Source organism: Pseudomonas sp. Mn2068 (genome assembly GCF_049319725.1).
GTDB classification, from domain to species: Bacteria; Pseudomonadota; Gammaproteobacteria; order Pseudomonadales; family Pseudomonadaceae; genus Aquipseudomonas; species Aquipseudomonas gingeri.
The window spans coordinates 221,890-332,244 of the sequence record NZ_JBMOUG010000008.1 but is presented as its reverse complement, the minus strand read 5'-3'; the positions used below and the strand labels follow the sequence as shown (position 1 = coordinate 332,244).

105 protein-coding genes and 1 pseudogene (2 of these 106 cut by a window edge) are annotated in these 110,355 nt (G+C 64.3%); 51 read left to right on the top strand and 55 right to left on the bottom strand.

Annotation, left to right across the window (positions count from 1 at the left end; translation table 11 throughout):
- The 10 genes from ACL9RJ_RS20435 to ACL9RJ_RS20390 form a co-directional block, all read left to right on the top strand.
- On the top strand, positions 1 to 157 hold the end of the coding sequence (locus tag ACL9RJ_RS20435; protein ID WP_177087252.1) for a DotU family type VI secretion system protein. The gene continues 1,169 nt to the left of window position 1, outside the view; 157 of the gene's 1,326 nt are visible here — the last part of the coding sequence; its start codon lies off the left edge, out of view; the stop codon is at positions 155 to 157.
- Positions 154 to 3,657, top strand: coding sequence for a type VI secretion system membrane subunit TssM (gene tssM, locus ACL9RJ_RS20430; RefSeq protein ID WP_422765603.1), 3,504 nt, complete (start codon positions 154 to 156; stop codon positions 3,655 to 3,657). Before ACL9RJ_RS20435 ends, tssM begins: the two co-directional genes overlap by 4 nt.
- Complete coding sequence (tagF, locus tag ACL9RJ_RS20425) at positions 3,654 to 4,307, top strand: type VI secretion system-associated protein TagF (protein WP_017125569.1); 654 nt, start codon at positions 3,654 to 3,656, stop codon at positions 4,305 to 4,307. The genes tssM and tagF overlap by 4 nt, the downstream gene beginning before the upstream one ends.
- Positions 4,308 to 5,036 (top strand): PP2C family protein-serine/threonine phosphatase, encoded by a 729-nt coding sequence (locus ACL9RJ_RS20420; protein WP_422765602.1) that lies wholly within the window; start codon positions 4,308 to 4,310, stop codon positions 5,034 to 5,036.
- A gap of 14 nt (positions 5,037 to 5,050) precedes the next feature.
- Positions 5,051 to 8,209 carry a serine/threonine-protein kinase gene (locus ACL9RJ_RS20415; protein ID WP_422765601.1) on the top strand — a complete coding sequence of 1,053 codons (3,159 nt, stop codon included), beginning with the start codon at positions 5,051 to 5,053 and terminating at the stop codon, positions 8,207 to 8,209.
- A complete protein-coding gene (locus ACL9RJ_RS20410; RefSeq protein WP_422765610.1) occupies positions 8,209 to 8,925 on the top strand; it encodes an ABC transporter ATP-binding protein in 717 nt (238 codons plus the stop codon). The genes ACL9RJ_RS20415 and ACL9RJ_RS20410 overlap by 1 nt, the downstream gene beginning before the upstream one ends.
- On the top strand, positions 8,925 to 10,127 hold the full coding sequence (locus ACL9RJ_RS20405) for an FtsX-like permease family protein (protein ID WP_422765599.1): 1,203 nt from the start codon (positions 8,925 to 8,927) through the stop codon (positions 10,125 to 10,127). The genes ACL9RJ_RS20410 and ACL9RJ_RS20405 overlap by 1 nt, the downstream gene beginning before the upstream one ends.
- Entirely contained in the window at positions 10,120 to 11,847 is a 1,728-nt protein-coding gene (locus tag ACL9RJ_RS20400; protein ID WP_422765597.1) for a formylglycine-generating enzyme family protein, read from the top strand. Before ACL9RJ_RS20405 ends, ACL9RJ_RS20400 begins: the two co-directional genes overlap by 8 nt.
- Positions 11,848 to 11,931: 84 nt before the next feature.
- On the top strand, positions 11,932 to 12,876 hold the full coding sequence (gene tagQ, locus ACL9RJ_RS20395) for a type VI secretion system-associated lipoprotein TagQ (RefSeq protein WP_042935162.1): 945 nt from the start codon (positions 11,932 to 11,934) through the stop codon (positions 12,874 to 12,876).
- 139 nt (positions 12,877 to 13,015) lie between these two features.
- Positions 13,016 to 13,393 (top strand): helicase, encoded by a 378-nt coding sequence (locus tag ACL9RJ_RS20390; protein WP_083875310.1) that lies wholly within the window; start codon positions 13,016 to 13,018, stop codon positions 13,391 to 13,393.
- 72 nt (positions 13,394 to 13,465) lie between these two features.
- Here the strand turns inward: ACL9RJ_RS20390 and ACL9RJ_RS20385 are convergent, their stop codons facing one another.
- From ACL9RJ_RS20385 to exbB, 6 genes are all read right to left on the bottom strand, one after another.
- Positions 13,466 to 14,866 carry an aminoacyl-tRNA deacylase and HDOD domain-containing protein gene (locus ACL9RJ_RS20385; RefSeq protein WP_017125562.1) on the bottom strand — a complete coding sequence of 467 codons (1,401 nt, stop codon included), beginning with the start codon at positions 14,864 to 14,866 and terminating at the stop codon, positions 13,466 to 13,468.
- 78 nt (positions 14,867 to 14,944) lie between these two features.
- On the bottom strand, positions 14,945 to 17,020 hold the full coding sequence (gene recG / locus ACL9RJ_RS20380) for an ATP-dependent DNA helicase RecG (protein WP_177119787.1): 2,076 nt from the start codon (positions 17,018 to 17,020) through the stop codon (positions 14,945 to 14,947).
- Positions 17,021 to 17,025: 5 nt separating this feature from the next.
- On the bottom strand, positions 17,026 to 17,946 hold the full coding sequence (locus tag ACL9RJ_RS20375; protein ID WP_017125560.1) for a hydrogen peroxide-inducible genes activator: 921 nt from the start codon (positions 17,944 to 17,946) through the stop codon (positions 17,026 to 17,028).
- A gap of 253 nt (positions 17,947 to 18,199) precedes the next feature.
- Positions 18,200 to 18,949, bottom strand: coding sequence for an energy transducer TonB family protein (locus tag ACL9RJ_RS20370; protein ID WP_103032604.1), 750 nt, complete (start codon positions 18,947 to 18,949; stop codon positions 18,200 to 18,202).
- Positions 18,946 to 19,374, bottom strand: a complete 429-nt coding sequence (gene exbD / locus ACL9RJ_RS20365; protein ID WP_017125558.1) for a TonB system transport protein ExbD — start codon at positions 19,372 to 19,374, stop codon at positions 18,946 to 18,948. The genes ACL9RJ_RS20370 and exbD overlap by 4 nt, the downstream gene beginning before the upstream one ends.
- A gap of 6 nt (positions 19,375 to 19,380) precedes the next feature.
- Entirely contained in the window at positions 19,381 to 20,364 is a 984-nt protein-coding gene (gene exbB / locus ACL9RJ_RS20360) for a tonB-system energizer ExbB (protein ID WP_178992313.1), read from the bottom strand.
- 190 nt (positions 20,365 to 20,554) lie between these two features.
- Here exbB and ACL9RJ_RS20355 point away from each other — a divergent pair, with 190 nt between their 5' ends.
- Entirely contained in the window at positions 20,555 to 21,412 is an 858-nt protein-coding gene (locus ACL9RJ_RS20355) for an SDR family oxidoreductase (RefSeq protein WP_422765596.1), read from the top strand.
- A gap of 241 nt (positions 21,413 to 21,653) precedes the next feature.
- On the opposite strand, the gene ACL9RJ_RS20350 is transcribed toward ACL9RJ_RS20355, so the two are convergent.
- The 6 genes from ACL9RJ_RS20350 to ACL9RJ_RS20325 form a co-directional block, all read right to left on the bottom strand.
- Entirely contained in the window at positions 21,654 to 22,391 is a 738-nt protein-coding gene (locus ACL9RJ_RS20350; RefSeq protein ID WP_017125555.1) for a hypothetical protein, read from the bottom strand.
- Positions 22,392 to 22,469: 78 nt separating this feature from the next.
- Entirely contained in the window at positions 22,470 to 22,850 is a 381-nt protein-coding gene (locus ACL9RJ_RS20345) for a RidA family protein (protein ID WP_017125554.1), read from the bottom strand.
- Positions 22,851 to 22,886: 36 nt separating this feature from the next.
- Positions 22,887 to 24,992: a bifunctional GTP diphosphokinase/guanosine-3',5'-bis pyrophosphate 3'-pyrophosphohydrolase gene (spoT, locus tag ACL9RJ_RS20340; protein WP_017125553.1), complete on the bottom strand. Its 2,106-nt coding sequence runs from the start codon at positions 24,990 to 24,992 to the stop codon at positions 22,887 to 22,889.
- Positions 24,993 to 25,052: 60 nt separating this feature from the next.
- Positions 25,053 to 25,316, bottom strand: a complete 264-nt coding sequence (gene rpoZ / locus ACL9RJ_RS20335) for a DNA-directed RNA polymerase subunit omega (protein WP_010447888.1) — start codon at positions 25,314 to 25,316, stop codon at positions 25,053 to 25,055.
- Positions 25,317 to 25,483: 167 nt separating this feature from the next.
- Entirely contained in the window at positions 25,484 to 26,104 is a 621-nt protein-coding gene (gene gmk, locus ACL9RJ_RS20330) for a guanylate kinase (protein ID WP_177087238.1), read from the bottom strand.
- 12 nt (positions 26,105 to 26,116) lie between these two features.
- Positions 26,117 to 26,980 (bottom strand): YicC/YloC family endoribonuclease, encoded by an 864-nt coding sequence (locus ACL9RJ_RS20325; protein WP_017125550.1) that lies wholly within the window; start codon positions 26,978 to 26,980, stop codon positions 26,117 to 26,119.
- A gap of 247 nt (positions 26,981 to 27,227) precedes the next feature.
- Here ACL9RJ_RS20325 and rph point away from each other — a divergent pair, with 247 nt between their 5' ends.
- A complete protein-coding gene (rph, locus tag ACL9RJ_RS20320; protein ID WP_017125549.1) occupies positions 27,228 to 27,950 on the top strand; it encodes a ribonuclease PH in 723 nt (240 codons plus the stop codon).
- Positions 27,951 to 27,986: 36 nt separating this feature from the next.
- Positions 27,987 to 28,352 (top strand): DUF4870 domain-containing protein, encoded by a 366-nt coding sequence (locus ACL9RJ_RS20315; protein WP_017125548.1) that lies wholly within the window; start codon positions 27,987 to 27,989, stop codon positions 28,350 to 28,352.
- Positions 28,353 to 28,456: 104 nt separating this feature from the next.
- On the opposite strand, the gene ACL9RJ_RS20310 is transcribed toward ACL9RJ_RS20315, so the two are convergent.
- Both ACL9RJ_RS20310 and pyrE read right to left on the bottom strand, forming a co-directional pair.
- Positions 28,457 to 29,038, bottom strand: coding sequence for a hypothetical protein (locus tag ACL9RJ_RS20310; RefSeq protein WP_017125547.1), 582 nt, complete (start codon positions 29,036 to 29,038; stop codon positions 28,457 to 28,459).
- 6 nt (positions 29,039 to 29,044) lie between these two features.
- Positions 29,045 to 29,689, bottom strand: coding sequence for an orotate phosphoribosyltransferase (gene pyrE / locus ACL9RJ_RS20305; protein ID WP_422765595.1), 645 nt, complete (start codon positions 29,687 to 29,689; stop codon positions 29,045 to 29,047).
- An 82-nt stretch (positions 29,690 to 29,771) separates the two neighbouring features.
- Here pyrE and ACL9RJ_RS20300 point away from each other — a divergent pair, with 82 nt between their 5' ends.
- Positions 29,772 to 30,551, top strand: coding sequence for an exodeoxyribonuclease III (locus ACL9RJ_RS20300; RefSeq protein WP_017125545.1), 780 nt, complete (start codon positions 29,772 to 29,774; stop codon positions 30,549 to 30,551).
- 70 nt (positions 30,552 to 30,621) lie between these two features.
- Here ACL9RJ_RS20300 and argB read toward each other — a convergent pair whose 3' ends face one another.
- The 4 genes from argB to coaBC form a co-directional block, all read right to left on the bottom strand.
- Entirely contained in the window at positions 30,622 to 31,527 is a 906-nt protein-coding gene (gene argB, locus ACL9RJ_RS20295) for an acetylglutamate kinase (protein ID WP_017125544.1), read from the bottom strand.
- 53 nt (positions 31,528 to 31,580) lie between these two features.
- Positions 31,581 to 32,975 carry a phosphomannomutase/phosphoglucomutase gene (gene algC / locus ACL9RJ_RS20290; RefSeq protein ID WP_209436724.1) on the bottom strand — a complete coding sequence of 465 codons (1,395 nt, stop codon included), beginning with the start codon at positions 32,973 to 32,975 and terminating at the stop codon, positions 31,581 to 31,583.
- Between the two features lie 1,285 nt (positions 32,976 to 34,260).
- Entirely contained in the window at positions 34,261 to 34,716 is a 456-nt protein-coding gene (gene dut, locus ACL9RJ_RS20285) for a dUTP diphosphatase (protein WP_017125542.1), read from the bottom strand.
- 5 nt (positions 34,717 to 34,721) lie between these two features.
- Positions 34,722 to 35,930, bottom strand: a complete 1,209-nt coding sequence (coaBC, locus tag ACL9RJ_RS20280; protein WP_103032865.1) for a bifunctional phosphopantothenoylcysteine decarboxylase/phosphopantothenate--cysteine ligase CoaBC — start codon at positions 35,928 to 35,930, stop codon at positions 34,722 to 34,724.
- Between the two features lie 133 nt (positions 35,931 to 36,063).
- On the opposite strand from coaBC, the gene radC reads away from it, so the two are divergent.
- Positions 36,064 to 36,738, top strand: coding sequence for a RadC family protein (radC, locus tag ACL9RJ_RS20275; protein WP_017125540.1), 675 nt, complete (start codon positions 36,064 to 36,066; stop codon positions 36,736 to 36,738).
- 128 nt (positions 36,739 to 36,866) lie between these two features.
- On the opposite strand, the gene ACL9RJ_RS20270 is transcribed toward radC, so the two are convergent.
- A complete protein-coding gene (locus ACL9RJ_RS20270; protein ID WP_017125539.1) occupies positions 36,867 to 38,456 on the bottom strand; it encodes an ABC transporter substrate-binding protein in 1,590 nt (529 codons plus the stop codon).
- A 450-nt stretch (positions 38,457 to 38,906) separates the two neighbouring features.
- On the opposite strand from ACL9RJ_RS20270, the gene rpmB reads away from it, so the two are divergent.
- The 3 genes from rpmB (at position 38,907) to ACL9RJ_RS20255 (ending at position 40,852) form a co-directional block, all read left to right on the top strand.
- Positions 38,907 to 39,140, top strand: coding sequence for a 50S ribosomal protein L28 (gene rpmB, locus ACL9RJ_RS20265; protein WP_007921114.1), 234 nt, complete (start codon positions 38,907 to 38,909; stop codon positions 39,138 to 39,140).
- Between the two features lie 12 nt (positions 39,141 to 39,152).
- A complete protein-coding gene (gene rpmG / locus ACL9RJ_RS20260; RefSeq protein WP_003177274.1) occupies positions 39,153 to 39,308 on the top strand; it encodes a 50S ribosomal protein L33 in 156 nt (51 codons plus the stop codon).
- A gap of 161 nt (positions 39,309 to 39,469) precedes the next feature.
- Positions 39,470 to 40,852 (top strand): hypothetical protein, encoded by a 1,383-nt coding sequence (locus ACL9RJ_RS20255; RefSeq protein WP_422765594.1) that lies wholly within the window; start codon positions 39,470 to 39,472, stop codon positions 40,850 to 40,852.
- Here the strand turns inward: ACL9RJ_RS20255 and ACL9RJ_RS20250 are convergent, their stop codons facing one another.
- Positions 40,853 to 41,215, bottom strand: coding sequence for a cupin domain-containing protein (locus tag ACL9RJ_RS20250; protein WP_422765592.1), 363 nt, complete (start codon positions 41,213 to 41,215; stop codon positions 40,853 to 40,855). It abuts the gene before it with no gap.
- 238 nt (positions 41,216 to 41,453) lie between these two features.
- Between ACL9RJ_RS20250 and ACL9RJ_RS20245 the strand changes: the two genes are divergently transcribed.
- Together ACL9RJ_RS20245 and ACL9RJ_RS20240 are read left to right on the top strand one after the other, a co-directional pair.
- On the top strand, positions 41,454 to 42,947 hold the full coding sequence (locus tag ACL9RJ_RS20245) for an aldehyde dehydrogenase (RefSeq protein WP_017125535.1): 1,494 nt from the start codon (positions 41,454 to 41,456) through the stop codon (positions 42,945 to 42,947).
- 237 nt (positions 42,948 to 43,184) lie between these two features.
- A complete protein-coding gene (locus ACL9RJ_RS20240; protein WP_017125534.1) occupies positions 43,185 to 44,333 on the top strand; it encodes an MFS transporter in 1,149 nt (382 codons plus the stop codon).
- Here ACL9RJ_RS20240 and ACL9RJ_RS20235 read toward each other — a convergent pair.
- Together ACL9RJ_RS20235 and ACL9RJ_RS20230 are read right to left on the bottom strand one after the other, a co-directional pair.
- Entirely contained in the window at positions 44,330 to 45,883 is a 1,554-nt protein-coding gene (locus ACL9RJ_RS20235) for a phospholipase D family protein (protein WP_244861799.1), read from the bottom strand. The two genes, ACL9RJ_RS20240 and ACL9RJ_RS20235, sit on opposite strands and share 4 nt — an antisense overlap.
- Positions 45,884 to 45,943: 60 nt before the next feature.
- Positions 45,944 to 47,377 (bottom strand): PLP-dependent aminotransferase family protein, encoded by a 1,434-nt coding sequence (locus tag ACL9RJ_RS20230; protein WP_017125532.1) that lies wholly within the window; start codon positions 47,375 to 47,377, stop codon positions 45,944 to 45,946.
- A gap of 181 nt (positions 47,378 to 47,558) precedes the next feature.
- On the opposite strand from ACL9RJ_RS20230, the gene ACL9RJ_RS20225 reads away from it, so the two are divergent.
- The gene (locus ACL9RJ_RS20225) at positions 47,559 to 47,801 is read left to right on the top strand and encodes a DUF1127 domain-containing protein (RefSeq protein WP_017125531.1); all 243 of its coding nucleotides are present in this window, start codon (positions 47,559 to 47,561) and stop codon (positions 47,799 to 47,801) included.
- On the opposite strand, the gene ACL9RJ_RS20220 is transcribed toward ACL9RJ_RS20225, so the two are convergent.
- Positions 47,798 to 49,090, bottom strand: a complete 1,293-nt coding sequence (locus ACL9RJ_RS20220; RefSeq protein WP_178989653.1) for an NAD(P)/FAD-dependent oxidoreductase — start codon at positions 49,088 to 49,090, stop codon at positions 47,798 to 47,800. The genes ACL9RJ_RS20225 and ACL9RJ_RS20220 overlap by 4 nt on opposite strands.
- A gap of 149 nt (positions 49,091 to 49,239) precedes the next feature.
- Between ACL9RJ_RS20220 and ACL9RJ_RS20215 the strand changes: the two genes are divergently transcribed.
- The gene (locus tag ACL9RJ_RS20215; protein ID WP_422765591.1) at positions 49,240 to 49,593 is read left to right on the top strand and encodes a YkgJ family cysteine cluster protein; all 354 of its coding nucleotides are present in this window, start codon (positions 49,240 to 49,242) and stop codon (positions 49,591 to 49,593) included.
- 21 nt (positions 49,594 to 49,614) lie between these two features.
- Here the strand turns inward: ACL9RJ_RS20215 and ACL9RJ_RS20210 are convergent, their stop codons facing one another.
- A complete protein-coding gene (locus ACL9RJ_RS20210; RefSeq protein WP_017125528.1) occupies positions 49,615 to 50,103 on the bottom strand; it encodes an Lrp/AsnC ligand binding domain-containing protein in 489 nt (162 codons plus the stop codon).
- Between the two features lie 157 nt (positions 50,104 to 50,260).
- On the opposite strand from ACL9RJ_RS20210, the gene dadA reads away from it, so the two are divergent.
- From dadA to ACL9RJ_RS20180, 6 genes are all read left to right on the top strand, one after another.
- Positions 50,261 to 51,562 carry a D-amino acid dehydrogenase gene (gene dadA / locus ACL9RJ_RS20205; protein ID WP_103032867.1) on the top strand — a complete coding sequence of 434 codons (1,302 nt, stop codon included), beginning with the start codon at positions 50,261 to 50,263 and terminating at the stop codon, positions 51,560 to 51,562.
- Entirely contained in the window at positions 51,534 to 51,887 is a 354-nt protein-coding gene (locus ACL9RJ_RS20200; RefSeq protein ID WP_017125526.1) for a RidA family protein, read from the top strand. Before dadA ends, ACL9RJ_RS20200 begins: the two co-directional genes overlap by 29 nt.
- A 90-nt stretch (positions 51,888 to 51,977) precedes the next feature.
- A complete protein-coding gene (alr, locus tag ACL9RJ_RS20195; RefSeq protein WP_177087229.1) occupies positions 51,978 to 53,051 on the top strand; it encodes an alanine racemase in 1,074 nt (357 codons plus the stop codon).
- A 129-nt stretch (positions 53,052 to 53,180) separates the two neighbouring features.
- Entirely contained in the window at positions 53,181 to 53,729 is a 549-nt protein-coding gene (locus ACL9RJ_RS20190; RefSeq protein WP_042935159.1) for a cupin domain-containing protein, read from the top strand.
- Positions 53,730 to 53,916: 187 nt separating this feature from the next.
- A complete protein-coding gene (locus ACL9RJ_RS20185; RefSeq protein ID WP_017125523.1) occupies positions 53,917 to 54,333 on the top strand; it encodes a c-type cytochrome in 417 nt (138 codons plus the stop codon).
- 136 nt (positions 54,334 to 54,469) lie between these two features.
- On the top strand, positions 54,470 to 56,392 hold the full coding sequence (locus ACL9RJ_RS20180) for an acetyl-CoA hydrolase/transferase C-terminal domain-containing protein (RefSeq protein ID WP_017125522.1): 1,923 nt from the start codon (positions 54,470 to 54,472) through the stop codon (positions 56,390 to 56,392).
- 30 nt (positions 56,393 to 56,422) lie between these two features.
- Here ACL9RJ_RS20180 and ACL9RJ_RS20175 read toward each other — a convergent pair whose 3' ends face one another.
- The 8 genes from ACL9RJ_RS20175 to ACL9RJ_RS20140 all read right to left on the bottom strand — a co-directional run bounded on the left by ACL9RJ_RS20175 (position 56,423) and on the right by ACL9RJ_RS20140 (position 64,656).
- Positions 56,423 to 57,445: a fimbrial protein gene (locus tag ACL9RJ_RS20175; protein ID WP_017125521.1), complete on the bottom strand. Its 1,023-nt coding sequence runs from the start codon at positions 57,443 to 57,445 to the stop codon at positions 56,423 to 56,425.
- Positions 57,446 to 57,516: 71 nt separating this feature from the next.
- Positions 57,517 to 58,038, bottom strand: a complete 522-nt coding sequence (locus ACL9RJ_RS20170; RefSeq protein ID WP_017125520.1) for a fimbrial protein — start codon at positions 58,036 to 58,038, stop codon at positions 57,517 to 57,519.
- Between the two features lie 59 nt (positions 58,039 to 58,097).
- The gene (locus tag ACL9RJ_RS20165; protein ID WP_178989658.1) at positions 58,098 to 58,625 is read right to left on the bottom strand and encodes a fimbrial protein; all 528 of its coding nucleotides are present in this window, start codon (positions 58,623 to 58,625) and stop codon (positions 58,098 to 58,100) included.
- Positions 58,626 to 58,701: 76 nt separating this feature from the next.
- A complete protein-coding gene (locus tag ACL9RJ_RS20160; RefSeq protein WP_178989660.1) occupies positions 58,702 to 59,646 on the bottom strand; it encodes a fimbrial protein in 945 nt (314 codons plus the stop codon).
- A 74-nt stretch (positions 59,647 to 59,720) separates the two neighbouring features.
- Entirely contained in the window at positions 59,721 to 62,324 is a 2,604-nt protein-coding gene (locus ACL9RJ_RS20155) for a fimbria/pilus outer membrane usher protein (protein ID WP_422765590.1), read from the bottom strand.
- A gap of 137 nt (positions 62,325 to 62,461) precedes the next feature.
- A complete protein-coding gene (locus tag ACL9RJ_RS20150; protein WP_212810282.1) occupies positions 62,462 to 63,241 on the bottom strand; it encodes a fimbria/pilus periplasmic chaperone in 780 nt (259 codons plus the stop codon).
- A gap of 19 nt (positions 63,242 to 63,260) precedes the next feature.
- On the bottom strand, positions 63,261 to 64,031 hold the full coding sequence (locus ACL9RJ_RS20145; RefSeq protein WP_177118611.1) for a fimbria/pilus periplasmic chaperone: 771 nt from the start codon (positions 64,029 to 64,031) through the stop codon (positions 63,261 to 63,263).
- Positions 64,032 to 64,092: 61 nt separating this feature from the next.
- Complete coding sequence (locus ACL9RJ_RS20140) at positions 64,093 to 64,656, bottom strand: fimbrial protein (RefSeq protein ID WP_017125514.1); 564 nt, start codon at positions 64,654 to 64,656, stop codon at positions 64,093 to 64,095.
- Positions 64,657 to 64,955: 299 nt separating this feature from the next.
- Here ACL9RJ_RS20140 and ACL9RJ_RS20135 point away from each other — a divergent pair, with 299 nt between their 5' ends.
- Positions 64,956 to 65,624, top strand: a complete 669-nt coding sequence (locus ACL9RJ_RS20135; RefSeq protein ID WP_017125513.1) for a response regulator — start codon at positions 64,956 to 64,958, stop codon at positions 65,622 to 65,624.
- A 32-nt stretch (positions 65,625 to 65,656) separates the two neighbouring features.
- On the opposite strand, the gene ACL9RJ_RS20130 is transcribed toward ACL9RJ_RS20135, so the two are convergent.
- Complete coding sequence (locus ACL9RJ_RS20130) at positions 65,657 to 66,229, bottom strand: xanthine phosphoribosyltransferase (protein WP_017125512.1); 573 nt, start codon at positions 66,227 to 66,229, stop codon at positions 65,657 to 65,659.
- A gap of 168 nt (positions 66,230 to 66,397) precedes the next feature.
- Positions 66,398 to 68,407, bottom strand: a complete 2,010-nt coding sequence (gene rep, locus ACL9RJ_RS20125) for a DNA helicase Rep (protein WP_042935111.1) — start codon at positions 68,405 to 68,407, stop codon at positions 66,398 to 66,400.
- A gap of 267 nt (positions 68,408 to 68,674) precedes the next feature.
- Between rep and ACL9RJ_RS20120 the strand changes: the two genes are divergently transcribed.
- Positions 68,675 to 70,345, top strand: a complete 1,671-nt coding sequence (locus ACL9RJ_RS20120; RefSeq protein ID WP_017125510.1) for a putative bifunctional diguanylate cyclase/phosphodiesterase — start codon at positions 68,675 to 68,677, stop codon at positions 70,343 to 70,345.
- Here ACL9RJ_RS20120 and ACL9RJ_RS20115 read toward each other — a convergent pair.
- On the bottom strand, positions 70,263 to 71,783 hold the full coding sequence (locus ACL9RJ_RS20115) for a NorM family multidrug efflux MATE transporter (protein WP_422765589.1): 1,521 nt from the start codon (positions 71,781 to 71,783) through the stop codon (positions 70,263 to 70,265). The genes ACL9RJ_RS20120 and ACL9RJ_RS20115 overlap by 83 nt on opposite strands.
- A gap of 159 nt (positions 71,784 to 71,942) precedes the next feature.
- Here ACL9RJ_RS20115 and ACL9RJ_RS20110 point away from each other — a divergent pair, with 159 nt between their 5' ends.
- Both ACL9RJ_RS20110 and ACL9RJ_RS20105 read left to right on the top strand, forming a co-directional pair.
- Complete coding sequence (locus ACL9RJ_RS20110; protein ID WP_103033057.1) at positions 71,943 to 72,863, top strand: LysR substrate-binding domain-containing protein; 921 nt, start codon at positions 71,943 to 71,945, stop codon at positions 72,861 to 72,863.
- A gap of 190 nt (positions 72,864 to 73,053) precedes the next feature.
- Positions 73,054 to 75,030 (top strand): methyl-accepting chemotaxis protein, encoded by a 1,977-nt coding sequence (locus ACL9RJ_RS20105; protein ID WP_042935156.1) that lies wholly within the window; start codon positions 73,054 to 73,056, stop codon positions 75,028 to 75,030.
- A 58-nt stretch (positions 75,031 to 75,088) separates the two neighbouring features.
- On the opposite strand, the gene ACL9RJ_RS20100 is transcribed toward ACL9RJ_RS20105, so the two are convergent.
- The 3 genes and pseudogenes from ACL9RJ_RS20100 to ACL9RJ_RS20090 form a co-directional block, all read right to left on the bottom strand.
- On the bottom strand, positions 75,089 to 76,582 hold the full coding sequence (locus tag ACL9RJ_RS20100) for a YifB family Mg chelatase-like AAA ATPase (protein ID WP_422765588.1): 1,494 nt from the start codon (positions 76,580 to 76,582) through the stop codon (positions 75,089 to 75,091).
- Positions 76,583 to 76,767: 185 nt separating this feature from the next.
- Positions 76,768 to 77,068: pseudogene (locus ACL9RJ_RS20095) on the bottom strand (DNA-binding protein).
- A gap of 282 nt (positions 77,069 to 77,350) precedes the next feature.
- Positions 77,351 to 77,611, bottom strand: a complete 261-nt coding sequence (locus ACL9RJ_RS20090) for an accessory factor UbiK family protein (RefSeq protein ID WP_177087205.1) — start codon at positions 77,609 to 77,611, stop codon at positions 77,351 to 77,353.
- A 414-nt stretch (positions 77,612 to 78,025) separates the two neighbouring features.
- Here ACL9RJ_RS20090 and glnK point away from each other — a divergent pair, with 414 nt between their 5' ends.
- The 4 genes from glnK (at position 78,026) to sutA (ending at position 80,808) form a co-directional block, all read left to right on the top strand.
- Entirely contained in the window at positions 78,026 to 78,364 is a 339-nt protein-coding gene (glnK, locus tag ACL9RJ_RS20085; RefSeq protein ID WP_002555808.1) for a P-II family nitrogen regulator, read from the top strand.
- A 33-nt stretch (positions 78,365 to 78,397) separates the two neighbouring features.
- Entirely contained in the window at positions 78,398 to 79,738 is a 1,341-nt protein-coding gene (locus tag ACL9RJ_RS20080) for an ammonium transporter (RefSeq protein ID WP_177058305.1), read from the top strand.
- A gap of 212 nt (positions 79,739 to 79,950) precedes the next feature.
- On the top strand, positions 79,951 to 80,376 hold the full coding sequence (locus ACL9RJ_RS20075; protein WP_017125502.1) for a secondary thiamine-phosphate synthase enzyme YjbQ: 426 nt from the start codon (positions 79,951 to 79,953) through the stop codon (positions 80,374 to 80,376).
- Between the two features lie 102 nt (positions 80,377 to 80,478).
- Positions 80,479 to 80,808: a transcriptional regulator SutA gene (sutA, locus tag ACL9RJ_RS20070; protein ID WP_017125501.1), complete on the top strand. Its 330-nt coding sequence runs from the start codon at positions 80,479 to 80,481 to the stop codon at positions 80,806 to 80,808.
- Positions 80,809 to 80,871: 63 nt separating this feature from the next.
- Here sutA and ACL9RJ_RS20065 read toward each other — a convergent pair whose 3' ends face one another.
- From ACL9RJ_RS20065 to lptM, 6 genes are read right to left on the bottom strand one after another with little or no spacing between them, the layout of a single operon-like run.
- Positions 80,872 to 81,579, bottom strand: coding sequence for an HAD family hydrolase (locus ACL9RJ_RS20065; RefSeq protein ID WP_017125500.1), 708 nt, complete (start codon positions 81,577 to 81,579; stop codon positions 80,872 to 80,874).
- Positions 81,579 to 82,475 carry a tyrosine recombinase XerC gene (gene xerC, locus ACL9RJ_RS20060; RefSeq protein ID WP_017125499.1) on the bottom strand — a complete coding sequence of 299 codons (897 nt, stop codon included), beginning with the start codon at positions 82,473 to 82,475 and terminating at the stop codon, positions 81,579 to 81,581. Before xerC ends, ACL9RJ_RS20065 begins: the two co-directional genes overlap by 1 nt.
- Positions 82,476 to 82,477: 2 nt before the next feature.
- Complete coding sequence (locus tag ACL9RJ_RS20055; RefSeq protein ID WP_017125498.1) at positions 82,478 to 83,203, bottom strand: DUF484 family protein; 726 nt, start codon at positions 83,201 to 83,203, stop codon at positions 82,478 to 82,480.
- 13 nt (positions 83,204 to 83,216) lie between these two features.
- Positions 83,217 to 84,047, bottom strand: a complete 831-nt coding sequence (gene dapF / locus ACL9RJ_RS20050) for a diaminopimelate epimerase (protein ID WP_017125497.1) — start codon at positions 84,045 to 84,047, stop codon at positions 83,217 to 83,219.
- 4 nt (positions 84,048 to 84,051) lie between these two features.
- The gene (gene lysA / locus ACL9RJ_RS20045) at positions 84,052 to 85,299 is read right to left on the bottom strand and encodes a diaminopimelate decarboxylase (RefSeq protein ID WP_422765586.1); all 1,248 of its coding nucleotides are present in this window, start codon (positions 85,297 to 85,299) and stop codon (positions 84,052 to 84,054) included.
- A gap of 9 nt (positions 85,300 to 85,308) precedes the next feature.
- Complete coding sequence (lptM, locus tag ACL9RJ_RS20040) at positions 85,309 to 85,470, bottom strand: LPS translocon maturation chaperone LptM (protein WP_017125495.1); 162 nt, start codon at positions 85,468 to 85,470, stop codon at positions 85,309 to 85,311.
- 216 nt (positions 85,471 to 85,686) lie between these two features.
- Between lptM and cyaY the strand changes: the two genes are divergently transcribed.
- The 3 genes from cyaY (at position 85,687) to rnk (ending at position 86,885) form a co-directional block, all read left to right on the top strand.
- The gene (gene cyaY, locus ACL9RJ_RS20035) at positions 85,687 to 86,019 is read left to right on the top strand and encodes an iron donor protein CyaY (protein WP_017125494.1); all 333 of its coding nucleotides are present in this window, start codon (positions 85,687 to 85,689) and stop codon (positions 86,017 to 86,019) included.
- A complete protein-coding gene (locus tag ACL9RJ_RS20030) occupies positions 86,019 to 86,243 on the top strand; it encodes a DUF1289 domain-containing protein (RefSeq protein WP_422765609.1) in 225 nt (74 codons plus the stop codon). The genes cyaY and ACL9RJ_RS20030 overlap by 1 nt, the downstream gene beginning before the upstream one ends.
- A gap of 228 nt (positions 86,244 to 86,471) precedes the next feature.
- On the top strand, positions 86,472 to 86,885 hold the full coding sequence (gene rnk / locus ACL9RJ_RS20025) for a nucleoside diphosphate kinase regulator (protein WP_212810276.1): 414 nt from the start codon (positions 86,472 to 86,474) through the stop codon (positions 86,883 to 86,885).
- A gap of 36 nt (positions 86,886 to 86,921) precedes the next feature.
- Here rnk and ACL9RJ_RS20020 read toward each other — a convergent pair whose 3' ends face one another.
- The 3 genes from ACL9RJ_RS20020 to ACL9RJ_RS20010 form a co-directional block, all read right to left on the bottom strand.
- Complete coding sequence (locus tag ACL9RJ_RS20020; protein ID WP_177118618.1) at positions 86,922 to 89,768, bottom strand: class I adenylate cyclase; 2,847 nt, start codon at positions 89,766 to 89,768, stop codon at positions 86,922 to 86,924.
- Positions 89,769 to 89,951: 183 nt separating this feature from the next.
- Positions 89,952 to 90,200: a TIGR02647 family protein gene (locus ACL9RJ_RS20015; protein ID WP_017125490.1), complete on the bottom strand. Its 249-nt coding sequence runs from the start codon at positions 90,198 to 90,200 to the stop codon at positions 89,952 to 89,954.
- A 166-nt stretch (positions 90,201 to 90,366) separates the two neighbouring features.
- On the bottom strand, positions 90,367 to 90,651 hold the full coding sequence (locus ACL9RJ_RS20010) for a hypothetical protein (protein WP_178992327.1): 285 nt from the start codon (positions 90,649 to 90,651) through the stop codon (positions 90,367 to 90,369).
- 125 nt (positions 90,652 to 90,776) lie between these two features.
- Between ACL9RJ_RS20010 and ACL9RJ_RS20005 the strand changes: the two genes are divergently transcribed.
- Positions 90,777 to 91,436: a glutathione S-transferase family protein gene (locus tag ACL9RJ_RS20005; protein ID WP_017125488.1), complete on the top strand. Its 660-nt coding sequence runs from the start codon at positions 90,777 to 90,779 to the stop codon at positions 91,434 to 91,436.
- A gap of 178 nt (positions 91,437 to 91,614) precedes the next feature.
- Here ACL9RJ_RS20005 and argH read toward each other — a convergent pair whose 3' ends face one another.
- Positions 91,615 to 93,009, bottom strand: a complete 1,395-nt coding sequence (gene argH, locus ACL9RJ_RS20000; protein ID WP_177087190.1) for an argininosuccinate lyase — start codon at positions 93,007 to 93,009, stop codon at positions 91,615 to 91,617.
- Between the two features lie 183 nt (positions 93,010 to 93,192).
- Here argH and ACL9RJ_RS19995 point away from each other — a divergent pair, with 183 nt between their 5' ends.
- The 8 genes from ACL9RJ_RS19995 (at position 93,193) to ACL9RJ_RS19960 (ending at position 100,631) form a co-directional block, all read left to right on the top strand.
- Positions 93,193 to 94,275 (top strand): sensor histidine kinase, encoded by a 1,083-nt coding sequence (locus ACL9RJ_RS19995; RefSeq protein WP_042935101.1) that lies wholly within the window; start codon positions 93,193 to 93,195, stop codon positions 94,273 to 94,275.
- Positions 94,272 to 95,018, top strand: a complete 747-nt coding sequence (locus ACL9RJ_RS19990) for a LytR/AlgR family response regulator transcription factor (RefSeq protein WP_017125485.1) — start codon at positions 94,272 to 94,274, stop codon at positions 95,016 to 95,018. The genes ACL9RJ_RS19995 and ACL9RJ_RS19990 overlap by 4 nt, the downstream gene beginning before the upstream one ends.
- Before the next feature lie 138 nt (positions 95,019 to 95,156).
- Positions 95,157 to 96,098, top strand: a complete 942-nt coding sequence (gene hemC / locus ACL9RJ_RS19985) for a hydroxymethylbilane synthase (RefSeq protein WP_422765584.1) — start codon at positions 95,157 to 95,159, stop codon at positions 96,096 to 96,098.
- Entirely contained in the window at positions 96,095 to 96,862 is a 768-nt protein-coding gene (locus ACL9RJ_RS19980) for a uroporphyrinogen-III synthase (RefSeq protein WP_422765583.1), read from the top strand. The genes hemC and ACL9RJ_RS19980 overlap by 4 nt, the downstream gene beginning before the upstream one ends.
- Positions 96,863 to 96,879: 17 nt before the next feature.
- Positions 96,880 to 98,007 (top strand): uroporphyrinogen-III C-methyltransferase, encoded by a 1,128-nt coding sequence (locus ACL9RJ_RS19975; RefSeq protein WP_017125482.1) that lies wholly within the window; start codon positions 96,880 to 96,882, stop codon positions 98,005 to 98,007.
- Positions 98,004 to 99,242, top strand: coding sequence for a heme biosynthesis protein HemY (locus tag ACL9RJ_RS19970; RefSeq protein ID WP_422765582.1), 1,239 nt, complete (start codon positions 98,004 to 98,006; stop codon positions 99,240 to 99,242). The genes ACL9RJ_RS19975 and ACL9RJ_RS19970 overlap by 4 nt, the downstream gene beginning before the upstream one ends.
- A gap of 225 nt (positions 99,243 to 99,467) precedes the next feature.
- Positions 99,468 to 99,980: a disulfide bond formation protein B gene (locus ACL9RJ_RS19965; protein ID WP_017125480.1), complete on the top strand. Its 513-nt coding sequence runs from the start codon at positions 99,468 to 99,470 to the stop codon at positions 99,978 to 99,980.
- A 192-nt stretch (positions 99,981 to 100,172) separates the two neighbouring features.
- The gene (locus ACL9RJ_RS19960) at positions 100,173 to 100,631 is read left to right on the top strand and encodes an Rsd/AlgQ family anti-sigma factor (protein ID WP_017125479.1); all 459 of its coding nucleotides are present in this window, start codon (positions 100,173 to 100,175) and stop codon (positions 100,629 to 100,631) included.
- 64 nt (positions 100,632 to 100,695) lie between these two features.
- On the opposite strand, the gene ACL9RJ_RS19955 is transcribed toward ACL9RJ_RS19960, so the two are convergent.
- Positions 100,696 to 101,361, bottom strand: a complete 666-nt coding sequence (locus ACL9RJ_RS19955; RefSeq protein WP_177087186.1) for an FKBP-type peptidyl-prolyl cis-trans isomerase — start codon at positions 101,359 to 101,361, stop codon at positions 100,696 to 100,698.
- A gap of 332 nt (positions 101,362 to 101,693) precedes the next feature.
- On the opposite strand from ACL9RJ_RS19955, the gene ACL9RJ_RS19950 reads away from it, so the two are divergent.
- Positions 101,694 to 102,893, top strand: a complete 1,200-nt coding sequence (locus tag ACL9RJ_RS19950; protein ID WP_422765581.1) for an AlgP family protein — start codon at positions 101,694 to 101,696, stop codon at positions 102,891 to 102,893.
- Here the strand turns inward: ACL9RJ_RS19950 and ACL9RJ_RS19945 are convergent.
- A complete protein-coding gene (locus tag ACL9RJ_RS19945) occupies positions 102,890 to 103,354 on the bottom strand; it encodes a TIGR02444 family protein (protein ID WP_178991226.1) in 465 nt (154 codons plus the stop codon). The genes ACL9RJ_RS19950 and ACL9RJ_RS19945 overlap by 4 nt on opposite strands.
- A gap of 50 nt (positions 103,355 to 103,404) precedes the next feature.
- On the opposite strand from ACL9RJ_RS19945, the gene ACL9RJ_RS19940 reads away from it, so the two are divergent.
- Together ACL9RJ_RS19940 and ACL9RJ_RS19935 are read left to right on the top strand one after the other, a co-directional pair.
- Positions 103,405 to 105,315: an ATP-binding cassette domain-containing protein gene (locus ACL9RJ_RS19940; RefSeq protein WP_017125476.1), complete on the top strand. Its 1,911-nt coding sequence runs from the start codon at positions 103,405 to 103,407 to the stop codon at positions 105,313 to 105,315.
- An 88-nt stretch (positions 105,316 to 105,403) separates the two neighbouring features.
- Positions 105,404 to 106,036, top strand: coding sequence for a LysE family transporter (locus ACL9RJ_RS19935; RefSeq protein ID WP_017125475.1), 633 nt, complete (start codon positions 105,404 to 105,406; stop codon positions 106,034 to 106,036).
- A gap of 228 nt (positions 106,037 to 106,264) precedes the next feature.
- Here the strand turns inward: ACL9RJ_RS19935 and ACL9RJ_RS19930 are convergent, their stop codons facing one another.
- The 5 genes from ACL9RJ_RS19930 to ACL9RJ_RS19910 all read right to left on the bottom strand — a co-directional run.
- The gene (locus tag ACL9RJ_RS19930; RefSeq protein ID WP_042935154.1) at positions 106,265 to 107,011 is read right to left on the bottom strand and encodes a hypothetical protein; all 747 of its coding nucleotides are present in this window, start codon (positions 107,009 to 107,011) and stop codon (positions 106,265 to 106,267) included.
- A gap of 3 nt (positions 107,012 to 107,014) precedes the next feature.
- Positions 107,015 to 107,605 (bottom strand): penicillin-binding protein activator LpoB, encoded by a 591-nt coding sequence (gene lpoB / locus ACL9RJ_RS19925; protein ID WP_177058276.1) that lies wholly within the window; start codon positions 107,603 to 107,605, stop codon positions 107,015 to 107,017.
- A gap of 42 nt (positions 107,606 to 107,647) precedes the next feature.
- On the bottom strand, positions 107,648 to 108,022 hold the full coding sequence (locus ACL9RJ_RS19920; protein ID WP_017125472.1) for a YcfL family protein: 375 nt from the start codon (positions 108,020 to 108,022) through the stop codon (positions 107,648 to 107,650).
- A 16-nt stretch (positions 108,023 to 108,038) separates the two neighbouring features.
- On the bottom strand, positions 108,039 to 109,433 hold the full coding sequence (locus ACL9RJ_RS19915) for a COG3014 family protein (protein ID WP_042935153.1): 1,395 nt from the start codon (positions 109,431 to 109,433) through the stop codon (positions 108,039 to 108,041).
- A gap of 359 nt (positions 109,434 to 109,792) precedes the next feature.
- Positions 109,793 to 110,355 carry the final stretch of a COG3014 family protein gene (locus ACL9RJ_RS19910; protein WP_212810270.1) on the bottom strand. 763 nt of this gene lie beyond the right edge of the window, so only the last 563 of its 1,326 coding nucleotides appear in the window; the start codon falls outside the window, past its right edge; the stop codon is at positions 109,793 to 109,795.

Genomic DNA, 110,355 nt, shown 5'->3' with positions numbered 1-110,355 from the left:
GGTGCTGCAGATCCTCGCGGCGAAGACCGGCCAGCCGGAACGTTTCAGCGCCGAAGGGCGCAGCGACACCGAGCCCTTGGCCTCGAACGCCACGGCCGAGGGCCGGGCGAAGAATCGTCGGGTGGAAATCACAGTCTTGGCGGAGGGAGTCGAGTGAAGGCGTTTTTCGGTTTTGTCATTCGCTGGGTGATCCCGTTGCTGGGGCTGATCGCCCTGAGCCTGATCATCTGGTTCGTCGGCCCGCTGCTGGAAGCGCTGGTGCCGCCAGGGCGGCGCTGGGCGCTGATCATCCTGATCTTCGCGGTGTGGATCGGCTATCGCCTGTTCCGCCTGATCCAGGCCCGCCGCCAGGCGGCGAAAGTCATGCAGAGCCTGGCCGCGGAAACCGCGCCGGACCCCGCCAGCGTGGCCACCGCCGAGGAGCTGGCGACCTTGCGCCAGCGCATGGACGAGGCGCTGGTGCTGCTCAAGAAGGCCAAGCTCGGCGGTGACGAGCGGCGCAACCTGTACGAGTTGCCGTGGTACGTGATCATCGGCCCACCGGGTTCGGGCAAGACCACCGCGCTGGTCAATTCCGGGATGCACTTCCCCCTGGCCGCGCAACTCGGCGCCGGGGCGATCCGCGGGGTCGGCGGCACGCGCAACTGCGACTGGTGGTTCACCGACGAAGCGGTGCTGCTGGACACCGCCGGGCGCTACACCACCCAGGACAGCCATGCCCAGGTGGACAAGGCGGCCTGGCTGGGCTTCCTCGACCTGCTCAAGACCCAGCGTTCGCGCCGGCCCATCGACGGCGCCTTCATCGCCATCAGCCTGTCCGACCTGCTGCTGAGCACCGACGCGGAGCGGGCGGCCCATGCCACCGCGATCCGCGCGCGGATCCAGGAGTTGTACACCCAGCTCGGGGTGCGCTTCCCGATCTACCTGATGCTGACCAAGCTGGACCTGGTGCCGGGGTTCATGGAGTTCTTCGATGCCCTGAGCAAGGAAGAACGGGCGCAGGTCTGGGGCATGACCTTTGCCCTGGACGACGGCAAGAACGCCGAAGGTCCGCTGTTGCATTTCAAGAGCGAATTCGCCGCGCTTGAGCAGCGCCTCAACGCCCGCCTGGTGGAGCGCCTGCAGCAGGAACGCGACCCGGCGCGGCGCGACCTGATCTACGGTTTCCCGCAGCAGTTCGGCGCGCTGAAGGAATGCCTGCAGAGCTTCCTCGACGGCGTGTTCAAGCCCAACGCCTATGAAGACCGGGCGCTGTTGCGCGGCGTGTACTTCACCAGCGGCACCCAGGAAGGCAGCCCGATCGACCGCCTGATCGGTGCCATGGCCCAGAGCATGAACCTGGACCGCCAGCAACTGGCCCGCCAGAGCGGTACCGGGCGCAGCTATTTCATCGAGAAGCTGTTCACCGCCGTGGCTTTCGCCGAGCGCGGACTGGTCGGCGTCAACCCCAAGGTCGAGCGCCGGCGCAAATGGCTGGCCCGTGGCGTACTGGCGGCAACGGTCGCGGTGGTGCTGCTGGTGGGCTCGCTGTGGCTGGTGAGCTACCGCGCCAACCAGGCCTATATCGCCCAGGTCGACCAGAAGGTCGCGCCGCTGGGCCAGAGCGTGCAGAACCTCAGCCCGGCGCAGCGCGATGTGCTGGCGGTGCTGCCGCTGCTCAACGCGGTCAGGCACCTGGCCGGCGATGCGCCGGGCTGGTCCGAAGGGCTGGGGCTGTATCAGGGCGACATGCTCGAGGCCGAGTCCGCCAGTGTCTATCGCAAGCTGTTGATCGCGGTGTTCGCGCCGCGCCTGCTGACCCGGGTCGAGGAACAACTGCACGGCGGCGGCAACTCGGACTTCCTCTACGAGGGGCTGAAGGCCTACCTGATGCTGGCCGACAACGAGCATTACGATCCGGAGTTCATCAAGGCCTGGATCGCCCTCGACTGGGACCGCAGCCTGCCCCGTGACCTGCCGCCGGAGCAGCGGCTGGCTCTGGGCGAGCACCTCAAGGCGCTGTTCGAGCGCCGTCCGCCGAATGCCCGGCTGGACGAGCGGCTGATCGACGACCTGCGCCGCCAGTTGCAGCAACTGCCGGTGGCGCAGCGGGTCTACGACCGCGTCAAGCGCCAGAAGCTGCCGGAAGGAGTGCCCGATTTCCGCCTGAACGAAGCCGCCGGTCGCGATGCCGCGCTGGTCTTCAGTCGCAAGAGCGGCAAGCCCCTGGGCGATCCCCTGAGCGGCTTCTTCACTGCCAGGGGCTATCGCGAGGCGTTCCTGCTGAGCAGCCTGAGCCAGGCCGGAACCCTGGCCGAAGAACAGTGGGTACTGGGGCGTGACCAGGCCGAGCAACAGAATGTCTCCAGCCTGGCGGCAGATGTGCGCCGCCTGTACTTCCAGGACTACCTGCGCCAGTGGGATGCCCTGCTGGCGGATATCGACTTTGTGCCGATCACCAGCGTGGCCCAGGCGGCCGATGTCCTGCGGGTGATATCCGGACCGACCTCGCCACTGAAAAAACTGCTGGTGGCGGTGGCCAGGGAAACCGACCTGCAGCAGGAAGAACGTCTGCTGGCGGCCCAGGGCAAGAAGGTCGACAGCGGGGTCGACCAGATCAAGCAGCGCCTGGGTTCGATGCTCGGCCAGGAACAGGCGGCCGGCACCGCGCCGGCGGCGGCGGGCGAGGACCCGGTCAGCGCGCACTTCGCTGAACTCAATGCCCTGGTCAACAAGGGCGAGGGGGAGCCGGCGGCCATCGATGGCCTGCTGGCGGACATGAACGCACTGTATGTGCAGGTCAGCGCCATGGTCGGTGCCAGTGGCGATGCCTTGCTCGGTGAAGCGAAGAACCAGGCCAGCGCCGCCGCCGCGCGGGTCAGCCTGACCGCCGAGCGCCAGCCACCGCTGGTCCAGGGGCTGGTCAAGTCGGTGGTCAGCTCCACCACCAACAGCATGATGGGCGGGGTGCGCAACCAGCTGAACGCGGCCTGGACCAGCGAAGTGGTGAATGTCTACCGGCAGTCCCTCAGCGGTCGTTATCCGCTGGCCTCCGGCAGTGCCCGGGACGCGACCCTGGATGACTTCGGCCAGTTCTTCGGGGTGGGCGGGGTGATGGACAACTACTTCCGCAAATACCTGCAGCCCTACGTCGATACCTCGGCGGCGACCTGGCGCTGGCAGCCGGGTGCGGCGCAGAAGCTGGGGATCGCACCGGGCGTGTTGCAGACCTTCCAGCGCGCCGCGTCGATTCGCGATGCGTTCTTCCGCTCCGGCGGCACCCAGCCGATCGTGCGTTTCGAGTTGAAGCCGGTGGCGATGGATGCCTCGATCACCCAGTTCCTGCTCGACCTCGATGGCCAGCAGATCAGCTACGACCACGGCCCGAGCCGGCCGGTGGCGATGCAATGGCCCAACCCCGGAAGTATCGGCGTGGTCCGCCTGTCGATCTCGCCGCCCTCGGCGACCGGTCGTTCCGGCATCACCCTGGATGGCCCGTGGGCCTGGTTCCGCCTGCTGGAGCAGTCGGACCTGGACGCCGGCAATTCCCCGGACCGCTTCAACCTGCGCTTGCGTGTGGACGGCGCGAGCATCTCCTACGAGCTGCGCGCCAACAGCGCCTTCAACCCGTTCAAGAGTCGTGTGCTCAGCGGCTTCAGCCTGCCGGAGCGCCTATGACGACAGTGGGTTTCTACGGCAAGCTGGCCAGCCGCGGCGACTTTGTCAGTCGCGGCCTGCCCCAGGGCTTCGTGCAGCCCTGGGACGCCTGGCTGGCGTCCGGCCTGCTCGCCAGCCAGCAGCAACTGGGCAGCGACTGGCTGAATGTGTACCTGGTCAGCCCGCTCTGGCGTTTTGTCCTGGCACCGGGCGTCTGTGGGCCCGAGGCGATCGCCGGCGTGCTGATGCCGAGCATCGACCGGGTCGGCCGCTATTTTCCGCTGACCATCGCCCAGCCGCTGGACGCCGGGCATGCCCTGGCGACGGTGGTGGGCGGCGCCGATGACTGGTTCGAACAGGCCGAGGCGCTGTTGCTGGCGACCCTGGAAGAAGAGGCCGGTTTCGAGGCCTTCGACCAGGGCGTCCAGGACCTCGGCGCACTGTTGTTTGCCAACAAGCCCCCGACCTGCGATTTCGCCGGGTTGCAGCGCTTTGCCGCGCTCGATGCGCAGAGTCGTGGCCTGGCCCTGGCCGAGCAGGCCTGTGTCGGCGCGAGCCTGTGGTGGGGACGTGGTTCGCAGCGGATCGCCGCCGGCCTGATGCGCTGCACGGGGTTGCCGGCGACCGCCGATTTCGGCAGTTTCCTGTTGGGCAGCGGAGTGTCGAACTAGATGTCCAGCACACCTGCAATCACTTATCAGTCCGCCAGCTACAGCCATGTCGGCATGGTTCGCCAGATCAACGAAGATGCTTGCCTGGAATTGCCCGATGCCGGCCTGTGGGCCGTCGCCGATGGCATGGGCGGTCACGCGGCGGGCGATTACGTCGCCAGCCTGATCGTCGACACCTTGCGGCGCATTCCGCCATCGGACTCCCTGGCGATCTACAGCAATGCCCTGCGCACGCGGCTGGCCGAGGTCAACGCGGCGGTCCGCGAGGAAACGAGCAACCGTGGTGTCACGATGATGGGCAGTACCGTGGTCCTGCTGGCGGTGCGCGGCGATGCCGCGGTCTGCCTGTGGGCCGGCGACAGCCGCCTGTATCGCCTGCGCGACGGCCAGCTGGAGAGCATTTCCCGCGATCACAGCTATGTCCAGGACCTGCAGGACAGCGGCCTGCTCAGCGAGGCCGAGGCGCGGGTGCATCCACGGGCCAATATCGTCACCCGGGCGATTGGCGTCGAGACGCAACTGGAACTGTCGACGAGCAACTTCCAGGTGCTCTCCGGCGACAGCTACCTGCTGTGCAGCGACGGCCTGAACAAGACCGCCGAGGACGCGGAGATCCGCGACGTGCTCGGCCACCCGGATCCCTATGAGGTGGTGCGCAGCCTGGTGCACCTGGGCCTGACCCGGGGCGCCCCCGACAACATTACGGCGATCGTCGTCAAAGCCACCTGAAGACACCCCAACCCATGGACATACTGATTCCCGGATTCGACATCGACGGCGAGATTGGCGAAGGCGCCATGGCCACCGTCTACCTGGCGACTCAACGGTCGCTGGAGCGCAAGGTGGCGCTGAAAGTCATGGCGGCCGCGCTGGCCGCCGACCCGAGCTTCTGCGAGCGCTTCCTGCGCGAAGGCCGGACCCTGGCGCGGCTGTCGCACCCGCATACCGTGACCATCCACGATATCGGCAATGTCGGCGAGCTGTACTACATGGCCATGGAGTACCTGCCCAACGGCACGCTCAAGGAGCGCATCGCCGCCGGCCTGAGCCCGGAGCAGGGCCTGGGCTATATCCGCCAGATCGCCTCGGCGCTGGGGTATGCCCATGCCCAGGGCCTGGTGCACCGCGATGTGAAACCGGCCAACATCCTGTTCCGCGCCGACGGTACCGCGGTGCTCTCGGACTTCGGCATCGCCAAGTCGCTGGACGACCGTACCCAGTTCACCCAGGCCGGATTCGCGGTCGGCACGCCGAGCTACATGAGCCCGGAGCAGGCGCGGGGCCAGGATATCGACGGTCGCGCCGACCTCTATGCGCTGGGCGTGGTGCTCTACGAGATCCTCGTCGGCAAGCTGCCGTATACCGGCACCGATGCGCTGTCCACGGCGCTGGCGCACCTCACTGAGCCGTTGCCGGAGCTGCCGATCCAGCACGGTCGTTACCAGGACATCCTGCGTCGGCTGCTGGCCAAGGACCCGGCGGAGCGTTTCCCCGATGCGGCGGCCTTGCTGGCGGCGCTGGACAACCTGCCGCCCGAGACGCTGGAGTCGACCCTGATCCAGCCCCTGGCGGTGCCGACGCCGGTTGCGCAGCCGATGCCGTCCCCGGGAACTGACCTGGGTGGGCTGACGCCGGTCTCGATCGAGATTCCCACCCGCGCGCCGGCACAACCCGCGCCCGCGCCGCGCCCGGCTGCGCAACCGGTGCTCGATCCGGCTGCCGGCTCGCAGCAGCGCCGTGGCCCGGTGCTCGCGTTGCTGGCCGTGGCCGTGGCGGCCGCCCTGGGCATCGGCGGCGCGGGCTACTGGTGGCTGAGCGCCGATGCCCCGGCGAAACCCCCTGCGGGCGGTCAGTCGAGCGCCAGCGCCACGACGTCTTCGTCAACGCCGCCGGGAGCGACCACAGGCTCATCGGCGACGGCCACCGCGGCGACGAAACCACCTGCGGCCTCGGACAAGCCGACCACGCCGACCAGTGGCTCGTCGACCACGCCGTCGACGGCACTCCCGACCGTCGGCGAACCGACGCCGGGCGAAGCGGACGGCGGCAATCGCCCCTTGCTCATGGCGGGCAAGAAGACCCTGTTCCAGCGCGTACTGAGCCAGCCCGGCGCACAGCTCTACAGTTCGCCGGGGGGACAGAAGGACAAGGTCCTGCCGGCGTTCTCGGTGCTTTATGTCTATCAGCGCAAGCATGTCGACGGCGCCGATTGGGTGCGCGTCGGCGCGGCCAGCGACGGACGCAGCGCGGGCTGGCTGCCGGGCGCGAAGGTCAGCGAGTGGAAGCAGAGCCTGGTGCTGAAATTCACCGAGCGCTCCGGACGGGCACCGGTGATGTTCCTGCGCCAATCCGCCGATCTCGACCGCCTGCTGGCCGATCCGTCGGCGGCGAAGAACCTGCTGCTCAACGCCCAGAAGAATCCGGCGGACGACCAGCGCGTGCTGGCCCTGGAACCGGCGGCCAGCGCCGTGCCGCAGAACCAGTTCTACCTGCTGCCGATTTTCGCCTCGCGGGAAAGCTTCGATGAAAACGGCCAGCCGGTGCAGTTGCTCAATGTCGCCTCGATCGATCCCGGCACCGGTGGGCAAAGCACCGGCAACGGCGCCGCGCCCGTAGCGGCGGCGACCGACAGCTTCCGTACCGCCATCGTGCTGGTGGTGGACACCACGGTGTCGATGCAGCCCTATATCGACCAGATCCGCGATGTGGTCCACGAACTGCAAAGCCAGATCGCCCAGCGCGGCGAGCTGGACAGCGTGAGTTTCGGCCTGGTGGGCTTTCGCAACAACATCCAGAAGACCCCCGGCCTGGAGTACCTGACCAAGACCCTGGTGACCCTCGACCAGGGCCGCGATCCCGAGCGCTTCCTCGAACTGGCGCGGCAGGTCAAGGCATCGACGGTGTCGAGCCATTCGTTCAACGAGGACTCCTTCGCCGGGGTCATGCAGGCGGTCAACGGCATGGACTGGTCGGGCTACGGCGGGCGCCTGATCCTGCTGGTCAGCGACGCCGGTTCACTGCGCAAGAACGACCCCTACAGCAGCACCCAGATGAACGAGGCGGAGATTCGCCAGGCGGCGCTGGGCAAGCAGATCAAGATCTACGCGCTGCACCTGCGCAGCGATGCCGGGAAGAAGAATCACGCCTTCGCCGAGCAGCAGTACCGGACCCTGACCGCCGACGCCAACCCGAAGATCGGCGATCTCTATATCCCGGTCCAGGGTGGCGATGTGCGCAAGCTCGGCGAACGGGTCGGCGAGATCGGCTCGGTATTCGCCAACCTCGTGCACCAGGTGCGCAGCAACCAGGCGCAGGCCGTGCCGCTGCTGGCGGCGGCGCCGAGCCTGGCGGACAAGTCGGCGGCCATCGGCTATGCGATGCACATGGATTTCCTCGGCCGCAAGGGTGCCAGCCAGGCGCCGCAGCTGGTCAGTGCCTGGACCGCCGACCGCGACCTGACCAACCCGGCCCTGCCGGCGTTCCAGGTCTGCGTGATGCTGACCAAGCTGCAGCTCAACGATCTGCAGCAGTCGCTGAAACTGATTGTCGATGCCGCGCGCAAGACCCAGACCTCGCCCAAGGATTTCTTCCAGGAAATCGCCAGCGCCAGCGCCTACATGAGCCGCGATCCGGCGGCCCTGCGCAAGGGCGGCAACCTCGCCGACGGCGGCGTGCTCGGCGAGTACCTGGAAGGCCTGCCGTATCGCAGCAAGTCGCTGAGCATAACCCAGGACCTGTGGTTGTCCCTGAGCGTCGCCGAGCAGGAAGACTTTATCGACGAGCTGGATTCGAAGATCCGTCTCTACGAGACCTTCCACAACGATGTGGCCAACTGGGTCCGGTTCGGCGATGCCGAGCCGGGTGACGCGCTGTATCGCGTGCCGTTGTCGACGCTGCCGTGATGATCAGCCTGCGCGAGGTGCGCAAGACGCGCGGCGAGGGCGCCCAGCGCTACAGTCTGGTGGTTCCGCGCCTGACCCTGGCGCCCGGCCAGCAGTGGGCGGTGGTCGGTCCCAGCGGCTGCGGCAAGAGTACCTTGCTCGACCTCCTGGCGCTGGTGTCGGCGCCGGATCGCGCGGGGCTGTTCGCCTTCGATGACCACAGTGGCGCGCTGGATATCGCCGCGCTCTGGCGCCAGGGGCGGCACGCACGGCTGGCGGAGTTGCGCAGCCGCTACCTCGGCTATGTGTTGCAGACCGGCGGCCTGCTGGGCTTTCTCGATGTGCGCGGGAATATCGGGCTGTCGCGCAAGCTGCTGGGAATGGGCGACGACGGCACGGTGCAGCGGCTCTCCGAGCAGCTGGAAATCGCCGATCAACTGGACAAGCCGCCCCGCGATCTGTCGGTGGGGCAGCGCCAGCGGGTCGGTTGTGCCCGGGCCCTGGCCCATGGGCCGCGACTGTTGCTGGCCGACGAGCCGACCGCGGCGCTCGATCCGCTGAATGCCGGGCGGGTCATGCAGTTGCTGTTGAACCAGGCCCGCGAGCAGGGTGCGTGTTGCGTGATTGCCAGCCATGACGAAGCCCTGGTGCGCGAGTTGGGGTTGGCGGTGCTGCGTATCAGTTGCCGGCGCGATGCCGATGGCGGTGTCACCGCGACCCTGGGAGCGGCATTGTGATGCGCGCTGCGCTGGTGGCGGCGCTGGCCTGGCAGGACTATCGCGCCGATGCCCGGCTGTCGGCCTGTTCGGTGCTGGCGCTGGTGGCGGTGATCGCGCCGCTGCTGGTGCTGTTCGGCCTCAAGTTCGGGCTGGTCAGCAGCCTGACCGAGCGGCTGGAGCGGGACCCGACGGTGCGCGAGGTCATTCCCCTGGGCGGCGGTCGCTTCAACGCGGCCTATATCGCCGAGCTGGGGCGGCGCGAAGACGTGGCGTTCGCCTTGCCGCGTACCCGGCAGATCGCCGCCACCGCCGATCTGTCCCTCGACAGGCAGGGCCCGGCGCTGAACGTCGAGATGCTGCCGACCGCCGAGGGCGATCCGTTGCTGGGCGGCCTGCCGGCACCGATCGGGTTGGCGGCGATGCTGTTGAGCCAGACGGCCGCGGAGAAGCTCGGGGCCAAGGCGGGGGACTGGCTGGAGGTGTCCTTCAGCCGGCAGGTGGCGGGCCGGGTGGAAAGCCAGCACACACAGATCCGCGTGCAGGCGGTGCTGCCGCTGGAGGCCTTCGGTCGCGATGCGCTGTTTGCGCCGCTGGGCCTGCTGGAGGCCGCGGAAGATTATCGCGACGGTCGTGGCGTGCCGTTGCTGGGCTGGAGCGGCGAGCCGGCGGGTTCCGCCGCGCAGCGGGTGTATCCGGCCTTCCGCCTGTATGCCCGCGAGCTGGGCGATGTCGAGCCGTTGCGCCGCTATTTCGCCGAGCGCGGCCTGCTGGTCTCGACCCAGGCCCAGACCATTGCCCAGGTGCAGTCCCTGAGCCGCAACCTGTCCATCGTGTTCTGGATCATCGCCGCGCTGGCCCTGGCCGGTGCCTTCGCGGCGATTTGCGCCGGGGCGCTGGCGGCGGTCGAGCGCAAGCGTCGCGAGCTGTCGGTCCTGCGCCTGCTCGGCCTGGGAACCGGTGCCCTGCTCCTGTTCGTGGTGCTGCAGGCGCTCTACAGCGGGCTGTTCGCCGCGGCGTTGAGCGTGGCGCTGTACGCCGTGGCGGAGCAGGGCCTGAATCATCTGTTTGTGCAGGTGGCCGGCGAATACGCCAGTCAGTTGCTGTGGCGCCACTATGTGCTGGCACTTTTCTCGGTGTTGGTGGTCTGTGCTCTGGCTGCAGCCCTCGGTGGCTGGCGCGTGGCACGGATAGAAGCTTCGGAAGGAATCAGAGATGTTTAAGCTGCGCAGCGCGGCCCTGGCGGTTGTTGTCGGTTCCCTGATCGCGGGGGGCATGGCCCTGGCCGACGACGACGGCAACAAGCTGGACAACCCCAAGCCCTTGAGTGGCGATATCAGCCTGCCGCTGCCGTGCGACGGCGAGATGGTGTTCCGCTACGTCTATATCCTCGCCCAGGGCACCCTGGATGACCGCGAGATCAGCCTGGGTTATCCCTTCAGCGAAGACGAACCCGGCTACAAGCAGTCGTTCATTTCCGGCTACCGGCGCGATTTCATCAACGGCCAGTTCACCCTCAAGGATCTGCCGGCCGATTGGCAGAAAGCCATTTCCCCGGCCCTGCCGAAAACCGACAGCGGCTCGCCGTTGAAGCCGATGTTCTATTTCATGGGCAAATACCCGGTTACGGCGCGCCAGTACGCGCTGGTCATGGCCCAGGCGCAGTCGCTGGCCAGCGGCGAGCCGGCCCCGGCCTGCGAGGCACCGGAGGGCATTGCCGGGCGCCTGCCCAAGGTCAAGGTCTCGCGGTTTGATGCCGAGCGTTTTTCCGCGGTCTACAGCGCCTGGCTGATGAAGTATCACCGTGATCGCTTGCCGGTCAGTGGGCGTGGTTCATCGGCCGACGACGGCGGCCTGGGGTTCGTGCGCCTGCCCACTGAAGTCGAGTGGGAGTTCGCGGCCCGCGGTGGCCAGGCGGTCAGTCGCCAGGACCTGGAAGGCCGGCTGTTTCCCCGGCGTCAGCCAGGCAGCGACAGCGACGGCCCGCTGGCCGATTACGCGGTGTTCAACCAGGTTGCCGGCGGCACCGGCCAGGCCGCGCGGCTGATGCCGGTGGGCACCAAGCTGCCCAATCCCATCGGCCTGTTCGATGTGATCGGCAATGCCGCGCAGATGGTCCAGGAATCCTTCCAGCTGGTGCACGCCGGGCGGCGCCAGGGCGCCTATGGCGGCTTCGTGGTCAAGGGCGGCAACTACCTCGAAGGCGAAGGCACGCTGTTTACCGGCATGCGCCGCGAGTACCCGCTGTTCGCCGCAGACGGCACCGAGCAGAGCAATGAGACCACCGGCTTCCGGGTGGCCATCGGCGCGTTGTCGGCGCCGCGCTCGCGCTACAAGGAGCTGTTCAGCCAATGGGAGAAGGAGGGCCGCCTGGCCGCCCTGACCGATGCCATCGACGATGCCCAGGACCCGACCAAGCGCCTGGACGGGATCATTTCCGCCAGCACCGACCCGCGCCTGCAGGCCGAACTGGGACTGGTCAACGAAGAGCTCAAGCGCAACGTCTCGCTGATCGCCCGCCAGCGCGAGGAGGCCGCCGGCAACCTGATCCAGTCGGCGGCCCTGGTGGCCGAAACCGTCAACAACTACAACATCCGCCTGACCAACCTGAAGAAGAGCCGCCAGCAGGCCCTCGATGCCAAGGACGAAGCCAGCGCCGCGCTGTTCGCCACCGCCATCGATAACGGCAGCAGCGCCCTGGACGGCGCCGTGGCGATCTATATCGACAACCTGGCAACGGCCACGCGCTACACCGATGCGGTGATCCAGGCGCAGTTCCAGCGGGTCAGGGAAGAACTCAATCGCAAGCCCGTGCTCGGCAACAGCCTGGTGGCGCGGGCGACCTTGTTCGTTCGTCATGTCGGGGACTACCGCAAGCAGCAGCGGGCCGATCCGGCGGCGATCTTGAAAGCGTTACTCGCATCGACCGCGCAGAAGCCTTGAGCGGTCGTGATCCGGCGAGTGTAGAGGGGATCCGGGCGGCAGGGTGTCGTCCGGCCAAGTCAAACCAAGAAAGGGAACATGAACATGATTTTCTCCAGCAAACCCCTTGCTTTAACCTCCAGGTGCCGTGCCGCGCTGTGGGTTGCCGCCGGATTCAGCACCGTGCTGATGGGCGGTTGCGCCACGTCCGCGACGTCCAAGGTCGGCGCGACCACCAAGGTCGAGTACTACCCGACCTGCTACGAGCCGGTGCAGCACCTGCGCGCCACTGACTCGGACATGACCAAGTCCGTCGCCACCGGCGCGGTACTCGGTGCCCTGGGCGGCGCGGCCCTCGGCGCACTGACCGGCGACTCCGACAAGCGTGGTCGCAACGCCGCCATCGGTGCCGCCGGCGGTGCCCTCGCGGGCGGCGCGGCAGGCTACTACACCGAGAAGCAGAAGCAGATCACCGATGACAACCAGCGTATCGGTTCCTATGCCACCGATATCAACAAAAGCGCCGCCGATATCGATCGCAGCACCGCCTATGCCAGGGCTTCGCAGAGCTGCTACCAGCGTGAGTTCACCAGCCTGGTCAATGCCCGCAAGGCCAAGACCATCAACGATACCGAGGGCCGCAAGCGCCTGGCGGAAATCGTTGCCGGCCTGAAAGAGTCCAATGACCTGATCGTCGCGGTGAACGGCAAGGCCAGCGAAGACCTGAGCAACTACACCCAGGCCTACGAAAAAGACCTGCAGACCGTCGGCGTCCAGCGTACTGACGTGGTCACCGTGGCGACCGCCGATACCGCGCCCGTGGTTGCGCCGACCACCGGCAAGGGCAAGAAGCAGGTCAAGGTCGTGAAGAAGCCGCCACTGCCGACCGTGCCGAAAGAAGCGGTCGCGACCGAGAAGACCATCCAGGATGCCAACGCCAAGAAAGCTGCCAGCCAGGAAGTGGCGAGCACTGGCCAGTCCCAGGTCAACAGCATGTGCAAGAACCCGGACCTGGGCGACTGGGCACCCGTGCCTTGCCCGAACGTCTGAGTGACCGGTTGGTCACTAACGTGCTGAGATAAGCAGCAAACGCCCACCGATCTTCTTGCAACGAAGCAGATCGGTGGCGTTCCCCGAACAAACCGCTACACTGCGCCGGCTATTCAATTTTTCTGCCGAGGCGCTGTGCATGAAATTCCGTTTTCTTCTCTGGGCAATGGGCCTGTTGATGGCCCGGGCCAGCCGCAATAACCCCGCGTTCCAGCAGCAACTGGCCGACAAGGCCCTGGTCTTCCAGCTGCAGACCCTGGACGGCAAGGTGGCGCGTCATTTCACGGTCAAGGACCAGCGCATCACCAGCAAGTCCGGGACTTACCCGGAGCCGGCGTTTGCCATTGCCTTCAAGGATGCCGCCTACGGCTTCGCCACGATGCAGGCGAAGAACAAGCAACTGGCGTTCATGACGGGGATTCAGGACAAGTCGATCCAGATCAAGGGAAATCCGGCACTGGTGATCTGGTTCCAGGGCCTGACCAAGTACCTCAAGCCGAAGAAAAAGAAGGCCTGATACTCATCCGCAGCCGCCTGGATCGCTTGTAGGAGCTGGCTTGCCAGCGATGGCGATCGTCCAGGCGCCGTATCAGCCCTGGCTGAACTGCGAAGCCAGTTCGCGCAGCAGGACTTCCGCTTCCAGCACTTTGTTCACCACGTCCTCGGCCTTGTCGCGGCTAAGGCCCAGGCGGTCGAGCAGGGCGTCGGGAATCTCCTCGTCCGGCCCGGAACCGATATTGCGGCTGCGCAGCAGGCGCACGGCCAGGCACACCAGGTTCGGGTACTCGGCATAGTCGCCGTCGTAGCTCGGGTCGTGCTGGAAGCGCAGCGCGGTGGCCAGTTCGTCCGGCATGTCCCAGTAACGCATCAGCCAGGAACCGATCTGTTCGCGGCTGATGCCCAGCAGGTGTTGCTCGACATAGCTGTGGCACAGGTGCGGGTTGACCTCCAGGTGTCGGCAGATCAGCGAGAAGTGCGGCGGGAACACGTGAGCCAACAGCAGGTAGCCGAAGTTGTGCAGCAGGCCCGCCAGGTAGGTCAGGCCGGCTTCCGGGCGCTGTGCGCGAGGCATGGCCCGGGTCAGGCCTTCGATCACCGCGGCGGTGTAGATCGATTGCTGCCAGTACGGCGTGCTGTGCTGCGGGTGGTCCTTGGGCAGGCTCAGGGTCTTGCCCAGGGCCAGGCCGAGGGCCAGGTTGATCACCAGGTCGAAACCCAGCACGCGGACGATGGCGTCTTCCACCGAGCGGATCTTGCCCGGCGAGGCATAGTACGGCGATGCCGCCCAGCTCACCACCTGCGCGGCCAGCGCCGGGTCGGTCTCGACCACGCCGGTGATGTCGTCGATGGTCGCATCGGGATCGACCCGCAGCTTGATGATCTTCTGCGCGGTTTCCGCCAGCGGCGGGATCTCGATGGTCGCTTCCAGGCGTTGCTGGATGCGCCGGGCGGTGAAGGCCTGCACCGCCTGGGTGATTTCCTCGCGGTCATCGTCCGGGCGGTCGAGGTTGGGGCGGATGCTGCTCAGCGCTTCGCCGAAGCTGGCGGCGCTGGCCTTGGTGAGCATGCTCTTGAAGTCGTCGCTGGAGATCTCCAGCAGCAGGCCGACCTCACCGGAGTTGATCAGCACGCTGGGTTCGCGCAGCAGCTGTTCTTCGTACAGGCACGGCGAGCTGGTCAGTGCCGGCAGGCCCGGCAGCAGGTGCAGGCTGTGTTTGCCGAGCATGCGCTCCAGGCGTTCGGTCGGTACGGCCGTCAGGCGCCGACCGGTGAGTTCGGTCAGGCGGTTGAGGTCGAGCAGCTGGTTCTGCGGAAACAGGACCATGAGCGCGCCGACTGCGTCGTCGAGCAGCACTGCCTGTACCTTGCGAGCGGCCGGCAGACCAGGCAGGTCCGGGACTTCGCGGTAGTTGATGGCTAGCTTGTCGAGCAGCAGCCGGACCACAGACGGGGTGTGCGGGGTTGCATCAATGAGGGCAACTTCTGTCATGGTCTGTATCCGGTTTCCTACAATTTCACCAGTATAACCAGCTTGTCCTGGTGATTGGTCCATGAATTGTGAGGTCTATCACACTTGACCGTATTGTTGCCCATGACGCAGCCAGCGTTCCAGTAGCGGGCTGACATGTTGCGGCCAGCGGGCGAGCAGGGCCTGGGCCGCGTCGCGCACGGCGGGGAGCAGGTCGGCGTCGCGCATCAGGTCGGCCACCTTGAATTGCAGCAGGCCGGTCTGGCGCGTGCCGAGCATTTCGCCGGGGCCGCGCAGTTCCAGGTCTTTCTCGGCGATGATAAAGCCGTCGTTGGTTTCGCGCATGATGCCCAGGCGCTGGCGACCGATCTGCGACAGCGGCGGATGGTAGAGCAGCACGCAGTGGCTGGCGGCGCTGCCCCGGCCGACGCGGCCGCGCAACTGGTGCAGTTGCGCCAGGCCCAGGCGCTCGGGGTTCTCGATGATCATCAGGCTGGCGTTGGGTACGTCGACACCGACTTCGATCACGGTGGTGGCCACCAGCAGTTGCAGGTTGCCGGCCTTGAACTCGGCCATCACCGCGGCTTTTTCCGCCGGTTTCATGCGCCCGTGGATCAGCCCGACGCGCAGTTCGCCGAGGGCGGCGGTCAATTCCTCGAAGGTGGTTTCGGCCGCCTGGCAGGTCAACTCCTCGGACTCTTCGATCAGTGTGCAGACCCAGTAGGCCTGGCGGCCCTCGGCGCAGGCGGCGCGGACTCGCTCGACCACTTCGAAGCGCCGGCTGTCGGCCACCAGTACGGTGTTCACCGGCGTGCGGCCGGGGGGCAGCTCGTCGAGGATCGAGGTGTCCAGGTCGGCGTAGGCGCTCATCGCCAGGGTGCGCGGGATCGGCGTGGCGGTCATGATCAACTGGTGCGGGCACATGCGTCCGCCCACGCCTTTCTGGCGCAGGGCCAAGCGCTGCTGGACGCCGAAGCGGTGCTGTTCGTCGATGATGACCAGGGCCAGGTTCTTGAACTGTACTTCGTCCTGGAACAGCGCGTGGGTGCCGACCACCATCGGCGTGCCGCCGGCGATCTGTTCCAGGGCGGCGACGCGGGCCTTGCCCTTGAGCTTGCCGGCCAGCCAGGCGGTCTCGATGCCCAGCGGCGTCAGCCAGCGCTGGAAGTTGATGAAGTGCTGTTCGGCGAGGATCTCGGTCGGCGCCATCAGCGCCACCTGGTAGCCGGCTTCCAGGGCCTGCAAGGCGGCCAGGGCAGCAACCACGGTCTTGCCCGCGCCAACATCGCCCTGGATCAGCCGCAGCATCGGCTCGGGCTGGCTGAGGTCGTAGGCGACTTCGTTGCCGACCCGCTGCTGGGCCCCGGTGGGCGGGAATCCGAGGTTGGCGAGAAACCGTTCCGGCAGCTTGCTGGCCTTGGGCAGGGCCGGCGCGCGCAGGGCCCGCAGGCTTTCGCGCAGGCGTTGCTGGGACAGCTGGTGAGTGAGCAGTTCTTCGAAGGCCAGGCGGTGCTGGGCCCAGTGGTGACCGAGGGCGAGTTCCTCGACATCGGCGTCGGCCGGCGGCTGGTGCAGGTAGCGGATGGCATCGTCCAGCGGCGCCAGCTGGTAGTCGCGGGCCAGTTCCTGGGGCAGCCAGTCCGGCAGGCTGCGCGGGCCGAGCATCGCCAGGCTCTGCTGGCTCAGCAGGCGCAGGCGCTGCTGGGTCAGGCCTTCGGTCAGCGGGTAGATCGGGGTCAGGGTCTGGTCCACCGGGGGCGGTTCGTCGCCGGTCAGGGCGCGGTATTCCGGGTGGTAGATTTCCAGGCCCGAGGCGCCGGGGCGGGCCTCGCCGTAGCAGCGCACATGGGTGCCGCGCTTGAGGCCTTCCTTCTGCGCATTGCTGAAGTGGTAGAAGCGCAGGCTCAGGCTGCCGGTGCCATCGTTCAGGCGCACCAGCAGGCTGCGGCGCTTGCCCATGACCACGTCGGCACCGCTGACCACGCCCTCGATCACCGCATCCTGGCCGGGGCGCAGGGCGCCGATGGGGACGATGCGGGTGCGGTCCTGGTAACGCAGGGGCAGGTGGAACAGGACGTCCTGGATATTCTCCAGGCCGACCTTGGCCAGTTTCTCGGCCATGGCTTCGCCGACACCCTTGAGTGCCGTGACCGACACCTGCGACAGCTCAGTCACGGCATTCAGCTCGCGACGGGCGGCTTGGCCACCGAACACAGGCGGATCGAGTCGGCGAGGATTTCAATCGCCTTGGGCCGCGGGAAGCTAGCACGCCAGGCGATGGCCACGGTGCGGAACGGTACGGGCGGCGTCAGCGGCCGGACCTCGATGACGCCGGGCGCGTAGTGATGGCTGTCCACCGCCGAGAGCGGCAGCACGGAAATACCCAGGCCGGACGCGACCATGTGGCGGATGGTTTCCAGGGAGCTGGATTCGACCGTGGTGTGCTTGGCCGCTTCGCTGCCCTTGACCAGGGTCGGGCAGGCTTCGAGGACCTGGTCGCGGAAGCAGTGGCCTTCGCCCAGCAGCAGCAGGCTCTTGTCGTTGAGCAGGGCGCTGTCGATGGTTTCCTTCTGGGTCCAGGGGTGCGAGGCCGGCATCAGCACGTAGAACGGCTCGTCGTACAGCGGCAGGGTCAGCACATCGGCTTCGTTGAACGGCAGGGCGATGATCACCGCGTCCAGTTCGCCGTTGCGCAGCTTGTCGCGCAGGATGTGGGTGAAGTTTTCCTCGATATACAACGGCATCTGCGGGGCGACCCGGTGCAGTTGCGGGATCAGGTGCGGGAACAGATAGGGGCCGACGGTGTAGATCGCGCCGACTTTCAGCGGTGCGGTCAGCTGGTTTTTCCCGGCCTGGGCCAGTTCACGGATGCCCTGGGCCTGTTCCAGGACCTTTTGTGCCTGGGCAACGATGCCTTCGCCGACCGGCGTCAGGCGCACGGCGCTCTTGCTGCGCTCGAAAATCAGCACACCGAGTTCGTCTTCCAGCTTTTTCACGCCCACCGACAGGGTCGGCTGGCTGACATGGCAGCGCTCGGCCGCATGACCGAAGTGTTGCTCCTGGGCGAGGGTAACGATGTAGCGTAATTCTGTCAGAGTCATAGCGAGCGTCCATAAGGTTGCGGGCCAAGCATAACGGCTGCAATCGATAGACGCACGTTATCAGACGCAGGATAAGCGGCGATTGTCGTTAATTTAATGAAACGACGGGCTTGCGGGGGTGGGACGGGAGATTCGGGAGCGATTGGCGATCAGGAAACTGTGGGAGCGGGCTTGCCCGCGAAGAGGCCCTTGAGGTCCTTGAAAGCTTCGCGGGCAAGCCCGCTCCCACATAGGTCCCGCTCCCTGTCTTGATCTAGCGGCCGCGCTTGTCGATGGAATAGACGAAGGGCGCGACAATCTCGATGCTGCCGTTGGTGAGCATGTCTGCCGGAGGCTTGGGCAGTGGCTGGGCGCGGCGGATCATTTCCAGGGTGGCCCGGTCCAGATCAGCATTGCCCGAGCGGCCCACCAGCTCGTACGAAAGTACCTTGCCTTCGGCGTCGACGACGAAGCGCAGGCGGTTCAGGCCTTCCTTGCCACGGGATTGCGCGGCGGGCGGGTACTTCTTGTATTTGCCCAGGTGCGCCAGCAGGGTGCCTTCCCAGCTCGCCTTGGCGGCGACCTGCTGTGGCGAAGGGCCGGGTGCCGGTGCGGCGGATTTCTCCGGCGGACGGTTGGTCGGCGGCTCCTCGGAAGGTTTCTCTTCCTTGGGCTTTTCCTTTTCCGGTTCCTTCTTCACTTCCGGCTTCGGTGGCTGCGGCTTGGGCTTGGGCTTGACCGGCTTGGGCACCGAGATCGTCGGCTTCGGCGCTTCGGCGAGCTTGGGCAACGGCAGTTCTTCCACCGGTGCCGGCGGCTGCGGCGGCGTCACCACCTTGGGCGGCGCCGGAGGCGGCGGTGCGGGCGGCAACGGGGCCAGCTCGACCATCATGGCCTGCGGCGGCAGTTCGATCGGCTTGGACACCGACCAGTTCAGGGCGGCGAGAATCGCCACCGCGTGAACGCCCAGTACCAGGACCAGGCTACCGCCGTAACGCGTCAGTTTATGGCGCGTCGTGATCATTTCTTGGCTGCCGTCTCGAGTCCGACCAGGCCGACCTTCAGGTAGCCGGCGGCGCGCAGGGAATCCATGACGCGCATCAGGTCGCCGTAGTCCACGCCCTTGTCGGCCTGGAAGAAGATGGTGGTGTCTTTCTTGCCGTGGGTCTTGGCGTCCAGGGACGCGCCCAGGGACTCGGCCTTGACCTCGTCTTCGCCGAGGAACAGGCGCTGATCGGCCTTGACGCTGAGGAACACCGGCTTCTCCGGACGCGGTGCCGGCTTGGCCGTGGAGGCGGGTAGGTCGACCTTGATGTCCACGGTGGCCAGGGGCGCCGCGACCATGAAGATGATCAGCAGCACCAGCATCACGTCGATAAACGGCGTGACGTTGATTTCATGGTTCTCGGCGAGATCGTCGTCCGCGCCTTCTTTCAAATGCAAGCCCATGGCCGGTTACCCTACTTTGACCACATGGGGTTGCGCGGAGCGCTCGGCGACCGGCAGGTGATCGAGGTCGCGGCTGACCAGCAGCAGGACTTCGGCCGAGGCGTCGGACACCTGGGCCTTGTAGCCGGCGATGGAACGGGCGAAGACGTTGTAGATCACCACCGCCGGGATCGCAGCGACCAGGCCCAGGGCCGTCGCCAGCAGGGCTTCGGCGATGCCGGGGGCAACCACGGCGAGGTTGGTGGTCTGGGTCTTGGCGATGCCGATGAAGCTGTTCATGATGCCCCATACGGTACCGAACAGACCAACGAACGGTGCGGTGGAACCGATGGTGGCGAGCACGCCGGTACCGCTGCTCATGTTGCGACCGCAGGCGGCGACCAGGCGCTCCAGGCGGAAGCTGACGCGTTCCTTGATGCCTTCTTTCTCGCGGCTGTTGGCCGACAGGCGCATTTCTTCAAGCGCGTCGTGTACCAGCAGGTTGGCCAGGGTCCCTTCCCTGGCCGCGGTGGTGCTGGCTTCCTTGAGGGTGGTGGCCTTCTTCAGGTTGGCGATTTCACCACGCAGACGGCGCTTGGCGCCCAGCAGCTCGAAGCCCTTGGCGATCCAGATGGTCCAGGTGATGATCGAGGCGATGGCCAGGCCGATCATGACCAGCTTGACGATGATGTCGGCGTTCTTGTACATGCCCCAGGGCGACAGGTCGTGGCCCAGGCCCAGGGTAGTGTCTTCGACCGGCAGTACGTCGGCATCGGCCGGCGCGGCGTTTTCAGCCTGGGCCGGATCGGCGGCCACCGGAGTCACGCTGGGCGCGGCATGTTCGGCGGCAGCCGGTGCGGCAGCGGCAGGCGCGGTGTGGTTGGTCGGCTCGTCGGCGAAGGCGGCAGTCGGCGCCAGCAGCAGGCTGAACAGCAACGCAGCAATCGAACGCCAGGCGCGAGAGGGACGGTGAGACTGGGTTGGCGAGGCGGAGATTGGATTGCGTGTCATTCTGGCCGGACCTGAGCGAATTGAAAGTGGGTCTTGTCCTTCCAGGCCTCGTGGGGCCGAGAACAAATGGGTGGACATTATTGCAAGTAATTCTTGTTAACAGAAGTAATAGCGTCTCTTTTTTTCTTCCATTGCTAGCCGCTCGTCCATTCCTGAAGCTAGTCTGTGGCTCTTTTTGTGGAGGTTCCCGATGTCCGCTCCTTCTGTTCTGATTGCCGGTTGCGGTGATGTCGGCAGTCGCCTGGCCACGCAATTGCTGGCCGGCGGCTGGCAGGTGCATGGCCTGCGCCGCTCGATTTCCCGTCTGCCGGAAGGTGTTCTCGGGGTGGCGGGGGACCTGTTCGTCGAGCAGCGTCCCGCCGGCTGGCCGGGCGGAGCGCTGGATTACCTGGTGTATTGCGCGGCGGCCACCGATCACGATGAAGCCGGTTATCGGGCCGCCTATGTCGAAGGCCTGCGGCATGTCCTGAGTTGGCTCGGGCAGTCGGGACAGCAGCCCAGGCGCCTGCTGTTCGTCTCCAGCAGCAGTGTGTATGTGCAGCAGCAGGGCGAATGGGTCGACGAGACCTCGCCGACCGAAGCCGAGGGTTATTCCGGACGCCTGATGCTCGAGGCCGAGCAGCTGGCGCTCGACAGCGGTATCCCGGCGAGCCGGGTGCGCCTGACGGGGATCTACGGGCCGGGCCGCGAATGGCTACTGACGCAGGTGCGCCGCGGTTATCGGGTGGCCGTCGAGCCGCCTTTATATGGCAACCGCATTCATGTCGACGACGCTGCCGGGTTGCTGGCGTTCCTGCTGGAGGCGGATCGGGCGGGCAAGGTGCTGGAGGACTGTTATATCGGCGTCGATGACGCACCGGCACCCCTGGCCGAGGTGGTGGGCTGGTTGCGCGAGTACCTGGGGGTGACCGAGTGGGATGCCGAGTCCAGCGTGCGTCGCACCGGCAGCAAGCGTTGCAGCAATGCCCGGGCGCGGGCCCTGGGTTGGGTGCCGAGGTACGCGAGCTACCGCGAGGGGTATGCGGCGATTCTCGAAGGGCGTTGCTGAAACAGGCGAGCGCAATCCCTGCGGGAGCCTTGTCGCCGACTCCCGTCCTGCCTCGATCATTGCAGGAGCCTTGTCGCCGACTCCCGGCTTGCCTTGATCATTGCAGGATACTTACCACCGACTCCCGTCTTGCCTCGATCATTGTGGGAGCCGGCTTGCTGGCGATGGCGCTCGCATGGGCAGCGCAAGGCTAAAGGGCCTCATCGCCAGCAAGGGGCGTGCGGTTTTCAGTCCTGGAAGATTATTTCTCCAGCAACCATTGGCGGTTGCCCGGGTAAAGCTGCGGCTGTTCATCGGCCTGGGCCGAGTTCAGTGCCTGGAAGATTTCCAGTTGCTTGCCCTTGCGCACGAAGATCCAGGCATTGCCCTTGTCACCCTGCTGCAGCCAGATGCTGTCGTTGTCGCCGCTCATGTTCGCGCAATCGCCGGCGAGGCAGAGGGCGTAGCGGTCGCTGCCGGGCAGGCCTTCGAGGCGTCCGTCCGGCAGGAATTTCACCTGGGCGCCTTCACCGGGGCCGCTGACGATTTTCCAGTCGCCACCCATGTAAGCCGTATACAGGGCCTGTTCGAAGCTGGCGCCTACCGGCGCTTCGGCCGGCAACTCGCTCTGGGCCCGGACGAATGTCTGCTCGGGCTCGGAGTCGCTGGCGCCCTGGATCAGCTCCTTGCCGTCGCGTACCAGGGGAGTGCCGGTGCTGCCATAGAAATCAACGTGCCACTTCTGCTTGCCGTCCGCCCGCACATGCCCTTCGGGGCGCTCGAAGCCGTTGCTGTACTTGGCCTGGCTGTTGCGGGTGTCGATATTCCATTCCAGGTTCGGCCCGTAGGTTTCCAGGGCTTCACGCAAGCTGCCCTTTTTCACGGCCGCATCGATGGCCGCCTGGTTGATCCAGGTGCCGCTGATGTCATATTTGGCGGGGTCGCTGGCGCAGCCGCCAAGCAGGAGGGCAAACACCGGGATGGCAAGCGCTTTGCGCATGGTGGAATCCTTGCAGACGAGGCTGGCGCAGTGTTGGAGGCTGCGCCAGGCAGTGCGGGGTTGTTCTGGGGTGACGGGTTATTCGATGACCAGGATCGCGTCCATCTCGACCTGCGAGCCGCGTGGCAGCGCTGCGACACCGATGGCGGCGCGGGCCGGGTACGGTTGTTCGAAGTACTTGCCCATGATCTCGTTGACCTTGGCGAAGTGGCTCAGGTCGGTCAGGAAGATGTTCAGCTTGACGATGTCCTTGAACGAACCGCCGGCCGCTTCGGCCACGGCTTTCAGGTTCTCGAAGACCTGGACGGTCTGGGCTTCGAAGCCTTCGACCAGTTCCATGGTTTTCGGGTCCAGGGGGATCTGGCCGGACATGTACACGGTGTTGCCGGCCTTGATCGCCTGGGAGTAGGTGCCGATGGCGGCCGGGGCCTTGTCGCTGCTGATAACGCTCTTGGTCATGAATGACTCCTTGTAATGTCTGGACTGTCTGGGCGGCTACGCGCGCATGCGGGTGATGCGGATCACCCCGGTCAGTGCGCGCAGTTTCTTGATCACGCGGGCCAGGTGCACACGGTCGTGCACGCTGACCACCAGTTGGACCACGCTGATGCGACCATCGCGTTCGTCCATGCTGATTTTCTCGATATTGCCGTCGGCCGCATTGACGCTGCTGGCCAGCAGGGCGATCAGGCCGCGCTGGTGTTCCAGCTCGACGCGCAGCTCGACGTTGAATTCGCCGGTGACATCCTTGGCCCAGGAGAGCTGGATGCATTTTTCCGGGTTGTGGCGGATTTCGCTGATATTGCGGCAGTTGTCCAGGTGCACGACCATGCCCTTGCCCGCGGACAGGTGACCGACAATCGGGTCGCCGGGGATCGGTGTGCAGCACTTGGCGTAGCTGAGCACCAGGCCTTCGGTGCCGCGAATCGCCAGCGGGCCCTCGGGGCTGGGCAGCTGTTCGCCTTCGCCGAGCAGGCGGCGGGCGACCACGTAGGCCATGCGGTTGCCCAGGCCGATATCTTCCAGCAGGTCTTCGATCAGCTCCAGGCGGTACTCGTGGAGCATCATCTGGATGCGTTCGGCCGGGATCTTGTCCAGGGCGCTGTCGAAGCCGTTGAGGACCTTGTTCAGCAGGCGTTCGCCCAGGCTGATGGATTCGGAGCGGCGCTGCAGCTTCAGGGCATGGCGGATATGCGTGCGGGCCTTGCCGGTGACCACGAAGTTGAGCCACGCCGGGTTCGGCCGGGCGCCGGGGGCGCTGACGATCTCGACCGTGGAGCCGCTTTGCAGCGGTTCGGACAGCGGGGCGAGACGGCGATTGATCCGGCAGGCAATGCAGCTGTTGCCGACGTCGGTGTGCACCGCGTAGGCGAAGTCGACCGCCGTGGAGCCTTTTGGCAGCTCCATGATCCGGCCCTTGGGCGTGAAGACGTAGACCTCGTCGGGAAACAGGTCGATCTTCACGCTCTCGATGAATTCCAGGGAGTTGCCGGCACGTTGCTGCATTTCCAGCACGCCCTTGACCCACTGGCGGGCGCGGGCGTGGGTGCCCTTGGGCTGCTCGTCGCCGCTGGACTTGTACAGCCAGTGGGCGGCGATGCCGTTGTTGGCCATCTCTTCCATTTCGCGGGTACGGATCTGGATCTCGATCGGTACGCCGTGCATGCCGAACAGCGTCGTATGCAGCGACTGGTAGCCGTTGGCCTTGGGAATCGCGATGTAGTCCTTGAAGCGGCCGGGCAGGGGCTTGTACAGATTATGGACAGCACCGAGCACGCGATAGCAGGTGTCGACCTTGTCGACGATGATCCTGAACGCATAGACGTCCATGATCTCGTTGAAGGCCCGGCGCTTGCCGCGCATCTTGGTGTAGATGCCGTAGAGGTGTTTCTGCCGGCCGCTGACCTCGCCCTGGATGCCGTCGACGGCCAGGCAGTGGCTGAGGGATTCCTCGATCTTGTTGACGATTTCCTTGCGGTTGCCCCGGGCGCGCTTGACCGCCTGGTAGATCCGCGCGGAACGCATCGGGTGCATGGCCTTGAAGCCGAGGTCTTCGAACTCGACGCGGATCGCATGCATGCCCAGCCGGTTGGCGATGGGTGCGTAGATCTCGAGGGTTTCCTTGGCGATGCGCCGGCGCTTCTCGCCGGACAGCACTTCCAGGGTGCGCATGTTGTGCAGGCGGTCGGCGAGCTTGACCAGGATCACGCGGATATCGCGAGCCATGGCCATGGCCATCTTCTGGAAGTTTTCCGCCTGGGCCTCGGCCTTGGTCTCGAAATTCATCTGGGTCAGCTTGCTGACCCCGTCGACCAGTTCGGCCACGGTTTCGCCGAACTGCGCCTGCAGCGCTTCCTTGGCGATCCCGGTGTCTTCGATCACGTCATGCAGCATCGCCGCCATCAGGCTCTGATGGTCCATGTGCATGTCGGCAAGAATATTGGCCACCGCCAGCGGATGCGTGACGTAGGCTTCGCCGCTGCGACGGCGTTGGCCATCGTGGGCTTGTTCGGCGTAGAAATACGCCCGGCGGACCAGATTGACCTGGTCGGCGCCGAGGTAGGTCGATAAGCGATCGGCGAGGGCGTCTATGCTCGGCATGAGGTTTCCCCCGGCCGAAGCCTTGTACCCTGCGCCGTGCTACGTCGACCAGGCATAGGCTTAGACGGCCTCGTTGGACTCGTCCTCGAACGCCGCGAACAGAGGTTCGTCTTCGACGATCTCTTCGTTGGCGATCATTTCGTAGCTCACCAGGCCTTCGGCGATTTCACGCAGGGCCACAACGGTAGGCTTGTCGTTTTCCCATGCCACTTTCGGCTCTTTGCCGCCGGTCGCCAGTTGACGAGCACGCTTGGTAGAGAGCATGACCAGCTCAAAACGGTTATCCACGTGTTCTAGGCAGTCTTCAACGGTTACGCGGGCCATGGTGTTCCTCGTAGCAAATGCGGTAGGCGCGCTGCCCGGATGGGCGAGCGGACTGAACAGTTTAAAAAATCACCAGCGATTAGGGAAGCGCTGATTTTTCCAGCAAACACCCGAACGCGCTACAAGTGCCAATGTAAAGCCCTCGCAGCGGTTTTGGGAAGTCCTTGTCATGCCAGCAATTGCGTCAGCAGGGCACTGAAACGCTGCTGCTGGGGCTGCTGTTGCAACTGGTTGGCGCGGAAAATCGCCTTGAGATCGTCCAGGGCGTGGGCGAAATCGTCGTTGATGATCAGGAAATCGTATTCGACGTAGTGGCTCATTTCACTGACCGCCTCGCGCATCCGCCCTTCGATGATCTCGTCGCTGTCCTGGCCGCGGTTGGTCAGGCGCTGGCGCAGGGCGTGCTGGCTCGGCGGCAGGATGAAGATCGACCTGGCCTGGGGCATCTGCCGGCGCACCTGTTCGGCGCCTTGCCAGTCGATTTCGAGGATCAGGTCATGGCCTTCGTCCAGGGTCTGCTGCAGGTGACTCTGCGAGGTGCCATAGAGGTTGCCGAAGACTTCGGCCTGCTCGAGGAAATCGCCGTGCTCGATCATCCGCACGAACTCGGCGCGGTCGACGAAGTGGTAGTTCACCCCGTCGACTTCGCCCGGACGCATGGCGCGGGTGGTGTGCGAGACCGAGACGCGGATCTGCGGCTGGGCATCGATCAGGGCCTTGACCAGGCTGGTCTTGCCTGCGCCCGACGGTGCGGAAATGATGTAGAGGGTGCCAGTGCTGTGGGTCATGTCGGGGTAGCCTTACTCGATATTCTGTACTTGTTCGCGCATCTGCTCGATCAACACCTTGAGGTTGACCGCGGCGGTGGTGCTGCGCGGGTCGAAGGCCTTGGAGCCCAGGGTATTGGCTTCGCGGTTGAGCTCCTGCATCAGGAAGTCCAGGCGCCGGCCGGCGGCCCCGCCGGACTTGAGCACCCGGCGTACTTCGATGATATGCGTGCTCAGGCGGTCGAGTTCCTCGGCCACGTCGCTTTTCTGCGCCAGCAGGACCATTTCCTGTTCCAGGCGCAGCGGATCCAGTTCGGCCTGCATGTCGGCGAAGCGGTCGAGAACCTTCTGGCGCTGGGTGGCGAGCATTTGCGGCACCAGTTCGCGCAGGGTCAGGACATCTTCCTCGATCGAGGTCAGGCGTTCGTTGATCAGCCGGGCCAGCTCCGCGCCTTCGCGCTCGCGGCCGTTCTTCAGTTCCTTCAGGCCTTTGTTGAACAGGGCCAGGGCTTCATTGTTGAGGGCCTGCGGGTCGCTGGCGTCGGCCACCAGCACGCCGGGCCAGGCCAGCACTTCCAGCGGGTTCAGCGCGGCCGGCTGCTTGATCAGGCCGGCGACGGTCTCGGCGGCGGCGATCAGTTGCGTGGCGCGTTCGCGGTCGACCTGCAGCGGCTTGCCGGTGGTTTCCTCGGTGAAGCGCAGGGTGCATTCCAGCTTGCCCCGGGACAGGCCCTGGCGCAGGGCTTCGCGCACCGCGCCCTCGAGGTCGCGGAACGCTTCCGGCAGGCGCAGGTGCGGTTCCAGGTAACGGCTGTTGACCGAGCGCAGTTCCCAGCTCAGGGTGCCCTGGGTTCCGGCGCTTTCGACTCGGGCGAAGGCGGTCATGCTGTGGACCATGGAGGTACCTCGCTGTTCGGGCCTGCCGGCGTTGCCGGGGCTGACCTGATGAATAAATTAAAGCCGACTGGCAGCAAAGGCGCAGGATTGTAGCGCAGTGCGGCGAATGCCCCAATGCCGGTCGATGACCTGCCGATCGCCGCGAAACCGTGGGAGCCGGCGGCTGCAGAATTTTAAGAAGTGCCCAGCGCGGGCCATGCCCTCTATAATGCCCGGTAGATTTCCGTCCCTGTACAGGTATTCCCAGATGAAACGTCCAAGTGGTCGCGCCGCCGATCAGCTCCGCTCGATCCGCATCACCCGCAACTACACCAAACACGCCGAGGGATCTGTACTGGTCGAGTTCGGTGACACCAAAGTGATTTGTACGGTCAGTGTCGAGAATGGGGTGCCGCGCTTCCTCAAGGGCCAGGGCCAGGGTTGGCTGACCGCCGAGTACGGCATGCTGCCGCGGGCTACCGGCGAGCGTAACCAGCGTGAGGCGAGCCGTGGCAAGCAGGGCGGCCGGACCCTGGAAATCCAGCGCCTGATCGGCCGTTCGCTGCGCGCTTCGCTGGATATGTCCAAGCTCGGCGACGTGACCCTGTATGTCGACTGCGATGTGATCCAGGCCGACGGCGGCACCCGCACTGCGTCCATCACCGGTTCCATGGTGGCGCTGGCCGATGCCCTGGCCGTGATCAAGAAACGTGGCGGCCTGAAGGGTGGCAGCCCGCTCAAGCAGATGATCGCCGCCGTTTCGGTGGGCATGTACCAGGGTGAGCCGGTACTCGACCTGGACTACCTGGAAGATTCCGCCGCCGAGACCGACCTCAACGTGGTGATGACCAGCACCGGTGGCTTCATCGAGGTCCAGGGCACCGCCGAAGGCGCGCCGTTCCAGCCGGAAGAGCTGAATGCGATGCTGGCACTGGCACAAAAAGGCATGAACGAGATCTTCGAATTGCAGAACGCCGCACTGGCTGACTGATGATCCGGACTTTTCCCCGCGTAAAAGGAGTGCGCCATGAGTGAGCAGATGCCTGTGCCGGCACCGGATGCAAACGTCCGTCAGTGGGCGATGTTCTGTCACTTGTCGGCGTTTCTCGGCTATTGGTTTCCCTTCGGCAGCCTGATCGGGCCGTTGATCCTCTGGCAGATGAAGCGTGAGCAGGATCCGTTCATCGATGCCCAGGGCAAGGAAGCGCTGAATTTCCAGATCACCGTGGCGGTGGCCGCGATGGTCTGTTTTGCGCTGATGTTCGTGGTGATCGGTTTCCTGCTGTTCGGCCTGCTGGCCATCGGCGCGGTGGTGTTGACCATCATTGCCGGCATCAAGGCCAACCAGGGTATCGCCTATCGCTATCCCTTCACCTGGCGTCCGATCAAGTAGCTTCGGGTGGGGGCCGGATTGATGCGGAGCGGCGGTACAAGCTCCCCTGTCCAGCACCGACGCACAAAAAAGCCGACCGAGGTCGGCTTTTTTGTGGCTGTCGATCAGCGCAGCAACTGCTCGACCCGTGCCCGATCCACCGCGAAATCCTGCTGTGACTGGACCCGTGCCGCCCGATACTTGTCGATATCGGCCTTCATCCGCACCTGCTCGTCGCGCAAGCCGGCGAGCTGGGCCAGTAGTTGTGGCGAAACCTCCTTGCCGGCGCGCTCCTGCTCCGCCGCCTGGCCTTGCAGGGCGGCCTGCTGGGCCAGCAACGCCTGGAGATTGGTCTGCACGCTGGCAATCAACCCATCCAGCTCGGCCAGTTTGCGTCCCTGGGCCTTGTCGACCTCATCGACGCTGGAATAGCGCTGCAGCAATTGCGCATTGGCATCGGCCTGGGCTTTCTCGGCCTGCTTCTGCTGGATCTGTTCGGCGGTGAGCGCCGGGGCCACGGTCTGGATCACCCGGCCGCGCTGGTTGAGCACCTGGTAGCCCTTGCCGATGTACTCCGGCGGCACACCCTGGCGATCCAGGACCGTCACGCCTTTGTTATCGACATAACGGTACAGCAGCACTTCGTCCGCCTGCACGGCGAACGAAGCCCCGATGGCCAGGGCCAGCCACAGGTATCCGCGCCTCAAGAAGGGTCAGATCCCGTACTGTGCGCGATAAGCCTCGACCGCCGGCAGATGCTGCTTGAGCTGCTCGTCGCCGGCGAGGAATTCGAGGACCTGGTTCAGCGACACGATGCTGACCACCGGAATGCCGAAGTCACGTTCGACTTCCTGGATCGCCGACAACTCACCGTTGCCGCGTTCCTGGCGGTTCAGCGCGATCAACACGCCCGCGGCCTTGGCGCTGTCCTGGGATTCGATGATCTGCATCACTTCGCGAATTGCCGTACCGGCGGTGATCACGTCGTCGATGATCAGCACGTTGCCGGTCAATGGCGCCCCGACCAGGCTGCCGCCTTCGCCGTGGGCCTTGGCCTCCTTGCGGTTGAAGCACCATGGCAGATCGAGCTGGTGATGCTCGGCCAACGCCACGGCAGTCGCGGCCGCCAGGGGAATACCCTTGTAGGCCGGGCCGAACAGAACGTCGAAGGGAATACCGCTCTCGACGATCGCCGCGGCATAGAAACGCCCCAGCTGGGCCAGGGCGGAACCTGAGTTGAACAGGCCGGCATTGAAGAAGTAAGGACTGGTGCGTCCGGACTTCAGGGTGAACTCACCGAAGCGCAAAACCCCGCGATCGATGGCAAAACGAATGAAATCGCGCTGATACGCCTGCATGAAAAAAGCCCCAAATACCACGGATTTAGCTAATTAGGTAGACCTCGGGTATCATACACGCACGTGATTTTTGGGGCCATTTATGCGGATCATCAGTGTGAACGTCAATGGTATTCAGGCTGCAGTCGAGCGTGGTTTGCTCAGTTGGCTGCAAGCCCAGAATGCCGACGTCATCTGCCTGCAGGACACCCGCGCCTCCGCCTTTGAACTGGACGACCCAGCCTTCCAACTGGATGGCTACTTCCTTTATGCCTGCGATGCCGAAGTCCCTGCCCAAGGTGGCGTGGCTCTGTATTCGCGGTTGCAACCGAAGGCTGTCATCAGCGGTCTCGGTTTCGAGACGGCAGACCGCTACGGGCGCTACCTGCAAGCCGATTTCGACAAGGTCAGCATCGCGACCTTGCTGCTTCCATCAGGGCAGAACGGCGATGAAGACTTGAACCAGAAGTTCAAGCTTATGGACGACTTCGCCCGCTACCTGGATAAACAGCGGCGCAAACGTCGCGAGTACATCTATTGCGGCTCGCTCTACGTGGCGCAGCAGAAGCTCGACATCAAGAACTGGCGCGACAGCCAGCAATCCCCGGGCTTCCTGGCGCCTGAGCGCGCCTGGATGGACGAGATTGTCGGCAACATGGGCTATGTCGATGCCCTGCGCGAAGTCAGCCGCGAAGGCGACCAGTACAGCTGGTGGCCGGATAACGAGCAGGCCGAGATGCTCAACCTCGGCTGGCGCTTCGATTATCAGATCCTGACGCCGGGCCTGCGCCGCTTCGTACGCAGCGCGCGCCTGCCGCGCCAGCCGCGCTTCTCGCAGCACGCACCGCTGATCGTCGACTACGACTGGACGTTGACCATCTGAGTCGTTGTCCAGACGGCAGAAAAAAGCCCCGCCCGGTTTCCCGGAGCGGGGCTTTTTTCATCGCCGGCGCTTAGTGGCGCTTGCGATTGCTGATCAGGGTGCCCATGCCGGTGTCGGTGAAGATCTCCAGCAGGACCGCATTCGGTACCCGGCCGTCGATGATCAGCGAGCTGCCCACGCCGCCCTGTACCGCTTCCAGCGCACACTGGATCTTTGGCAGCATGCCGCCGTAGATGGTGCCGTCGGCGATCAGGCCGTTGACCTGGTCGGTGCTCAGGCCGGTCAGGACCTTGCCTTCCTTGTCCATCAGGCCGGCGATATTGGTCAGCAGCATGAGCTTCTCGGCTTTCAGTGCCTCGGCGATCTTGCCGGCGACCAGGTCGGCGTTGATGTTGTAGGACTCACCATTGGCGCCCACGCCGATCGGCGCGATCACCGGGATGAAGTCGCCCTTGACCAGCAGGTTCAGCAGATCGGTATTGATCCCGACCACTTCGCCCACCTGGCCGTAGTCGATGATTTCCGGCGCGGTCATTTCCGGGGTCTGGCGGGTCACGGTGAGCTTTTTCGCACGGATCAGCTCAGCGTCCTTGCCGGTCAGGCCGATGGCGCTGCCGCCATGACGGTTGATCAGGTTGACGATGCTCTTGTTCACCTGGCCACCGAGGACCATTTCCACCACGTCCATGGTCTGCGCGTCGGTGACGCGCATGCCGTCGACGAAATGGCTCTCGATAGACAGGCGCTTGAGCAGGTCGCCGATCTGCGGGCCACCGCCATGCACGACCACCGGGTTGATACCCACGGCCTTCATCAACACGATATCGCGGGCAAAGCCGGTCTTCAGCTCTTCGCTTTCCATAGCGTTGCCGCCGTACTTGATCACCAGCGTCTTGCCGACGTAGCGGCGGATATAAGGCAACGCTTCGGAAAGAACCTTGGCGGTATTGGCAGCGGCATCGCGTTCGAGGGTCATTCAGGGCTCCGGTGGAACAAGTGGTCAGACGGTGTTTTTACACCGCCTGTATGTCAGAACGGTAGTTGGAGATCGGGTGCAACACGTTTCAGTTGCGCGTGGAACACATCCTTGATGCGCTGCAGCTCGGCCTCGGTATCGGCCTCGAAGCGCAGTACCAGCACCGGCGTGGTGTTGGAGGCGCGAACCAGGCCCCAGCCTTTGGGGTAGTCGACCCGTACACCGTCGATGGTGGTCAGGTTGGCGTCGCCCCATTGTGCGTCGTGCAAGGCTTCAATGATGCTGAATTTGCTCTCGTCGGTCACATTGATATTGATTTCCGGCGTGGAAATATCGTTCGGGAAGGTGGCGAACAGCTCCTCGGCGGTGGCTTTCTCCTGGCTGAGGATCTCCAGCAGGCGCGCGGCGCTGTAGATGCCGTCGTCGAAACCGAACCAGCGCTCCTTGAAGAAGATATGGCCGCTCATCTCGCCGGCCAGCAGGGCGCCGCTCTGCTTCATTTTTTTCTTGATCAGCGAGTGACCGGTCTTCCACATCACCGGGCGGCCGCCATATTCCTGGATCAGGGGAGTCAGGCGCCGGGTACATTTGACGTCGAAGATGATATCCGCGCCCGGATTGCGCGACACCACGTCCTTGGCGAACAGCATCAGCAGGCGGTCCGGGAACACGATGTTGCCGGTGTTGGTCACCACGCCGACGCGGTCGCCGTCACCGTCGAAGGCCAGGCCCAGGTCGGCATTGGTTTCCTTGACCTTGGCGATCAGGTCCTCGAGGTTTTCCGGCTTGCCCGGGTCCGGGTGGTGGTTCGGGAAGTTGCCGTCGACGTCGCAGAACAGCGGAATCACTTCGCAGCCCAGGGCTTCGATCAGTTGTGGGGCGATCACGCCGGCGGCACCGTTGCCGCAGTCGACCACTACCTTGAGTTTCTTCGCCAGGACGATGTCTTCGCGGATCTGCCGGAAGTAGCGGTCGAGGATCTCGACCTTCTCGATGCTGCCCTTGCCGCTGCTCAGGTCGTTGGTCTTCAGGCGCGTGTGCAGGGCCTGGATCTGTTCGTTGGCGAGGGTGTCGCCGGCGATGACGATCTTGAAGCCGTTGTAGTTCGAAGGGTTGTGGCTGCCGGTGAGCATGACCCCGGACTTGCCGGCCAGCACGTTGGCGGCGTAGTACAGCGCCGGTGTCGGCACCAGGCCGACATCGCTGACATGGCAGCCGCTGTCATGCAGGCCCTGGATCAGTTGCTGGACCAGCTCCGGGCCGGACAGGCGTCCGTCGCGGCCAACGGATACATTCGGTTCGCCCTGGGCCAGGCTCTGCGAGCCGATGGCGCGACCGATCCAGTAGGCTGTTTCGGCGGTCAGGGTTTCCGGAATCGTGCCGCGGATGTCATAGGCGCGGAAGATGCTGTCGGGGAATGTCGGGACAGTGCGTGTGATGCTGTTCATGGCGAGAGGGTGCTCCGTTCTCAGGAAATCCTGGTTTTCGTCGAGAATGTCGACATCGAGGATATCGGTATCTTGGAACAGCGGATCGATCCATTCTGCACCCGGGGTGACGGTCTGGATCGGCGCTGGGGCACTGCTGGTCGTCGGGCCTGGATCGATGCCGGGTTGATTCGCGGCGGCGGCAGGCTGGCCATTGCGCAGAGAGAAGCGCGCCAGATCCTGCGCCAGTCCGTTGAGGGCCGGCAGGCTCAAACTGAAGGCTTTGACGGCTTTTCCGCCGGAGAGTTCGTGAAACAGCTGTTCCAGCTGTCGGGCATCGCCGTCGAGACGGTTTTGCAGGCGTTTGTGGGTCAGGTAGATCGCCAGCACCGCGCTGCCGAGCACCACCAGCAGCGCCAGGAGCATGAGTCCATAGGTGCTGAGCGGGTAGCCGAACTGGAACGCCGGGCCGGGGCTGAACTTCAGTACCCAGTTGGCGTTGTTGGTGCCGAGGGTATAGCTATCCCCCGAGGCGCCATTGCCCCGCTGGTCGAGTACCTGTTCCGGGCTGCCGAGAATGCTTTGGGTGAGCTGCAGCGAACCGTTGTCCGGGTGCCAGGTGCCGAGGGGCTTGAGCAGGCGTTGCAGGTCGAATACCAGCAGCAGGGTCCCACGGGCATCGGTTGCGTCGCCCAGGGTCGCTACGCTGTACACCAGCCAGCGCTGGCCGACCTTGTAGGCCTCCGGCGGTGGCCGGGTGCCGCGTTCGGCGCGGCGGATCAGGTCCAGGGCCGAGAAATTCAGCGGTGCCGCACGGTCGGCGACCGGCTGGGCGGCGTCCCGCAGGTTGAGCTGCACGTCCACCAGGCCATCCATATGGCGCAGGCTGTCTTCCGCCGCTTTCACGCTATCGGCGTTCTGGCTTTGCAGGGCTTTCAGCAGGGCGGGGTTGAGCGCGGCGGCGTCGGTCTGGGCGATCAGGTCGGTGGTGGCCTGTCCCAGGCCCGAGGCCATCACGGAACCGGCCGTTTGCGCCAGTTGCAGGCGGAAGTACTGGTGCGAGGGGCCCAGCACGCCGAACCAGAGCAGTGCGGCTGCCAGCAGCAGGCCGCCGAGGGCAATCTTCAGGCCCGGAAGCAGTGGATTGGCGGCCTCATTCGAAGACGAATGGTCAGGGTGTTCGGGACCGTTGGCGGTCTTTGCACTGCGCTTGATGCCTTTCAAATACCGTCTCCGCGAAACTCATCCTGAAGTGCAGCGCGAATTGTTCAGGCCGGGTGTGGAGCCCGGCCTTGATCAGCGTAGGTCAATGGCTGCCCGAATGCCCGAAACCGCCGGCACCGCGTTGGCTTTCGTCGAACTCCTGGACCAGTTCGAAATGCGCCTGGACCACCGGCACCAGCACCAGTTGGGCGATGCGCTCGCCGACGGCGATATTGAAGGCGGTCTGGCCGCGGTTCCAGCACGACACCATCAGCTCGCCCTGGTAGTCCGAGTCGATCAGGCCGACCAGGTTGCCCAGCACGATACCGTGCTTGTGGCCCAGGCCGGAGCGCGGCAGGATCAGCGCGGCCAGGCCCGGATCGCCGATATAGACCGACAGGCCGGTAGGAATCAGCAAGGTCTGGCCCGGTTCCAGTACGGTGTCCTGCTGGAGCATGGCGCGCAGGTCGAGGCCGGCCGAGCCGGGGGTGGCGTACTGCGGCAGCGGGAATTCGTTGCCGATGCGTGGGTCGAGGATCTTGGCTTGCAAAGCGTGCATGTGGATTAAACCTGGTTCAGTCGTGTGGCGATAAAAGAGATCAGCTGGCGGGCAATCTTGCCTTTGCTGGTCTGGGCGAAAAGTGTCGCGTGCAGGTCCCGGTCGATCACGCTGCAGGCGTTTTCCTCGCTGTTGAAGCCGATGCTGGGGTTGGCCACGTCATTGGCGACGATCAGGTCGAGGTTCTTGTCCTTCAGCTTGCGCGCGGCGTAGTCGAGCAGATGCTCGGTCTCGGCGGCAAAACCGACGCTGAACGGACGATCGGGACGTGAGGCGATGGTGGCCAGGATGTCCGGGTTGCGCACCATCTGTAGCAGCAGGCCGTCGCCGTTCGTAGGATCTTTCTTGAGTTTTTGCGGGGCAACCACTTCAGGGCGGTAGTCCGCCACCGCGGCCGAGGCAATGAACAGATCGCAGGGGATCGCGGCTTCGCAGGCGGCGAGCATGTCGCGGGCGCTGACGACATCGATACGGCTGACCCGGTCAGGCGTCGGCAGGTGCACCGGGCCGGTGATCAGGGTCACCCGGGCGCCGGCCTCGACCGCGGCCTCGGCCAGGGCAAAGCCCATTTTCCCGGAGCTGTGGTTGGTGATGTAGCGCACCGGGTCGATGTTTTCCTGGGTCGGGCCGGCGGTGATCAGGACATGCCTGCCGGTCAGTGCCAGGTGCTGGAAGCAGTCGGCGGCGCACTGGGCCAGGTCGGTGGCTTCGAGCATGCGCCCCAGGCCGACGTCGCCACAGGCCTGGCTGCCGGAGGCCGGGCCGAAGACTTTCAGGCCGCGGCTCTGCAACAACTGGGTGTTGGCCTGGGTCGCGGGATCGCGCCACATGGCCTGGTTCATCGCCGGGGCGATGGCCACGGTGGCGTCGGTGGCGAGCACCAGGGTGGTCAGCAGGTCGTCGGCGATGCCCTGGGCCAGGCGTGCGATCAGGTCGGCGGTGGCGGGCGCGATCAGCACCAGGTCGGCCCACTTGGCCAGTTCGATATGGCCCATCGCGGCTTCGGCCGCCGGGTCGAGCAGGTCCAGGTGCACCGGGTGCCCGGACAGCGCCTGCATGGTCAGCGGGGTGATGAACTCGCTGCCGCCGCGGGTCATGACCACGCGCACTTCGGCGCCCTGGTCGAGAAGTCGGCGAACCAGCTCGGCGCTCTTGTAGGCAGCAATGCCGCCGCCGACGCCGAGAACGATGCGTTTCCGATACAGCCGCTGCATAGGCCTGCCTTTTAGTCCGGTGATTGCTACCCCCGACGACGCCTCCCCAGGCCGGATCGGGGGTAAAAAAGATGGGCTACGATAACACAGCGCCCGCCATGGAACAGCGGGGCCCAAAGGACAGGGAGGTGGGATGAGTATTCGCAATTGGCCGGCTGCGGAGCGGCCACGGGAGAAGCTGCTGGAGCTGGGATCGGCAAGCCTGTCCGATGCCGAGCTGCTGGCGATCTTCCTGCGCACCGGGGTTTCCGGCAGAAGTGCCGTGGATCTGGCGCGACATCTGTTAGGACGGTTCGGTAGTTTGCGTAGCCTGCTGGAGGCCGACCAGCGGGAATTCAGCCGTGAGCTGGGTTTGGGGCCGGCCAAGTTCGCCCAGTTGCAGGCGGTGCTGGAAATGGCCCGCCGTCACCTGGCCGAGCGCCTGCGGCGTGATTCGGCCCTGGAAAGCCCGCGGGCCGTGCGCGACTACCTCAAGGCGATGTTGCGCCATGAGCCCCATGAGGTGTTCGGCTGCCTGTTTCTGGATGCCAAGCACCGGGTGCTGGCCTTCGAGGCGTTGTTCCAGGGCTCCATCGACAACACCAGCGTTTATCCCCGCCAGGTGGTGAAAAGGGCGCTGGCGCACAATGCGGCGGCGTTGATCCTGTGCCACAACCATCCTTCGGGGGTTGCCGAGCCCAGCCAGGCCGACCGGCTGCTGACCCGGCGGCTGAAGGATGCACTGGAATTCGTGGATGTGCGGGTGCTCGATCATTTCATTGTCGGCGAGGGCGAGCCGTTTTCAATGATGGAGCATGGCCTGATGTAGGTGGGAGGCGGGCAGATACCGCGATCCCTTGCAGGAGCCGGCTTGCCGGCGATGGCGTCCGGATGGGCGCCGCAAGGCTCGAAGGCCTCGTCGCCGGCAAGCCGGCTCCTGCAGGGGGCGTGTCAATCTCAGGGTTTCAGGGCGACCCGGGAGAAGTCCTGGCGCCCGAACGGGCTCACCTGGTAGCCCTGGACATCCTTGCGCGTGAGGGCGAAGGCGGTCGGGTGGGCCAGTGGCAGCCAGAGCGCCTGCTGCTGGATCTGGGCCTGGGCCTGCTGGTAGAGCTTGCTGCGCACGCCCTGTTCGCTGGTGGTTTTCCCGGCGCTGATCAGCTTGTCCAGGCCGGCATCGCAATAACGCGCGAAGTTGGTGCCGGATTTCACGGCGGCGCAGGAGAATTGCGGGGTCAGGAAGTTGTCCGGGTCGCCATTGTCGCCGGCCCAGCCCATGAACAGCAGGTCATGCTCGCCGGCTTTGGCGCGGCGGATCAGTTCGCCCCATTCGATCACGCGGATTTCCGCCTGGATCCCCACTTCCGCCAGGTCGGCCTGCAGCAGTTGCGCGCCAAGGCTCGGGTTGGGGTTGAGCAGGCTGCCCGACGGGCGGGTCCAGATAGTGGTCTGGAAGCCGTCCTTGAGGCCGGCCTTGGCCAGCAGCGCCTTGGCCTTCGCCGGATCGTGGGCGTAGCCGGGCAGGTCCCTGGCGTAGCTCCAGGTATTGGGCGGGTAAGGGCCGTTGGCGGCTTCGGCGGTATCCTCGAAGACGGCCTTGAGGTAGCTGGTCTTGTCGAAGGCCAGGTTGATCGCCTGGCGGACTTCCGGCTTGTCCAGCGGCGGATGCTGGCTGTTGATGGCGAGGAAGGCGGTCATGAAGGCGGCGGTCTTCTCCACCTTGAGCGCCGGATCCTTGCTCGCCGCACCGACATCCAGGGGCTTGGGCGAGAGGGCGATCTGGCATTCGTTACGCCGCAGCTTCTGCAGCCGCACGTTGGCGTCCGGGGTGATCGCGAAGATCAGGTTGTCGACCGCCGGCTTGCCGGCGAAGTAGTCCGGATTGGCGGTATAACGGATCGATGCGTCCTTCTGGAACCGCCCGAAAACGAACGGGCCGGTGCCGATCGGCTGGCTGTTGAGCTTCTCCGGGGTATTGGCGGCCATCAGCTTGTCGGCGTATTCCGACGAATAGATGGAGGCAAAGCCCATGCTCAGCGCCGCCAGGAAGGTCGAGTCCGGGTGGTCCAGGGTAAAGCGCACGGTCAGCGGATCGGTGGCCTCGATGCGCTTGATCAGTGCCGGTAGTTGCAGCGACTGGGCATGGGGGAAGCCGCTCTGGGCGATCTTGTGCCAGGGGTTGGCCGGGTCCAGCATGCGTTCGAAACTGAAGCGGACGTCGGCCGCGGTCAGGTCGCGGGTCGGCTTGAAGTAATCGGTGCGATGGAATTTCACCCCGGGGTGCAGCTTGAAGTCGTAGGTCAGGCCGTCATCGGAGACGCTCCAGCTGTCGGCCAGGCTCGGCACCAGCTTGCCGCTGGCGGCGTCGAAGTCCACCAGGCGGTTCATCAGCACATCCGCCGAGGCGTTGGTGGTGGTCAACGAGTTGTATTGCACGACGTCGAAGCCCTCCGGGCTGGCTTCGGTGCAGACGCTCAGCGAGGTCGCGGCCGAGGCCAGCGGGCTGAGAAAAGGGACGAGCAATAGCGGTAGGGCAGCGAAGCGCATATTCAGTTTCCTTTGCAGGTCGTTGTCCCATCTGCGAGTGCAGTCTGGAAAAACCTCTACCCTAGTGCGCCGGGCGACAATTGACTATCCCATTTTTACTCGGCTTGCCCGGGGCACTGTACAATCGCGCGGTCTTCCCCATAGAGGGTTCCGGGCTTTTCCCCGCAGGGCCTGGCTTTGTGCGACGAGCGGCATTTGCTGCCCAAGCCCCCGGCATTGGCGTCCCGTACCCTGGTTCTCGGGCGCTCGACACGGTTTTAATCGCACTTGATGTTGTTGCAACGTAGTCTTTCTGGTATAAAGCAGCGCTCTTTTCTAGGGGCCCGGTTCCTTCGCTTGTAGGTGTAGCCGGTAAGACCCTTAAAGAAACGCGGCGCCTGGCGCCAAATGACTGAGAGATTAAGCGGCCAACCCATGCCGGGTTGGGCATGTGGTTTAGAGGGCTGAGGCATGTCTAGAGTCTGTCAAGTTACCGGTAAGGGTCCGGTGACTGGGAATAACATTTCCCACGCAAACAACAAAACCCGTCGTCGTTTCCTGCCGAACCTGCAGCATCACCGCTTCTGGGTTGAGTCGGAGAAGCGTTTCGTGCGTCTGCGCGTTTCCGCCAAGGGCATGCGTATCATCGACAAGCGTGGCATTGATGTCGTGCTGGCCGAACTCCGTCGCGATGGCAAGGTATAAGGGAGCTAAATCATGCGTGAATTGATTCGTTTGATCTCGAGCGCCGGTACTGGTCATTTCTACACGACTGACAAGAACAAGCGCACTACTCCGGACAAAATCGAGATCAAGAAATATGATCCGGTTGTTCGCAAGCACGTGATCTACAAGGAAGGCAAAATCAAGTAATTGATTTTGTTTTTCGAGAAAAACCCCGACTGGTTCGGGGTTTTTTTTCGCCTGTTTTTCGGCTGTTTCCTTCATTTCGCATAGCCTTTTCCTGCGTCTCTCCCGTTGTGCCTTTCCTAGACTGCCTGAACAGCGGGACAACACAGTCATGGAGGGCGTGGATGATCATTGCGAGGATGTTTGCATTGCTGTTGCTGGTGTTCCTGGCGGCGGCCAGCGTCGCGGTTTCGGCGGCGCCGTCGGCCGATGGCGAAAGCGGCATCGACGCCTATGTGCGCCGGATGATCGAGGCGACGCAGGTCGCCTGGCCCGCGCTGGCCGGGTTCAACCAGGCCACCCGGGTGTTTGCCGATATCCAGCTGGTGACCAGCAATGGCCGGCGCGCCTGGGTGATGAATGCCCAGGGCGGGCGCGAAGTGGAGATGGCGCAGGTCACCGCCCTGGGCCTGTCCCACGAGTACCAGCGCTATCGGAAGATCCGCTGGCAGGGCCGCCCGGCCGTCTTTGTCGGCCTGGGAGAAGCCTTGCCCGAGGATGAGCGACAGCGCCTGAAGGATCCGCGGGCAGTTCCCGATGTGTTCAGCCTGGCGACCCACGAGGCCTTTCATTTTTACGCCGAGGACGGCTGGGTGGTTGGCCCGGGGGCGGAGCGCAGCGTCCTGTATCCCGCGTCCGCCGCGCCGAGGCTGTATCGCAACCTGATCATCCGTCACCTGCTGGCGGCGGCCCAGGGACAGCCTGACGGGTTGGCACGGGCCAGCCATTGGCATCGCCGCTGGTTGAGCGAGCATGCCGACGAGGCCAGGCGTGTCGGCAACACCGACCGCTCCGAAGGCAGCGCGCGTCATGTGGAGTCGGTTGCCCGGTTGCTGGCGCAGGGCGTACGGCCGGACTCTGCCGAATGGTCGGGGCGGATGCTCGAAGCGCTGGTCCGGCAGGGGCGGGAAGACTATCTGACCGCCGACCACGAGAGTTATGTGCTGGGCGATCTGGCCGGGTATCTGCTTGAGCGCCAGGGGGTGGACTGGCTGCCGCGTGTCGCCCGGGGCGAGACGCCCGTGGCGATCCTGCTGGGGTCGCTGTCACCGCTCGCCACGCCTGCTGACGAGGTGCTGAGCCAGCGCATCGACGCTGCCGTCGCCAAGGCCAATCGCCAGGCGGCGCAGGCCTTCGAGCCGTTCCTGCAGCGTTTCAACGATCTCTCCGGCGCACGCCTGATGGTGTCGAACCGGGCCATGCAGGGCAGTTTCGAGATCGTCCAGTCCTACCTTCTGGCTGCGCAGCCCGAGAAAATCGAAGTGGGGGTGCGGGCGGGCTTCGCCTTCCGTGACGGTCGCATCGAACTCAGGGCGGCCACCGTCGCGAGTCGGCTGCAGGAGGCCTGTGGGCGCGAGGATTTCTACTGGATCCTGGCCCTGACGGCGGACGAACTGGAGAAGGGCGACGACGGTCGCCTGCGCGTCGAGCGCGACGACCTCAAGCTCGACCTGCCCTATCCGGTGCGGGCCGTCGACGACCCGCGCATCTGGTGCATCGAGGCCTGATCAGGCTTTCTGTTCGAAGACCACGTAGATCTTGCGACAGTGCTCCAGTACTTCCCAGGTGCCCTTGAAGCCTGCTGGAATGACGAAGCGGTCGCCGGCGCGCAAGGTCTTGGCGTTGCCATCGGCATCGCGCAACACCGAAACGCCCTGCACGATTTCGCAGTATTCGTGCTCGGTGTAGTTCACCGTCCACTGGCCGACCGCGCCTTCCCAGACACCGGCATTCATCTGGCCGCACGGGCTGGCGTAGTGATTGAAGATCGTCTGTTCCGGATCGCCCTTGAGCACCTTTTCCGGTAACGGGCGAAAGCGTTCGGGCGTGGTGCTGGCTTCGCTGAAGTCGACGATGTCCTGGATGCTCATGCTGCTTTTCCTCGGCAGTGGTAAGGCGGGTGATCGGCAGTCACGAGTCTATGTTTATTAAAACGAACATGGCAACGGCGTTTACCGACCTTGTGTCAAATATATTGAAACTTCGGGTGCCGCTGGTTTAGGGTGGTGGGTGCCGTGGGCCGAAAACAGGGCTCGTCGGGCAGAATTCTGGACGGTGCTGGCGCAAGAGCGCGTGGCGCTTGTATTTCAATAAGAGGAGGACACTCGCATGACCACCCTGACTCGTGCTGACTGGGAACAACGCGCCCGTGAGCTGAAGATTGAAGGCCGCGCCTACATCAATGGCGAATACACCGCCGCGGTTTCCAACGACACGTTCGAGTGCATCAGCCCGGTCGACGGCCGCCTGCTGACGCATGTTGCCAGCTGCGATGCCGCCGATGCCCAGCGCGCCGTGGAAAATGCCCGTGCCACTTTCAATTCCGGCGTCTGGTCGCGCCTGGCGCCGGCCAAGCGCAAGGCAGCGATGATCCGTTTCGCCGCGCTGCTGAAGACCAATGCCGAAGAGCTGGCCCTGCTTGAAACCCTCGACATGGGCAAGCCGATCACCGACTCGCTGTTCATTGACGTGCCGGGCGCGGCCCAGGCACTGAGCTGGAGCGGCGAAGCCATTGACAAGATCTACGATGAAGTCGCCGCGACGCCCCATGACCAGTTGGGCCTGGTGACCCGCGAGCCGGTCGGCGTGGTCGGCGCCATCGTGCCGTGGAACTTCCCGCTGATGATGGCCTGCTGGAAACTCGGCCCGGCGCTGTCCACCGGTAACTCGGTGATTCTCAAGCCATCGGAAAAATCCCCGCTGACCGCCATCCGCATCGCGGCCCTGGCCGTCGAGGCCGGCATCCCGGCGGGTGTGCTCAACGTGCTGCCCGGTTACGGCCACACCGTCGGCAAGGCCCTGGCCCTGCATATGGATGTCGATACCCTGGTGTTCACCGGTTCGACCAAGATCGCCAAGCAACTGATGGTCTACTCCGGTGAGTCGAACATGAAGCGCGTCTGGCTGGAAGCCGGCGGCAAGAGCCCGAACATCGTCTTTGCCGACGCCCCGGACCTGCAGGCCGCCGCCGAAGCCGCGGCCAGCGCCATCGCGTTCAACCAGGGCGAAGTCTGCACCGCTGGTTCGCGCCTGCTGGTGGAGCGTTCGATCAAGGACACCTTCCTGCCGCTGGTGATCGAGGCGCTGAAGGCCTGGAAGCCGGGCAACCCGCTGGATCCGGCAACCAATGTCGGGGCCCTGGTGGACACCCAGCAGATGAACACGGTGCTGTCCTACATCGATTCCGGCCATGCCGATGGCGCCAAGCTGGTGGCCGGCGGCAAGCGTACCCTCCAGGAGACTGGCGGGACCTATGTCGAGCCGACGATTTTCGATGGCGTGAGCAACGCGATGAAAATCGCCCAGGAAGAAATCTTCGGCCCGGTGCTGTCGGTGATCGCTTTCGATAGCGTCGAAGAAGCCATCCAGATTGCCAACGACACGCCGTATGGCCTGGCCGCTGCCGTCTGGACCGCGAACATCTCCAAGGCACACCTGACCGCCAAGGCCCTGCGTGCCGGCAGCGTGTGGGTCAACCAGTACGACGGCGGTGACATGACCGCGCCGTTCGGCGGTTTCAAGCAGTCGGGTAACGGCCGCGACAAGTCGCTGCATGCGTTCGACAAGTACACCGAGCTGAAGGCGACCTGGATCAAGCTGTAATCTTCAGGGCGCAACAAAACCTGTAGGAGCCGGCTGGCTGGCGATGAGGTCCTGGGGCCTGCGCTGTCAGTCCGGACGCCATCGCCAGCAAGCCGGCTCCCACAAGGATCGCGTCTGACGATCGTTCCCACGCGGAGCATGGGAACGATCGAAGGTATCCAAAAGACACAGCCGGACTTTCCGCAAGGAGGTCCGGCTGCGTTGTCTCCAGACAGAGTTATCCACAGGAGCGTGGAAATGCGTTGGGCGACTTATTTCGCCGTCCTGGCCGCTGTGCTGAGCGTCGGCCTGGCGCTGGGCGTGAGCATGCCGCTGGTGTCGCTGCGGCTGGAAGGCTGGGGTTATGGTTCGTTCGCCATCGGGGTCATGGCGGCGATGCCGGCCATTGGCGTGCTGGTCGGCGCGAGTGTGTCCAGCCGCCTGGCGGCCCACTTCGGTACGGCGCGGCTGATGGCCCTGTGTCTGTGGGCCGGGGCATTGTCCATCGGCCTGCTGGCGCTGTTGCCGAGTTATCCGGTCTGGCTGGTGCTGCGCCTGATGATCGGGGTGATCCTGACCATCGTCTTCATTCTCGGCGAAAGCTGGATCAACCAGTTGGTGGTCGAGCGCTGGCGCGGCCGGCTGGTGGCGCTCTATGGCAGCAGCTATGCCCTGAGCCAGTTGTCCGGGCCGTTGCTGCTGGCGGCGGTGGGCACCCAAGGCGACTACGGTTTCTGGGTCGGGGTGGGCCTGCTGGTGCTTTCGCCGTTCCTGTTGCTGGGCCGTAGCGGAGCTCCGACCTCGGAATCCAGCCGGGTGACCCTGATGGACCTGCTGGGGTTCTGTCGGAACCTGCCGGCGATTGCCTGGGCGATCTCGTTGTTTGCCGCCTTCGAGGCGATGATCCTGACACTGCTGCCGGTCTACTGCCTGCGCCAGGGCTTCACGGCGGACATCGCCCTGGCGATGGTCAGCACCGTGGTGGTGGGCGATGCGCTGCTGCAGTTGCCGATCGGAGCCTTGGCCGACCGGATCTCGCGGCGGGCGATGTTCACCGGCTGCGCCGTGGCGCTGATGCTGTCGAGCCTGGCGGTGCCGCTGTTGCTCGACACCCTGCTGATCTGGCCGCTGTGGGTGCTGTTCGGGGCGAGCGCGGGCGGCTTGTTCACGCTGTCGCTGATCCTGATCGGCGAGCGTTATCGTGACGACGCGCTGGTCCGCGCCAACGCCCATGTGGCCCAGCTCTGGGGCATCGGTTGTCTGGTCGGGCCGCTGGCCGCGGGGGCGGGCAGCCAGTGGATCAGCGGGCATGCCTTGCCGCTGTTCATGGCCGCGGGGGCGCTGGGCCTGGTGATCCTGGTACTGCGCCAGGGGGCGTTTGGCCGGACGGAGCCCGTGTCGGCCTAAAGCATGCGCTCCAGCCCGACGCTGCTGGCGAGCCAGGCATTGAAGCGGCGCCACCAGCTCCCGGGTTCGCGGTGCAGGACATGTATCCGGCCGTTGTCCTCGGTGACCCAGACCAGTTGCCCGGCTTCCAGCCGTGGCTCGTAGCTCAGGGCCGGAGCCATGCCCTGCAAGGCCAGGGTGCGCACGTGTTCAGCCAGCTCCGGGCTGTCCACCAGCACCCCGACCTCGGTGTTCCACAGCACCGAGCGCGGGTCGAAATTGAACGAGCCGACAAAGGATTTCTGCCGGTCGAAGATCATCGCCTTGCTGTGCAGGCTGGAATCCGAGCCCTTGGATGAGCCGCTGTGGAACAGGTGCGGGCCACTGCCGCCACGGTCGCCGGGTTGGCGGCGCAGTTCGAAGAGTTTCACCCCGTGTGCCAGCAACGCCTTGCGGTAGGGCGCATACCCGCCGTGCACCGCCGGCACGTCGGTGGCTTCCAGCGAGTTGGTCAGCAGGCTGACGGCCACCCCGGCGTCCGCCCGTCCCGTCAGGTACACCAGCCCCGGTTGGCCGGGCACGAAGTACGCGGAAATCATCATCAGCTCGGTATGGACATTCTGCAGCTCGGGCGCCAGCTGGGTGGTCAGCAGCAGGCGCGGATCGGGCTCGTTCCTGGCCAGCACCTTGCTCGGCGCATCCCACAGGGCCTGGTTCCAGGCCCAGATCAACTCGCGGCGCCAGGTGTCGAGGCGGGGGCGGTAACGGTAATCGGCCAGGCGCTGGTACAGCGCGGGGTTCTGCTGGCGCCAGGCGTCGAGGGACTGTTCCAGGCGGGTGCGGGTGTCCGCCAGGTCGCGAGCGGTGGGTTGGCGCGAGAGGAACTCGCCGATGGGCTTGCTCAGGGCGCTGTTCCAGTACTGGTCGAAGCTGTGGCCGAGCTGTTCGGCCACCGGTCCCACGCCGAGCATGTCGATATCGGTGAAGTTCAGGTCCGGTTGCGCGCCGAAATACTCGTCGCCCAGATTGCGTCCGCCGACGATGGCCGCGCTGTTGTCGGCCAGCCACAGCTTGTTGTGCATGCGCCGGTGTTGCAGGGACAGGTTGAAGAGCCGGCCCAGGGTGCGCGTGGCCACGGTGCTGCGCCCCAGGTCCAGCGGATTGAACAGGCGGATCTGGATGTTCGGGTGGGCGGCCAGGGTGGCGATGATGTCGTCGAGGCCGTCGCTGGTGGTGTCGTCCAGCAGGATTCGCACGCGCACGCCGCGGTCGGCGGCCTTGAGCAGTTCGTCCACCAGCATCCGTGTGCTCAGGCCGTCGTGGACGATGTAGTACTGCAGGTCGAGGCTGCTCTGGGCGTTGCGGATCAGTTCGGCCCGGGCCCGGAAGGCCTCGCCGCCATTGGGCAACAGGCGAAAGCCCGAGCGCCCCTGGTAGGCCGCGGCCTGGGCCTGGAGCGCGCGGCCGAAGGCCGAGTCCGCTGCCGGCAAGGCCTGGCTGGGGATTCGGGGAACTTCCAGTGAGGCGCATCCGCTCAAGAGCAGGGCGATCAACAGCAAACAGGATTTCAAGCGCAGTCGCCCTGAGTCATGGCAGGTATTGGCATATGGACGCTGTCCGGCGGATAAAGGTCAATCGCTGCCGCACGGGTTTTCGGCCAGCAGCCGGGTCGCCGCCACGCCGACCTTGCGCACGGCTTCCTCGACCTGTGCCGTCGGCTTGGCAGCGTAGTTCATCCGCAGGCAATTGCGGTATTTGCCCGAGGCCGAAAAGATGCTGCCCACGGCGACCTGGACGCCCTGGTCCACCAGTTCGCGATTGAGCCGCTGGGTGTCGAAGCCATCCGGTAGCTCGACCCACAGCATGAAGCTGCCCTGGGGCCGGCTGGCCCGGGTCCCGGCGGGAAAGTAGCGGCTGACCCAGTCGAGCATCAAGTCGCGATTGCGCTGGTATTGCGTACGCATCCGCCGCAAATGCGGTTCGAAATGACCGTTGCGCAGGAAGTCGGCGATGGCCAGCTGCGGCTGCGGGGCAGTGGCGCCGGTGCTGATGTACTTCATGTGCAGCACACGTTCCAGGTAGCGCCCGGGCGCCACCCAGCCGATGCGCAGGCCCGGGGCCAGGGTCTTGGAAAACGAACTGCAGAGCAGGACCCGGCCATCGTCGTCGAAGGACTTGATGGTGCGTGGACGCGGGTAGGTGTAGGACAGCTCGCCATACACATCGTCCTCGATGATTGCCACGTCGAAACGTTGTGCCAGCTGCAACAGCGCGCGTTTGCGCGACTCCGGCATGATATAGCCCAGTGGATTGTTGCAGTTGGGGGTCAACTGTATGGCCTTGATCGGCCACTGTTCGAGCGCCAGTTCGAGGGCGTCGAGGCTGATCCCGGTGATCGGGTCGGTGGGGATTTCCAGGGCCTTCATGCCCAGGCCCTTGAGGGTCTGCATGGCGCCGTGGAAGCTCGGCGAGTCCACCGCGATGATGTCGCCATGGTCGCAGGTGGCGCGGATGCTGGCGGATAGCGCTTCATGGCAACCGGTGGTGACCACCAGGTCGTGGGGGCCGAGCTGGCAGCCGGAGTCGAGCATCAGCCGGGCGATCTGCTCGCGCAGGCCCAGGTTGCCGTAGATGTTGTCGTAGGCCAGCCCTGGCAGGTCCTGGCGCCGGCTGATCTGCGCCAGGCTGCGCAGCAGCGGTTTCATGGTCGGGCTGCCGACGTCCGGTATGCCCCGGCCCAACTGTACGGTGTCCTTGCGCGGTACCGCGCGGATAAGTTCCAGCACCTGGTCCCACTGGGAGATCTCCACCGGCCGCTGGGCCGGGCGCCCCACCACCGGCAAGGCCGGCAATTCGCGGCTGGTCGGCACGAAATAGCCGGACTTTGGCTTGGGCAGGGCCAGGCCGTTGTCCTCCAGCATCCGGTAGGCCTGCTGCACCGTGCTCAGGCTGACCCCATGTTCCACGCTCAATGCCCGTACAGAAGGCAAACGGTCGCCTGGGCGATAGAAGCCTTGTTCTATGCGGGTTCCCAGCAGTTCGGCGAGGTTGATGTAGAGGGTCATGGCGGGTGCTCGCTCAGGAGGGAAACGGTTGACCAGTACAGATAGGTGGAAAATACAGGATTCAGGGACGATTTTGTCAATTCTGTATGGAAATAATACAGGAAGATTGAATCTGTAATGGTTTTCCCCGAATCGTCATGCTCTCTGCTCATGGCAACCGAGTAACAAAGGAGCAGCGGCAATGAACGGTTTGAGCGATGTGCGTCTGGTTTTGCGCAGTCAGGAACTGATGATCGAGCAGGAGCACGCGGGTGCGGTTTCCGTCCGCCAATGCGCGCCCGCGCTGGGTCGGATGGAGCTGCTCTGGCATCGCCTGCGTACCCGCAAGGTGCTGCTCGAACTCACGCCCGACGAGTTGCGGGATATCGGGCTGAGTCGGGAGCAGGCAAGGGCGGAAGGCCTGAAACCTTTCTGGCGGTCTTAACGCAATTCCTTGAGGCGATGCCAGAGCATGCCCAGGGCCAGCAGCGGAGAACGCAGGTACTTGCCGCCCGGGAAGGTGATATGCGGCACCCGGGCGAACAGGTCGAAGCCGTCGCTCTGCTGGCCGCTGATGGCTTCGGCCAGCAGCTTGCCGGCCAGGTGGGTGGCGTTGAGCCCGTGCCCGGCATAGGCCTGGGCGTAATACACGTTGGGCTGATCCTTCAGGCGACCGATCTGTGGCAGCCGGTTGGCGCCGATACCGATCATCCCGCCCCAGTGGTAATCGATCCTGGCCCCGGCCAGTTGCGGGAACACCTCAAGCATTTTCGGTCGCATATAGGCGGCGATATCTTGCGGATCACGCCCGGAGTAATGGCAGGCCCCCCCGAACAGCAGGCGACGGTCGGCCGATAGCCGGTAGTAATCCAGCGCGACCCGTTGATCGCAGACCGCCATGTTTTGCGGCAGCAACGAGCGGGCCTGGGCTTCGCTCAGGGGCTCGGTGGCGATGATATAGCTGCCGGCGGGCAACACCTTGCCGCCGAGTTCGCTGTTGAGCCCGTTGAGATAGGCGTTGCAGCCGAGCACCAGGGTCTTGGCGCGAACCGAACCCTGGGCGCAGTGCACCCGCACTTCGGGGCCGTAATCGATACGGGTCACCGCCGACTGCTCGAACAGCCGCACCCCCAGTTGCGTGGCGGCGGCCGCTTCGCCCAACGCCAGGTTCAATGGGTGCAGATGACCGGAGCCCATGTCCACCAGGCCGCCGACATAACGCTCGGAGCCGACCACGCTGTGCATTTCATGGGCTTGCAGCAGGCGGGTTGCATGGCGATAGCCCAGTTGCCGGAGTTCCTCGGCGTCCTCGGCGAAGCCTTCGAGGTCGCGGGGCTTGTTGGCCAGGTCGCAGTAGCCCCAGGTCAGGTCGCAGTCGATCTGGAAGTGCTCGATGCGCCGGCGGACGATGTCCACGGCCTCCAGCCCCATCAGCTTCAACTGCCGTACGCCGTCCTGGCCGAGGATGTCGGTGAACTGCTCAAGCCCATGGCCGACGCCGCGGATCAGTTGCCCGCCGTTGCGTCCGCTGGCACCCCAGCCGATCTTGCGCGCCTCCAGCAGGACCACGCTCAGGCCGCGCTCGGCCAGTTCGATGGCGGTATTGAGCCCGGAGAAACCGCCACCGACCACACAGACATCGGCCTGCACCTCACCTTGCAGGAGCGGATATTCCGGCTGCGGGTGACTGCTGGCGGCGTAGTAGGAGGTGGTGTGCCGGGCAGGGGCGTTCATGTGCATGATCCTGATTTTTGTGTTTGGAAAATTTTACGGAGGATAAGCCGGACTCTTGCGGGCGGGCAACCGCGGGGCGGCTACCGCTGTCTGCTGTCGGGCTTTTCAGGCAGAATTCTTACCCATCCCTGTCTCCGGTAATCGCCCCGATGAGCTGCAACAGCCAGAAAATCCGCTTTCTCCGGCAGCAGATCCCGTCTTTCGAGTGCGTGCCGGGTTGTCACGACTGCTGTGGGCCGGTGACCACCTCATCGGAGGAAATGGCCCTTCTGCCGCGCAAGACCGCGGCCGAACAGGAAGCGGCGCTGAACGAACTGAACTGTGTGCACCTGGGGCCGAACGGTTGCACGGTGTATGACGAGCGACCGTTGATCTGCCGCCTGTTCGGCACCACGCCGAGCCTGCCGTGCCCCAATGGCCGGCGTCCGGTTGAAATGATTCATCCACGTGCCGAGAAGCAGGTACACGAGTACATCGCCAGCACCCGCCAGGTCCTGGTCTGAGCCCATGGATCGTTCGGCGGATCAGTCCGGAATCGGCAGGTTCAGGCTCTCCTTCACCTCTTCCATCACGATATAGCTCTTGGACTCCCTCACATGAGGCAGCTTGAGCAGGATATCGCCCAGCAGCTTGCGATAGGACGCCATCTCGGAAATCCGTGCCTTGACCAGGTAGTCGAAGTCACCCGAGACCAGGTGGCACTCCAGCACATGCGGCAGCTTCAACACGGCGCGGCGGAATTCCTCGAAGGTGTCGCCGGACTTGTAGTCGAGGCTGATCTCGACGAACACCAGCAGGCTGCCCTTGAGGTGCTGCGGGTTGAGCCGGGCGTTGTAGCCCATGATGATCCCCTCGCGTTCCAGCCGCCGGACCCGCTCGGTGCAGGGTGTGGTGGACAAACCGACCTTTTCCCCCAGCTCGGTGAACGAGATGCGCCCGTCGGCCTGGAGGATCCGCAGGATGTTGCGGTCGATCTTGTCCAGCTCGCGTTTGGTCTGGTGGTTGGTTCGCATAGGGGATGCGCCTCCGTGAAAAGCCATATTGCCGAGAATTCTCGCCAAATATAGGCGGTTATATAGTGAAAAGCACTGGCTATTGTTTTTTACACTGCGCGCATCTTCGCTCTGAACAACAAACATCGGCAGCTGGCCGCGATTGAGGGACATACACATGCGAGTTCTGGTATTGGGCAGTGGCGTCATCGGTGTCGCCAGCGCTTATTATCTGGCCCGGGCCGGCTTTGAAGTGGTGGTGGTCGACCGTCAGCCTGCCGCCGCCATGGAAACCAGCTTCGCCAACGCCGGCCAGGTCTCGCCGGGTTATGCCTCGCCGTGGGCCGCGCCTGGCGTGCCGCTCAAGGCCATCAAGTGGTTGCTGCAACGCCATGCGCCGCTGGCGATCAAGGCCACCGCCGATGTCGACCAGTACCTGTGGATGGCGCAGATGCTGCGCAACTGCACCGCCAGCCGCTACGCGGTGAACAAGGAGCGCATGGTCCGCCTGTCCGAGTACAGCCGTGACTGCCTCGACGAATTGCGCGCCGAAACCGGCATTGCCTACGAGGGCCGCAGCCTGGGCACCACCCAGCTGTTCCGCACCCAGGCGCAACTGGACGGCGCGGCGAAGGACATCGCGGTGCTGAAAGAGTCCGGCGTGCCCTACGAACTGCTCGACCGCGCCGGCATTGCCCGCGTCGAACCGGCCCTGGCCAGCGTCACCGATATCCTCGCCGGTGCCCTGCGCCTGCCGAACGACCAGACCGGCGACTGCCAGATCTTCACCACCCGCCTGGCCGAAATGGCTGCCAAGCTGGGCGTGGAATTCCGCTTCGAACAGGATATCCAGCGTCTCGACTACGCCGGTGACCGGATCAACGGGGTGTGGATCGACGGCAAGCTGGAAACCGCCGACCGCTACGTCCTGGCCCTGGGCAGTTATTCGCCGCAGTTGCTCAAGCCGCTGGGGATCAAGGCACCGGTCTACCCGCTCAAGGGTTACTCGCTGACCGTGCCGATCACCAATTCGGCAATGGCTCCGACCTCGACCATTCTCGACGAAACCTACAAGGTCGCGATCACCCGTTTCGACAACCGTATCCGCGTTGGCGGCATGGCGGAAATCGCCGGTTTTGACCTGTCGCTGAACCCACGTCGGCGCGAAACACTGGAGATGATCGTCAACGACCTCTATCCTCAGGGCGGCGACCTCCAGGCGGCCAGTTTCTGGACCGGCCTGCGTCCGACCACCCCCGACGGCACCCCGATCGTGGGCGCCACGCCGTTCCGCAATCTGTTCCTGAATACAGGCCACGGTACGCTCGGCTGGACCATGGCCTGTGGTTCCGGTCGCCTGCTGGCCGACCTGATGGCGAAGAAAACGCCGCAGATCAGCGCAGAAGGCCTCGATATTTCCCGTTATGGCAATCACCAGGAGACTGCAAGACATGTCAATCCAGCGCCAGCTCACCAATGAGCGCATGAGCCAGATCGTCGTTCACAACGGGACCGTGTATCTGGCCGGGCAAGTCGGCGACGACATGAGCGCCGGGATTGAGACGCAGACCCGTGAAGCCCTGGGCAATATCGAGCGTTTGCTGGACCTGGCGGGCACCGACAAGACCAAGCTGCTGTCGGTGACCATCTACCTGAAAGACGTCGATGCCGATTTCGCCGGGATGAACTCGGTCTGGGACAAGTGGCTGCCCAAGGGCGTGGCCCCGGCCCGTGCCACGGTGCAGGCCAAGCTCTGCGAACCGGAAATCCTGGTCGAGCTGTCCGTCGTGGCCGCCCTGCCTTAACGCAAGATCCCTCTCCCGGCACGGCGTGTGGCAACACCGCTTGTCGTGCCGGTTTTTTATTCCCAACCGACCGTCCAGAAGTCTGCCGCCATGCGTCCTGCCCGTGCCCTGATCGACCTCCAGGCCTTGCGCCACAACTACCAGCTGGCCCGTGAAATATCGGGGGCCAAGGCCCTCGCCGTGATCAAGGCCGATGCCTATGGACATGGTGCGGTGCGTTGCGCCCAGGCCCTGGAAGCCGAGGCCGACGGTTTTGCCGTGGCCTGCATCGAGGAAGCGCTGGAGTTGCGCGCTGCGGGCATCCGCGCGCCGATCCTGCTGCTGGAAGGCTTTTTCGAAGCCGACGAGCTGGCGTTGATCGTCGAGCACGATTTCTGGTGCGTGGTGCATTCGCTGTGGCAACTGGAGGCCATCGAGCGGACGGCGGTCGGTGCGCCGATCACCGTCTGGCTGAAGCTGGACTCGGGCATGCACCGTGTCGGCCTGCACCCGGCGGACTACCAGGCGGCCTACCAGCGCCTGCTGGCCAGTGGCAAGGTGGCGAAGATCGTGCTGATGAGCCACTTCGCCCGCGCCGATGAACTGGGCTGCCAGCGCAGCGACGAGCAGGTCGCCGTATTCGAGGCGGCGCGCCAGGGCCTGTCGGCAGAAGTCAGCCTGCGCAATTCCCCGGCGGTGCTGGGCTGGCCGAGCATTCCCAGCGACTGGGTACGTCCGGGGATCCTGTTGTTCGGCTCCACGCCGTTCGGCGAGGAACATCCGGTGGCGGCGCGCTTGCAGCCGGTCATGACCCTGGAGTCGAAAATCATCAGCGTGCGCGAACTGCCGGCTGGCGAGCCGGTGGGCTACGGGGCGCGGTTCATCACGCCCAAGCCGATGCGGGTCGGTGTGGTCGCGATGGGCTACGCCGACGGTTATCCGCGCCATGCGCCGACCGGCACGCCGGTGCTGGTGGCCGGGCAGCGCAGCCAACTGCTGGGACGGGTATCGATGGACATGCTGTGTGTCGATCTGACGGACGTGCCCCAGGCCGGGCTCGGTTCGACCGTGGAATTGTGGGGCCGGAACATCCTCGCCAGCGAGGTGGCCGCCTGCGCCGAGACCATCCCGTACCAGATCTTCTGCAACCTGCGTCGGGTCCCGAGGCTCTACACCGGGAGCTAGCGCCTGGCGCAGCGCCTCACGGAAAGTTCTGCCGAAGTGGATTCGGGCCAAAGTGTTGTAAATACTGAACGCTATGCCATGATATCGCTCAATTACAACAATTGCCTGAATCCCTGGGAGGCTGCCGCATTGGACGTCGGTGAACGACTGCAATCCATCCGCAAACTGAAAGGTCTGTCTCAACGTGAACTCGCCAAGCGTGCGGGCGTCACCAATAGCACCATTTCAATGATCGAGAAAAACAGCGTCAGTCCCTCGATCAGCTCACTGAGAAAGGTGCTTGGCGGCATTCCCATGTCGATGGTCGAGTTTTTTTCCGAAGAGATTCTCCAGGAAAAACCGACGCAGATCGTCTACAAAGCCAACGAACTGATCGATATCTCCGATGGCGCCGTGACCATGAAGCTGGTCGGGCGGGCCCATCCGAGCCGCGCCATCGCGTTTCTCAACGAAATCTATCCGCCAGGCGCCGATACCGGCGAGGAAATGCTGACTCACGAAGGTGAGGAAACCGGCATTCTGGTCGAAGGGCGGCTGGAACTGGTGGTCGGCCTGGAAACCTTCGTGCTCGAAGCGGGCGACAGCTACTATTTCGAAAGTACCAAGCCGCACCGCTTTCGCAATCCGTTCGATACACCGGCGCGACTAATCAGCGCAGCGACACCCGCGAATTTCTGAGAACCAGAGGCGCCAGGTCACGGATTTCAAGGCGCCCGGCCGTACGGATACGCGACTGGGGTAATACCCCTGTAACTCAAGGGGTTGTTTCGCAGTGGCGGTCTTACCGCTATACTCACGCCCGCCTGCGAAACCGTGGTTCGGGGTGTGATTAGCCACCATTGAGGGTGTACGCGTGAATCCAATTATGAAAATGCTGGCCGTACCAGCAACCGTGTTGGCCCTATGGGCTGTCAGCGCTCAAGCTGCGACGAACGACGATATTGCCAAACGCCTGGAGCCGGTCGGCCAGGTCTGTGTACAGGGCCAGGAATGCAAGGGGATGGAAGTTGCAGCCTCGGCCGGTGGCGGTGGCGGGGCGAAGACGCCCGACGAGGTGATTGCCAAGCACTGTAATGCCTGCCATGGCACCGGCCTGCTGGGCGCGCCGAAAATCGGCGACGCGGCCGACTGGGGCAAGCGTGCCAAGGAACAGGGCGGCCTGGATGGCCTGCTGGCCAAGGCCATCACCGGGATCAACGCGATGCCGCCAAAAGGCACCTGCGCCGATTGCTCCGATGACGAGCTCAAAGGCGCCATCGGCAAGATGTCCGGCCTGAAATAACGCGGGTCCCGCGCTGAAAAAGCCGCTTTCGAGCGGCTTTTTCGTGTCTGGCGTTTACATCTTGTGGCTGTCATTTGCAGCAAAGACCGGGCAAGCTCGGTCCAACCTCAATTCAGGGAAAGGTGGGGAGGATCGAATGGCGCAGGACTGTTCTATCGAGCAAGCGGTCGACGAGGTGCTGGCGCGGTTGCCGGTGCATATCCACATGGGCATGCCCCTGGGGCTGGGCAAACCCAATCGTTTCGTCAATGCCCTGTACCGGCGTGTCAGCCGGTTGCCGGAGCGCCGGCTGACGATCTACACGGCCCTGAGCCTGGGCCGCCCAGCCCTTGGCGATGGTTTGCAACGGCGTTTTCTCGAGCCCTTCGTGGCGCGGGTGTTCGGTGATTACCCGGAACTGGATTTCCTCGCCGACCTGCATCGTGACGCGCTGCCGTCGAACATCCATGTCGAACAGTTCTTCATGCAGCCCGGCAGCCTGCTCAACAGCGCGGCGGCGCAGCAGGACTACGTCAGCAGCAACTACAGCCACGCGGCCCGGGATATCAATGCCAGCGGCCTGAACCTGGTGGCCCAGCTGGTCGCCGCCGATCCGCGGCAGCCGGACCGGCTGAGCCTGAGCTGCAACCCGGACATCACTCTCGATCTGTTGCCGATGATCGCCAGGCGCCGTGCCGCCGGTGAAACCATCCTCCTGCTGGGCCAGGTCCATGGCGACCTGCCCTACATGCCGGGCGACTCTGAAATCGACCGTGACGCCTTCGACCTGCTGATCGACGAGCAGGAGCAAAGCACCCTGTTTTCCACGCCGAACATGCCCGTGGACACCCAGGATCACTTTATCGGCCTGCATGCCAGTACCTTGGTGCGCGATGGCGGGACCCTGCAGATCGGCATCGGCTCCATGGGCGATGCGCTGACGGCGGCGCTGCTGGCGCGCCACGCGGATAACGAAGGCTATCGGGCGCTGCTGGCCGATATCGACGTGCTGCCATGGAAGTCGCTGATCGACCGGCAGGGCGGTACCGAGCCGTTTGCCCGGGGGCTCTACGGATGCAGCGAGATGTTCGTCAACGGCCTGCTGGTACTGGCCGATGCGGGGATCGTGCGGCGCAAGGTCTATGCCGATATCGCCCAGCAGCGCCAGGCCAATGCCGGGCTGCTCGACGAGACGACGGCGGTCGGCGGCATCGCCGTGCACGGTGGCTTCTTTCTCGGGCCGCAGAGCTTTTACCAGCGCTTGCGGGAGTTGCCGAAGGAGCGGCTCGCCGAGTTCAACATGACCGCCATCAGCTACATCAACGAGTTGTATGGCCAGGAGGAACTCAAGCGCCTGCAACGCCTGGATGCGCGATTTATCAACAGCGCCTTCACCATGACGCTGCTCGGAGCCGGTGTCGCCGATCAGCTGGAAGACGGACGGGTGCTCAGCGGAGTGGGCGGGCAGTACAACTTCGTGGCCCAGGGACATGCCCTGGAAGGTGCACGCTCGGTGCTGATCCTGCGTAGCTGGCGCGAATCCGCGGGCGAGGTCAGTTCGAATATCGTCTGGGAATACGGCCATTGCACCATTCCCCGGCACCTGCGCGACATCGTCGTGACCGAGTACGGGATTGCCGACCTGCGCGGCAGGAACGATGCGACGGTGATCGAGGCATTGCTCAATATCAGCGACTCACGGTTCCAGGCCGGCCTGATCGAGCAGGCGCAGAAGGTCGGCAAGCTGCCGAAGGACTTCCGCCTCGATCCGCGTTTTGCCGATAACCGTCCGGAGCGCCTGCAGGCGATCCGGGCGCGGCACCTGCAGCTGTTTCCGGAGTATCCGCTGGGCAGCAATTTCAGCGCCGAGGAGCGTGACCTGCTGCGGGCGCTGAACTGGCTCAAGAGCAAGTTCAAGCTGAGCGAAATCTTCGAGCTGGGCAAGGCGACGCTGGACGCACCCGAGCCGTCGGTATTCCCCGAGCACCTGCAACGCATGGGCCTGACCCAACCGCAAGGACTGCGCGAGGAACTCTACCAGCGCCTGCTGCTGGCGGGACTGCAGGCCACAACCGACTAGACGGCATGCTGTCGCGGCCTGTCATCTGCCTCAGTTGTAGCTGATGTTGACGGTCACGGTGCTGACCAGCGTGCCTCTGGTGACCGTGCCGGTGGTCTTGTGATACGCCGCGCCCAACGGCAGCACTGCCCGATCGCTCGATACCGTCACGGTCCGTGAGCCGTTGTGGCTCAGGGTCGATTCGACGCCGCCGATCCGCGAGTACAGCCACAGGCCGACACCGGCGGCGTCGCCGGTGTTCCTGAACAGCGCGGCGTTGCCGGTTGCCGGTGTACCGGTGAATCTGAAGGTCACGTTGGAGGCATTGCGGCAGTTGGCGCTGATCTCGAAGGTTTTCTTGGCCAGCCAGGTGCCGGTGAAGTTCGAGAGCCGGATGGTGTCCAGCGTCACCGTGCGATTGACGTCGCCCGTCGCCAGGTCGCAGGTGGGAACCGGAGCGACGATGGTGCCCCTGCCCAGCAGGATATTGTATTCCCGCGGGTTGAAATGCGAGGGCACCGGTTCCCACCACGTCCTGGCAATCACGCGGGGCACGATGCTGCCGGAGGAGATGGGACCGGTCTTGATCAGCCGGTAGTTTATTTCATAGGCGTAGGTCTTGTTGCTCGCCGACAGATTGGTCTGGCTGTACGTTCGCTGGGTGTTGTTGCTCAGGATACCGGTGACGATGTTGTGCGCCCCCACCTGGGTGTCACCGTTGGTCCTGAAGACAATGCCGATGCCCGGCATCCCCGTGGGGTAGACGCTATAGGATCGAGATCCGTCGTTATAGGTCGATACCGCGCCGGCAGCCCCCTGGGCACTGAATTTCACATCGGTGCGGCTATCGCAGTACCAACTGACGCGCTTGGTGCCGTGGGTCACGCTCGGAAAGTCCCGCCAGCCGGTGAGCGGGCTGCCGACCGATGCATTGAGATCGGTCACCGTGACCGTGCCGATATCACCGGAATAACCACCCGGATGATAGACGGAAGACGTGCACGCGGCGAACGCCTGTCCGGACATGAACCCGAGCAGCGCCACCGCGGATATTGCCTTGTAGGGTTTGTTCATTTGCCTCCCCTGGTTGTTGATACCGATGGTTCCCTGGCCCGGCGCACGCGGCCTGCGTGAACCTGTTTGCCTCAGTTGTAGGTGATTTCCACAGTCGCCAGGCTCTCCAGCGTGCCTTCGCTTACCGCCCCGGATTTCCAGTAGGCCGCCCCCAGCGGCAGCACGGCCAGGCCGGCATTCGGCGTCAGGGTGCGGACATTCTCGCGACCGTCGGCGCGAATGGTCTGCTGCACGCCCCCCAGGCGCGAGTACAGCCACAACCCCAGGCCCTTGGCGTCGCCGGTGTTGGCGAACCGGGCACCATCCGAGGGGGCCGGGGTGCCATGGAAGGTGAAGGTGACGCTGTTGATATCTGACTCGCAGCGGGCACTCAGCTCGAAGGGCTTGTGACCCGCCGAGTCCGTATTGGCGAAGTCACTGACCTTGACCGAGGGCAGGCGTATGGGCTGCTCGATGTCATCGGCAACCAGGCTGCAGGTGCCACCCTCGACAGTGCCTTTGATCTGCAGGTTTCCCGGATTCAGGACCTCGGTGGCCGAGGCTTGGGCGATGGCCGTAACCGTCAGCACCAGGGGTATCAGGTACGTTTTCATGGGGTGTAGTCCGTTCTGGCGGGCCGGCTGGAGGCTGCTTCCACATAGGGTTCGGGGCGTCAGTTGTAGGTAATGGTCACGGAGGCCGTGGTCAGCAACGAACCCTTGGAAACGGTGCCGATCCTGATGTAGTGGGCGCCCATCGGCAGTACCGCGCGGCCAGCGGTGGCGGCAATGGTTCGCGAGCGAGCGGTGGCGGTGCCGTTGGCCGGGAAGTTGTAGGCGGATCCGCCGATGCGCGACTGGATCACGGTGGCAATGCCGGCGGCGTTGCCGTCGTTGGCGAAGCGTGTGGGCGCGGTGGGAGCCGGCTTTCCGTCAAAGGTGAAGGTGACATTCCTGATATCCGAGTCGCAGTTGGCGGTCAGGTTGAACTCATGCAGTCCGGCCCAATCGGCGCTATCGAAGTCACTGACTTTGACATTGGGCAGATTGATCGTGCGGCTGACGTCACTGGTGGCCAGGTGGCAGGTACCGCCCTGGATAGTCCCGCGGATGGTCAGGCTGCCGGTCTGGACCGCCTGGGCAGTGGCGCTGATCGTTGTCGCGGCGATGCACAAGGAGAGTGCGAAAAGAGGGGCTTTCATTGTTGGGGGCCTCATGGGTTGGGAAGTCGATCGGTTCGTGGCGGTTGACGAAATACGCCGCCGACCACGGGCTTGCTCAGTTGTAGGAAATGTTGACGGTGACGGTGCTGACCAGCGTGCCCTTGGTCAGGGCGCCGGTGGTCTTGTGATACTCCGCGCCCATTCGCAGCACGGCCCGGTTGGCGGATACCGCCACGGTCCGGGTGCTGTTGTGGCTGACCGTCTGGTTCGGGGTATGCAGCCATAACGCCACGCCGCCGGCCGTACCGCCTGTGTTGGCGAAGAGCGCGGGGTTGGTGGGTGCCGGAGTGCCGGTGAACCTGAAGGTGACGTTCGAGGCGTTGCTGCAGGTGGCGGTCAGGTCGAAGTGCTTGACGCCGGTGGAGATGCCGGTGAAGTTGGCGATCTGCACGGGGTCGAGCGTGATGGTGCGATTGACGTCGCCGGTGGCCAGGTCGCAGGTGGCGGTGGGCGCGACGAAGCTGACCGCGTTGTTCAGGAGAACCGTGTGGATGGTGCGCCCATCCCAGCTGTTGACCATGAGGTTGCCGCTGGGGACCGTGCCGTTCGATACGTTCCCGATCTTGTAGAACTGCGCCTCCATGGTCAACATCGTGTGTTCGTAGGCTGTGTAGCCCAGGGCAATCGAACTGCTGTGGAGAGGCATGGGATACAAGACTCCTCCCCTGAGCGTTGCATGGGCCCGCATGCCGATCCCTGGAACATTGGTTCGATAGACATTCGTCAGCCCGGGAAGCGCCACCCAGTCGGCGGTGGTGTACCGCCCGACCGTTTGCTGCATGATCGGCGGGCTGCAGGTGCTGATGCCGCTGGGATAGGGGCCACCGAAGGGGGCCCTGGCGATCACGGCTCCCACGGGCAGAGTTGACGGCACGCTGATGGTCGCTGGAAACGTCACGCCGTTGCGGGGGTTGCCCGGGTAATAGTTGCACGCGGCCTGGGCTGCCACGGGCAGCAGGAGGACCAGCAACGCACACGCTGCCTGGAGGGGGCGTTTCATGGGCGGTCTCGCCTGAAGCAATGACTGGAGTCTGTCGACCGGAGCGTTTGCGCGGCAGGTATTCGCGACCATGATCAAGCCTCATCTGCAGGAGTATCAGGCGGGGTCGAGCGGGACGTATCGCTACTGTCGGTCCGGCATTCCCCCTCCATTTGACGTAAGCCCTCCGAGTCGGCGAGCGTGCCCAGGTCGTAGGCGATCCGGCAGCTGTCCGCGCTGCTCGGCCCCCACTTGACCGTCAACTGGCCGCTATCGTCTGGCAGCCGGACAAACACCATGCTGTTCTGCCCGACCACGCCCACGTTGGCTTCGCTTTCATCGAACACATCGGCACCGAACGGCAGCGGGCTGCCATCTTCCCGACTGGCATTGATGATCACGGCCCGCCCGCTGCTGGTCTCATACTTCATCACCACCACGGAACCGGCCCGGGGGGCGACGTTGTGCGAGGCGGACTTGAGCTCCACGTCGTGGGACATGTCGCGAGGGTCCAGTTCGACCACGTTCTGGCGGTACGGGGTGAGGTGCGGCACCACGGCGTACCCCTTGCCGTCCACCTGGGCATCGTTGTTGCTGCCGACCCAGGCCCCCTTGGCACCGGGTGCGTGGACCAGGCCGATGGTGTCGCCCAGTTCCGGGCTCAGGGTCAGGCCGTCGGCATGGGCGACCAGCCCGCCGGACAACCCCAGCGATTGCGAGTGGTAGCCGTTGCCCTGGCTGTGGCTGGTGGAAGCCACGGCATAGCGGCTGCGGTATTGCAGGTCGGCGTTGAAGCTGTTGCCGACGCCATTGCCGGCGTGGCTGGCCGAAACCCCGTAGTTGACCTCGCTGCGTTCGCCCCAGGTGCCGCCCAGGCCGGCCTGGACACTGCTTTGCCGGTCGCCGCGGGTGAGGTTGCTCCACAGGTTCGGTGCGCGGTTCGAGTAGCCCAGCGGCAGGCTGATGGTGAGGTCGATCTGATTGCTGCTGCGCTCGGTCAGCAGGTCGCGGCTGCGCTGGGCGCTGATGGTGTAGTTCATGCGTTGCCAGGAACTGCTGTAGCCGGCGGTGAAGCTCAGGCTGCCGCCCTTGCGGTTCCAGTAGTTCTGCGACGAGCCGGTGAGGAATACCGATCCCTGGTCCAGGCTCTGGTTGAGGCTGACATCCAGGCGTTCGCGCACCCGGCTGACTTTTTCCAGGTCCCCGCCCCGGCGGGCGATATCCCGCAGTTGCGCGGTGTCGCGGGCACTGAGGAAACCGTCGGTGGAATAGCGAAAGGCACCCAGGGCGAAGTTGGTCCCGGTATCGGCGAAGTTCTTGTTGTAGCGGGCCTGCAGGCTCTGGCCGCGACGATTGGCAAACCCCGGCAGTTCAGACTGGGAGGTGGTCAGGTCGAGGGAGATCGCCCCCACCGGCGTATTGAACGCCGCCCCCAGCAGTTGCGAGTGATAGCCTTCCGACGCCAAGGCGCCGACATAGCCGGTGACCAGGTTGTTGAGACCGTACTGGAAGGTGCCCTGGCTCAGCCAGGGCTTGCTGTCGACACCGAGCTCGTCCATTTCGCCGAGGCTCAGCGAGTAGCGGCTGTAGCCCGGCCGGATCAGGTTGACGTTGGAGGCGAACGGCACGATGAACTGCCGTTGCCGGCCATCGGCCTCGGTGACGGTGACCTCCAGGTCGCCGCCGTAACCGGTGGGGAACAGGTCGTTGAGCACGAATGGGCCCGGCGGTACGCTGACTTCGTCCAGCAGTATGCCGCGCTGGCGCACGCTGACCCGGGCGTTGGTCTCGGCCACGCCACGGACGATGGGCGCGTAGCCGGTCAGCGAGTCGGGCAGCATGCGATCGTCGGTGGACAGGGTCATGCCGCGCAGGCGGATGCTGTCGAACAGCTCGCCGGTGGTGTAGATCTCGCCGGCCATGAGTTGCGATTGCAGCCCGGGCAGTTCCCGTTGCAGATAGGTGGCGCTGCTCTGGTAGCTGCTGCTGGCTTCGTTGCTGCTGTAGGCGCCGTTGTGTCGCAGGTGCCAGCCGTTGAGGTTGAGACCGGTGTGCAGCCCCAGGTAGTTGGAGAACGATGAGCGGCCCTTGTTGTTGTTCATGAAACCGTTGGCGTTGTAGCGCACGAACGCCGCGTTCACCCCCGGATCCCAATGCTCCGGGCTAACGTAGCCGCGTGCCGTGCGTGACAGGTAGAGCTGTGGCACCTGCAGGTCCAGCCGTCCTTCACCGGCATCGAAACTGACGCTGGCGCCGGGGATGTAGGTGCCGATATCGCCACAGGTAGACAGCGGCGGCAGCGCCGGCGGCACGGGTTCACCGGCTTCGGCGGCCTTCTGCGCGATGCCATCGAGATCGACCCCGAGCCGGGTCAGCAGCGGGCGTTCCAGGCAGAGCTGGGCATTGTTGCGGCCCTCGACGGCGGCGAAGGTCAGTTCTTCCCGGCCGATCCAGTTGCCGTTGACGGAGACGTCCGCGCGGTACTGGCCCGGCAGGACCACGTTGCCTTCGTTGAAGCGCGAGATGTCGATCTGTCCGCCGCCACCGGGGAAGAACGCCGGGTTGAACTCCACCCGCTCGACCTCGTCCGCGGCCAGGGCATTGCCGGCTGCCAGCAGCAGGAGGCTGTGAATGACATGGGCCAGACGGTTGCGCGGGGTGCGCAATCCGCCGGGTACAGACTGGGTCTTCGATCTCATCGCAAACATTCCAAACCTTGTGTATTGCCGGATTCGGGCAAGCCGGGCCCGACCGTCGCGCGTTCTTGTTCGCGGACGGGGCGGGAGTTCCTTTACTGGCTGGCGTTCCAGGCGCGCCAGGCGCTGATATCAGCCGGTCATGGCGTGACCTGGACCTTGTGCGAATGCCGGGCGCCGTAGTCGTCGATGGTCTGGAACTCGACCAGGGCGCCAGCGGCGGGGGCCGACTTCAGGCTCGGCAGGACGAAGCGGTTGCTGGCATTCGGGTTGACCATGTTCCCGGCGCCTGTCTGGCCGACCGGCTTGGCATGGCGTTGGCCCGCCGCGACCAGTTCCACCGAATCGAAGTTCAGGTGGTAGGGCGTAGGGTTATGCACTTCCAGGGCGGGTCCCTGGACGCCGGACACCAGTGTCCAGCGCAGTTTTTCCACGGCTTGCGCGGGCGGGTAGGGCAGGTCCCGCGGCCGGAAAAACACCTTGATGCGCGTGCGGAAGGCGAGTTGCAGCTGGTTGCTCTCTTCCGAGTCCCGGGCCTTGGGCGGTACCTCCAGCATGTTCAGCCAGAACAGGCTCTCCTTGTCCTTGGGCAGCGATTCGCCGGTATAGGCCAAGCGCACGACCTGTTGCTTGCCCGGTTCCATGCGGAAGATCGGGGGCGTGGCGAGGAAGGGCACCCGGGCCTGTTCCGGCGCCACTTCTTCGTCGCCGGTGTCCAGCCAGACCTGCACCAGGGCCGGTTTCTGGTTCTTGTTCTCGAACCGGATGGTCACTTCCTTCTGGTTCGCCGGGTACACCACCCGGGTGCCGGTGATGATGACGCTGGCTCGGGCCATGAAGCTGGTGCTCAGCATCAGGATTGCGAGGGCAAGCAGGATGACGAGGCGTGCGGTCGCGGCGCTGCGCGGGAGTGTGTTCATGAGCACTGGTCGGTCCGGTTCAAGAGGTGATGTCGGCGCTGTGGCTGACGCGCGCGCCGAAGTCGCTGATCGCACTGAACTCGACCTTCAGGGCGCCGCTGGGCGGGGTTCGCAGGTTGGGCAGCGGGAAGCGCTTGATGTCGCCGGACGGCAGCAACAGGCTGTCGTTGACCTCCTTGTTCGGTGCCTTCGGATAACGCTCGTCGCGGCCCTTGCCCACCAGTTCCACCGAGCCCAGGGAGACGTGATAAGGCGTCGGGTTGAGGACTTCCAGCGCGTGGCCACCTTCATGGCGCACGAGTTTCCAGCTCAGCTTCGGCGCCGCGCTGGTTTTCGGATAGGGCAGGCCTTCCGGCCGGTAGAACACTCGCAGCCGGGAACGAAACGACAGTTCCAGCAGGTTCCTGTCGGCAGTACCGACGGTGGTCGGCTGCACTTCCAGCACATTCAGCCAGAACAGGCTTTCGCGGTCCGTGGGTAGCGGGCCGCCGGTATAGCGCAGGCGCGGGGCCTGCTGCTTTTTCGGTTCGATGCGCAGGATCGGCGGCATCGCGGTGAAGGGCGCCTGTGCGGTGGCGGGCGTCGCGCGCTTGTCGCCGTCGTCGAGCCAGAGCTGGACCAGGGCGGGACGTTCGCCCTTGTTCTCCAGCCGGACCACGACTTCCTGTTGCTCGGCGGGATAGATCACGCGCGCGCCATGGATGACCACGGCGGCAAGCGAGGAAGTAGCGTGCAGCGATGCCGTCAGAAGGGCACAGGCGACCATGCCCGAACGAACCAGGTTGTTCATTGGCGAAGCTCTCGTGTTGAAGGCTGGACCCGCGACAGGGCGCGGGTCCGTTGGATGACGCTTACTCGGCGTACTCGATCATGAAGCCGACCCGGGTGGCGACCTGGCCTTCACCCGCTGCACCGGTGGCGTAGTACTGGGCGGCCAGGGGAATGACCGCCTGGTTGTCGGCGATGACCACGCCTTCGGATTTCTCGGTGTAGACGTGGATCGGCGTACCGTCGCGCTGGGTGACCTCGACCTGCACGTTGCTGGCGGCGTCGCCGGTGGTGTCGATGTTCAGGCGACCGGTGGCGACATCGATGGCCGGGCTGGTCGGGTCGAACGCGACCATTGCGGTACGACCGTTGGTGCAGGCGGTTTCACCCGGCGCACCCACGCGAATCGAGAAACCGGTGAGGTTGGCGCGATCGCCGGCGTTCGTCAGGCGGGCCGCGGACACGCCGCCGAGGTCGACGTTCTTGACCACGCTGCCACCGCCTGGCGCTTCGCCTTCGATGGTGCAGGTCACGTCGGTCACCAGGCCATTGAAGTTGATGACGCCGTCATTGGCGGCGGCAGCCGGCAGGGCAATGAGTGCGGCCAGGGCGAGGGAGACGGCGGCAGAGACTTGGGAGATTTTCATCGGATTACCTTGAATGGTTTCAGTTGATTTCCCTTCCGACAGCCCTCCGGGTGGAGGGTGATAGCCTGTCGGACGAGGCCGCTACTCTCGCGTAGCCGGGGTCGCTGGAACATCGAGATAACTCGAAACCCTGCAGTTTCGTGATTTCTCGAAGGGCTTTCCGTTTGTGCTCTCGGCGCTGGGTGCTATAAGCCTGAAAGTTCTGTAGGTATTCGTCGCGGCCCTTATCTGCTGGCTCGGTTTTTTCTCGGGAGGTCTAAATAAAGATGACTAGCGCAGTCCCTGGTTCCTACACAGTCATGCTGCTGGACGATCACGAACTGATAAGGGTGGGTACGTCCCTGTGGTTGTCGAAAGAGCCTGACCTTGAGGTTGTCGGTTCCTTTTCCACGGGCAGGGAACTGCTCGCCGCCCTGGCCATCAGGCAGCCGGATATCCTCGTGATCGACTTCATGCTCGGCCCGACGGAGATCGACGGGATCAACCTGATCCGTGCGCTGCGGGTGCGTTATCCCGATTGCCGGCCACTGGTGCTTTCGGCCCACTACACCCCGGCGACCGTGTCGCTGGCGCTACGGGCCGGGAGCTGGGGTTTCTTTGGCAAGACCCAGCGCCTGGACGGGCTGGCGGCGGCGATCCGTACCGTGGCCCGGGGCAAGATCTACCTGCACCCGATCATGGCCAGGGAGGTCGCCACGGTGTCGGAGAAGGAGGTGTACGAGGCGGCGAGCGCCAGCGAGCAGGTGCCCGCGTGTGCCCATGACATCCTCTCGCCCCGGGAGCGGGAAGTGCTGCGCTGTTTTCTCGATGGCATGTCGGTGAACGGGATTGCCGAGAAGTTCTCGCGCAGCGCCAATACCATCAGCACCCAGAAACAGTCGGCCTACCGCAAGCTGGGGATCAAGACCGACAGCGAACTGTTCAAGCTGTCCAGTTCGCTACGGGATTCGAACGCGATGGGCTTCTGAGGCGGGCGGGTGCCGGCCTGTCGCGGGACGGGTTACTCGATGAAGGTCACGACGCCGCCGGCCAGGGACTTGACCCGGGCCAGGGACTCGACGCGATAGCCCTGGGCGTCCAGCTCGGCACGGCCGCCCTGGAACGACTTCTCGATCACGATGCCCAGGCCCGCCACGGTCGCGCCGGCCTGCTTGATGATCGAGATCAGCGCCTGGGACGCTTTGCCGTTGGCCAGGAAGTCATCGATGATCAGCACGCGGTCGCTGCTGGTCAGGTGGCGCGGGGAGATCGCCACGGTACTTTCCACCTGCTTGGTGAAGGAGTAGACGGTCGCCGACAGCAGGTTCTCCGTCAGGGTCAGGGACTGGTGCTTGCGGGCGAAAATCACCGGTACACCGAGGTTCAAGCCGGTCATGATCGCCGGGGCGATGCCCGAGGCTTCGATGGTGACGATCTTGGTGATGCCCGAATCGGCGAACAGCGTGGCGAATTCGTCACCGATCAGTTTCATCAACTGCGGGTCGATCTGGTGGTTCAGGAAGGCGTCGACCTTCAGGACCTGATCGGAAAGCACGATGCCTTCTTCGCGAATTTTCTTATGCAGTGCTTCCACGGAACGTCCTCGAATAGCGCGTTTACGCTGAAAATATTGCTCCTGCAGGAGCGGGTTTGGGTAGGAGCGGGCTTGCCCATGAAGGGGCCAGTGAGGCTACTGAAAAGCTTCGCGGGCAAGCCCGCTCCCACACAAGCCCGCTCCCACAAATAAAGGGGGAATCCAATTCTAGCGCTTTAACATGGCGCGTATATCCGCCAACGCGGAGTTGCCGCGAACGGCTTTCACTTCGGTCGGTGTGTCATCGTTGCCTTCCCAGGCCAGGTCGTCGGGAGGCAGTTCATCGAGGAAACGGCTCGGCGCGCAATCGATGACCTCGCCATACTGCTTGCGCTTGGCGGCGAAGGTGAAGGCCAGGGTCTGGCGCGCGCGGGTAATCCCGACATAGGCCAGGCGCCGTTCTTCCTCGATGGTGTCGGCCTCGATGCTGGAGCGGTGGGGAAGGATCTCCTCCTCCATGCCCATGATGAACACATAGGGGAACTCCAGCCCCTTGGACGCATGCAGGGTCATCATCTGCACGCCTTCGGCGCCTTCTTCCTCTTCCTGCTGGCGTTCGAGCATGTCACGCAGGACCAGCTTGCCGATGGCGTCCTCGACGGTCATGTCGCCGTCTTCGTCTTTCTCCAGAGTGTTCTTCAGCGCCTCGATCAGGAACCAGACGTTGCTCATCCGGTAGTCGGCGGCCTTGTCGCTGGAGCTGTTGGTGCGCAGCCAGTTCTCGTAGTCGATGTCCATGACCATGCTGCGCAGGGCGGAAATCGGGTCTTCGCCGGCGCACTGTTCACGCACGCGATCCATGAAGCGCTTGAACCGCGCCAGGCGGTCGGTGAAGCGGCTGTCCAGGTGTTCGCCGAGGCCGATCTCGTCGGTGGCGGCGTACATCGAGATCTTGCGCTCGGTGGCATAGTTGCCGAGCTTTTCCAGGGTGGTCGAGCCGATTTCCCGGCGGGGCACGTTGATCACCCGCAGGAAGGCGTTGTCGTCATCCGGGTTCACGATCAGGCGGAAGTAGGCCATCAGGTCCTTCACTTCCTGGCGTCCGAAAAAGCTGTTGCCGCCGGACAGGCGATAGGGGATCTGGTGGTGCTGCAGCTTCAACTCGATCAGCTTGGCCTGGTAGTTGCCGCGATAGAGGATGGCGAAATCGCTGTAGGGACGGTCGGTGCGCAGGTGCAGGCTGAGGATTTCCATGGCCACGCGCTCGGCCTCGGCGTCCTCGTTGCGGCAGCGGATCACGCGGATCTCGTCGCCGTGGCCCATCTCGCTCCAGAGCTGTTTTTCGAACTCGTGGGGATTGTTCGAGATCAGCACGTTGGCGCAGCGCAGGATACGGCTGGTGGAGCGGTAGTTCTGCTCGAGCATCACCACTTTCAGGGACGGGTAGTCGTCCTTGAGCAGCATCAGGTTTTCCGGACGCGCGCCGCGCCAGGCGTAGATCGACTGGTCGTCGTCGCCAACCACGGTGAACTGGTTGCGCGTGCCGATCAGCATTTTCACCAGCAGGTACTGGCTGGCGTTGGTGTCCTGGTATTCGTCCACCAGCAGGTAGCGGACCTTGTTCTGCCACTTTTCGAGGATGTCGGCATGTTCCTCGAACAGTTTCACCGGCAGCAGGATCAGGTCGTCGAAGTCCACCGCGTTGAACGCCTTGAGCGTGCGCTGGTAGTGGGTGTAGACGATGGCGGCGGTCTGTTCCTTGGGGTTGCGCGCGTTTTCCAGGGCCTGGGGCGGCAGGATCAGGTCGTTCTTCCACGAGCCGATCATGTTCTTGATCTCGTCGACGCCGTCGTCGCCCGAGTATTCCTTCTGCATGATGTCGGTCATCAGGGCCTTGACGTCGGTCTCGTCGAAAATCGAGAAGCCCGGCTTGTAGCCCAGCCGCACGTGTTCCTTGCGGATGATGTTCAACCCCAGGTTGTGGAAGGTCGAGACCGTCAGGCCACGGCCTTCGCCACCCTTGAGCAGGGTGCCGACGCGTTCCTTCATTTCCCGCGCCGCCTTGTTGGTGAAGGTCATGGCGACGATGTACTGGGCGCGGATGCCGCAGTTCTGGATCAGGTGGGCGATCTTGCGGGTGATCACGCTGGTCTTGCCGGAGCCGGCACCGGCGAGCACCAAAAGAGGGCCGCCGACGTAGTTCACGGCTTCTTGCTGCCGGGGGTTGAGTCGGGACATGGCGAAGTAAGTGGTCTGTTACGAAAAAGGGCGGGCATTTTAACAGGCTGGACAGATTCTGCCGCGACTCTCCGACACTGTGACGTACCACGCGATCTAAATTTGCCGGTTTTGTTACTTTCCCGCAGGATGCGCGAAGAATTTAAGGCTATCGTTCACGTTTGCACGGTACAAGACGGCGGTTGAGAATCAATTGCGTTTGTAGTCGCTGCACGGCGCGTCATAATGCCTTTCGCCACTATTTTTTGCAGAGTCTAGGGAGCTAGCTTGTCCAAGCCTGTCGAACCCTTGCGTTTGCTGCTTCTGGCCGAAGAGCCGGTGTGGGCAGCGTTGTTGCGCGAGTGTCTCGCTCCGATGGGAGGCGCGGCCGTATTGGTCAGTGCGACCTCCTGGGAGTTGGTCAGTAGCCTCTTCGATGACGAACGTACGGCGGTATTGCTCACCGTGCCCGGCCTGCAGCCGGCGCCGGGGCGTTGCAGCCTGCCGACCGTGCTGCTGCTCGACAGCGAGCCCGACGTGGCGCCGCTGGGCGTCAGCGACTGGCTGGTCCGCGCGGACCTGGACGCCTCGACCCTGCGTCGCTGCCTGCGGCACGTGCGTGAGCGCGGCGTGTTGGAAAACACCCTGCAACGTCTCGCCGAACAGGACCCGCTCACCGGTATCGCCAATCGCCAGGGGTTCCAGACCCTGCTGGCGGCGCGCCTGGCCGAGAATGAAGGGCGCGGCCTGGCCCTCGGGCACCTCGACCTGGACAACTTCCGTCATGCCAACGATGCCCTGGGGCACCAGGCCGGTGACCGGCTGATCCTGCAAGTGGTCGCCCGCCTCAAGAGCCAGCTCGAAGCCGGTGATCAACTGGCGCGCCTGGGCAGCGACGAGTTCGCCCTGTTGATCGATACCCGTCGCGCACCGCAGCGGGCCGAGTGGATGGCCGAGCGGATCATCGAAGTCATGGCCGAACCCTATTGGGTCGACGGTGAAAGCCTGTTGATCGGCTGCAGCCTGGGCATCGCCCACGCTCGCGCCAACGCCGGGGCCGACCCGCTGATGTGGCACGCGCACATTGCCATGCAGCAGGCCAAGAGCACCCAGGGCTGCACCTTCCACATCTTCAATGAACGCATCAATCGCAATGCCCGCAGCCTCGCCGACCTTGAAAGCGAGCTGCGCCGGGCGTTGCGCCGCGACGAGCTGGAGCTGCACTACCAGCCGCGCCTGGACCTGGGCACCGGGCAGATCGTCGGCCTCGAAGCCCTGGTGCGCTGGCGCCACGGCGAGCGCGGACTGTTGCCGCCCAGCGAATTCGTGCCGCTGGCCGAGCAGAGCGGGTTGATCGTGCCCCTGGGCTACTGGGTGATTTCCCGGGCCCTGCGGGATATGCAGGACTTGCGCGAGCGCGGACTGGGGCCATTGCACATGGCGGTCAACCTGTCGTTCCGACAGTTCCAGGACAGCCAGTTGCTGTCGACCCTGAGCCGGCTGATCGCCGAGCGCGGCGTCGAGGCGCAATGGCTGGAGTTCGAACTCACCGAAACCGCGGTGATGCGGCGCAGCGACCTGGTCAAGCAGACCATGGATGCCCTCGGGCGGCTGGGGGTGCGTTTTTCCCTGGATGACTTCGGCACCGGTTTCTCTTCCTTCGTGCACCTCAACAGCCTGCCGATAGCCTTGCTCAAGGTGGACAAGAGTTTCGTCGGCGGCATGGAGTTGCGCGAAGAGAACCGCAAGCTGGTTCACGCCATGATCAACCTGGCCCACAACCTCAACCTGGAAGTGGTGGCCGAAGGGGTCGAAACGCCGGAGCAACTGGCGCTGTTGCGTGGCTTCGGCTGCGACCAGGCCCAGGGCTACCTGATCAGTCGGCCGCTGCCACTGGTGGAACTGGTCGAGTACCTGACGTTCGGTGCCAGCCAGCAGGCGGTGCAGGACGTCTGCTGAGCCTGTCGGGGCGCGGTCCCCCGTGGGAGCCAGCAAGCCGGCTCCCACCCGTCGGGGTCGTGTGTGCTGACGAATTCGTCCGGCCATGCTTCAGCATCCGCTTCATCCGCCATTCGAACGCCAGGGTCAGGCCCACCGCCGCGAACGCCAGCCCCAGGGCCAGGCCCCACCAGACGCCGGTGGGGCCCCAGCCGACACTGAACGCCAGCAGCCACGCCGACGGTGCGCCGATCAGCCAGTAGCAACCGAGCCCGACGAGGAAGGTCGTCTTGGCATCCTTGAGCCCGCGAATCGCGCCCATGGCGATGGTCTGGGTGCCGTCGAACAGTTCGAACCAGGCGGCCACGGCCAGCAGGCTGACAGCCAGGTCGATCACCGGACGGAATGCCGGGTCGTTGTGGTCCAGGAACAACCCGATCAACTGATGCGGCGCGAGCCAGAAGAGCATGGCGAAGGCCAGCATGGTCGCCGCGCCGAAGGCGATGCCGACCCGTCCCGCGCGCCGCGCATCCAGCAGTTGTCCGGCACCGTAGTGCTGGCCGATGCGCAGGGTGATGGCATAGGAAATCCCCGCCGGAATCATGAACGCCACCGAGACGATCTGCAGGGCGATCTGGTGGGCCGCCAGCTGGGTGCTGCCCATGGTGCCCATGCACAGGGCAGCGAAGGCGAACAGCCCGACTTCCACCGCGTAGGTGCCGCCGATGGGCAGGCCCAGTCGCCAGAGCTCGCGCAGGTACTGCCAGTTCGGCCGGGACAGGCCGCGGCGCAAGGGGTAGTCGCGATACGCGGCATGCCGCCTGATGTGCCAGGCCATGGCCAGCGCCATGCAGTTGGCGACGATGGCGGTGACCAGGCCGATACCGGTCAGTCCCAGCCGGGGCAGGCCGAACATCCCGGTGATGAACGCATAGTTGAGGGCAAAGTTGGCCACGGTGCCACAGAGGCTGATCACCATCACCGGGGTGGCGCGTCCCAGGGCACTGGTAAAGCCGCGCAGGGCCATGAAGCTCAGGTAGCCGGGCAGGGCGAACGGCAGCGCTAGCAGGAACTGGCCGGCCGCGTGCACGTTGCTCGGGGTCTGGCCGAACAGCAGCAGGAGCGGCTTGAGGTTCCACAGCAGCAGGCCGGCGACCAGCGCCATGGCCCAGGCCAGCCAGAGCCCGGCCTGGGTCAGCCGGGTGGCGCCCTCGACATCGCCGGCGCCGTGACGAATGGCCACCAGGGTGCCGACCGCGGCAATCACGCCGAGGCAGAAAATCGACACGAATGAATAGCTCGCCGCACCCAGGCCGCCGCCGGCCAGGGCCTCGGGGCTGAGGCGGGCCATCATCAGGGTGTCGGTCAGCACCATCAGCATGTGTGCCAACTGCGAGGCGATCAACGGCCCCGACAGCCGCAGGATGGCCCAGAGTTCGGTACGTGCTGGATGCTGCATGATCATCAGGCTCAAAAAGTGGCAGGCTGGGGAAAGGATTGATTCTCGGCGCCTGCGCGGGTTTGCACAAAGGGATAAAAACGATTGCTCGCATGATAAAAACTCATGCAGGGGCATTTCTGGTAAGTTCTTCGCTATCCAGCCATCGGAAGGTTCCGCATGTCCCGCCGCCTGCCGCCCCTCTACGCCTTGCGTGCTTTCGAAGCCGCGGCGCGACATAGCTCGTTCACTCGCGCGGCGGAAGAACTGTCGATCACCCAGAGCGCGGTCAGCCGGCATATCCGCACGCTCGAAGACCACTTCGCCTGTCGCCTGTTCCAGCGCAATGGCCGCAACCTGCAATTGACGGAAGCCGCGCGCCTGCTGTTGCCGGGGATCCGCGAAGGCTTCGGTGCCCTGGAGCGTGCCTGCAATACCTTGCGCGCCGAAGATGACATCCTGCGCATGAAGGCGCCCTCGACTCTGACCATGCGCTGGTTGCTGGCCCGGCTCAGCCGCTTCCGGCACTTGCAGAAAGGCAACGAGGTGCAGCTCACCAGCGCCTGGATGGACATCGACAGTGTCGACTTCAACCAGGAGCCTTTCGATTGCGCGGTGTTGCTCGGCAACGGACACTTCCCGCCGGACTGGGAAGCCAGTTACCTGTTTTCCGAATGGCTGATCCCGGTAGGCGCGCCGACGCTGCTCAACGACCAGCCCTGGGACGTCGAGCGGCTGGCCGGCGCCGAGCTGTTGCATCCGACGCCGGATCGTCGTGACTGGCGCAGCTGGCTGGAGCGCATGGGCCTGTCCGAGCGGATTTCCCTCAAGGGCGGCCAGGTGTTCGATACCCTGGAACTGGGCATGATCGCCGCGGCCCGTGGCTACGGCGTGTCCATGGGCGACCTGCTGATGGTGGCGGAGGATGTCGCCCAGGGCCGCCTGAGCCTGCCATGGCCGACCGCCGTGGCCAGCGGCGAGAAATATTACCTGGTATGGCCGAAAACCCGCCCTGGCGGCGAGCGCCTGCGGCGCCTGAGCGACTTCCTGCAAGGCGAGGTCGCCGCGATGGAATTGCCCCCGGTCGAACGCCTGAGCTGAATCGAAACAGCCCGTCAGTCCGGGATTTGGCCGATATCCACCTGATTTACTCAAGTATCGCTGCTGGCCGCCGAATCTACCCATATGGAACCTTCGTTCAGAAAGCCCCACTCACGACTCAACTTTTAGAATTATTACCGGGTAGCGCCACGAGATCAGGATGATCCGGCCGCTCGGCCAGGAGCTGTTCATGTCTCAACCCCGTGCTCGAATCGCCACGCAACTGGGTCTTGCGCTCGCTGTCATCCTGGCAGTGGTGATCAGTGGCAGTACTGTCTTTGCCCTCCGCTCGCTGGACTCCGCCAACCTCGACACCCGTGAAGAGCACCTGGCCAGCGAGGCGCGGCTGCTGGCCGACCAGTTGAATACCTTCCACGGCACCCTGCGCGAAAGCACCCAGCGCCTGAGCGGGCTGTTCGAAAAACGCTTCAGCAGCGGCCTGAGCGTACGCCCCGAGGCCCCGGTGGCCGTCGCCGGCACCCAGGCCCCCGGGTTGTACCTGGGCGATCACCTGCTCAACAACGATTTCAGCGAAGTCGACGAGTTCAAGCAGATGTCGGCTGGCGTCGCGACCTTATTCGTGCGCAGTGGCGACGACTTTATCCGGGTCAGTACCTCGCTGACCAAGCAGGACGGTAGCCGGGCCATCGGCACCTTGCTCGATCACCAGCACCCGGCCTACGCCAGGCTGATGGCCGGCCAGGGCTATGTCGGCCGCGCCTTGCTGTTCGATCGCTCCTACATGACCCAGTACACGCCAGTGCGTGACAGCAGTGGCAAGGTGTTCGCGGTGCTGTTTGTCGGCTTCGACTACACCGATGCGCAGAACGCGCAGTTCGAAAACCTCAAGCGCTTCCGGATCGGCACCACCGGTTCCCTGTCGTTGCTCGACGAGCAGAAGCACTGGCTGGTACCGCCGGCCGGGGTGAAGGACCTCGACCAGGCGATCCCGGTGATCGTCGACCTCGCCAGGCAACCGGGCCAGGGACGTTTCTGGAGCGACAAGGGCGACGACCTCTACAGTGTCGCGGTGCCGTTCGAAGGCGGGCCGTGGACGGTGGTGGCGAGCATGCCCAAGGCCGAGATTCGCGAAGTGACCTGGAGCGTCGGTATTCGCCTGGTATTGGGCAGCGTGCTGGCGATGTTGCTGGCGGTCGGCGCGGCGGTCTGGCTGTTGCGCAGCAAGCTGCAACCGCTGGGAGACCTGGTGCGCCAGGCGCAAGCCCTGGGTGCCGGTGACTTGAGCGTACGGCTGAATGTGTCGAGCCATGACGAAATCGGCCAACTGGCTGCCAGCTTCAACCAGATGGGGCAGGCGCTGTCGACCATGGTCGAGCACATCCGCAAGGCCGCCGCCGAGGTCAACAGTCGCGCCAAGGCCTTGTCCGGCCTGTCCGGCGGGGCCTATGAGGGAATGGAACAGCAGTCCGGCGAAATCACCAGCATGGCCGGGGCGGTGGAGGAATTCAGCGCGACCTCGCTGAACATTGCCGACAACATGGGCAGTACCGAGCGCCTGGCCCAGGAAAATGCCCAGCAGACGCGGATCGGCCGGACCTCCATGGACGAAGCGTCCTCCTCCCTGGAGCAGATCGCCGCAGCGCTCAACAGCACCGCGACGGTGATCAACACCCTGGGCCAGCGTTCCCAGGAAATCGGTGGCATCGTCGGAGTGATCACCTCGATTGCCGACCAGACCAACCTGCTGGCGTTGAACGCTGCCATCGAAGCCGCCCGTGCCGGCGAGCAGGGCCGTGGTTTTGCCGTGGTGGCGGATGAAGTGCGCAGCCTGGCGGGTCGTACCCGCGAGGCGACCGACGAGATTTCCGGGATGATCCACAGCATCCAGCAGGAAACCAGCCATGCCATCCAGACCATGGAGCAGGGCAACGCGCTGATGCAGGAAGGTCTGTCACGCAATGCCAACGTTGCCTCGGCACTGGCGCGGATCGACGAACAGAGCCGCTCGGCCGGCCAGCAGTTCGCCGCCATCACCACCGCGACCCAGGAACAAAGCAGCACCGCGACCCTGCTCAGCAGCAACCTGCAAAGCATCGCCCTGGCCAACAGCGAACAGCGCGAAGTGGTCTCCAACCTGGCGCTGACCGCCAAGGAACTGGAAGGCCTGGCGGCGGACCTGCGTCAGGAGGTTGATCGGTTTCGTTGAGTGGATGTGGGCCTTGATGCCGGACCGCTGCAAAGGCGGTCTGCAAGGCACCACGGTCTCAACTGGCACTGGGCCGATACTGCAACGCCTCGGCCAGATGGTCGCGGCTGATGGTTTCCAGCTGCTCCAGGTCCGCCAGGGTCCGCGCGACCTTCAGCAATCGATGGGCCGCCCGCAACGACAGGGTCAATCGCTCGCAAGCCGTTTCCAGCCAGTGTTCGTCGGCTGTGGATAACTTGCAGTGCTGTCGCAGTCCTTCCAGATCGAGAAAGGCATTGGCGCAGCCCTGGCGCTGTTGTTGGCAGTGGCGGGCCTCTGCCACCTGTGTCGCGGCCTTGGCCGTGTTGTTTCCCGGCTCCCGGGCGGGTCTCAAGGCCGTGGCCTCGCGGGCTACGGTCAGGTGCAGGTCGATGCGATCGAGCAGGGGGCCGGAGAGTTTGTTGCGATAGCGCTGGACCTGCTCCGGCGTGCAGCGGCAGCGGTTGGCGGGGTCGCCAAGATATCCACAGGGGCAGGGATTCATCGCCGCCACCAATTGGAAGCGCGCCGGGAAGCGTACCCGATCCCGGGCCCGGGAAATGATGATCTGGCCCGACTCCAGCGGCTCGCGTAAAACCTCCAGCACCTTGCGGTCGAACTCCGGCAACTCGTCGAGAAACAGCACGCCATGGTGGGCGAGGGTGATCTCGCCAGGCTGCGGCCTGGACCCGCCGCCCACCAGCGCCGGCCCGGAAGCCGAGTGATGGGGCTGGCGAAACGGTCGCTGCGGCCAACTGCTGAGGGGCACATGGCTGGCGACCGACTGGATCGCCGCCACTTCCAGCGCTTCCTGTTCATCCAGCGGCGGCAACAGGCCGGGCAGACGGCTTGCCAGCAGGGTCTTGCCAGTACCCGGTGGCCCGCTGAACAGCAGGTTGTGGGCGCCGGCGGCGGCGATCAGCAGGGCGCGTTTGGCGGCGAGCTGGCCTTGCACTTCGCTCAGGTCCGGATAGGGCTTGCCCAGGTGCAGCAGGCCATCGGACTCGAAGGGGCTGATCGGTGCATGGCCGTTGAGATGGGCAACCAGTTGCAGCAGATGATCGACCGCGATCACCGTCAGCCCGGAAGCCAGCGAAGCCTCTTCGGCATTGGCCTGTGGCACCACCAGCGTACGTCCGGCGGCGCGTGCCGCGAGTGCCGCCGGCAACACGCCCTGCACCGGGCGAATGGCGCCGGACAAGGCCAGTTCACCCAGGCACTCCAGGTTTTCCAGCGTGAGGGTCGGCACCTGCACGCTGGCGGCGAGGATGCCGAGGGCAATCGCCAGGTCGAAGCGCCCACCGTCCTTGGGCAGGTCCGCCGGGGCGAGGTTGAGGGTGATGCGCCGAGTGGGAAAGTCGAGGGCCGAATTGAGGATCGCACTGCGCACCCGGTCCTTGCTTTCCTTCACGGCGGTTTCGGGCAGGCCGACCAGGGTAAGGGAGGGCAAGCCGTTGGCCATATGGGTTTCAACGGTAACGGCGGGGGCTTCCACGCCCACCTGGGCGCGAGTGTGGACGATGGCCAGGGACATGTTCTTTCCTTGAACGCAAAGCGGATTTGCTGCGGTTCTGCAAGGCTAGTCGAGCGGAGGAAGGGCTTGGGGGCTTTTGTGTGTCCGGACGATTCGTTGTCAGCCTGTAAGCTGTCAAAACAGGCGCGGGTGTATGCCTATGGGCTGACAACCTTGAAGGTGCATTGTGGGCAGGTGTCAGTGTTTCAGTGGGTTGTAAGTGGCTGAACAGCCAGTCTCAGTCCCATGACACGCAGAATCGCTGCGAGGCTGCTGACCGCCGGGTTGCCTTCGGCAGATTAAGGTTCGATAGAGCTGAGTCGGATTCAACTCGGCGGCCTTGGCTACGCCGCGCACACCGCCAAAAGCCTCCGCCATCTGGCGCAGGGCAATCAGCAACTCGGCCTGTTCGCCGTCTGCCAGGATGCTGTTCAGCAGTTCTGCCGCGTAGGCCGGATCGTTGCGAAATACCTCGGCCATGGCGCAATCATGGGATCTGTCTTTCATGCTTCGTTCTTTTGTCCGTTGTTGGACGAGAGGGGGCGACGCGCCACCATAGAGCTGTGGTGAACGACTCAACGACTCTGAGATGAGAACCGGATGCGCGAAACGGCGGCAAATTACCCATTTTGCTACCAAAGAATTCAGCGTCGATAGCTGGTCGCAAATGTTCATTTGTCGGGCTTGTCGAGCGAGGTGAGTAGGGCCATTCAGGGGGTTGAGTTGAGGCTGGAACCCTCGAATACCAGCCCTTGCTCCCGCATGAAGCAGGAGCGGAATACTGAGCTGTTACTCCACAGGCGGGCTGAGCTTCGCCTCCAACTCCGCCACCTTCGCCTCCAGGCTTTCCAGGCGCGCGCGAGTGCGGGCCAGGACCACCATCTGGCTGTCGAATTCTTCCCGGCTGACCAGGTCCAGCTTGCTGAAACCGCTCTGCAGCAGGGCCTTGAACTGGCTTTCGATTTCAGTGCGCGGCAACGGGGTTTCGCCGCTGAACAGGCGGGAGGCGTGGCCGCTCAGGGCGTCGAGGAAGGCTTTGGGCGCGAGCATGGTCTGGGTTCCGGATACAGGGTCGTCCCAGTGTACCACGCAGTGTCTATAGTGATTTCCGAGGGCGGCGATGCACGCTTTTCGCGCAGCACGCCGGGCGGTCGCGCACCGTTGTTGTGCGTGTTGTCCGCATGCGGGCGGGATTTTCGTCCTCCACGGCGACCAAGGGATTGAAATCAGTGGGTTTTGTAGAGATGGCAAGGTTTCTGCTTAGTCGCTTGTGACCCATGCACTGATGCAGTCGCTGTGACGAAGCAGTGCGGCAGGCGGAGCTGGGAAGCTTCGCCGGCAGCGGTTAGCTGGCGTCGACAGGCTGATCAGGGCCAACGATGCGTTACAAAGCCAGGCACTGCGCTTAGACTTGAGTCGGGTTTGTTTTCCTGGGGCAAGTCCACCAATTCGGGAGAGAGTTTCATGAAGCTAGTCACTGCCATCATCAAGCCGTTCAAGTTGGACGACGTGCGCGAGTCGTTGTCCGAAATCGGCGTGCAGGGCATTACCGTTACTGAGGTCAAAGGCTTCGGTCGGCAGAAGGGTCACACCGAGCTGTATCGCGGCGCGGAATACGTGGTCGACTTCCTGCCCAAGGTGAAGATTGATGTCGCCATCGACGACAAGGATCTTGACCGGGTTATCGAGGCGATAACCAAGGCCGCCAACACCGGCAAGATCGGTGACGGCAAGATCTTTGTGGTCAATCTGGAACAGGCTATTCGCATCCGTACCGGCGAAACCGATACCGACGCAATCTAAGCCGCCAAACCCAACGCCCCAGGAGAAAACAATATGACTCTGCGTAAATTCGCAGGGCTAGGAGCCCTGTTGTCCCTCGTAATGCCGGCCCTGGCCATGGCGGCGGACCCGGTACCGGCTCCAGTCCTCAATTCCGGTGATACCAGCTGGATGCTGACCTCCACGGCCCTCGTGCTGTTCATGACCATTCCAGGCCTCGCGCTGTTCTACGGCGGCATGGTGCGGTCGAAAAACATTCTTTCCGTGATGATGCAGTGCTTCGCCATTACCGGTCTGATCACCATCCTGTGGTTCATCTATGGCTACAGCATGGCGTTCGATACCACCGGGATGGAAGCCGGCGTCGTCAACTACAACTCCTTCGTCGGCAGCCTGGCCAAGGCCTTCCTCGCCGGTATCACCCCGGCGAGCATCACCGGTCCGGCGGCGTTGTTCCCCGAGGCGGTGTTCGTCACCTTCCAGATGACCTTCGCGATCATCACCCCGGCGCTGATCGTCGGTGCCTTCGCCGAGCGGATGAAGTTCTCCGCGATGCTGATCTTCATGGGCGTCTGGTTCACCCTGGTGTATGCACCGATCGCGCACATGGTCTGGAGCGGTCCGGGTTCCCTGCTGGGCGACTGGGGCGTGCTCGACTTCGCGGGCGGCACCGTGGTGCACATCAACGCCGGTATCGCCGGCCTGGTGGCCTGCCTGGTGCTGGGCAAGCGCAAAGGCTTCCCGACCACCCCGATGGCGCCACACAACCTCGGCTACACCCTGATCGGCGCGGCCATGCTGTGGGTCGGCTGGTTCGGCTTCAACGCCGGTTCCGCCGCCGCGGCCAACGGTACCGCCGGTATGGCGATGCTGGTGACCCAGATCGCCACCGCCGCCGCCGCACTGGGCTGGATGTTCGCCGAGTGGCTGACCCACGGTAAGCCAAGCGCACTGGGCATCGCCTCGGGCGTAGTGGCCGGCCTGGTCGCCATTACCCCGGCTGCCGGTACCGTCGGCCCGATGGGCTCGCTGATCATCGGCCTGGCGGCGGGTGTGGTGTGCTTCTTCTGCGCCACGACCCTGAAACGCAAGCTGGGCTACGACGACTCCCTGGACGCCTTCGGCGTGCACGGTATCGGCGGTATCCTCGGCGCCATCCTGACCGGTGTGTTCGCGGCACCGTCGATGGGCGGCTTCAACGCTGCAACCACCGACATCGCTGCCCAGGTCTGGATCCAGTGCAAAGGCGTCGGCTTCACCGTCATCTACACCGCGGTCGTGACCTACATCATCCTCAAGGTCCTGGATGTAGTGATGGGCTTGCGTGTGACCGACGAAGAAGAATCGGTCGGCCTCGACCTGGCACAACACAACGAGCGCGGCTATAACCTGTAAGCGCGTTTAAAAAATTTGCCCGGCTTGCCGGGCATTTTTTTGCCTGGATTTTGTCAGTGCAAAGAGAGCTGAAAGGTTTTATCCAGAAGCATTCCAGCCAAAACGCCGGGACTATTCCCCATGGGCCGATGGCTTACAGCATGGCTGGCGTATTAGGCGCTTTGCTTTTTTCCTGAGCGCGCTAGAATGCGCGCCGATGGGCGGAGAACTGTATGTGGCAACAGACACTGATTACCTTGCGGGCCAGGCCCCGGGGTTTTCATTTGGTGACCCAGGAGTTGCTCGATGGCTTGCCTGAACTGAAGGCATGTCGAGTCGGTCTGTTGCATTTGTGGCTGCAGCATACCTCGGCCTCGTTGACGATCAACGAGAATGCCGATCCGGCGGTTCGCCGTGACTTCGAACGTTTTTTCAACCGACTGGTGCCGCAAGGCGGGCTCGAGTATGAACATGACGACGAAGGCGCGGATGACTTGCCGGCGCACTTCAAGGCCAGTTTGCTAGGCTGTCAGCTGACTTTGCCGGTAACGGCGGGACGGTTGGCTCTGGGTAGCTGGCAAGGTGTCTATCTGGGCGAGCACCGTGATCATGGCGGTGTTCGTAGAGTCCTCGCCACCCTGCAGGGTGATGGGGCATAAGCCGCTGGGGTCCAGCGGATGTTGATTTTTTTCCGGCGGCCTACGACAGTCGGCGCAGCTGGGCTATAACTAATCTGCTTTTCGCAAGTCATGAGGTAGAACATGAGCGACGATGATCTGGAAAACGATGACCTCGAAGTAGGCGACGAAGACGAAACCGAAGAAGGTCTGGAAGCGGCGGCTGAAGACGTAGACGTTGCCGATGACGACGGTGGCGATGTCCCCGCGCCGACTGCCAAGGGTAAGGCCAAGGCAGCCGTATCGGTTGACGAACTGCCCAGCGTGGAAGCCAAGAACAAGGAGCGTGATGCTCTGGCCCGCGCGATGGAAGAGTTCCTCGCACGTGGTGGCAAGGTGCAGGAAGTCGAGGCCAATGTGGTGGCAGATCCACCCAAGAAGCCGGATAACAAGTACGGCAGCCGACCTATCTGAGTGTCAGCTTCCTCGCTTGTCGAAAAAGCCCGCCGTCGCTGCGGGCTTTTTCATGCCTGCCGGTCAGGCCCTGGTGTTCCAGGCGGCCAGCAGCGCCGGCAGTTCGGTCAGGCTGCGGATCTGCGCATCCGGTGGCTGGTCCGCTTCCCAGGCCTTGCCCGCGGGGTTGTACCAGATCGCCCGCAGGCCCGCCTGCTGCGCCCCGGCGATATCGTCGCCCGGATGGTCGCCGATATGCACCGCCGCTTCTGCCGGGACATTCCCGCCGCGGACCAGCGCTTCGTGGAACAGCCGTGAATCGGGCTTGGCGATGCCGATGTCCTCGGCGCACAGGGCAAAGCGGAAGTAGTCGGCAAGGCCCAGGCGGCGCACGTCGGCATTGCCATTGGTGACCACGCCCAGGGCAAAGGAGCGGCCAAGGGTCTCCAGGGTCGGCTCGACCTCGGGAAACACCTCGATCTGGTGCCGGGCGTGAATGAACACTTCGAACGCTTCCGCTGCCAGTGTCTCGGCCTGCCCGTGGGCATAGCCGGCTTCTTCCAGCGCATGGAACAGCACCCGGCGGCGCAAGGCGCTGATGCGGTGCTTGAGCGTCGGTTCCTTGAGCAGCACCCGTTCGCGGATCGCCCACAGGTGCTCGATCGGCACGCCGCCCAGGTCCGGCGCGTGCCCGGCCAGCCACTCCCGCAACACGTTCTCCGCGCTGTGGATCACCGGCGCGGTATCCCACAGGGTGTCATCGAGGTCGAAGGTGATCAGCTGAATCGTCATTACTCACTATCCTTGCTGCGTTTGGCCCGGGGGTGGGCGCTGTCATAGACGGTTGCCAGGTGCTGGAAGTCCAGGTGGGTGTAGATCTGCGTGGTCTTGATGTCCGAGTGGCCGAGCAGCTCCTGCACCGCGCGCAGGTCCTGGGAGGACTCCAGCAGGTGGCTGGCAAAGGAGTGCCGGAGCATGTGCGGGTGCAGGTTCTGCCCCAGTTCACGCTCGCCGGCAGCCTTGACCCGCAGCTGGATGGCCCGGGGGCCGAGGCGCCGGCCCTGCTGGCTGACGAATACCGCATCGTCCGCCGGATTGCTCAGGGCGCGCAGCGGCAGCCAGGTCAGCAGGGCTTCGCGGGCCTTGCGGCCGATCGGCAGGACGCGGGTCTTGCTGCCCTTGCCGTGGACCTGAACCAGGCCGTCCGCCAGGTCCAGCTGGTCGAGGTTGAGCCCGGTCAGTTCCGAGAGACGCAGGCCCGAGGAGTAGAACAGCTCGAGGATGGCCTGGTCGCGGTGGGCGAGGAAATCATCCTCGACGGCACCGTCGAGCAGTTGCAGGGTGCGATCGGTGTCGAGGGTCTTGGGCAGCCGGCGTTCGCCCTTGGGCGGCGCCAGGCCGGTGGCCGGGTCGTGGTTGCACAAGCCTTCGCGGTTCAGGTACTGGTACAGCCCGCGGACCGCCGACAGCAGCCGTGCCAGGCTGCGCGAGGATTGTCCCTGCTGGTGCAGGCGCGCCACCAGTCGCCGCAGCCGCTGGATATCGAGGGCCGACCAGCTGGCGATCTGTTCCTTTGCGCAGAAGGCGAGGACCTTGTTCAGGTCGCGCCGGTAGGCTTCGAGGGTATGGGGCGACACCTGGCGCTCACTGCGCAGGTGCTCGCAGTAGGCGTCCAGTTGCCGTTCCACGACTAGCGCACCGAGCGCAGGGAGTGGGTGAAGCGCGGGACGACACGTCCCAGGACTTCGGCGATATAGCTGAGGAACAGGGTGCCGACCGAACTCTTGTAGTGCTGCGGGTCGCGGCTGGCGATGGCGAGCACGCCGTGCAGGCCCAGATGGCTGATGGCGACCACGGCGGTGGAGCCGATCTGCTTGCGTTGTTCTTCGCCGAACAGGAAGTCCAGCTCGTGCTCGCGCAGGCTGCCGCTGATGCTCTTGCCTTCCGAGAGCAGGCCGCCGATCGCCTGCTGCGCGTCGGCACCGCTGACCCAGCGGCCCACCGGCATGGCGTTGTCGCTGAACAGGATCAGGCTGACGAAGGGCACCTGGAAATCCTGGCGCAGGCTGTCTTCGACGGCCATCACCAGGTCTTCCAGGCTGGCCGCGTCCATCAGCGCGAGGATCAGCCGACGGGTCTTGTCGAAGAGCCGGTCGTTGTCGCGGGCGACGTCCATCAGCTGCGAAAGCCGGTGGCGCATCTCGATATTGCGTTCGCGCAGGATCTTCATCTGCCGTTCGACCAGTGATACCGTGTCACCACGCTGGTGTGGAATGCGCAGCGCCGGCAGCAGCTCTTCGTGCTCGACGAAGAAGTCCGGGTGAGCCTCCAGGTAAGCGGCGACGGTCGCCGCCTCCAGGCTTTGCGCAGGCAGTTCGTTGGGCTGTTCGGCTGGAGCCTGAGGCTGATCGGTCATGACGTTCGCTCGCTTATAGACGCACTTGTCCTTCATACACCCGTACGGCCGGCCCGGTCATCATCACCGGTGCGCCGTCGCCGGCCCACTCGATGGACAGGCGTCCGCCGGGCAGGTCGATGGTCACCGGTGAATCCATCCAGCCCTGGCTGATGGCCGCGACCGCTGCCGCGCAGGCGCCGGTGCCGCAGGCCTGGGTTTCCCCGGCGCCACGTTCCCAGACGCGCAGTTGCGCGCGCTGGCGGTCGATCACCTGCAGGAAGCCGACGTTGACCCGCGCCGGGAAGCGCGGATGGTGTTCGATCTTCGGTCCCAGTTCGTGCACCGGGGCGCTGTTGATATCCGTCACGCGCAGCACCGCATGGGGGTTGCCCATGGACACGGCGGCCAGGTCGACGCTCTGGCCGTCGACGTCGACCGGGTAGCTCAGGGCCTGGGCCGCAGCCTGGAACGGAATGTCCGCCGGCACCCGGCGCGGGGCGCCCATGTTCACGCTGATCTGGCCGTCCTGGCGCACGTCCAGTTCGATGATGCCGCTCTTGGTCTCGACGCGGATCTGCCGCTTGGCGGTCAGGCGCTTGTCCAGGACGAAGCGTGCGAAGCAACGGGCACCGTTGCCGCATTGCTCCACTTCCGAACCGTCGGAGTTGAAGATCCGGTAGCGGAAATCCACCTCGGGATTGCTCGGTGCCTCGACGATCAGCAACTGGTCGAAGCCGATGCCGGTGTGCCGGTCACCCCATTGCTTGGCGTGCTTGGGCAGGATGTGCGCGTGCTGGCTGACCAGGTCGAGGACCATGAAGTCGTTGCCCAGGCCGTGCATCTTGGTAAAACGCAGCAGCATGGTCTTACTCCGGCAACAGGCTTTCGCCGGCGTACAACTCGGCCAATGTCTCGCGACGGCGGATTTCGATCATCTGCTCGCCATCCACCAGCACTTCGGCGGCACGGCCGCGGGTGTTGTAGTTGGAGCTCATGACAAAACCATAGGCGCCGGCCGAGTGCACGGCCAGCAGGTCGCCTTCCTCCAGCGCGAGCTGGCGGTCCTTGGCCAGGAAGTCGCCGGTTTCGCAGATCGGTCCGACGATGTCGTAGGCCCGTGGCTCGCTGTCACGCGGGCGCACGGCGGTGACGTTCATCCAGGCCTGGTACAGCGCCGGGCGGATCAGGTCGTTCATCGCCGCGTCGACGATGGCGAAGTCCTTGTATTCGGTGTGCTTGAGGTATTCGACCTGGGTCAGCAGCACGCCGGCGTTGGCGACGATAAAGCGGCCCGGTTCGAACATCAGCGTCAGGTCGCGGCCGGCGGTGCGCTCGCGCACGGCCTTGATGTAGTCGGCCACCAGCGGCGGCTCTTCATCGCGATAACGCACGCCGACACCGCCACCGAGGTCGATATGGTGCAGGTAGATACCGCATTCGCCGAGGCGGTCGATCAGCGCCAACAGGCGGTCGAGGGCGTCGAGGAACGGTGGCAGGCTGGTCAGTTGCGAGCCGATATGGCAATCGACGCCCAGGACTTCCAGGTTCGGCAGCTGTGCGGCGCGGACATAGACCTCTTCCGCGTCGGCGATGGCGATGCCGAACTTGTTTTCCTTCAGACCGGTGGAGATGTACGGGTGGGTGCCGGCATCCACGTCCGGGTTGACCCGCAGCGAGATCGGCGCGCGAACGCCCATCTCGGCCGCCACCACCTGCAGGCGCTCCAGCTCGTCGGTGGACTCGACGTTGAAGCAGTGCACACCGACTTCCAGGGCACGACGCATGTCGTCACGGCTCTTGCCGACGCCGGAGAAGACGATCTTGTCCGCCGCGCCACCGGCGGCCAGGACACGCTCCAGTTCGCCACGGGATACGATGTCGAAACCGGCGCCGAGGCGCGCCAGGACATTCAGCACGCCGAGGTTGGAGTTGGCCTTGACCGCATAGCAGACCAGGTGCGCGGCACCTTGCAGGGCATCGGCATAAGCGTGGTACTGCGCCTCGATATGGGCGCGGGAGTAGACATAAGTCGGCGTGCCAAAGCGCTCGGCGATGGCGGACAAAGCTACACCTTCCGCGAACAGTTCACCGTCGCGGTAGTTAAAAGCGTCCATGGTGATCCCTTAGTAGGTGTCGTGCTTGTGCGCTTTGGCCTGCGAGGACTTGGCCTGGTCGTCCGGGTTCTGACTGTCATCGGGAAGATACAGCGGACCTTTTTGCCCACAGGCAGAGACCAGGCAAGCGATCGCGAGGAGCGCAGCAAGGGAAGAGATCAGGCGCTTCATGGCGAAATCCTTTGTAAAAGCATTAATTGCGCCCGAGTATACCGGCCACCCGGCGGCTTGCCTATGCGGGCCGCCAGCCGGACTCCGCCGGGTCGATCGGGACCTGGTGGATTATTGATGTCACTGTCGCTCCAGGGTGGTTATGCTTTGCAATCATCCGCGAGCGCCCGTATCTTCGGGCGCCTGGAGTGACCAGTATTTTTCGAGGTTCGCGCAATGAGTTTGACTGAAGCCCGTTTTCACGATCTGGTCGATGCCACCCAGCAAGTGCTGGAAGATATTTTTGACGAGAGTGGCCTGGATGTGGACCTGGAGAACTCCGCGGGTGTGTTGACCGTGAAGTTCGAAGGGGGCTCCCAGCTGGTTGTTAGCCGCCAGGAGCCTCTGCGTCAGCTCTGGCTGGCCGCTAAGTCGGGCGGTTTTCATTTTGACTATGATGAAGAAAACTGCGTCTGGACGTGCGACAAGACCGATGAGTTGCTGAGCGAGATCATTGCTCGCTCGACTTTGGAGCAAGCCGGCGTCAACCTGGACTTCGACGAGATCTGATCGTGACGCAGCAAGCCACACCGGCAAGACCCGCCAAGCCGCTGTACAGCAACATCAGCCCGGCCGTGCCTTCGCCTTGCGTGAGCCTGTGCCGGCTCGACGAGCAAAAAGTGTGTATCGGCTGTTTTCGGCATGTCGAGGACATTCGCGAATGGCGCTCGGCGGACGACCAGCGCCGCCGGGTGATCTGCGAGCAGGCGCGACAGCGCCGGGCGCAGGCCTGATCGCGGTCCTCGCGGGCGTTGCCTTGCCCGCGATGGCTGCGGTGAACAGGGCATCGTAGTCACTGGCAAGCCAGCTCCCAGCGGGACATGCATTGTTCTGCGACTTGTGTATTTGCGCTGCTGTGATAGTGTCCGACCATGCCTCGCGATGACGAGGCCAGTGAAAACCCCGCCTTTCGTGGCGGGGTTTTGCTTTTATCGTGCAGAAAAAAGGAGTCTGCCTGGATCATGATCACCGCACCTTCCATCATCCTCACCCGCCTCGATGTGCAGCGTCTCGAGCGCCTGATCGACAGCCTGGACGATTCGCTGCCGGGCGTCGTCGCGTTGCAGGCCGAACTGGATCGCGCTGAAAGCGTCGTGGGCCACGAAGAAGTGCCCGCCGGTGTCGTGACCATGAATTCCCGGGTCCATTGCCGTGAAGAAGGCAGTGGCAAGGACTATCACCTGACCCTGGTCTATCCCCAGGATGCCAATGCCGACGAAGGCAAGATCTCGATTCTCGCGCCGGTCGGCAGCGCCCTGCTCGGCTTGCAGGTCGGCCAGCACATCGACTGGCCGGCCCCGGGTGGCAAGACCCTGAAGCTGACCCTGCTGGAAGTGGAATACCAGCCGGAAGCGGCCGGTGACTTCCACCTCTGAGCCCTCACTTACAAGCCCTCACACCCCTGAACCCTCTCAGGCCTGTTCCAGGGCGATATTCAGCGAGCTTTCCAGGTCGGCCTTGTAGCGCAGGTACAGGTTGGTCGAGCCCGTGCCTTCGCCGACCAGGCCGCTGAGGTCCAGGTCGGTGATGTAGCAGCGATAGCGCTCGACCTCGCGCCGCTGGCCGATAATTTCCTGGGCGACCGCGATAAACAGCTGGTCGCCGTATTCCAGTTGGGAAAACTCCCGCTGATTGCAGTACAGGGTGACCTGGACTTCGTTCGGCCCGGCCTTGCCGACGATCGCCTGGACGTCGTAGAACGGCTTGTTGACCGGCGTCTGCGGTGCCGGCCGGGTCTCGACCCGTCGTGCCCGCCCCGGTGCCGAGGGCAGCAGCTGGTAATACAGGGTTTCCAGCACGGTCGCGGGCAACGTCGAATCCATCGGCATCAAGGCCTCGCGACGGTACAGGATCGACTGCAGGAAACGTTGCAGCGGCACCAGCAGGCTTTGCTCGTCATGGAATGGCAGGCGCTGTTGCCACAAGGCATTGAACTCATCGAGCACATACAGCTCGGCCTGGTTCTCGTTGATCCGGAAGAACACCTGTATGCACTCGGGCTGGCCCATCGGCAGCACCAGGGCCAGGTCGTGTTCCTCCATGGCCCGCAGATCCAGGTGCAACGGGCTGTAGCTCGACAGGTCGGCGCTCAGGTAGTCGAGCAGCGTCGACAGATTGTCCAGGGCGATATGGCGGACCTGGCCGGGAACCAGTTCCAGGACGTGGTAATGCTGCTGGACCTGCACCAGGTAGCGGTGGTTGAGGTCGCCGATCAGCAATTCCTGGGCGGTATTGAGCACTTCCTCGACCCGCTGGGCGATGAATTGCGCGCGGTTGTGGCAGAAACAGCGTACCCGCAGCCTTGGCATCTCGCGGCCCAGGGGCAGGTTGTTGAGGTAGTCGCGCAGGCAGTCGAGCAGGGCATGGGGGCCGTCGTAACGACTGATCAGCACTTCGTTCCAGCTGTTGAGGGTGACCTGGTCGAGGGTCAGCACCAGGTTTTCCCGGACACCGGCATAACTCAGGGAGTCGGTGCGCTCGGTGGTCATCAGGATATTCAGATCGCGGTGGTGCTTGAGCGGGTCTACGCCGACGTTGACCAGCAACAGCACCTCGCCCGGGATGCTCGGACGCAGCAACTGTTCCTCGCCGACGGTGCTCAGGGGCAGGGCGATCACCTGCTGCAGGCTGCCGAGCAGGTTGAACAGCTCGAATTCGGTCAGGTCGCTGCTGCCGGGGTGCAGGGCGAGGCGGGTGCTGCTGTCGATCACGCCGTTGCGGTGGCACCAGGTCAGCAATTCCAGCAGCTCGCGGCTGCGCTTGATCGGCGCGAAGTGTTCCCACTCCTGGGCGCCCAGGCTGCCGTTGTACAGGCCCCAATGGGTCTGCCCCGGCTCCTTGCGGTTGGGCGACTGGACCAGGGTCAGGGTGTCTTCGGCGAGGTCCGGGGCGATGCCGGGGTTGATGAACTCGATCTTGCCGGCCTTGCGCTCGAACGCGGCGTACAACCGGCGGCCGAGCACGTTGAGGTCGCGCTTGTTGATCAGGCTGACCGCCTGCTCGGTACGGGCGAACTGGGTCAGGAAGCGATAGCTGTAGTTGAGTTCGTTGACCAGTGCGCGGCGTTCGGCGCTGACCTGGCGGACTTTCCACTGGCTGCGGCTGTCGAGCAGCGCCAGTTGCCGGCGGTCCCAGCCCCATTCGCCGGCCAGGCGCTCCAGCAACTGGCGTTGCCAGCTGGTGTTGCGCGAGCTGTTGCCGGTTAGCTTGCGGTTGACCTTCAGGTACAGGCTGCGCCGTACCAGTTCCAGGCGTTCCGGCTCGTTGCGGGCCTTGAGGTATTCCTCGATCCGCCGGTAGACCACGATATAGGGGTCCAGCTCGTCGAGGTCCAGCTGGTTGGCGAACACCGCCTGCTTGAAGCGCAGGCTCAGGCATTCGACCCGCGGGTGCTCGCTGGCATAGACCTCGGTCAGCAGCAGCTTGAGCACCGACTTGTAGGGCGACTCGATCCCCTTGAACAACTGCCAGAGCCCGGCACCGATGAACTCGCCCGGCGGGATCTGCGCCAGATGGCCGAGGTCCAGGCCTTCGTCCGCGCGGATAAAGCGCTTGGACAGCAGGGTATGGGTGTATTGGTCGTAGCGCGCCTCCTCGTACACCGGCACCAGCCACCACAGCGGCGTCCGTCCGGCGAGCCAGATGGCGGTGCGATAGAACTCGTCCAGCAGCAGGTAGTGCTGGGTGGTGCCGCAGTCTTCCGAGCTCAGTTGGGCGTCCCGCTCGCCACGGACGAAGCGCGCCGGGTCGATCAGGAAGAAATGCGCTTCGGCGCCCTGGCTGGCCGCCCAGGTTTCCAGCAACTGGCATTTCTTGCGCAGTTCCGCCAGCTCGCCCTGGCTCAGGTCGCTGGCGTGGCAGACCCAGAAGTCCATGTCGCTCTGGTCGGCCTGGGCCAGGGTTCCCAGGCTGCCCATCAGGAACAGCCCGTGGATCGGCCGCGGTGGGTTGCCGTGACGGGCCTTGTAGGAGAAGGAGCGGGTCAGGCGCTGGGCTTCGGCGAGCGCCGAATCGTCCGGCTCGTAGCTCGACAGCCCGGCCGGCGTGCTGCCCGAGACATAGCCGGGCAATAGGGGATGATTGACATGGAAAAACAGCGGCAGCACGTTCAGCACGACCTGCTGGCGCGGCGAGAGACCTTCCATGGCACGGTCGAGCCGACCCTGGTTGAGCTTCAGAAAGCGCGAGCGCAGCTGGCTGAGCACCTTGCGGTCGATGCCCTCGTCCAGGTTTGGGCGAATTTCGTGGGTGCGCGTCATTTCAAACTCAAACCGGCTCAGCGGCGCTCGACAGTAGGAAATCTCTGAAGGGTGGCAGTTTACAGGCTAAGCGGGCCGCGCTTTAAGCTGAATTTGTCGATGGATGTCAGATTGCCAGATGAGTGGCCGCGGTCAGCCCGCGCAACCCGTGAAAACACAGGATTGCGTGGGCCTGGGGCGGACTCAGGCGGCTTCTTTTCGGACGTTCAGGATGGTCAGCAGGCCTTGGGCATGTTCGGCGGCGTCACGGCCCAGGCTGGTCAGGTAACCACCGTCTCTCTGGGTGATCAGTTCTTTGTCGAACAGGCGTTTGGCGGCGGCGATGGCAGTCGGGGCAGCGGTCTGATGAATTTTCAGGCCCTCCTGGGAACTCCCCAGGTTGAACAGTGCAAGGATTTCCAGTTCGGCAACCAACTCAGGGGTATACGACATAAGGACTCCAGACTTTCTAGGAATTATTGGACGACAGCGCCCCTAAGGTGATCCCACTTGCGCGGGCTGTCCAGTGCTGGATGAGCGCGCGGCCGGATGGCGTGCTGGAGGCGTGGGATCAGTTGTTACAGGGTTTTTCCAGTGTAGACAGTCCTTGCTGAAACGCTCACTGCTTCTCGGGCGGCAGCTCCGGCAAGGCGCGCAGGGCGTCTTCGTACCACTGGGTATCGAACGCGCGGTCATCGTCGAGCATCGCGTCGATTTCCGTCGCCAATACATGGGCCATGAGGGTGAGAATCTCGTCGCGTTCGTAGCCGACCAGGGTCAGTTTGTTGAACGTGGCCTTGGCGGCCGGCGGGTTGTCGTTTTCGATCTGGTTTTCGATGGCCTGGACCAGGGTGCTCTCGGCGAACTCTTCTTCGTCGTTGTCGATATCGGTTGGCTCGCTCATGGCAGGCTCCTCAAGGAAAGGTCGGCAGTTTACCCGTATTCATCGCCGTGATGCTGCTGGTTGAATTTTGTCCGGTGCACTATAACTTCCCCCGCCAACCCCCCGCACGGCCTGGAGGCTTTGTGATGCTCAAGCTTTATGGATTTGCTGTCAGCAACTACTACAACATGGTCAAGCTGGCATTGCTCGAGAAGGGCCTGTCGTTCGAGGAAGTGCCGTTCTACGCCGGACAGACGCCGGAGGCCCTGGCAATCAGCCCGCGCGGGAAAGTTCCGGTGCTGGGCGTGGAGCAGGGCTATATCAACGAAACCAGCGTGATCCTCGAATACCTCGACGACACCCAGGGCGGCAAGGCGCTGCTGCCCAGCGACCCGTTCCGGCGTGCCCAGGTCCTGGCGCTGGCCAAGGAGATCGAGCTGTACATCGAGCTGCCGGCGCGGGCTTCGTTTGCCGAGGCGTTCTTTGGCATGCCGGTGCCGGAGGCGATCAAGGAAAAGACCCGCACCGAGCTGTTGCTGGGCTTTGCCTCGCTCAAGCGCCATGGCCGGTTCGCCCCTTATGTGGCGGGCAACGAGTTGAGCGTGGCGGACCTATATTTTCTCTACAGCGTCGACCTGGCCTGCGCGGTCGGCCAGAAGCTGTTCGGGATCGATCTGTTGGCCGGGATGCCGGAGGCGAAGGCCTTGCTGGAGCGTCTGCAGCAGACGGAGCATGCCCAGCGGATCGCGGCGGACAAGGAGGCCGCGATGCCGGCGTTCATGGCGATGATTGCCGCCAAGAAATAGGTTGTGGCGTTCATCATGACGCCATCGCCAGCAAGCCGGCTCCCACCGGATGAGTGTCGCATGCGGAACATGGGTTCGAGCACAAACCTTGTGGGAGCTGGCTTGCCAGCGAAGAGGCCCGTAAGCCTGGCCTCGGCTGATCGATCGCCCTCGCCGGCAAGCCGGCTCCCACCAGGGATCAGCGGCTGGCGAGCAGTGCCTGGCCGCGGGCGACCGCTGCCTTGACCTGTGCCGGCGCGGTTCCGCCGATATGATCGCGGGCGTTGACCGAGCCTTCCAGGGTCAATACCGCAAACACGTCCTGGTCGATCTGGTCGCTGAACTTGCGCAGCTCTTCCAGGCTCATTTCCGCCAGGTCCTTGCCGCTTTCCACGCCGTACTTCACCGCGTGGCCGACGATCTCGTGGCAATCACGGAACGGCAGGCCACGACGCACCAGGTAGTCCGCCAGGTCGGTCGCGGTGGAGAAGCCGCGCAGTGCCGCCTCGCGCATCATCGCGTGCTTGGGCTTGATCGCCGGGATCATGTCGGCGAAGGCCCGCAGCGAATCGCGCAGGGTATCGGCGGCGTCGAACAGCGGTTCCTTGTCTTCCTGGTTGTCCTTGTTGTAGGCCAGGGGCTGGCCTTTCATCAGGGTCAGCAGGCCCATCAGGGCACCGAACACCCGGCCGGTCTTGCCGCGTACCAGCTCCGGCACGTCCGGGTTCTTCTTCTGGGGCATGATCGAGCTGCCGGTGCAGAAGCGGTCCGGCAGGTCGATGAACTGGAACTGCGCGCTGGTCCACAGCACCAGCTCTTCGGAGAAGCGCGACAGGTGCATCATCGCGATGCTGGCCGCCGAGCAGAACTCGATGGCGAAGTCACGATCCGAAACGTTGTCCAGGGAGTTGCCGCCGACCACATCGAAGCCCAGCAGCTGGGCGGTGTATTCGCGGTCGATCGGGTAGGTGGTGCCGGCCAGCGCCGCGCTGCCCAGGGGCATGCGGTTGGTGCGCTTGCGGCAGTCCACCAGGCGCTCGTAGTCACGGCTGAGCATTTCGAACCAGGCCAGCATATGGTGGCCGAAGGTCACCGGCTGTGCGGTCTGCAAGTGGGTGAAACCGGGCATGATAGTGCCGGCTTCACGCTCGGCCTGTTCCAGCAGGCCTTTTTGCAGGCGGGTGATTTCCGCCAGGATCAGGTCGATTTCGTCCCGCAGCCACAGGCGGATATCGGTGGCGACCTGGTCGTTGCGGCTGCGCCCGGTGTGCAGCTTCTTGCCGGTGACGCCGATGCGGTCGGTCAGACGCGCCTCGATGTTCATGTGCACGTCTTCCAGGTCCACGCGCCAGTCAAAGTTGCCGGCCTCGATTTCGCCCTGGAGGGTGGTCAGTCCGTCGACGATGCTGTCGCGCTCGGCATCGGTCAGCACGCCGACCTTGGCCAGCATCCTGGCGTGGGCGATGGAGCCCATGATGTCGTGACGATAGAGGCGCTGGTCGAACGTGACGGAGGCGGTGAAGCGTGCGACGAAGGCGTCGACGGGTTCACTGAAGCGGCCGCCCCAGGACTGATTGGTCTTGTCGGTGCTCATGGATTCGCTCGTGATCTACTGAAGGTGGGTTGCCGGAAAAGTCGTTGCCGATCATAACAGGGTTGCCCCCGCTGGGGCTGACACTGGTCGCGCGGTTTTTATTTCGACCGAATCGGTCGGGCGGCTTGTCGCCGGCAGCGCAGGCGCGGAGACTGGGTCTCTCGTTTCGGGAATACGCCCCGTATGCCAATCTCACGAACGAAGGTGGCGCGTGATGCGCCGGCGACACCGGAATTCTTCCTGCCGGAGCTCTGCCTGCCAGAAGCGCTGCTGGTGCTAGTGGTATTGGCCGAGTTGCTGGTGATGGTGCTGGTGCTGTCCGAGCCGATGCCCGCCGGTTTCGACTGGGTACGCCTGGCGCTGACCTCGCTGTACGTGCAGTGGATCGTGCTGCTCTCGGCGGCGGTGCTGTGTGGCGCCCGGTCCTGGCTGGCGCGCCTGCGTCCCGGGGTGGCGGGTGCCTTGTGCTGTGCCCTGGTGGTCGGCCTGACGCTGATCTGCACCGCCCTGACCGAGTACCTTTCCCTTGTCGAGCGGCAGGTCGACGCCGGCAGTTTCGGCCGTTATCTGCGCCATGGCTTGATCAGTCTCATCATGTCGGCGCTGATGTTGCGCTACTTTTACCTGCAGAGTCAGTGGCGGCGCCAGCAGCAGGCGGAGTTGCAGGCGCGGCTCGAGGCGTTGCAGGCGAGGATCAGGCCGCACTTCCTGTTCAACAGCCTGAACAGTATTGCCAGCCTGGTGGCGACCGACCCGAGGCAGGCCGAGCAGGCGGTGCTGGATCTGTCGGACCTGTTCCGGGCCAGTCTCGCCAAGCCGGGGAACCTGGTGTCGTGGCGCGACGAGCTGGAATTAGCGCAACGATATTTGTCGATCGAACACTATCGGCTTGGCAACCGTCTACAGTTGGACTGGAGGGTGGGGACAATTCCGGACGATTTGCCGATCCCGCAACTAACCTTGCAACCATTGCTGGAAAACGCTCTGATCTATGGAATCGCGCCGCGGGTCGAAGGCGGGGTGGTCAGAGTCGAAGCCGACTATAAAGAGGGAGAGTTCATATTGTGTATCAGCAATCCCTACGACGATGCTGCCCAGCAGCAGGTGTCGAGCGGTACTCAACTGGCGCTGGTGAACATTGGTGCCCGACTTACGGCACTTTTTGGGCCTCGCGCTAGTCTTAGCGTGGATCGCCGTGACGGACGTCACTTCACCTGTCTACGCTATCCTTGTGCGAGACTCACGCAGGAATCCAGCGCAATATGAATGTCCTGATCGTTGATGACGAACCCCTGGCCCGCGAGCGCCTGAGCCGTTTGGTTGGCGAACTCGAGGGTTACAGTGTCCTGGAGCCCAGCGCCACCAATGGCGAAGAGGCATTGGCCCTGATCGACAGCCTCAAGCCGGATGTCGTCTTGCTCGATATCCGCATGCCGGGCCTGGATGGCCTGCAGGTGGCCGCGCGCCTGTGCGAGCGCGAAACGCCGCCGGCGGTGGTGTTCTGCACCGCCCATGACGAGTTTGCCCTGGAGGCGTTCCAGGTCAGCGCCGTGGGTTATCTGGTCAAGCCGGTGCGTTCCGAGCATCTGCTCGAGGCCCTGAAGAAGGCCGAGCGGCCCAACCGCGTGCAACTGGCCGCGCTGACCCGCCCGGCCGCGGAAACCGGCGCCGGACCGCGTACCCATATCAGTGCGCGGACCCGCAAGGGGATCGAACTGATTCCCCTCGACCAGGTGATCTATTTCATCGCGGATCACAAGTACGTGACCTTGCGCCACGAAGGCGGCGAAGTCCTGCTCGACGAGCCGCTGAAGGCCCTGGAAGACGAGTTCGGCGACCGCTTCGTGCGTATCCACCGCAATGCGCTGGTGGCCCGCGAACGCATCGAACGCCTGCAGCGCACGCCCCTGGGGCACTTCCAGTTGTTCCTCAAGGGCCTCAACGGCGATGCGCTGATCGTCAGCCGGCGCCATGTCGCCGGTGTGCGCAAGATGATGCAGCAGCTCTGATCCGGGGCTTGTCACAGGCCCCGAGGTTTGTCCGTCCGCTGTTCCAGGCCAGGGAGGCTGCGGACTTTCTGATACAAGTCAAAGCTGGCCGGGCTGAACTGTTATTATCTGCCGTATCTATTCAGTACGGATCGATCCATGTCTTCTCGCGAAATCCGCATCGCCACCCGTAAGAGCGCGCTGGCCCTTTGGCAGGCCGAATACGTCAAGGCCCGCCTGGAACAGGCTCACCCGGGGTTGAAGGTGACCCTGGTACCGATGGTCAGTCGCGGCGACAAGCTGCTCGACTCGCCGCTGTCGAAGATCGGCGGCAAGGGTTTGTTCGTCAAGGAGCTGGAAACCGCACTGCTCGAGCACGAGGCGGATATCGCCGTGCACTCGATGAAGGACGTGCCGATGGATTTCCCCGAGGGGCTCGGCCTGTTCTGCATCTGCGAGCGTGAAGATCCCCGCGATGCCTTCGTCTCCAATACCCATGCCAGCCTGGATGCGTTGCCGCCGGGCGCGGTGGTCGGCACGTCGAGCCTGCGTCGCCAGGCGCAACTGCTGACCCGCCGTCCCGACCTGCAGATCCGCTTCCTGCGCGGCAACGTCAACACTCGCCTGGCCAAGCTCGATGCCGGCGAGTACGACGCGATCATCCTGGCGGCCGCGGGACTGATCCGCCTCGGTTTCGAAGACCGTATCACCTCGGCCATCAGCGTCGAGGAAAGCCTGCCGGCCGGTGGCCAGGGCGCGGTCGGTATCGAATGCCGCAGCGCCGACAGCGAGATCCAGGCACTGCTCGCCCCCCTGCATCACGCCGACACCGCCGTACGGGTCACCGCCGAGCGGGCCCTGAACAAGCACCTCAACGGTGGCTGCCAGGTGCCGATCGCCTGTTACGCCGTGCTCGAAGGCGAGCAGGTCTGGCTGCGTGGCCTGGTCGGCCAGCCCAGCGGCGGCCTGCTGCTGAGCGCCGAAGCGCGCGCTCCGCAAGCGGATGCCCGGGCGCTGGGCGTGCGGGTGGCCGAGGATCTGCTGGGGCAGGGCGCGGACGTCATTCTCAAGGCCGTCTATGGCGAGGCCGGCGAGGAATGACCGGCTGGCGTCTGCTGCTCACGCGGCCGACGGATGAGTCGACCGCGCTGTCGGCGGTACTGGCCGAGGCCGGGATCTTCAGCAGTGCCTTGCCGCTGCTGGAAATCGAGCCGCTGGTGGTCGATGGTGCCGGGCTGACGAAGATTCTCAACCTGCCTTTCTATTCGGCGGCGATTGTCGTCAGCAAGCCGGCCGCGCGCCTGGGACTGGACCTGGTGGACCAGTACTGGCCGCAGCCGCCGCTGTTGCCCTGGTTCACCGTCGGTGCCGCGACGGCGCGCTTGCTGGACGACTACGGCCTGCGGGTGGACTATCCGGCCGATGGCGATGACAGCGAGGCCTTGCTCGACCTGCCGGCCTTGCAGGAGGCCCTGGCACAGCCCGATCCCCGCGTGCTGATCCTGCGCGGAGAGGGCGGGCGCGAGCTCCTGGCTGAGCGTTTACGCGGCCAAGGTGCTAGTGTCGACTATCTGGAACTCTATCGTCGCTGCCTGCCGGCGTATGCCGAGGGCACCCTGATCGGGCAGATTCGCGCGGAACGCCTGAACGGGCTGGTGGTCAGCAGTGGGCAGGGTTTTGAACACCTGCGGCAGTTGGCGGGCGCGGCCTGGCCGGAAGTGGTCCGGTTGCCGTTGTTTGTTCCAAGCCCCCGGGTGGCGCAGATGGCTCGTGCCGCCGGGGCTCAACATGTTGTGGATTGTCGTGGTGCCAACGCCACGGCTTTGCTGGCGGCGCTACGGGAGTTCCCCGTACCCGCTTTCTGAATGCAAAGGATGGATACGTGAGCGAAACAGCCTTGCCAAAAGAAGAAGCTCAACCGGTGCCCGAGGCGCCGGTCAAACCGCCGGTGGCGCCTGTCGAGCGCCGTGGCAATGGTCTGGCGATCCTGGCGTTGCTGCTGGGTGCCGCCGGTGTGGCCGCGGGCGGCTGGGGTGTCTGGCAGGTGCGCAACCTGCAGGCCAATCACCAGCAGCAGGGCGGGCAACTGCAGGAGCTGGGCAACCAGGCGCAGTCGCTCAAGCTGAGCGAACAGCAGTTGGCCGCGCGCCTGGACCAACTGCCGGGTGCCGCCGAACTGGAGGACCGCCGGCGCCTGGTGGCGCAGTTGCAGGGCGATCAGCAGCGCCTGGGCCAGCGTCTGGAAAGCGTGCTGGGCGCCAGCCGCAAGGACTGGCGTCTGGCCGAGGCCGAGCACCTGTTGCGCCTGGCCACGCTGCGTCTGTCGGCGTTGCAGGACATCACCAGTGCCCTGGCCCTGGTGCAGGGTGCCGACGATATCCTGCGTGAACAGAACGACCCGGGCTCCTTTGCCGCCCGCGAACAATTGGCCAAGAGCCTGGCGGCGCTGCGCAGTACCGAGCAGCCGGATCGCACCGGACTGTTCCTGCAACTGGGCGCCTTGCGTGACCAGGTCGCGCAGCTCAACGAACTGGCACCGGAGTACAAGGACCGCGGCGACTCCTTGCTGGGCCTGACCTCCGATGGCGACGGCGCCAGCCGCTGGGCGCAGTGGTGGGACGAGATCTCGCGTTATATTCGTATCGACTTCAACGCCAACAAGAACATCCGGCCGTTGCTCGCCGGGCAGAGCCTGACCCAGGTCCGCCTGGCCTTGAGCCTGGCGCTGGAGCAGGCGCAATGGGCGGCCCTGAACGGCCAGGCGGGGGTTTACACCCAGGCGCTGACGGAAGCTCGCGATGTGTTGACCGGCAGCTTCAATCCGGACAACCCGCAGAGCAAGGTCATGGTCGAGCAGCTCAGCGAACTGAGCAGGAAACCGGTGACGGTGCTGACCCCGGACCTGGCTGCGACACTCGGTGCCGTCCAGGCCTATCTCGAGCGGCGCCACGTGGAAGCCGACACACCGGTGAGCGGTAGTGCCAACCCGGCGCAGGAGACCAGTCCATGAAACGGTTTATCGCGATTGCACTGCTGGTCATCGTCGCGGTAGGTCTGCTGGGCTTCGCGATTTCCAGGCATGCCGGCTACGTCCTGATCGCCTATGACAGCTTCCGTTACGAATCCAGCCTGTGGGCATTCCTGGCCGTGCTGCTGATGCTGTGGCTGGCCTATCGACTGCTCAGGTTCCTCGTCGGCCTGGTCACGGCGTCGAGTTCGGCGGCCAACCCCTGGTCCCGGCGCAACCGTAGCCGGCGGATCCAGCTGGCCATCGAACAAGGCCAGATGGATCTCGCCGAAGGTCGCTGGGCCAGTGCCCAGAAACACCTGCATCGGGCTGCCGAGGCTGAGCGCCAGCCGCTGCTTTATTACCTCGGCGCGGCGCGTGCGGCCAATGAGCAGGGTAAATATGAAGAGTGCGACAGCCTGCTGGAACGCGCCCTGACGCGCCAGCCGCAGGCCGAGCTGGCGATTGCGCTGAGTCACGCGCAGTTGCAAGTGGACCGTGGCGATACCGAGGGTGCTTTGGGTACGCTGCAGGCCATGCACGAGCTCCATCCCCACAGTGTCCAGGTGCTGCGCCAGTTGCAGCGGCTGCATCAGCAGCGGGGCGACTGGTCGGCGGTGGTCCGGCTGCTGCCGGAGTTGCGCAAGGACAAGGCGTTGCCGCAAAGCGAGCTGGTCGAACTGGAGCGGCGCGCGTGGGGCGAAAACCTCGGTCTGGCGGCGCGTCGTGAAGAGGATGGCGAGGCCGGCCTGCAGTCGCTGGAGCGGGCCTGGCAGCAATTGTCCGCGGCCCAGCGCCAGGAGCCGCAACTGGTGCTGGCTTATGCCGAGCAACTGCGCCGGCTGGGGGCCGAGGTGCAGGCCGAGGAGGTCTTGCGCGCGGCGCTCAAGCGTCAGTACGACAGCCATCTGGCGCGCCTCTACGGGCTGCTGCGCGGGCGCGATCCGGCTCGCCAGCTGCAGACCGCCGAGGGCTGGCTCAAGGACCATCCGGCTGATGCCAGCCTGTTGCTGACACTGGGGCGCCTGTGCCTGCAGAACAGCTTGTGGGGCAAGGCTCGCGATTATCTGGAAGGGAGCCTGCGGGTACAGCGCAACCCGGAAGCCTGTGCCGAACTGGCCAGGCTACTGGCCCAGTTGGGGGATACCGAGCGCAGCAACCAACTGTTCCAGGAAGGTCTTGGCCTGCTGGACGAACGCTTGCTCGCGTTGCCGCTGCCGGTACCGGTGAGCGCCTAGGCGAGAGCGGGGCGGGTGGTCCGCGATGGGCGACCCGTCTCAGGCCCCCGGCCTATTTCCCTGTAATGCTCTGATACCGAAATCCTACTCGCTACTTAATGGTTTCATAGGATGTCTGTCGGTAATTCCCTACAGGCTTGAGGAATTATCTGCTGCGGCCCGCCTTGAAAGGGCCAAGGCCTTTCCTCTACCGTAACTGCCTGTCTCTCCTGTTACGGAAAAGCCATGTTCTTGGCCCGCTCACGTTCTCTGTTCTCCCTGGCTTTTCTGGCAGCGGCCCTGGTCATGGGGGCATCGTTGTACCTGGAGTATGGAGTCGGGCTGGAGCCGTGCTCGCTGTGCGTGATGCAGCGCCTGTTCCTCGGCGGCTTCTGCCTGGTCAGCCTGGTGGGCGCCTTGCACGGGCCGGCGCGCATCGGTCGTTGGGTCTATGGTGCGCTGGGGTTGCTGTTCGTCCTGGCGGGGGCGGCGACCGCGGCCCGGCAGGTCCTGCTGCAGCGGGTGCCGATAGAGGAACTGATGATCTGCCAGCCCGGCCTGCATTGCCTGATGCAACAGGTCTCGCCTTTCAAGGCGTTGGTCCTGATGTTCCGGGCGACCGCCGAGTGCGCGCAGATCCACTGGACCCTGTTCGACCTGAGTCTGCCCGAGTGGAGCCTGCTGGCCTTTGTCGGCATGAGTATTCTGGCGATCTATCAGATAGTTGGCCCGGCCACCGGCGCTGAACGCCGCGCGTGAAGCAACCGGTAGTCGCCCTCCGGATTAAACACTTGTATGAACTTTATCTCCTGCGTACCTTGAAGCAGGTGTCGTGCGGGCATAATCTGGCCCGCACGTGTTATCGCAAATAGGTTGTTCTGTTTGGCCAAGTCAGGATCCTCGGCGTGTACGAGGTGTCGGGCGGCATGACCCAGAAGGGAAGAGATCACCATGCTCGAAAGTTGTCAGAATGCTCAGGAACGCTGGGGTGGAGTGCATCTGCTGATCGACCGCTGGTTGCAGGCGCGTCACGAACTGGTACGGGCTTATGATGCTCTCGGTGCCGAGCCCGGAGCCCTGGCGGACAATCGCCAGCCGCTGCAGGAGTTCTGCGGGGTCCTGGTGGACTACGTGTCGGCCGGTCACTTCGAAATCTACGAACAGCTGACCGGCGAGGCCAAGGCGTTCGGCGACAAGCGCGGGCTGGAACTGGCCGAGACGATCTATCCCCGTATCGATGTGATCACCGAAAAACTGCTGGCCTTCAACGACCTGTGCGACGCCGGCAAATGCGTGGCGGAGAAGTTCAAGGAGCTCGGTGGCCTGCTGCATGAACGCTTCGAACTCGAGGACTGCCTGATCGAAGTGCTGCACACCGCACACAAGGAAGAGGCGGTCGCCCAGGCCTGAGGTGTAGTGATTCTCCACTGAAAACGGTGCGCATGGCGCGCCGTTTTTCGTTTGTGGGGCAGGCTCAGCTGGCGACGCCCAGCAACTCGATATCGAACACCAGCGGCGTATACGGGGCGATCAGGTCACCCGCGCCATCCGCGCCATAGGCTTGTGCCGAAGGCAGCACCAGACGCCACTTCGCCCCCACCGGCATCTGCGGCAGCGCACTGCGCCAGCCATCGATCACGCTGTCCAGGCGAAACCATTGCGGTTGGCTGTTCTGGTCGAACACCGTGCCATTGGGCAGGTGGCCCACATACCGCACTTGCACCCGGCCATTGGCAGCCACTTTTGCACCGGTGCCCGGTGTCAGTTCGGTCACCAGGATGCCGTCGGCCAGTTCTCGGACACCCGGTTTGGCTTTTTCCTCGGCGAGGAATTTCTTCTCGGCTTCGAGGGCAATCTCGCTTTGCGGTTTTGCCGCTTCCTCGGCGGCCCGGGCTTCGTGAGCGGCCAGGACCTGCTCGATGCGTTCGTCCTTCAGGGCCAGCGGCTTGCCCTGGTAAGCCTGCTGCAAACCTTCGACCAGTGCCTTGAGTTGCAGGTCCGGAACTTCCTGGCGCAAGCGTTCGCCGAGACTGGCGCCGAGGCTGTAGGCGAGGTCATGGGCATCGTCGGTTTTTTCTTCTGGCGCGGCATGGGCCAGTGGCAAGACAAGACACAACGACAGCAGTAGATAACGCGACATGGGGACTCTCCGACCTGAGATCCGAAGGATTATGCCAGTGCTGCGCGACGGTTGTTGGAGAACTCGCGGCGCCCTGAAAAACCGCCGATTGCGGTGTGCTCGAAGCGGGTGGTGGAACGCGAAAAAGAGTGGAGACGCGGTCCGGAAAAACACGACGAAATATCGCCTGTGCGAGGGGAATTTTATCGGCGATTTCGGTGTTCGTCCGATGATCCCGAAGAACATTTTTTGCAGCATGCAACGCCAGCCATTCGATACTGTCAACATGCCCTAGCGGCGGTAGTCACAGAGGGCTAGTATGAGCCGCACTCACGTCAGCCAGGAGGTAAACCATGTCGGCCACCAAGAAGCCTGTAAATACTCCGTTGCACTTACTCCAACAGTTGTCGGGCAGCCTGCTCGAGCATTTGGAAAACGCTTGTTCCCAAGCCTTGGCTGATGCTGAAAAACTGCTCGCCAAACTGGAAAAGCAACGCGGTAAAGCACAGGAAAAACTGCACAAGTCCCGCACCAAATTGCAGGAAGCTGCTACCGCCGGAAAAGCCAAGGCACAAGCCAAGGCCAAGACCGCAGTGGGGGAACTGGAAGAGCTGCTCGACAAGCTGAAAGCCAGCCAGTCCGAAACCCGTACCTACATCCTGCAACTCAAGCGCGATGCGCAAGAGAGCCTGAAACTGGCGCAAGGTGTTGGCCGTGTGAAAGAGGCCGTGACCAAGGCCCTGTCCACCCGCGCCGCCAAGCCTGCCGCTCCGGCCAAGGTTGCCGCTGCCAAGCCGGCTGCAAAACCTGCCGCTGCCAAAACTGCTGCTGCCAAGCCAGCCGCGAAACCAGCCGCTGCCAAACCCGCTGCCGCCAAGCCGGCTGCAAAACCTGCTGCTAAAACCGCTGCCGCCAAGCCGGCCGCGAAACCAGCCGCTGCCAAACCCGCCGCCGCCAAACCGGCTGCAAAACCTGCTGCTAAAACCGCTGCCGCCAAGCCAGCCGCGAAACCAGCCGCTGCCAAACCCGCCGCCGCCAAGCCGGCCGCGAAACCAGCCGCTGCCAAACCCGCCGCCGCCAAGCCGGCTGCAAAACCTGCTGCTAAAACCGCTGCCGCCAAGCCAGCTGCAAAACCGGCCGCTGCCAAACCCGCTGCTGCCAAGCCAGCGGCGAAACCAGCCGCTGCCAAACCGGCTGCCGCCAAGCCAGCTGCAAAACCAGCGGCTGCTAAAACCGCTGCCGCCAAGCCAGCTGCAAAACCAGTTGCTGCCAAACCGGCTGCCGCCAAGCCAGCTGCAAAACCTGCTGTTGCCAAACCGACTGCCGCCAAGCCAGCGGCGAAACCCGCTGCTGCCAAACCGGCTGCTGCCAAGCCCGCGGCGAAACCTGCTGCTGCCAAACCAGCCGTAGCCAAGCCAGCAGCTGCCAAGCCTGCAACTCCGGCACCTGCTCCAGCAGCACCGGCACCGACTGCAGCCGCTGCACCGGCTCCGGCCGTTACTGCTCCAGCGCCGGCTCCGGTCGCCAGCAGCACCCCAACCAGCGCTTCCTAAGCCTGGCTCACCGCGACGCGCAGCTGTTGCAGCGCGTCGCGGCTCAGGTGGGCCGCTTGTGCGGTGCTGCCGTCCAGCCACGCCATCAGATCGTCGGCCATTCCCTGTGGCCAGTCCCGGCACAACCCTTCCAGGCGCAACAGCAATTGGCGTTCCGCCTCCAGTTCAAGTGCCTTCACCTGATCGCGCAGTACCTTCAGCTCGTTGTCCTGCAACGCCATGGCCCGCCATTGCCCGCGCAATTGCCTGAGTGGCTGCACCACCTGCGCCTGCCAGGGTTGTGCGACCAGGCGCAATTGCGCCAATCGTCCGGCCTCGCAGCTGACGCCGCGTACCCCCAGCCACGCCGCGCAGAGCATCAGGCAGACATCCGCCCCCTGCGCCTGCAGGGCCAGGAAGGCTTCTTCCACGCCGGGCTTGGCATAAGTCTCGAGAGAAAACGTCCACAGGTCAGCATGCATGGTTCGATCCGCGCCAGTTGCGAGGGAAGCTGGTAGACTCCGCCGCCATTATGATTCGACTTCAGAACCTGACTTTACAGCGTGGCCCGCAACGTCTGCTAGAAGACGCCGAGCTGACCCTGCACGCCGGCCATAAAGCCGGCCTCATCGGTGCCAACGGCGCCGGCAAATCCAGCCTGTTCGCCCTGTTGCGGGGTGAGCTGCACCCGGACTCGGGTGACTGCTTCCTGCCGGCCGATTGGCGTATCGCCCACATGCGCCAGGAGGTCGATACCCTCGACCGCCTGGCGGTCGACTATGTGCTCGATGGCGACATACGCCTGCGCCAGGTGCAGCACGACCTGGCGGCGGCCGAGGTGGCCCACGATGGCGCTGCCCAGGCGCGCCTGCACGCGGAGCTCGACAGCGCCGACGGCTACACCGCCGACGCCCGGGCCCGCAAGCTTCTGGCCGGGCTGGGCTTCACCAATGAGCAGATGGACCGCCCGGTTGGCGATTTCTCCGGCGGCTGGCGGATGCGCCTGAACCTGGCGCAGGCACTGATGTGTCCGTCGGACCTGTTGCTGCTCGACGAACCGACCAACCACCTCGACCTCGATGCGATCATCTGGCTGGAAGAGTGGCTCAAGAGCTACCCCGGCACCTTGCTGCTGATCTCCCACGACCGCGACTTCCTCGACGAAGTGGTCGATCACGTGGCCCATGTCGACCAGCGCAAGATCACCCTCTATCGCGGTGGCTACAGCGCGTTCGAGCGCGCCCGTGCGGAGCGCCTGGCTCAGCAGCAACAGGCCTACGAGAAGCAGCAGGCGCAACGTGCGCACATGGAAAGCTATATCGCCCGCTTCAAGGCCCAGGCCACCAAGGCCCGTCAGGCGCAGAGCCGGATCAAGGCCCTGGAACGGATGGAAGAGCTGTCGGCGGCCCACGTCGACTCGCCGTTCGACTTCACCTTCCGCGAGTCGCACAAGATCTCCAGCCCGTTGCTGGACCTGTCCGATGCCCGCCTGGGTTATGGCGAGAAAACCATCCTGGAGAAGGTCAAGCTGCAACTGACCCCGGGCGCGCGGATCGGCTTGCTCGGCCCCAATGGCGCAGGCAAGTCGACGCTGATCAAGAACCTCGCCGGCGAGCTGTCGCCGCTGGCGGGACGCATGACCCGCGGTGAAAACACCGTGGTCGGCTACTTCGCCCAGCACCAGCTCGACTCGCTGGACGCCAAGGCCAGCCCGCTGCTGCACCTGCAACGCCTGGCACCGACCGAGCGCGAGCAGACCCTGCGCGACTTCCTCGGGGGTTTCGACTTCCGTGGCGCGCGCATCGACGAGCCGGTGCTGAATTTCTCCGGCGGTGAAAAAGCCCGCCTGGCGCTGGCCCTGATTGCCTGGGAACGGCCGAACCTGTTGCTGCTCGACGAACCGACCAACCACCTGGACCTGGAAATGCGCCTGGCGCTGACCATGGCCTTGCAGGAGTTCAGCGGTGCGGTGCTGGTGGTCTCCCACGACCGTCATCTGCTCAAGAGCACCACCGACAATTTCTACCTGGTGGCTGACGGCAAGGTCGAGGAGTTCGACGGCGACCTGGAAGACTATGCCCGCTGGCTGGTCGAGTATCGCCAGCGCAACGCTCCGGTCAGCAACACGCCGGTGAATGCGGACAAGACCGACAAGAAGGCCCAGCGCCAGGCCGCGGCTGCGTTGCGTCAGCAACTGGCCCCGCACAAGCGCGAGGCCGACAAGCTCGAAGCCGAGCTGGGCAAGCTGCACGAGCGGCTGGCGAAGATCGAGGCGAGCCTCGGCGACAGCGCGGTCTACGAAGCTGACCGCAAGGACGAGCTGCGTGACCTGCTGGCCGACCAGGCCAGGCTCAAGGTCCGCGAGGCGGAACTCGAAGAAGCCTGGATGGAAGCCCTGGAGGTGCTGGAAAGCATGCAGGCGGAGTTGGAAGCGCTGTCCTGACCGATAGTTGTCCGACAAAAAACGATGGTCAATTTCACGCCCGCGGATTAGCTTAGAGGTTTGTTGAAACTCTTATCCGAGGTGCGTGATGCTGATTGAGACGTGGCTGGCATTTTTTGCGGCATGCTGGGTAATCAGCCTGTCTCCTGGCGCTGGCGCGATCGCTTCGATGTCCAGCGGCCTGCAGTATGGTTTCCTGCGCGGTTACTGGAATGCCCTCGGTCTGCAACTGGGCCTGGCGGCACAGATCGCAGTGATCGCTGCCGGTGTCGGTGCCGTCCTGACCGCTTCGGCGACGGCCTTCTACGCCATCAAGTGGTTCGGCGTGGTGTATCTGGTGTACCTGGCGGTCAAACAGTGGCGCGCGCTGCCCAGCGACATGACCGAGGAAGCGACGATCCGTCCGGTCGGCAAGCCGCTGACCCTGATGTTCCGCGGTTTCCTGGTCAACGTCAGCAACCCCAAGGCACTGGTGTTCATGCTCGCGGTGCTGCCGCAGTTCATCGATCCCCATGCGCCGCTGGTGCACCAGTACCTGATCCTCGGCGTGACCATGATCGGCGTCGACATGATCGTCATGGCCGGCTACACCGGCCTGGCAGCCAAGGTCTTGCGTCTGCTGCGCACCCCCAGGCAGCAACGCCGGATGAACCGGACCTTTGCCGGGTTGTTCGTCGGTGCGGCCGGATTTCTGGCAACGCTGCACAAGGCGACCACCTGAGGCTCTTTGTTGCCTGAGCGGACGCTATCGCCGGCAAGCCGGCTCCCACAGGATCTGAGTCGTGTTGCACAAGTGTGCTCGACGCGGGCTCCCACAGGATCTGTGCCGTAGCCGGGAAGCGTGCTCGATGCCGGCTCCCTCGGGATCAGCGTCGTGCCGTGCAAGTGTGCTCGACGCGGGCTTTGTGGGAGCCGGCTTGCTGGCGATGAGCGATCACGCGGTCCCGGATTATTGCAGGACCCGCGCCGGCTCATCCGGTGGCAGGTTGTTGCGTTGCAGTGGCTGGCGCGCATCCGGGGACATATCCGGGCCGCCCAGTTGCATGCTCAACTGTCGCGCGACATCCTCGCCCAGGGACTTGGATACATCACGCACCACCCGCGGACGATTCAGCGAAACGCGGATATCCCGGCTGTTGACCAGCTTGGTGTCCTGGCCTTCGCCCATGGCGGTGAACGCCGAGGTGATCTCGTAGGTCCGGGTGTTGATCAGGCTGAAATCGCCCACCAGTGTCAGCCCCAGTACCGCGGAGTAACTGTTGGTGTTGGCCAGTTCATTCACATCCTGGGTGAAGTCGATGTCCGAGACGGTGCCGAACAGCACATAGTCGGCACCCTTGAAGCTGCCGCCCTTGATCCGCTTGATCACGTCGTAGACATCGCCCTTGGAGCTGGCGGTGTAGGGCGTGCCCTGGATCAGCTGGAACATGCCGGTACGCAGGATCTCGCCCTTGATGTCGCCGGTGAACTTGCGCAACTCGCCTTGCTCGATATAGCTGCTGCGGCTCTCGTATTCGTCATAACTCGACGAGCCCGAGGCGCCGTAGTAGCTCTGCTGGTAGTTGTTGCGCGCCGAGACGCTGCGGATGTACTGCTCCACTTGCGCCTGATACGCCAGGTCCGCCACCGCGACCTTCGGCGCGGCCTGCACGCCAAAGGCGCAGGCCAGGCCGATAATGCCAATCCATGCTCGCATCATTCAACGCTCCGTGGTTTTGCGAATCTCTTTCTCGTCCATCCATTCGGCCAGGCCGCTTTCGACGTCGATCAGTTGCAGGCTGAACTTGTAGAAGACGTCCTTGTAGTCGCTGCTGCGCTTGACGATCGAGCTGATCGAGCCTTCCAGGCGGTACTTGGCGGCGATCATGTTGCCAGTCTTGCTGACGGTACTCTTCTTGTACAGGCCACTCTGGTTCTGCAGCTTCAGCTGGTCGACCTGGCTCTGCATCTCGGTGTTGTCGCTGGCGAAGCGGGCGGTGCCAGACTTCATCAACTGGGTCTTGATCGAGGTGGTGATCTCGCGGGTGTCGATGTATTCGCTGGTCTTGTTCTTCACGTCATACACCTGCACCACCGGACGGCCCTGCAGGATGCCGGACTGGGCCAGGGAACGGGTCATGGACTCGGCGATCATCTGCAGGTCGGTGGAGCCGAACTCGTTGGTGACCAGCTCGACGGCCTTGGTGTCACCGTAGCTGATGTTCTTCCCACCCAGGACCGGCGAGGTGTTCTGGGCGCAACCGCTGGCCAGCAGGGCGACAACGGCGAGGAGTGAAAAGCGTGCAAACATGGAGAGGTTCTCTTCAAAGGGGCGCAAGGGGGCGACGGCGCATCAAGGGGTTTTGACTTCCAGGCGGAAGTCGGTGGCCTTCGGTGTCGGGGCGATGCCTGGCAGGAAGGTGCTCTGGGCGCCATACAGGCCCAGGGTCTTCCAGGTTTCCTCGTCGGCGACCGGGAAGCCGTCATTGCCCAGCCAGGCAAAGCGGTAGTACATCATCTTGTTCTTGGTGCGGGTGTTGCTCAGTTGCACCTTGACGGTGAGGAAGCCGTTTTCCCGGGCGACGCGAATGGCGCCGACCTGGATATCTTCCATTTCACCCAGGGCAACGATCTTGCTCGCGGCACTCCCCGGCGCCGGGGGCGGCGGTGGGGTGGCACAGCCGGCCAGCAAGGCCAGGGCAACGACAGCGGTCAGTTTGAAGTGCATGCGCAAGACTCCGTTCTCAAGGTTGTTTGATGCTGGCCACGGCCGTCGGGTTGGCGCTCGGGATCAGCCGGGCCGCCAGGCCGCTGGTGAATACCTGGTTACCGACGGCGCGCAGGCTGATGACCTGGTAGCGGCGGTCGATGGTGACCTTGACCAGCGAGCCGCCGACGGCGCTTGGCAGCGACACTTGGTGCTCGCCTTTCTTCAGGCGCAGGCGCACCACCTGGGTGGTGTCCGGCAGGGTGCGCCAGGTCCGGGTATCGGCGCCTTCGAGGACGGCCGAGGTGATGCCCACGGCCAGGCCGGCCATCGGGTTGACCTTGTTCAGGTTCTTCTGGGCGATGCCGCGGCTGATGGCCCGTACGCTGGTACGCAGGATGATGCCCGGCATGTCGTCGCGCAGGGCGCGCCGGGACATGGCGGTGGTGCTGTTGAGCGCGGTCAGGTTGACGGGCTGGCCGTCGACGCCGATCTGGGCGAAGCCCGGGGTCGAGGTGTCGGGCTTGATGATCGGGAACGACAGCGGGGTGATAACGATGCCGTTGTCGATCGGCAATGGAAGCGGAATGCGGATCGAGTCGCGGGCCGGCGCCAGGCCGCTCTGCACGACGATCAGGATATCGCTGTCGTCGTCCTTGGCGGGCTTGTCGAGGTTGACCAGGGCCTGTTCCAGCAGCGGCGTGTTGGGACGCAACTCGGCCGCCTGGCGATAGCCCGGCGCGGCCAGGTCCTTCTCGCCGAGGGCTTCGTAGACATAGCCGGCCAGGTAATGACTGAACGCGCTCTGGTAGCTGTTTTTCAGGCCGACCACTTCCGGGGCGTCGAGGCTGGCCACCGGATAACCCTGGAGATCCTTGTACTGGGTCTTGATCCCCTGCTGGTCGGCTTCTTCCTCGCTCTTGAGGTACTGCTTGTCGCGCAGGTCGGCGATCACCGCTTCACGTTCGTGGGTCTTCTTGATGGCGGTGCGGGCGCTCTCGAAGTCGTTGACGGCGAGGAAGTTCAGCGCCATCTGCGTGGTCAGCATGACCTTCTCGTAGTCGTAGCCCTCGTACTTGCGCACCTTGTCGTTGACCAGGAAGCTGCCGAACTGGGCGACGTACTTGGCGGTGTCCAGCTTGACGTCATCTTCCCAGTGGCCGACCACCTGGTCGGCATGACCCCAGGCCTGCTGGCTGCCGGGCAGGTCGCCCTTGGCCCGCAGCAGCTCGCCTTTCTCGAAGTAATAGAGCAGATCGCGGTCTTCGCTGCCGTTGTTCTTGTCCAGCAGGGCCAGTGCCGCGTCGACATTGCCCGAGGCCAGTTGCTGGCTGGTCTGTGCCAGCTCGCTGTCGTAGTTGCGAAATACCGAGCAGCCGGACAGCAAGGCAATGGTGCCCAGGGCAATCAAAAGGCGAGTGCAGGATGTCATGACGATATCTTCCCTGATAAAGAGCAGCCGGGAATGCGGGTCAGGCTGAAAGGGACCCATTGGCAGGTCAGGTTGCTTACCTGTCAATTCCTCATAAAAAGAGGCGCTTTAATTTCTTATAGCCATAACATCGGCGCGGCATTATAGGCGTGAGTGCTGGCGATGTAATGGCTTTTTTGTTCCGGTTTGTGATGCGGTTCGGCTTGTGCCGTGGATCCGTTCCCTGTGTTGCACATGCCCTTTCGTGGCTTTCGGTACGAAGCCGAAACCCGGTTTTGTTGTCGCTGCACCACGTTAAGTGGGGCGATGCGCGGTGTCGACGTGCAGGGGGAAGCAGGTTGTGTGGGAAGTGGCTGACACTATCGAGGAAATATCCGATTTCCGATGACGCGCAGGCTGATGACCTGGAATGGCTGGTCGATGGTGAAGGTCACCGGCGCGCTTGCCGATGCGAGGGGCAGGCTCAACCGGTGTTGGCCGGGCTTGAGTCGCAGGCGTACGACGTAGGTATTGTCCGGCAGGGTGCGCCAGGTTCGGGTGTCGGCTTGCTCGAAAGGCGCTTCGACGATGTATTTCGCTTTCTCCGGATGTTTCTTGTTGTCCAGCGCCTGTGTCTGCGCGTTGAGGGTGGCGCGCCAGCGGGTGCGTTGAATGATTCCCGGCATATCATCCCGCAGGGTGCGCAGGGACATGTCGGTAATGCTGTTGAGCTGGGTCAGGGGCTGTTTACGCCCATCGACGCTGATCGAGCCGGGCCTGGGCGTCGAGGTGTCCGGCAGCAGTATGGGAAAGGATACGATCGAGGTGATGGTCTGGCCGTCCTGCATCTGCACCGGGAAGGGCAGGCGCACCGAGCTGCGGGCCGGTGCCAGTCCGCTCTGGACAATGATCAGTACATCGCTGCCACGGGCCGACTCAGGGG

What these genes read in the sequence shown, in the direction of transcription:
- tagF (WP_017125569.1), top strand. Translation starts at nt 3,654, where the DNA reads ATGACGACAGTGGGTTTCTACGGCAAGCTGGCCAGCCGCGGCGACTTT.
- ACL9RJ_RS20420 (WP_422765602.1), top strand. Translation starts at nt 4,308, where the DNA reads ATGTCCAGCACACCTGCAATCACTTATCAGTCCGCCAGCTACAGCCAT.
- ACL9RJ_RS20415 (WP_422765601.1), top strand. Translation starts at nt 5,051, where the DNA reads ATGGACATACTGATTCCCGGATTCGACATCGACGGCGAGATTGGCGAA.
- ACL9RJ_RS20410 (WP_422765610.1), top strand. Translation starts at nt 8,209, where the DNA reads ATGATCAGCCTGCGCGAGGTGCGCAAGACGCGCGGCGAGGGCGCCCAG.
- ACL9RJ_RS20405 (WP_422765599.1), top strand. Translation starts at nt 8,925, where the DNA reads ATGCGCGCTGCGCTGGTGGCGGCGCTGGCCTGGCAGGACTATCGCGCC.
- ACL9RJ_RS20400 (WP_422765597.1), top strand. Translation starts at nt 10,120, where the DNA reads ATGTTTAAGCTGCGCAGCGCGGCCCTGGCGGTTGTTGTCGGTTCCCTG.
- tagQ (WP_042935162.1), top strand. Translation starts at nt 11,932, where the DNA reads ATGATTTTCTCCAGCAAACCCCTTGCTTTAACCTCCAGGTGCCGTGCC.
- ACL9RJ_RS20390 (WP_083875310.1), top strand. Translation starts at nt 13,016, where the DNA reads ATGAAATTCCGTTTTCTTCTCTGGGCAATGGGCCTGTTGATGGCCCGG.
- ACL9RJ_RS20385 (WP_017125562.1), bottom strand. Translation starts at nt 14,866, where the DNA reads ATGACAGAAGTTGCCCTCATTGATGCAACCCCGCACACCCCGTCTGTG.
- ACL9RJ_RS20375 (WP_017125560.1), bottom strand. Translation starts at nt 17,946, where the DNA reads ATGACTCTGACAGAATTACGCTACATCGTTACCCTCGCCCAGGAGCAA.
- ACL9RJ_RS20370 (WP_103032604.1), bottom strand. Translation starts at nt 18,949, where the DNA reads ATGATCACGACGCGCCATAAACTGACGCGTTACGGCGGTAGCCTGGTC.
- exbD (WP_017125558.1), bottom strand. Translation starts at nt 19,374, where the DNA reads ATGGGCTTGCATTTGAAAGAAGGCGCGGACGACGATCTCGCCGAGAAC.
- exbB (WP_178992313.1), bottom strand. Translation starts at nt 20,364, where the DNA reads ATGACACGCAATCCAATCTCCGCCTCGCCAACCCAGTCTCACCGTCCC.
- ACL9RJ_RS20355 (WP_422765596.1), top strand. Translation starts at nt 20,555, where the DNA reads ATGTCCGCTCCTTCTGTTCTGATTGCCGGTTGCGGTGATGTCGGCAGT.
- ACL9RJ_RS20350 (WP_017125555.1), bottom strand. Translation starts at nt 22,391, where the DNA reads ATGCGCAAAGCGCTTGCCATCCCGGTGTTTGCCCTCCTGCTTGGCGGC.
- ACL9RJ_RS20345 (WP_017125554.1), bottom strand. Translation starts at nt 22,850, where the DNA reads ATGACCAAGAGCGTTATCAGCAGCGACAAGGCCCCGGCCGCCATCGGC.
- spoT (WP_017125553.1), bottom strand. Translation starts at nt 24,992, where the DNA reads ATGCCGAGCATAGACGCCCTCGCCGATCGCTTATCGACCTACCTCGGC.
- rpoZ (WP_010447888.1), bottom strand. Translation starts at nt 25,316, where the DNA reads ATGGCCCGCGTAACCGTTGAAGACTGCCTAGAACACGTGGATAACCGT.
- gmk (WP_177087238.1), bottom strand. Translation starts at nt 26,104, where the DNA reads ATGACCCACAGCACTGGCACCCTCTACATCATTTCCGCACCGTCGGGC.
- ACL9RJ_RS20325 (WP_017125550.1), bottom strand. Translation starts at nt 26,980, where the DNA reads ATGGTCCACAGCATGACCGCCTTCGCCCGAGTCGAAAGCGCCGGAACC.
- rph (WP_017125549.1), top strand. Translation starts at nt 27,228, where the DNA reads ATGAAACGTCCAAGTGGTCGCGCCGCCGATCAGCTCCGCTCGATCCGC.
- ACL9RJ_RS20315 (WP_017125548.1), top strand. Translation starts at nt 27,987, where the DNA reads ATGAGTGAGCAGATGCCTGTGCCGGCACCGGATGCAAACGTCCGTCAG.
- pyrE (WP_422765595.1), bottom strand. Translation starts at nt 29,689, where the DNA reads ATGCAGGCGTATCAGCGCGATTTCATTCGTTTTGCCATCGATCGCGGG.
- ACL9RJ_RS20300 (WP_017125545.1), top strand. Translation starts at nt 29,772, where the DNA reads ATGCGGATCATCAGTGTGAACGTCAATGGTATTCAGGCTGCAGTCGAG.
- argB (WP_017125544.1), bottom strand. Translation starts at nt 31,527, where the DNA reads ATGACCCTCGAACGCGATGCCGCTGCCAATACCGCCAAGGTTCTTTCC.
- algC (WP_209436724.1), bottom strand. Translation starts at nt 32,975, where the DNA reads ATGAACAGCATCACACGCACTGTCCCGACATTCCCCGACAGCATCTTC.
- dut (WP_017125542.1), bottom strand. Translation starts at nt 34,716, where the DNA reads ATGCACGCTTTGCAAGCCAAGATCCTCGACCCACGCATCGGCAACGAA.
- coaBC (WP_103032865.1), bottom strand. Translation starts at nt 35,930, where the DNA reads ATGCAGCGGCTGTATCGGAAACGCATCGTTCTCGGCGTCGGCGGCGGC.
- radC (WP_017125540.1), top strand. Translation starts at nt 36,064, where the DNA reads ATGAGTATTCGCAATTGGCCGGCTGCGGAGCGGCCACGGGAGAAGCTG.
- ACL9RJ_RS20270 (WP_017125539.1), bottom strand. Translation starts at nt 38,456, where the DNA reads ATGCGCTTCGCTGCCCTACCGCTATTGCTCGTCCCTTTTCTCAGCCCG.
- rpmB (WP_007921114.1), top strand. Translation starts at nt 38,907, where the DNA reads ATGTCTAGAGTCTGTCAAGTTACCGGTAAGGGTCCGGTGACTGGGAAT.
- rpmG (WP_003177274.1), top strand. Translation starts at nt 39,153, where the DNA reads ATGCGTGAATTGATTCGTTTGATCTCGAGCGCCGGTACTGGTCATTTC.
- ACL9RJ_RS20255 (WP_422765594.1), top strand. Translation starts at nt 39,470, where the DNA reads ATGATCATTGCGAGGATGTTTGCATTGCTGTTGCTGGTGTTCCTGGCG.
- ACL9RJ_RS20250 (WP_422765592.1), bottom strand. Translation starts at nt 41,215, where the DNA reads ATGAGCATCCAGGACATCGTCGACTTCAGCGAAGCCAGCACCACGCCC.
- ACL9RJ_RS20245 (WP_017125535.1), top strand. Translation starts at nt 41,454, where the DNA reads ATGACCACCCTGACTCGTGCTGACTGGGAACAACGCGCCCGTGAGCTG.
- ACL9RJ_RS20240 (WP_017125534.1), top strand. Translation starts at nt 43,185, where the DNA reads ATGCGTTGGGCGACTTATTTCGCCGTCCTGGCCGCTGTGCTGAGCGTC.
- ACL9RJ_RS20230 (WP_017125532.1), bottom strand. Translation starts at nt 47,377, where the DNA reads ATGACCCTCTACATCAACCTCGCCGAACTGCTGGGAACCCGCATAGAA.
- ACL9RJ_RS20225 (WP_017125531.1), top strand. Translation starts at nt 47,559, where the DNA reads ATGAACGGTTTGAGCGATGTGCGTCTGGTTTTGCGCAGTCAGGAACTG.
- ACL9RJ_RS20220 (WP_178989653.1), bottom strand. Translation starts at nt 49,090, where the DNA reads ATGAACGCCCCTGCCCGGCACACCACCTCCTACTACGCCGCCAGCAGT.
- ACL9RJ_RS20215 (WP_422765591.1), top strand. Translation starts at nt 49,240, where the DNA reads ATGAGCTGCAACAGCCAGAAAATCCGCTTTCTCCGGCAGCAGATCCCG.
- ACL9RJ_RS20210 (WP_017125528.1), bottom strand. Translation starts at nt 50,103, where the DNA reads ATGCGAACCAACCACCAGACCAAACGCGAGCTGGACAAGATCGACCGC.
- dadA (WP_103032867.1), top strand. Translation starts at nt 50,261, where the DNA reads ATGCGAGTTCTGGTATTGGGCAGTGGCGTCATCGGTGTCGCCAGCGCT.
- ACL9RJ_RS20200 (WP_017125526.1), top strand. Translation starts at nt 51,534, where the DNA reads ATGTCAATCCAGCGCCAGCTCACCAATGAGCGCATGAGCCAGATCGTC.
- alr (WP_177087229.1), top strand. Translation starts at nt 51,978, where the DNA reads ATGCGTCCTGCCCGTGCCCTGATCGACCTCCAGGCCTTGCGCCACAAC.
- ACL9RJ_RS20185 (WP_017125523.1), top strand. Translation starts at nt 53,917, where the DNA reads ATGAAAATGCTGGCCGTACCAGCAACCGTGTTGGCCCTATGGGCTGTC.
- ACL9RJ_RS20180 (WP_017125522.1), top strand. Translation starts at nt 54,470, where the DNA reads ATGGCGCAGGACTGTTCTATCGAGCAAGCGGTCGACGAGGTGCTGGCG.
- ACL9RJ_RS20175 (WP_017125521.1), bottom strand. Translation starts at nt 57,445, where the DNA reads ATGAACAAACCCTACAAGGCAATATCCGCGGTGGCGCTGCTCGGGTTC.
- ACL9RJ_RS20170 (WP_017125520.1), bottom strand. Translation starts at nt 58,038, where the DNA reads ATGAAAACGTACCTGATACCCCTGGTGCTGACGGTTACGGCCATCGCC.
- ACL9RJ_RS20165 (WP_178989658.1), bottom strand. Translation starts at nt 58,625, where the DNA reads ATGAAAGCCCCTCTTTTCGCACTCTCCTTGTGCATCGCCGCGACAACG.
- ACL9RJ_RS20160 (WP_178989660.1), bottom strand. Translation starts at nt 59,646, where the DNA reads ATGAAACGCCCCCTCCAGGCAGCGTGTGCGTTGCTGGTCCTCCTGCTG.
- ACL9RJ_RS20155 (WP_422765590.1), bottom strand. Translation starts at nt 62,324, where the DNA reads ATGAGATCGAAGACCCAGTCTGTACCCGGCGGATTGCGCACCCCGCGC.
- ACL9RJ_RS20150 (WP_212810282.1), bottom strand. Translation starts at nt 63,241, where the DNA reads ATGAACACACTCCCGCGCAGCGCCGCGACCGCACGCCTCGTCATCCTG.
- ACL9RJ_RS20145 (WP_177118611.1), bottom strand. Translation starts at nt 64,031, where the DNA reads ATGAACAACCTGGTTCGTTCGGGCATGGTCGCCTGTGCCCTTCTGACG.
- ACL9RJ_RS20140 (WP_017125514.1), bottom strand. Translation starts at nt 64,656, where the DNA reads ATGAAAATCTCCCAAGTCTCTGCCGCCGTCTCCCTCGCCCTGGCCGCA.
- ACL9RJ_RS20135 (WP_017125513.1), top strand. Translation starts at nt 64,956, where the DNA reads ATGCTGCTGGACGATCACGAACTGATAAGGGTGGGTACGTCCCTGTGG.
- rep (WP_042935111.1), bottom strand. Translation starts at nt 68,407, where the DNA reads ATGTCCCGACTCAACCCCCGGCAGCAAGAAGCCGTGAACTACGTCGGC.
- ACL9RJ_RS20115 (WP_422765589.1), bottom strand. Translation starts at nt 71,783, where the DNA reads ATGCAGCATCCAGCACGTACCGAACTCTGGGCCATCCTGCGGCTGTCG.
- ACL9RJ_RS20110 (WP_103033057.1), top strand. Translation starts at nt 71,943, where the DNA reads ATGTCCCGCCGCCTGCCGCCCCTCTACGCCTTGCGTGCTTTCGAAGCC.
- ACL9RJ_RS20105 (WP_042935156.1), top strand. Translation starts at nt 73,054, where the DNA reads ATGTCTCAACCCCGTGCTCGAATCGCCACGCAACTGGGTCTTGCGCTC.
- ACL9RJ_RS20100 (WP_422765588.1), bottom strand. Translation starts at nt 76,582, where the DNA reads ATGTCCCTGGCCATCGTCCACACTCGCGCCCAGGTGGGCGTGGAAGCC.
- ACL9RJ_RS20090 (WP_177087205.1), bottom strand. Translation starts at nt 77,611, where the DNA reads ATGCTCGCGCCCAAAGCCTTCCTCGACGCCCTGAGCGGCCACGCCTCC.
- glnK (WP_002555808.1), top strand. Translation starts at nt 78,026, where the DNA reads ATGAAGCTAGTCACTGCCATCATCAAGCCGTTCAAGTTGGACGACGTG.
- ACL9RJ_RS20080 (WP_177058305.1), top strand. Translation starts at nt 78,398, where the DNA reads ATGACTCTGCGTAAATTCGCAGGGCTAGGAGCCCTGTTGTCCCTCGTA.
- ACL9RJ_RS20075 (WP_017125502.1), top strand. Translation starts at nt 79,951, where the DNA reads ATGTGGCAACAGACACTGATTACCTTGCGGGCCAGGCCCCGGGGTTTT.
- sutA (WP_017125501.1), top strand. Translation starts at nt 80,479, where the DNA reads ATGAGCGACGATGATCTGGAAAACGATGACCTCGAAGTAGGCGACGAA.
- ACL9RJ_RS20065 (WP_017125500.1), bottom strand. Translation starts at nt 81,579, where the DNA reads ATGACGATTCAGCTGATCACCTTCGACCTCGATGACACCCTGTGGGAT.
- ACL9RJ_RS20055 (WP_017125498.1), bottom strand. Translation starts at nt 83,203, where the DNA reads ATGACCGATCAGCCTCAGGCTCCAGCCGAACAGCCCAACGAACTGCCT.
- dapF (WP_017125497.1), bottom strand. Translation starts at nt 84,047, where the DNA reads ATGCTGCTGCGTTTTACCAAGATGCACGGCCTGGGCAACGACTTCATG.
- lysA (WP_422765586.1), bottom strand. Translation starts at nt 85,299, where the DNA reads ATGGACGCTTTTAACTACCGCGACGGTGAACTGTTCGCGGAAGGTGTA.
- lptM (WP_017125495.1), bottom strand. Translation starts at nt 85,470, where the DNA reads ATGAAGCGCCTGATCTCTTCCCTTGCTGCGCTCCTCGCGATCGCTTGC.
- cyaY (WP_017125494.1), top strand. Translation starts at nt 85,687, where the DNA reads ATGAGTTTGACTGAAGCCCGTTTTCACGATCTGGTCGATGCCACCCAG.
- rnk (WP_212810276.1), top strand. Translation starts at nt 86,472, where the DNA reads ATGATCACCGCACCTTCCATCATCCTCACCCGCCTCGATGTGCAGCGT.
- ACL9RJ_RS20020 (WP_177118618.1), bottom strand. Translation starts at nt 89,768, where the DNA reads ATGACGCGCACCCACGAAATTCGCCCAAACCTGGACGAGGGCATCGAC.
- ACL9RJ_RS20015 (WP_017125490.1), bottom strand. Translation starts at nt 90,200, where the DNA reads ATGTCGTATACCCCTGAGTTGGTTGCCGAACTGGAAATCCTTGCACTG.
- ACL9RJ_RS20010 (WP_178992327.1), bottom strand. Translation starts at nt 90,651, where the DNA reads ATGAGCGAGCCAACCGATATCGACAACGACGAAGAAGAGTTCGCCGAG.
- ACL9RJ_RS20005 (WP_017125488.1), top strand. Translation starts at nt 90,777, where the DNA reads ATGCTCAAGCTTTATGGATTTGCTGTCAGCAACTACTACAACATGGTC.
- argH (WP_177087190.1), bottom strand. Translation starts at nt 93,009, where the DNA reads ATGAGCACCGACAAGACCAATCAGTCCTGGGGCGGCCGCTTCAGTGAA.
- ACL9RJ_RS19995 (WP_042935101.1), top strand. Translation starts at nt 93,193, where the DNA reads ATGCCAATCTCACGAACGAAGGTGGCGCGTGATGCGCCGGCGACACCG.
- ACL9RJ_RS19990 (WP_017125485.1), top strand. Translation starts at nt 94,272, where the DNA reads ATGAATGTCCTGATCGTTGATGACGAACCCCTGGCCCGCGAGCGCCTG.
- hemC (WP_422765584.1), top strand. Translation starts at nt 95,157, where the DNA reads ATGTCTTCTCGCGAAATCCGCATCGCCACCCGTAAGAGCGCGCTGGCC.
- ACL9RJ_RS19980 (WP_422765583.1), top strand. Translation starts at nt 96,095, where the DNA reads ATGACCGGCTGGCGTCTGCTGCTCACGCGGCCGACGGATGAGTCGACC.
- ACL9RJ_RS19970 (WP_422765582.1), top strand. Translation starts at nt 98,004, where the DNA reads ATGAAACGGTTTATCGCGATTGCACTGCTGGTCATCGTCGCGGTAGGT.
- ACL9RJ_RS19965 (WP_017125480.1), top strand. Translation starts at nt 99,468, where the DNA reads ATGTTCTTGGCCCGCTCACGTTCTCTGTTCTCCCTGGCTTTTCTGGCA.
- ACL9RJ_RS19960 (WP_017125479.1), top strand. Translation starts at nt 100,173, where the DNA reads ATGCTCGAAAGTTGTCAGAATGCTCAGGAACGCTGGGGTGGAGTGCAT.
- ACL9RJ_RS19955 (WP_177087186.1), bottom strand. Translation starts at nt 101,361, where the DNA reads ATGTCGCGTTATCTACTGCTGTCGTTGTGTCTTGTCTTGCCACTGGCC.
- ACL9RJ_RS19950 (WP_422765581.1), top strand. Translation starts at nt 101,694, where the DNA reads ATGTCGGCCACCAAGAAGCCTGTAAATACTCCGTTGCACTTACTCCAA.
- ACL9RJ_RS19945 (WP_178991226.1), bottom strand. Translation starts at nt 103,354, where the DNA reads ATGCATGCTGACCTGTGGACGTTTTCTCTCGAGACTTATGCCAAGCCC.
- ACL9RJ_RS19940 (WP_017125476.1), top strand. Translation starts at nt 103,405, where the DNA reads ATGATTCGACTTCAGAACCTGACTTTACAGCGTGGCCCGCAACGTCTG.
- ACL9RJ_RS19935 (WP_017125475.1), top strand. Translation starts at nt 105,404, where the DNA reads ATGCTGATTGAGACGTGGCTGGCATTTTTTGCGGCATGCTGGGTAATC.
- ACL9RJ_RS19930 (WP_042935154.1), bottom strand. Translation starts at nt 107,011, where the DNA reads ATGCGAGCATGGATTGGCATTATCGGCCTGGCCTGCGCCTTTGGCGTG.
- lpoB (WP_177058276.1), bottom strand. Translation starts at nt 107,605, where the DNA reads ATGTTTGCACGCTTTTCACTCCTCGCCGTTGTCGCCCTGCTGGCCAGC.
- ACL9RJ_RS19920 (WP_017125472.1), bottom strand. Translation starts at nt 108,022, where the DNA reads ATGCACTTCAAACTGACCGCTGTCGTTGCCCTGGCCTTGCTGGCCGGC.
- ACL9RJ_RS19915 (WP_042935153.1), bottom strand. Translation starts at nt 109,433, where the DNA reads ATGACATCCTGCACTCGCCTTTTGATTGCCCTGGGCACCATTGCCTTG.